Source organism: Mucilaginibacter yixingensis (assembly GCF_041080815.1).
In the GTDB taxonomy this organism is placed as follows: Bacteria; Bacteroidota; Bacteroidia; order Sphingobacteriales; family Sphingobacteriaceae; genus Mucilaginibacter; species Mucilaginibacter yixingensis.
In genome coordinates, this window is sequence record NZ_CP160205.1 from 4,094,676 (window position 1) to 4,210,018 (window position 115,343).

General features: G+C 45.7%; 98 protein-coding genes and 1 tRNA gene (2 of these 99 cut by a window edge). 51 read left to right on the forward strand and 48 right to left on the reverse strand.

The features are described 5' to 3' along the window. Positions 1-1,257, forward strand: partial view of a glycoside hydrolase family 130 protein gene (locus tag ABZR88_RS16695; RefSeq protein ID WP_107826245.1) — the 3' portion only. Its footprint begins 216 nt before the window's first position; 1,257 of the gene's 1,473 nt are visible here — the last part of the coding sequence; its start codon lies off the left edge, out of view; the stop codon is at positions 1,255-1,257. Positions 1,258-1,432: 175 nt separating this feature from the next. Here ABZR88_RS16695 and uvrA read toward each other — a convergent pair whose 3' ends face one another. Next, the gene (gene uvrA / locus ABZR88_RS16700) at positions 1,433-4,333 is read right to left on the reverse strand and encodes an excinuclease ABC subunit UvrA (RefSeq protein ID WP_107826244.1); all 2,901 of its coding nucleotides are present in this window, start codon (positions 4,331-4,333) and stop codon (positions 1,433-1,435) included. Between the two features lie 459 nt (positions 4,334-4,792). Between uvrA and ABZR88_RS16705 the strand changes: the two genes are divergently transcribed. The 5 genes from ABZR88_RS16705 (at position 4,793) to nth (ending at position 7,519) form a co-directional block, all read left to right on the forward strand. Continuing rightward, a complete protein-coding gene (locus tag ABZR88_RS16705; RefSeq protein WP_107826243.1) occupies positions 4,793-5,377 on the forward strand; it encodes an RNA polymerase sigma factor in 585 nt (194 codons plus the stop codon). A 186-nt stretch (positions 5,378-5,563) separates the two neighbouring features. After that, the gene (locus ABZR88_RS16710; RefSeq protein WP_170113507.1) at positions 5,564-5,734 is read left to right on the forward strand and encodes a hypothetical protein; all 171 of its coding nucleotides are present in this window, start codon (positions 5,564-5,566) and stop codon (positions 5,732-5,734) included. Between the two features lie 202 nt (positions 5,735-5,936). Next, positions 5,937-6,332, forward strand: a complete 396-nt coding sequence (locus tag ABZR88_RS16715; protein WP_170113506.1) for a contact-dependent growth inhibition system immunity protein — start codon at positions 5,937-5,939, stop codon at positions 6,330-6,332. A 212-nt stretch (positions 6,333-6,544) separates the two neighbouring features. After that, positions 6,545-6,745 carry a hypothetical protein gene (locus tag ABZR88_RS16720; RefSeq protein WP_107826241.1) on the forward strand — a complete coding sequence of 67 codons (201 nt, stop codon included), beginning with the start codon at positions 6,545-6,547 and terminating at the stop codon, positions 6,743-6,745. A 111-nt stretch (positions 6,746-6,856) separates the two neighbouring features. After that, positions 6,857-7,519 carry an endonuclease III gene (gene nth, locus ABZR88_RS16725; protein WP_107827070.1) on the forward strand — a complete coding sequence of 221 codons (663 nt, stop codon included), beginning with the start codon at positions 6,857-6,859 and terminating at the stop codon, positions 7,517-7,519. On the opposite strand, the gene ABZR88_RS16730 is transcribed toward nth, so the two are convergent. Together ABZR88_RS16730 and ABZR88_RS16735 are read right to left on the reverse strand one after the other, a co-directional pair. Then, positions 7,516-8,607, reverse strand: a complete 1,092-nt coding sequence (locus tag ABZR88_RS16730; RefSeq protein ID WP_146166433.1) for a hypothetical protein — start codon at positions 8,605-8,607, stop codon at positions 7,516-7,518. The two genes, nth and ABZR88_RS16730, sit on opposite strands and share 4 nt — an antisense overlap. A gap of 95 nt (positions 8,608-8,702) precedes the next feature. Next, a complete protein-coding gene (locus tag ABZR88_RS16735; protein WP_107826239.1) occupies positions 8,703-9,218 on the reverse strand; it encodes a DinB family protein in 516 nt (171 codons plus the stop codon). Positions 9,219-9,829: 611 nt separating this feature from the next. Here ABZR88_RS16735 and recA point away from each other — a divergent pair. Then, the gene (gene recA, locus ABZR88_RS16740) at positions 9,830-10,837 is read left to right on the forward strand and encodes a recombinase RecA (RefSeq protein ID WP_107826238.1); all 1,008 of its coding nucleotides are present in this window, start codon (positions 9,830-9,832) and stop codon (positions 10,835-10,837) included. A gap of 188 nt (positions 10,838-11,025) precedes the next feature. On the opposite strand, the gene ABZR88_RS16745 is transcribed toward recA, so the two are convergent. The 3 genes from ABZR88_RS16745 to tsaD form a co-directional block, all read right to left on the reverse strand. Continuing rightward, positions 11,026-12,282, reverse strand: a complete 1,257-nt coding sequence (locus ABZR88_RS16745; protein ID WP_107826237.1) for a hypothetical protein — start codon at positions 12,280-12,282, stop codon at positions 11,026-11,028. Positions 12,283-12,437: 155 nt separating this feature from the next. Continuing rightward, positions 12,438-14,705 carry an aconitate hydratase gene (locus tag ABZR88_RS16750; RefSeq protein ID WP_107826236.1) on the reverse strand — a complete coding sequence of 756 codons (2,268 nt, stop codon included), beginning with the start codon at positions 14,703-14,705 and terminating at the stop codon, positions 12,438-12,440. 370 nt (positions 14,706-15,075) lie between these two features. Next, entirely contained in the window at positions 15,076-16,077 is a 1,002-nt protein-coding gene (gene tsaD, locus ABZR88_RS16755) for a tRNA (adenosine(37)-N6)-threonylcarbamoyltransferase complex transferase subunit TsaD (RefSeq protein WP_107826235.1), read from the reverse strand. Between the two features lie 281 nt (positions 16,078-16,358). Here tsaD and ABZR88_RS16760 point away from each other — a divergent pair, with 281 nt between their 5' ends. Continuing rightward, complete coding sequence (locus ABZR88_RS16760; protein WP_107826233.1) at positions 16,359-20,813, forward strand: translocation/assembly module TamB domain-containing protein; 4,455 nt, start codon at positions 16,359-16,361, stop codon at positions 20,811-20,813. A 254-nt stretch (positions 20,814-21,067) separates the two neighbouring features. Beyond that, positions 21,068-21,292 carry a helix-turn-helix domain-containing protein gene (locus ABZR88_RS16765; protein WP_107826232.1) on the forward strand — a complete coding sequence of 75 codons (225 nt, stop codon included), beginning with the start codon at positions 21,068-21,070 and terminating at the stop codon, positions 21,290-21,292. A 237-nt stretch (positions 21,293-21,529) separates the two neighbouring features. Here the strand turns inward: ABZR88_RS16765 and ABZR88_RS16770 are convergent, their stop codons facing one another. Further along, positions 21,530-22,738, reverse strand: a complete 1,209-nt coding sequence (locus tag ABZR88_RS16770; protein ID WP_107827069.1) for a bifunctional 3,4-dihydroxy-2-butanone-4-phosphate synthase/GTP cyclohydrolase II — start codon at positions 22,736-22,738, stop codon at positions 21,530-21,532. Between the two features lie 234 nt (positions 22,739-22,972). On the opposite strand from ABZR88_RS16770, the gene ABZR88_RS16775 reads away from it, so the two are divergent. From ABZR88_RS16775 to ABZR88_RS16790, 4 genes are all read left to right on the forward strand, one after another. Next, positions 22,973-24,316, forward strand: coding sequence for a deoxyguanosinetriphosphate triphosphohydrolase (locus ABZR88_RS16775; RefSeq protein WP_107826231.1), 1,344 nt, complete (start codon positions 22,973-22,975; stop codon positions 24,314-24,316). Positions 24,317-24,397: 81 nt separating this feature from the next. After that, a complete protein-coding gene (locus ABZR88_RS16780) occupies positions 24,398-25,309 on the forward strand; it encodes a ThuA domain-containing protein (protein WP_107826230.1) in 912 nt (303 codons plus the stop codon). Between the two features lie 194 nt (positions 25,310-25,503). Further along, positions 25,504-26,682: a galactokinase family protein gene (locus ABZR88_RS16785; protein WP_107826229.1), complete on the forward strand. Its 1,179-nt coding sequence runs from the start codon at positions 25,504-25,506 to the stop codon at positions 26,680-26,682. Positions 26,683-26,720: 38 nt separating this feature from the next. Continuing rightward, the gene (locus tag ABZR88_RS16790; protein ID WP_107826228.1) at positions 26,721-27,458 is read left to right on the forward strand and encodes a nucleotidyltransferase family protein; all 738 of its coding nucleotides are present in this window, start codon (positions 26,721-26,723) and stop codon (positions 27,456-27,458) included. Between the two features lie 85 nt (positions 27,459-27,543). On the opposite strand, the gene ABZR88_RS16795 is transcribed toward ABZR88_RS16790, so the two are convergent. Both ABZR88_RS16795 and ABZR88_RS16800 read right to left on the reverse strand, forming a co-directional pair. After that, positions 27,544-27,798, reverse strand: coding sequence for a hypothetical protein (locus ABZR88_RS16795; RefSeq protein ID WP_146166432.1), 255 nt, complete (start codon positions 27,796-27,798; stop codon positions 27,544-27,546). A 23-nt stretch (positions 27,799-27,821) separates the two neighbouring features. Beyond that, positions 27,822-28,793 (reverse strand): hypothetical protein, encoded by a 972-nt coding sequence (locus tag ABZR88_RS16800; protein ID WP_369434697.1) that lies wholly within the window; start codon positions 28,791-28,793, stop codon positions 27,822-27,824. Positions 28,794-28,822: 29 nt separating this feature from the next. Here ABZR88_RS16800 and istA point away from each other — a divergent pair, with 29 nt between their 5' ends. Together istA and istB are read left to right on the forward strand one after the other, a co-directional pair. Then, on the forward strand, positions 28,823-30,352 hold the full coding sequence (gene istA / locus ABZR88_RS16805; RefSeq protein ID WP_369434689.1) for an IS21 family transposase: 1,530 nt from the start codon (positions 28,823-28,825) through the stop codon (positions 30,350-30,352). 20 nt (positions 30,353-30,372) lie between these two features. Then, a complete protein-coding gene (istB, locus tag ABZR88_RS16810; protein ID WP_107831783.1) occupies positions 30,373-31,134 on the forward strand; it encodes an IS21-like element helper ATPase IstB in 762 nt (253 codons plus the stop codon). Between the two features lie 87 nt (positions 31,135-31,221). Here the strand turns inward: istB and ABZR88_RS16815 are convergent, their stop codons facing one another. Together ABZR88_RS16815 and ABZR88_RS16820 are read right to left on the reverse strand one after the other, a co-directional pair. Continuing rightward, on the reverse strand, positions 31,222-33,261 hold the full coding sequence (locus ABZR88_RS16815; protein WP_107827133.1) for a hypothetical protein: 2,040 nt from the start codon (positions 33,259-33,261) through the stop codon (positions 31,222-31,224). A gap of 67 nt (positions 33,262-33,328) precedes the next feature. After that, a complete protein-coding gene (locus tag ABZR88_RS16820; RefSeq protein ID WP_107828004.1) occupies positions 33,329-33,613 on the reverse strand; it encodes a hypothetical protein in 285 nt (94 codons plus the stop codon). Positions 33,614-33,729: 116 nt separating this feature from the next. Between ABZR88_RS16820 and ABZR88_RS16825 the strand changes: the two genes are divergently transcribed. The 8 genes from ABZR88_RS16825 (at position 33,730) to ABZR88_RS16860 (ending at position 44,437) form a co-directional block, all read left to right on the forward strand. Then, positions 33,730-34,875 carry a hypothetical protein gene (locus ABZR88_RS16825; protein WP_107827134.1) on the forward strand — a complete coding sequence of 382 codons (1,146 nt, stop codon included), beginning with the start codon at positions 33,730-33,732 and terminating at the stop codon, positions 34,873-34,875. A 73-nt stretch (positions 34,876-34,948) separates the two neighbouring features. Beyond that, complete coding sequence (locus tag ABZR88_RS16830; protein ID WP_107827135.1) at positions 34,949-35,881, forward strand: toprim domain-containing protein; 933 nt, start codon at positions 34,949-34,951, stop codon at positions 35,879-35,881. Positions 35,882-36,073: 192 nt separating this feature from the next. Continuing rightward, on the forward strand, positions 36,074-36,466 hold the full coding sequence (locus ABZR88_RS16835; protein WP_107827136.1) for a plasmid mobilization relaxosome protein MobC: 393 nt from the start codon (positions 36,074-36,076) through the stop codon (positions 36,464-36,466). Positions 36,467-36,495: 29 nt separating this feature from the next. After that, the gene (locus ABZR88_RS16840; protein WP_245916992.1) at positions 36,496-37,746 is read left to right on the forward strand and encodes a relaxase/mobilization nuclease domain-containing protein; all 1,251 of its coding nucleotides are present in this window, start codon (positions 36,496-36,498) and stop codon (positions 37,744-37,746) included. A gap of 171 nt (positions 37,747-37,917) precedes the next feature. Continuing rightward, positions 37,918-39,900 carry a conjugal transfer protein MobC gene (mobC, locus tag ABZR88_RS16845; RefSeq protein ID WP_107827137.1) on the forward strand — a complete coding sequence of 661 codons (1,983 nt, stop codon included), beginning with the start codon at positions 37,918-37,920 and terminating at the stop codon, positions 39,898-39,900. A gap of 86 nt (positions 39,901-39,986) precedes the next feature. Beyond that, positions 39,987-40,760: a helix-turn-helix domain-containing protein gene (locus ABZR88_RS16850; protein WP_107827138.1), complete on the forward strand. Its 774-nt coding sequence runs from the start codon at positions 39,987-39,989 to the stop codon at positions 40,758-40,760. A gap of 115 nt (positions 40,761-40,875) precedes the next feature. Next, positions 40,876-43,800 (forward strand): class I SAM-dependent DNA methyltransferase, encoded by a 2,925-nt coding sequence (locus ABZR88_RS16855; RefSeq protein WP_107827139.1) that lies wholly within the window; start codon positions 40,876-40,878, stop codon positions 43,798-43,800. Between the two features lie 4 nt (positions 43,801-43,804). After that, the gene (locus ABZR88_RS16860) at positions 43,805-44,437 is read left to right on the forward strand and encodes a hypothetical protein (RefSeq protein ID WP_107827140.1); all 633 of its coding nucleotides are present in this window, start codon (positions 43,805-43,807) and stop codon (positions 44,435-44,437) included. A gap of 3 nt (positions 44,438-44,440) precedes the next feature. Here the strand turns inward: ABZR88_RS16860 and ABZR88_RS16865 are convergent, their stop codons facing one another. Further along, positions 44,441-46,639, reverse strand: a complete 2,199-nt coding sequence (locus ABZR88_RS16865) for a CHAT domain-containing protein (RefSeq protein WP_107827141.1) — start codon at positions 46,637-46,639, stop codon at positions 44,441-44,443. Positions 46,640-46,758: 119 nt separating this feature from the next. Between ABZR88_RS16865 and ABZR88_RS16870 the strand changes: the two genes are divergently transcribed. After that, positions 46,759-47,235 carry a hypothetical protein gene (locus tag ABZR88_RS16870; protein WP_107827142.1) on the forward strand — a complete coding sequence of 159 codons (477 nt, stop codon included), beginning with the start codon at positions 46,759-46,761 and terminating at the stop codon, positions 47,233-47,235. A 179-nt stretch (positions 47,236-47,414) separates the two neighbouring features. Here the strand turns inward: ABZR88_RS16870 and ABZR88_RS16875 are convergent. Next, positions 47,415-47,488 (reverse strand) — tRNA-Met (locus ABZR88_RS16875). Positions 47,489-47,628: 140 nt separating this feature from the next. On the opposite strand from ABZR88_RS16875, the gene ABZR88_RS16880 reads away from it, so the two are divergent. From ABZR88_RS16880 to ABZR88_RS16895, 4 genes are all read left to right on the forward strand, one after another. Then, positions 47,629-48,009, forward strand: coding sequence for an START-like domain-containing protein (locus ABZR88_RS16880; protein WP_107828006.1), 381 nt, complete (start codon positions 47,629-47,631; stop codon positions 48,007-48,009). Positions 48,010-48,150: 141 nt separating this feature from the next. Then, positions 48,151-48,393, forward strand: a complete 243-nt coding sequence (locus ABZR88_RS16885) for a hypothetical protein (protein WP_146166473.1) — start codon at positions 48,151-48,153, stop codon at positions 48,391-48,393. Between the two features lie 78 nt (positions 48,394-48,471). Further along, positions 48,472-49,908, forward strand: coding sequence for an LptF/LptG family permease (locus tag ABZR88_RS16890; protein WP_107827144.1), 1,437 nt, complete (start codon positions 48,472-48,474; stop codon positions 49,906-49,908). Between the two features lie 116 nt (positions 49,909-50,024). Further along, the gene (locus ABZR88_RS16895) at positions 50,025-51,305 is read left to right on the forward strand and encodes an oligogalacturonate lyase family protein (RefSeq protein ID WP_245916993.1); all 1,281 of its coding nucleotides are present in this window, start codon (positions 50,025-50,027) and stop codon (positions 51,303-51,305) included. A 144-nt stretch (positions 51,306-51,449) separates the two neighbouring features. Here the strand turns inward: ABZR88_RS16895 and ABZR88_RS16900 are convergent, their stop codons facing one another. Beyond that, complete coding sequence (locus ABZR88_RS16900) at positions 51,450-51,809, reverse strand: hypothetical protein (RefSeq protein ID WP_107827145.1); 360 nt, start codon at positions 51,807-51,809, stop codon at positions 51,450-51,452. Between the two features lie 13 nt (positions 51,810-51,822). Then, a complete protein-coding gene (cobA, locus tag ABZR88_RS16905) occupies positions 51,823-52,554 on the reverse strand; it encodes a uroporphyrinogen-III C-methyltransferase (RefSeq protein WP_107827146.1) in 732 nt (243 codons plus the stop codon). Positions 52,555-52,836: 282 nt separating this feature from the next. Between cobA and nirB the strand changes: the two genes are divergently transcribed. Further along, the gene (gene nirB, locus ABZR88_RS16910) at positions 52,837-55,326 is read left to right on the forward strand and encodes a nitrite reductase large subunit NirB (protein WP_107827147.1); all 2,490 of its coding nucleotides are present in this window, start codon (positions 52,837-52,839) and stop codon (positions 55,324-55,326) included. An 88-nt stretch (positions 55,327-55,414) separates the two neighbouring features. Then, a complete protein-coding gene (gene nirD / locus ABZR88_RS16915) occupies positions 55,415-55,765 on the forward strand; it encodes a nitrite reductase small subunit NirD (RefSeq protein WP_107827148.1) in 351 nt (116 codons plus the stop codon). Here nirD and ABZR88_RS16920 read toward each other — a convergent pair. Further along, positions 55,762-56,412: a Crp/Fnr family transcriptional regulator gene (locus ABZR88_RS16920; RefSeq protein ID WP_107827149.1), complete on the reverse strand. Its 651-nt coding sequence runs from the start codon at positions 56,410-56,412 to the stop codon at positions 55,762-55,764. The genes nirD and ABZR88_RS16920 overlap by 4 nt on opposite strands. A 537-nt stretch (positions 56,413-56,949) precedes the next feature. Between ABZR88_RS16920 and ABZR88_RS16925 the strand changes: the two genes are divergently transcribed. From ABZR88_RS16925 to ABZR88_RS16940, 4 genes are all read left to right on the forward strand, one after another. Beyond that, a complete protein-coding gene (locus ABZR88_RS16925) occupies positions 56,950-58,482 on the forward strand; it encodes an alginate export family protein (RefSeq protein ID WP_107827151.1) in 1,533 nt (510 codons plus the stop codon). 63 nt (positions 58,483-58,545) lie between these two features. Beyond that, the gene (locus ABZR88_RS16930; protein WP_107827152.1) at positions 58,546-59,832 is read left to right on the forward strand and encodes an MFS transporter; all 1,287 of its coding nucleotides are present in this window, start codon (positions 58,546-58,548) and stop codon (positions 59,830-59,832) included. 18 nt (positions 59,833-59,850) lie between these two features. Beyond that, positions 59,851-63,372: a nitrate reductase gene (locus tag ABZR88_RS16935; protein WP_107827153.1), complete on the forward strand. Its 3,522-nt coding sequence runs from the start codon at positions 59,851-59,853 to the stop codon at positions 63,370-63,372. Positions 63,373-63,489: 117 nt separating this feature from the next. Continuing rightward, complete coding sequence (locus tag ABZR88_RS16940; RefSeq protein ID WP_245916994.1) at positions 63,490-64,929, forward strand: rubredoxin; 1,440 nt, start codon at positions 63,490-63,492, stop codon at positions 64,927-64,929. Positions 64,930-65,097: 168 nt separating this feature from the next. Here ABZR88_RS16940 and ABZR88_RS16945 read toward each other — a convergent pair whose 3' ends face one another. The 5 genes from ABZR88_RS16945 to ABZR88_RS16965 form a co-directional block, all read right to left on the reverse strand. After that, the gene (locus tag ABZR88_RS16945; RefSeq protein WP_107827154.1) at positions 65,098-65,691 is read right to left on the reverse strand and encodes a DUF4202 domain-containing protein; all 594 of its coding nucleotides are present in this window, start codon (positions 65,689-65,691) and stop codon (positions 65,098-65,100) included. Positions 65,692-65,739: 48 nt separating this feature from the next. Beyond that, positions 65,740-66,384 carry a response regulator transcription factor gene (locus ABZR88_RS16950; RefSeq protein ID WP_107827155.1) on the reverse strand — a complete coding sequence of 215 codons (645 nt, stop codon included), beginning with the start codon at positions 66,382-66,384 and terminating at the stop codon, positions 65,740-65,742. Positions 66,385-66,386: 2 nt separating this feature from the next. Continuing rightward, positions 66,387-67,040, reverse strand: coding sequence for a sensor histidine kinase (locus ABZR88_RS16955; protein WP_170113542.1), 654 nt, complete (start codon positions 67,038-67,040; stop codon positions 66,387-66,389). A gap of 95 nt (positions 67,041-67,135) precedes the next feature. Next, positions 67,136-67,840: a hypothetical protein gene (locus ABZR88_RS16960; protein ID WP_107827157.1), complete on the reverse strand. Its 705-nt coding sequence runs from the start codon at positions 67,838-67,840 to the stop codon at positions 67,136-67,138. Between the two features lie 18 nt (positions 67,841-67,858). Beyond that, positions 67,859-68,743 carry a hypothetical protein gene (locus ABZR88_RS16965; protein WP_107827158.1) on the reverse strand — a complete coding sequence of 295 codons (885 nt, stop codon included), beginning with the start codon at positions 68,741-68,743 and terminating at the stop codon, positions 67,859-67,861. A 492-nt stretch (positions 68,744-69,235) separates the two neighbouring features. Between ABZR88_RS16965 and purH the strand changes: the two genes are divergently transcribed. The 6 genes from purH (at position 69,236) to rodA (ending at position 76,783) form a co-directional block, all read left to right on the forward strand. Then, complete coding sequence (gene purH / locus ABZR88_RS16970) at positions 69,236-70,768, forward strand: bifunctional phosphoribosylaminoimidazolecarboxamide formyltransferase/IMP cyclohydrolase (protein WP_107827159.1); 1,533 nt, start codon at positions 69,236-69,238, stop codon at positions 70,766-70,768. Between the two features lie 281 nt (positions 70,769-71,049). Further along, positions 71,050-72,072: a rod shape-determining protein gene (locus tag ABZR88_RS16975; protein WP_107827160.1), complete on the forward strand. Its 1,023-nt coding sequence runs from the start codon at positions 71,050-71,052 to the stop codon at positions 72,070-72,072. 123 nt (positions 72,073-72,195) lie between these two features. Further along, on the forward strand, positions 72,196-73,032 hold the full coding sequence (gene mreC, locus ABZR88_RS16980) for a rod shape-determining protein MreC (RefSeq protein ID WP_107827161.1): 837 nt from the start codon (positions 72,196-72,198) through the stop codon (positions 73,030-73,032). Then, on the forward strand, positions 73,022-73,543 hold the full coding sequence (locus ABZR88_RS16985; protein WP_107827162.1) for a rod shape-determining protein MreD: 522 nt from the start codon (positions 73,022-73,024) through the stop codon (positions 73,541-73,543). The genes mreC and ABZR88_RS16985 overlap by 11 nt, the downstream gene beginning before the upstream one ends. After that, positions 73,543-75,516: a penicillin-binding protein 2 gene (mrdA, locus tag ABZR88_RS16990; RefSeq protein ID WP_107827163.1), complete on the forward strand. Its 1,974-nt coding sequence runs from the start codon at positions 73,543-73,545 to the stop codon at positions 75,514-75,516. Before ABZR88_RS16985 ends, mrdA begins: the two co-directional genes overlap by 1 nt. Then, positions 75,509-76,783, forward strand: a complete 1,275-nt coding sequence (gene rodA / locus ABZR88_RS16995; protein ID WP_107827164.1) for a rod shape-determining protein RodA — start codon at positions 75,509-75,511, stop codon at positions 76,781-76,783. Before mrdA ends, rodA begins: the two co-directional genes overlap by 8 nt. A gap of 102 nt (positions 76,784-76,885) precedes the next feature. Here the strand turns inward: rodA and ABZR88_RS17000 are convergent, their stop codons facing one another. After that, positions 76,886-77,062 carry a hypothetical protein gene (locus ABZR88_RS17000; RefSeq protein ID WP_170113543.1) on the reverse strand — a complete coding sequence of 59 codons (177 nt, stop codon included), beginning with the start codon at positions 77,060-77,062 and terminating at the stop codon, positions 76,886-76,888. An 11-nt stretch (positions 77,063-77,073) separates the two neighbouring features. Here ABZR88_RS17000 and ABZR88_RS17005 point away from each other — a divergent pair, with 11 nt between their 5' ends. Continuing rightward, complete coding sequence (locus tag ABZR88_RS17005; RefSeq protein ID WP_107827165.1) at positions 77,074-77,535, forward strand: peptidylprolyl isomerase; 462 nt, start codon at positions 77,074-77,076, stop codon at positions 77,533-77,535. 95 nt (positions 77,536-77,630) lie between these two features. Beyond that, on the forward strand, positions 77,631-78,134 hold the full coding sequence (locus ABZR88_RS17010; protein WP_107827166.1) for a DUF5606 domain-containing protein: 504 nt from the start codon (positions 77,631-77,633) through the stop codon (positions 78,132-78,134). Between the two features lie 165 nt (positions 78,135-78,299). On the opposite strand, the gene ABZR88_RS17015 is transcribed toward ABZR88_RS17010, so the two are convergent. Together ABZR88_RS17015 and ABZR88_RS17020 are read right to left on the reverse strand one after the other, a co-directional pair. Continuing rightward, positions 78,300-78,650 (reverse strand): hypothetical protein, encoded by a 351-nt coding sequence (locus ABZR88_RS17015; RefSeq protein WP_107827167.1) that lies wholly within the window; start codon positions 78,648-78,650, stop codon positions 78,300-78,302. Further along, positions 78,640-79,869 (reverse strand): hypothetical protein, encoded by a 1,230-nt coding sequence (locus tag ABZR88_RS17020; RefSeq protein ID WP_146166474.1) that lies wholly within the window; start codon positions 79,867-79,869, stop codon positions 78,640-78,642. The genes ABZR88_RS17015 and ABZR88_RS17020 overlap by 11 nt, the downstream gene beginning before the upstream one ends. A gap of 10 nt (positions 79,870-79,879) precedes the next feature. Between ABZR88_RS17020 and ABZR88_RS17025 the strand changes: the two genes are divergently transcribed. The 5 genes from ABZR88_RS17025 to ABZR88_RS17045 all read left to right on the forward strand — a co-directional run bounded on the left by ABZR88_RS17025 (position 79,880) and on the right by ABZR88_RS17045 (position 88,070). Next, complete coding sequence (locus ABZR88_RS17025; protein ID WP_107828009.1) at positions 79,880-80,461, forward strand: thymidine kinase; 582 nt, start codon at positions 79,880-79,882, stop codon at positions 80,459-80,461. A 124-nt stretch (positions 80,462-80,585) separates the two neighbouring features. After that, the gene (locus ABZR88_RS17030) at positions 80,586-80,966 is read left to right on the forward strand and encodes a PleD family two-component system response regulator (protein ID WP_107827169.1); all 381 of its coding nucleotides are present in this window, start codon (positions 80,586-80,588) and stop codon (positions 80,964-80,966) included. Positions 80,967-81,281: 315 nt separating this feature from the next. Further along, positions 81,282-82,151 (forward strand): AraC family transcriptional regulator, encoded by an 870-nt coding sequence (locus ABZR88_RS17035; RefSeq protein ID WP_107827170.1) that lies wholly within the window; start codon positions 81,282-81,284, stop codon positions 82,149-82,151. Positions 82,152-82,422: 271 nt separating this feature from the next. After that, positions 82,423-85,224: a leucine--tRNA ligase gene (gene leuS / locus ABZR88_RS17040; protein WP_107827171.1), complete on the forward strand. Its 2,802-nt coding sequence runs from the start codon at positions 82,423-82,425 to the stop codon at positions 85,222-85,224. A 326-nt stretch (positions 85,225-85,550) separates the two neighbouring features. Further along, positions 85,551-88,070 carry a TonB-dependent receptor gene (locus ABZR88_RS17045; RefSeq protein ID WP_107827172.1) on the forward strand — a complete coding sequence of 840 codons (2,520 nt, stop codon included), beginning with the start codon at positions 85,551-85,553 and terminating at the stop codon, positions 88,068-88,070. Between the two features lie 313 nt (positions 88,071-88,383). On the opposite strand, the gene ABZR88_RS17050 is transcribed toward ABZR88_RS17045, so the two are convergent. Continuing rightward, positions 88,384-90,189 carry a DNA mismatch repair protein MutS gene (locus ABZR88_RS17050; protein WP_107827173.1) on the reverse strand — a complete coding sequence of 602 codons (1,806 nt, stop codon included), beginning with the start codon at positions 90,187-90,189 and terminating at the stop codon, positions 88,384-88,386. Positions 90,190-90,421: 232 nt separating this feature from the next. Here ABZR88_RS17050 and rlmH point away from each other — a divergent pair, with 232 nt between their 5' ends. The 4 genes from rlmH (at position 90,422) to ABZR88_RS17070 (ending at position 94,455) form a co-directional block, all read left to right on the forward strand. Beyond that, complete coding sequence (gene rlmH / locus ABZR88_RS17055; protein WP_107827174.1) at positions 90,422-90,895, forward strand: 23S rRNA (pseudouridine(1915)-N(3))-methyltransferase RlmH; 474 nt, start codon at positions 90,422-90,424, stop codon at positions 90,893-90,895. An 87-nt stretch (positions 90,896-90,982) separates the two neighbouring features. Beyond that, a complete protein-coding gene (locus ABZR88_RS17060) occupies positions 90,983-91,921 on the forward strand; it encodes an aspartyl/asparaginyl beta-hydroxylase domain-containing protein (RefSeq protein WP_107827175.1) in 939 nt (312 codons plus the stop codon). Between the two features lie 100 nt (positions 91,922-92,021). Continuing rightward, the gene (locus ABZR88_RS17065) at positions 92,022-92,990 is read left to right on the forward strand and encodes a cation diffusion facilitator family transporter (RefSeq protein WP_107827176.1); all 969 of its coding nucleotides are present in this window, start codon (positions 92,022-92,024) and stop codon (positions 92,988-92,990) included. Positions 92,991-93,189: 199 nt separating this feature from the next. After that, positions 93,190-94,455 carry an asparagine synthetase B gene (locus ABZR88_RS17070; RefSeq protein ID WP_107827177.1) on the forward strand — a complete coding sequence of 422 codons (1,266 nt, stop codon included), beginning with the start codon at positions 93,190-93,192 and terminating at the stop codon, positions 94,453-94,455. A gap of 222 nt (positions 94,456-94,677) precedes the next feature. Here ABZR88_RS17070 and ABZR88_RS17075 read toward each other — a convergent pair whose 3' ends face one another. The 23 genes from ABZR88_RS17075 to ABZR88_RS17185 all read right to left on the reverse strand — a co-directional run. Beyond that, on the reverse strand, positions 94,678-95,175 hold the full coding sequence (locus ABZR88_RS17075; RefSeq protein ID WP_107827178.1) for an acetyl-CoA carboxylase biotin carboxyl carrier protein subunit: 498 nt from the start codon (positions 95,173-95,175) through the stop codon (positions 94,678-94,680). A 7-nt stretch (positions 95,176-95,182) separates the two neighbouring features. Further along, entirely contained in the window at positions 95,183-95,845 is a 663-nt protein-coding gene (locus ABZR88_RS17080; protein ID WP_107827179.1) for a DUF4159 domain-containing protein, read from the reverse strand. Between the two features lies 1 nt (position 95,846). After that, complete coding sequence (locus ABZR88_RS17085; protein WP_107827180.1) at positions 95,847-96,554, reverse strand: 16S rRNA (uracil(1498)-N(3))-methyltransferase; 708 nt, start codon at positions 96,552-96,554, stop codon at positions 95,847-95,849. Between the two features lie 12 nt (positions 96,555-96,566). Then, positions 96,567-97,910 carry a hemolysin family protein gene (locus ABZR88_RS17090; RefSeq protein WP_107827181.1) on the reverse strand — a complete coding sequence of 448 codons (1,344 nt, stop codon included), beginning with the start codon at positions 97,908-97,910 and terminating at the stop codon, positions 96,567-96,569. Positions 97,911-97,919: 9 nt separating this feature from the next. Then, positions 97,920-98,465, reverse strand: coding sequence for an inorganic diphosphatase (locus ABZR88_RS17095; protein WP_107827182.1), 546 nt, complete (start codon positions 98,463-98,465; stop codon positions 97,920-97,922). Between the two features lie 32 nt (positions 98,466-98,497). After that, positions 98,498-99,133: a DedA family protein gene (locus ABZR88_RS17100; RefSeq protein ID WP_107827183.1), complete on the reverse strand. Its 636-nt coding sequence runs from the start codon at positions 99,131-99,133 to the stop codon at positions 98,498-98,500. 40 nt (positions 99,134-99,173) lie between these two features. Then, the gene (locus ABZR88_RS17105) at positions 99,174-100,571 is read right to left on the reverse strand and encodes an NADH-quinone oxidoreductase subunit N (protein WP_107827184.1); all 1,398 of its coding nucleotides are present in this window, start codon (positions 100,569-100,571) and stop codon (positions 99,174-99,176) included. Positions 100,572-100,599: 28 nt separating this feature from the next. Next, positions 100,600-102,093 (reverse strand): NuoM family protein, encoded by a 1,494-nt coding sequence (locus ABZR88_RS17110; protein ID WP_107827185.1) that lies wholly within the window; start codon positions 102,091-102,093, stop codon positions 100,600-100,602. 1 nt (position 102,094) lies between these two features. Beyond that, entirely contained in the window at positions 102,095-104,017 is a 1,923-nt protein-coding gene (gene nuoL, locus ABZR88_RS17115; RefSeq protein ID WP_107827186.1) for an NADH-quinone oxidoreductase subunit L, read from the reverse strand. 112 nt (positions 104,018-104,129) lie between these two features. Next, the gene (gene nuoK, locus ABZR88_RS17120) at positions 104,130-104,459 is read right to left on the reverse strand and encodes an NADH-quinone oxidoreductase subunit NuoK (protein ID WP_107827187.1); all 330 of its coding nucleotides are present in this window, start codon (positions 104,457-104,459) and stop codon (positions 104,130-104,132) included. Beyond that, entirely contained in the window at positions 104,459-104,956 is a 498-nt protein-coding gene (locus tag ABZR88_RS17125) for an NADH-quinone oxidoreductase subunit J (protein ID WP_107827188.1), read from the reverse strand. Before ABZR88_RS17125 ends, nuoK begins: the two co-directional genes overlap by 1 nt. A 64-nt stretch (positions 104,957-105,020) precedes the next feature. Further along, the gene (locus ABZR88_RS17130) at positions 105,021-105,518 is read right to left on the reverse strand and encodes an NADH-quinone oxidoreductase subunit I (RefSeq protein ID WP_107827189.1); all 498 of its coding nucleotides are present in this window, start codon (positions 105,516-105,518) and stop codon (positions 105,021-105,023) included. Between the two features lie 14 nt (positions 105,519-105,532). Then, complete coding sequence (gene nuoH / locus ABZR88_RS17135; RefSeq protein ID WP_107827190.1) at positions 105,533-106,567, reverse strand: NADH-quinone oxidoreductase subunit NuoH; 1,035 nt, start codon at positions 106,565-106,567, stop codon at positions 105,533-105,535. A gap of 6 nt (positions 106,568-106,573) precedes the next feature. Next, complete coding sequence (locus tag ABZR88_RS17140) at positions 106,574-107,572, reverse strand: 2Fe-2S iron-sulfur cluster-binding protein (RefSeq protein ID WP_107827191.1); 999 nt, start codon at positions 107,570-107,572, stop codon at positions 106,574-106,576. A gap of 219 nt (positions 107,573-107,791) precedes the next feature. Next, positions 107,792-109,156 carry an NADH-quinone oxidoreductase subunit NuoF gene (nuoF, locus tag ABZR88_RS17145; protein WP_107827192.1) on the reverse strand — a complete coding sequence of 455 codons (1,365 nt, stop codon included), beginning with the start codon at positions 109,154-109,156 and terminating at the stop codon, positions 107,792-107,794. 4 nt (positions 109,157-109,160) lie between these two features. Continuing rightward, positions 109,161-109,346: a hypothetical protein gene (locus tag ABZR88_RS17150; RefSeq protein WP_107827193.1), complete on the reverse strand. Its 186-nt coding sequence runs from the start codon at positions 109,344-109,346 to the stop codon at positions 109,161-109,163. After that, on the reverse strand, positions 109,336-109,863 hold the full coding sequence (nuoE, locus tag ABZR88_RS17155; protein WP_107827194.1) for an NAD(P)H-dependent oxidoreductase subunit E: 528 nt from the start codon (positions 109,861-109,863) through the stop codon (positions 109,336-109,338). The genes ABZR88_RS17150 and nuoE overlap by 11 nt, the downstream gene beginning before the upstream one ends. Further along, the gene (locus ABZR88_RS17160; RefSeq protein WP_107827195.1) at positions 109,856-111,067 is read right to left on the reverse strand and encodes an NADH-quinone oxidoreductase subunit D; all 1,212 of its coding nucleotides are present in this window, start codon (positions 111,065-111,067) and stop codon (positions 109,856-109,858) included. The genes nuoE and ABZR88_RS17160 overlap by 8 nt, the downstream gene beginning before the upstream one ends. Before the next feature lie 6 nt (positions 111,068-111,073). Then, the gene (locus tag ABZR88_RS17165; protein WP_107827196.1) at positions 111,074-111,577 is read right to left on the reverse strand and encodes an NADH-quinone oxidoreductase subunit C; all 504 of its coding nucleotides are present in this window, start codon (positions 111,575-111,577) and stop codon (positions 111,074-111,076) included. After that, positions 111,577-112,119 (reverse strand): NADH-quinone oxidoreductase subunit B, encoded by a 543-nt coding sequence (locus tag ABZR88_RS17170; protein ID WP_107827197.1) that lies wholly within the window; start codon positions 112,117-112,119, stop codon positions 111,577-111,579. Before ABZR88_RS17170 ends, ABZR88_RS17165 begins: the two co-directional genes overlap by 1 nt. A 119-nt stretch (positions 112,120-112,238) precedes the next feature. Further along, positions 112,239-112,610, reverse strand: a complete 372-nt coding sequence (locus tag ABZR88_RS17175) for an NADH-quinone oxidoreductase subunit A (RefSeq protein WP_107827198.1) — start codon at positions 112,608-112,610, stop codon at positions 112,239-112,241. 88 nt (positions 112,611-112,698) lie between these two features. Next, positions 112,699-114,399 carry a hypothetical protein gene (locus ABZR88_RS17180; protein WP_107827199.1) on the reverse strand — a complete coding sequence of 567 codons (1,701 nt, stop codon included), beginning with the start codon at positions 114,397-114,399 and terminating at the stop codon, positions 112,699-112,701. A gap of 30 nt (positions 114,400-114,429) precedes the next feature. Continuing rightward, positions 114,430-115,343, reverse strand: partial view of a PstS family phosphate ABC transporter substrate-binding protein gene (locus ABZR88_RS17185; RefSeq protein ID WP_107827200.1) — the 3' portion only. 22 nt of this gene lie beyond the right edge of the window; 914 of the gene's 936 nt are visible here — the last part of the coding sequence; the start codon falls outside the window, past its right edge — the gene reads right to left on this strand; the stop codon is at positions 114,430-114,432.

A 115,343-nucleotide genomic window follows, 5' to 3' on the forward strand; every position in this document is an offset into this window, starting at 1 on the left:
AGCAAGCTGAAACCGCTGTTTGCCGAGTTGAGCATTGATTTCGATACGTTAACAGTTTATCGCAAGTTGCTCATCGGCTCATACTTTACGCATGAGTACTCGATCGAGTCCGCTGCATTTTTTAACCCTTCTATTGTTGATGACCCCGACCAGAGTGAACTGGAAGACGGCGAACGCCGTGTAATTATGAGTTTTCGTGCCGTGGGCGAAGGGCACATCTCGTCTATCACCTTCCGCCGTGCATTGATTGATAAGAACAACAACATTACCGTTATCCCGGCCGGCGATTATATTGACGAGGCCGAAATTGTGCGTAATGCCGTCTATAATAAAAAACTCTTCTTTGAAAAGGCGGTAGCTACGCAGATCAGCATTGACGTACTGCACGACGTGGAAAGCAAACTCGACCATCATTTTGAATATACTACCCTGCGGCGTATAATCCTTGACTCGCAGAAATTACAGGAGAACGACATGCAGCGCCTGGAATACGATAAGATCCTTTGGTTGGCCGACTCTTACTACGAGATTGTTTTCTCGCTGGATACTGATATCTCCGACCGCGTCATCTTCCCCATCTCCGAGTATGAGCGCAAGGGTATTGAAGACGCCCGCTTTGTAAAGTTTACCAATGAAGACGGTTCATCCACCTACTATGCCACCTACACGGCATACGATGGATCGCTGATTATGCCCAAGCTGCTGCAAACAAAAGATTTTTATGATTTCCGCATTATGCCGCTTTATGGCGCGGGTGCGCAGAACAAAAACCTGGCACTGTTTCCACGCAAGATCAACGGCCGCTTTGCCATGATATCGCGCATTGACGGCTGGAACAACTACATCATGTACTCAGACAAGATCAATATCTGGGAAAAACCGATGTTATTGCAACAACCGCAATTTGCCTGGGAGTTTGTGCAGATAGGCAACTGCGGCTCGCCCATTGAAACTGAGCACGGCTGGATTGTGATTACCCACGGTGTGGGCCCGATGCGCCGCTATGTACTGGGCGCCAGTTTACTAAAATTGGATGACCCAACGGTAGAGATTGGCCGACTGAAGGAGCCTTTGCTGATTCCTAATAATGATGAGCGCGAGGGCTATGTACCCAACGTGCTTTACTCCTGCGGATCTATCATCCACAATAATAAATTGATTATCCCTTACGGTTTATCAGATTACTCTACCTCATTTGCTGAAGTAAATATGGATGAGTTGATTGGCAAATTGTTGGAGGACGGGCCGGCTAAATGATGAACCAGGATTCAACGAATTTTTAAGATTTACAGAATTTCAAACAGTTTCCGGGTATAAAATTTGCCACTGTGAGGAACGAAGCAATCCCGTCGCATGTCTAATGAATTTGCATGTCCGATTGTCCTCGCAATTGATAAACGGATGTAAGCATCCTGTTAATCCTAAAAATTCGTTAAATCCTGGTTGACAATCTCTCTTTCAAAAACTTGCCCGTATAAGAATCCGTCTGTTTCACCAGATCCTCCGGCACGCCTTCAAATATCACATTACCGCCTCTGTCACCACCTTCCGGACCGATATCTATCACCCAGTCGGCGCTTTTGATCACGTCCATGTTGTGTTCTATTACGATGATGGTGTTGCCGTTATCCAGCAGGGCATCAAATGATTTCAGCAGTTTTTTAATATCGGCAAAGTGCAAACCGGTAGTCGGCTCGTCAAAGATGAATAATGTTTTATGCGTGTTGTTGCCTTTTACCAGGAACGATGCCAGCTTAATACGCTGTGCCTCGCCACCTGACAGGGTGTTAGATGACTGACCTAATTGCACGTAACCTAAACCTACATCAACCAGTGGCTTGATCTTGTTCAGAATCTTTGGCTCCTTGCGGAAGAATTCCAACGCCTCGTCAATGGTCATTTCTAGTACTTCAGAAACGTTTTTGTCCTGATAAGTTATATCCAGAATGTGCTGTTTAAACCGTTTGCCGTTACAGGCCTCGCATGGCAAAAAGATATCAGCCATAAACTGCATCTCAATCTTCACCTCGCCTTCGCCCTGACAAACATCACAACGGCCACCTTCTACGTTAAAACTGAAAGCCGATGGTTTCAACCCCGCAGCCTTAGCGGCTGGCTGGGCGGCATACAGATTCCGGATCTCGTCCCAAGCCTTTACATAAGTAACCGGGTTAGAGCGCGATGAACGACCGATAGGATTTTGATCTACCATTTCCACCTGCTCAATCTTGCCATAATCGCCCTCAATAGCATCATAAGCACCGGTTTGCTCGCCGTTATAATTGCCTAAAGCTTTTTGCAGTGCAGGTGCCAGAATACGTTTAACCAAACTGGTTTTGCCCGAGCCAGAAACGCCGGTCACCACCGTTAGCGTCTGCAGCGGAAACTTAACGTTTACGTGTTTCAGGTTATTCTCGCGGGCGCCTTTTACTAATATATAATCGCTCCATTTACGGCGTTGGGTTGGGATGGCAATCTGCTCCTGGCCTGAAAGGAATTTACCGGTCAAGCTGTTATCATCCTTCAACATTTCGCTATAGGTGCCCGCAAATTGCAGGTTACCACCGTGCGTACCTGCGGCCGGACCAATATCAATCAGATAATCGGCCGCCTCCATAATTTCTTCTTCGTGCTCTACTACTAATACCGTATTACCCACGTCACGCAGAGATTTTAGTACGGTGATCAGTCGCTGGGTGTCACGCGGGTGCAAACCGATACTTGGCTCGTCCAGCACGTAAACTGATCCTACTAAACTACTACCTAAAGAAGTAGCCAGGTTAATCCGCTGTGATTCACCGCCTGACAGGGTGTTTGACAAACGATTTAGCGTCAGGTAACTCAAACCCACATCGTTCAAAAAGCTCACACGATTGGTGATCTCGGTCAACAACCGGCGACCGATTTTTTCGTCGTGCGCGTTCAGCTTCAGGGTGGTAAAAAATTCCAGCGCTTTATCCAGCGGCATCAGCACAATATCAGTGATGCTCTTCTCGGCAATCTTCACATAAGTGGCATCCGGGCGCAGGCGGCTGCCCTTACAATCCGGACAAGTAGTTTTACCGCGATAACGCGACAGCATCACACGGTATTGAATTTTATAAGTCTGCTCTTCCAGCTCTTTAAAAAAGGCGTTCAGGCCGGTAAAGTACTGGTTGCCGGTCCACAGCAATTGTTGCTGCTCTGGCGTCAACTGGTTATATTGACGATGGATAGGAAAGTCAAATTTCAGCGCATTGCGGATCAGGCTATCGTTCCACTCGCGCATTTTTTCGCCACGCCACGGGGCAATGGCACCTTCATAAATCGTCTTGCTTTTATCGGGGATCACCAGATCCTCATCTATGCCGATGATCTTGCCGTAACCTTCACAGCGTTTACAAGCACCATACGGGTTGTTAAAGCTGAAGAAGTTTGGCGATGGCTCCTCAAAGCGGATACCATCCAGCTCGAAACGATCGCAGAAGAAAGCTTCAGCTTCCTCGTCGTCCTCTGGTTTCTGATAGCGCACGTAGCAATCACCCTTACCTTCAAAAAAGGCAGTCTGGGCAGAGTCTGCCGCGCGGCTCAGGGTTTCTTCTTCGTTATTTTTGGTAATCCGGTCAATAACGATGCGAACCCTTGAGGGTTCATGGTTCATGGTTGATGGTTCATAGCCATCTGCCTTTGTTTTGCTTTTTGAGGCCTTTTTACCATGATCTATGGTCAATGAACCATTACCGATGCTCTCATCCTCCAGAATATTTTCGATGCGCAGCAACTTGCCGTCCAACTGCACACGTATATAACCCTTTTGCAATAGCACGGCCAGCTCTTCTTTCAGGCTGCGGTTATTATGCGGATGCAACGGACACAAGATGGTTACCATGGTATCATCCGGCAGGGCCTGGATAAAGTTTACCACATCGGTCACCGTATCTTTCTTTACCTCGCGGCCCGACACCGGCGAGATGGTGCGGCCCACGCGCGAGAAAAGCAGTTTCAGGTAATCATAAATCTCGGTAGACGTACCCACGGTTGAGCGCGGATTTGAGGTAATTACCTTTTGCTCAATAGCAATTGCAGGGGCTATACCTTTTATATAATCAACATCAGGCTTGTTCATCCGCCCCAAAAACTGGCGCGCATAACTGGAAAGACTTTCCACATAACGGCGTTGGCCCTCGGCATACAGCGTATCAAACGCCAGCGATGACTTACCCGAACCCGACATGCCCGTCACTACCACCAACTTGTTTTTGGGGATGGCCACGTCCATATTCTTCAGGTTATGCACTCTGGCGCCTTTTATAATAATATGTTTTTGCGGGTCTTTTTCAGCCTGTGTACTCATTATTTCTTGCTAATGGTTCGTGGTTCATAGCTAATGGTGGTGTTGTGCCATATTTCTTAAAGAAGCAGTAGGTTTTGCTAAACTCTTCTATGAACTATGAACCATTTACTATTAACCCACCCGCCAAAGCGGGCGTGCAAATTTCCTAAAATATTTAGCAGTTTCCAAACATGGTTAATCTGCAAATTGTAAGTTTTTGGGTTAAACCTTGGTGCATTTTTTTTGTCTGATATTTATGCCCCCTCAAATGACCAACAAGGGCCTTTTGAGGGCTAAAAACCTAATAATTAGCAGTAGTTTAGCGCGTCGCCAATTGTCATTAAACATAAAATATTTGCTTTTGTGCTAACTATTGATTTTATTTGATACAGGAATTAACAAAACCCGCTGACTATAGATTAGAACTTTTACTTTTTAACGAAACTTTTAGTTAACTTTATTTTAAAGAGTACAGGTTCTATGGATTTTCAATTGAAGAGTGATCAGGATTTAATCCATCTTTATGTTGCTGGCGATGAAAGCGGTTTAATTGAGCTAATTAAGCGCTACCAGGCCAAGATATATACCTCCATTTATTTACTGGTAAAAGATGATGCCCTTGCTGAGGACATTTTTCAGGATACCTTTATCAAAGTAATTAATACCCTCAAAGCAGGAAAATATAACGAAGAAGGTAAGTTTTTGCCATGGGTTACGCGTATTGCGCATAACCTGGTGATTGACCACTTCCGTCGTGAAAAACGTACCCCACTGGTGAGCGGCGGCGATGACTTTGATATTTTTGAAGTGCTGGGTCATTATGACGAGAGCGTGGAAGACCGCATGGTGCGCGATCAGACTTATAAAGATCTGAAATCGCTCATCTATATGCTGCCACCGGAGCAGAAAGAGGTGTTGATTATGCGTCATTTCGGCGACTTGAGCTTTAAAGAAATTGCCGACATTACCCAGGTAAGCATCAATACCGCGTTGGGCCGTATGCGTTATGCGCTGAACAACCTACGCAAAATGATGCAGAACCGCGAGTTGAGCCTGAAAAACTAATTAATAGTTATTATAATCCATCGCGTCATTGCGAGGGACGAAGCAATCTCCGTATAGGATAGCTGATTTGCAAATCCGATTGTCATGTACAGAGATTGCTTCGTTCCTCGCAATGACGTTTTTGTTATCAGATAGTTTGATAATAACAGCGATTAGCTACTTTTGCGAACAATAATTTTTATACTGATGAGCGGGCCATCTATTATCTTCTTCCTTGTTTTTGTAATCCCTTTGGTAGCTTTCCTGATCTGGCTTACCCGCCAGGATAAACGCAAAGGCCGCACCGGATTGGTTGTAGTAGCCATTACCGTTATTGTAGCCATTCTTTATATGTTCCTGAAAACGGGCGGACATTGATCTGAACTGGGACTCATAGGATTTTTCGTAAAGGATTTATTTTCTTAACGACACTCAAGAAGACTTCGTCGCATGCTTGACAAATTTGCATGTTCGATTGTCCTTCGACAAGATTGCTTCGTCACCCCCATCCTACGACCTTAGCCGTTCCTCGCAATGACAAAATTTTATTAATGATTAGAGATTGGTTAGCTTTATGCTGATGATACTCGAAAACAACTGGCGTAATAAATCTATCGAGGCGTTAGAGAAAACGAATCATGGCGATACCGATACCGCACCTACCGGGTTGGTTAAGCATTGTTTTGAGTATGTTAAGATCCCGGTGAATAATTTATCGGTTGAGCAGCTACGTACGTTGATTAGCCAGAATATCGGCTTGAATTATACCATCAGACTGGCCTTTGAAATATTAAACGAAAATATTTTAGCCGAAGGTGATTTGTATGAAGGCGATTTGCTCAACAGTGTCATTAATATCGACACACACTTTTGGTTGCAAAACAAAGTTTTAAAAGATGAGCTTGCCGGCATAATTGAGCGACATAAAACTCTACTAAACGAACACCAGATTCGGTTTGAAAGTTTCCTTAATTAGACTGCTCTTACCCTAACATCTTCGTTACCATTAGCACTTAATTTACTTCACCACACAATAAGCACACACGCGTTGCGTTTAGACTTTCTCAAAGCAATTCCCTGCAATTTTCATTTTCTTCTTCTTTTTCACGAAAATTTCATTTAATTTTCATTTAACAAAATATTTCATTGTCGCCTGCGTTTAATTACCATACAAACAAACGTTGATATATGGGAGAAACCTTTACCTTTTTAAATGTTGTTAACCACGCTACTGTGAAAGAGATAGATGTTATAGAAGAGGCTTTGGATACTGACGACATGATTTTTTATCATGTAATTAGTGAAGAGCTGGATGCGTTGCAGAAAAATGCTCCGCAGCATGTAATTGAAAACATCCTTAATTTTTCAAAAGGCCTGAGCCTGCGTTAACCAACATTAATTGTAAACCAACACGGCCAGGCCGTACCGGTTGCTTTTCTTAAAAAACAATCTGCATCGGCGGGCTTATTCATGCTTGCACAAGATTGCTATATTTGGCCCATGCTGAAGCAGGAGCGTTACCGTTTATTTGTCGAGTATTTTTCACAACACCAGCCGGTGGCTGAAACCGAGTTGCATTATACCAATCCGTATGAGCTGCTGGTGGCGGTGATCCTCTCGGCACAATGTACAGACAAGCGTATTAACCAGGTAACCCCTGCCCTTTTTGACCGGTTCCCTACGCCCGAGTCATTATCCCTGTCAACCTCCGAGGAGGTGTTTACCTACATCCGCAGCGTAAGTTATCCTAATAATAAGGCTAAACATTTGGTGGGCATGGCCAAAATGCTGGTACATGACTTTGGCGGTGAAGTACCCTCAGACGTAAAAGAACTGCAAAAAATGCCCGGCGTTGGGCGCAAAACGGCCAATGTTATTGCCTCGGTAGTGTTTGATGTACCAGCCATTGCCGTAGATACGCATGTGTTCAGGGTATCAAACCGTATTGGGCTCACCAACAACGCCCGCACACCATTGGCTGTAGAAAAACAACTGATCAAATTTCTGCCCCGTGAACGATTGGCCATTGCACACCACTGGATCATCTTACACGGCCGCTATATCTGCATAGCCCGCAAACCTAAGTGTGATATCTGCCCCCTCACTCATTTTTGTAAATACTACGAGAAGAATATAGCCGGAAAGCTTATATCTGGCAATTAGTTTACCACCAGTCTGCTAAACTTCGCGCCATCGTAAACCCCAATACCATCGTTTTGGGTTAGCAGATACAATCGTCCATCTGGTGCAAATTCCATCTTCAATACATTCATGGCTGGCCCGGTGGCGTCGGCCTGGCCTCCGTTTCGCCAATGTAAAAGAGGCTTAAATAGCTTTGTCCAGTTTTCAATCTTTTCCAGGTTTTGCTTTGGTTCTCCTTTAAAAACGCCGTTTTGACAATAAAAGTAGAGACAGCCATCTTTAGGGTTAAAACAAGCCGGACCAATATACTCCCCTGCTTGAGTCATCTTTGCAGGCCTCGGTTTACCATTAATTACCAGAGTAGTGTCTATATATTTGAGTTTGCTTTTGAATAGTACTTTGGCAGTAAGGTTATTAAATTGAACTAAGCTGCCATCTGTGAGGCTCAGATGGGCTAATCCGGATGACAAATAAACCAAATGCCCATCTGTAAATATTGACTTTACCGGATTTAAGTCAAGTTCAAACCCGTTTGTCTGAGGTTTGATGAACTTTTTACTCTTGATGTCGAATACAAATAATTCTCCACCCCATTCGCCATGCTCTGAACCTATCCATAAACGATTATTACTATCAACCAATACCGCCGATGGTTTAAACCAGCCTCCAATTTGTCTGTTGAGTTTTAAAGAGTCGTCCGGGTAATATGTTTTGTTGTCGATTAGACTGATTATACCCTGTTTATCAATTACATAAAGTTGATTATTGTTGTCAAAACAAATGTTATAGATAGTTTCTTTACCGTTGAAGATTGTTTCGAACGTTTGCTTCTTACTGTTGAACCGCTCCACATGGTTCACAGAATCTACAATTACTAAATTGTTTTTCTTATCGACCGTTAGCTGGGTTATAGGTTTATCAGTCCGAAGATCTATAGTTGTAAAAGCATGTTTAACGGTGTTATAAATGTCAACTTTTCCGGATGGTGTTAGTGCATAAAGCTCCTCCCCCGATATTGCCATGTTTGTATAAACCTGAGGGGTAGCCGTTTGTGATTTACAAGCCGTGAACAAGCCCATGCAAAGCATGGTAACGATAAGGTGTTTCATATGCCAATTTAATACTTTATGTAGTATAGATGCTCACTGTCGCCATATTCCATAAAAAAAGCGCTTTGCAGCGCTTTTTTTATGTTTTGAAAATATCAGGCTTCGGCCTTTTCAATCATCGGCATCTCATCAGCACTTGGGCCATAGCTGCCCGGGATAGGCACATTCAGCAATCGCAAGAATACACCCAGCTGCGCACGGTGGTGAATCTGTTGCGACATGCTCATCCTAATCACGTCGGCTTTATTAGTGGTAAAGAAAATATTGGCGCCGTCGCGCAGCGTCCACAGTTCGGCCAGTTCGGCAGCGTCGGCATTTTGCAGGCGGGTGCGGGCCTCTTCCAGGTTTTTCTCAAAGGTAGCCTGTAACTCGGCATTGTTAGCCACGATGGTTGGCTTATAACCTTCTACGGAAAAATCCAACTCGGTAGTATTTAAAGCCATCGGTATCCAGCCCGGTAACTCGGCAATATGCGTAGCCAGTACAACAAGGCGCATACTTTTAGGATGCGGCTGCCATTGGTACTGATCCTCGGGCAACAGGGTTAAAAATTTACGGGTTATTGCCGCTTCCTCTTCCAATTGGTTCAAGAAATAATTTAAGAGTGTCATAATGCTTGCTTTTTAGTTGATGATTCAAAGGTGACAATGGCGAGTGACAACCCTATGTCAGTAGGAAAAAATTGGAGCAAAAAAAATCCAGAAACCGGAATTTCCCGCTAATTATTTTTAATGGCATTCAAGAAAGCTTCGCCATTGAACGGACTCTTAAGATTTACAGGATACTGAAAGAACGATTATCCTGTAAATCATTTAAACTTATAAATCCTAGTTCTAAAAGAGCGTGGGCCAGTCAGAACACCGGGCCGGCGCTGGCGGGAATGCTAATTTTTTATCGAGCTGTGCGAGAATAAAAAATCGCAGGGCGGGTGGAAGGATTGTTCTGACTTGATTTTTTGCTTCTTTTTGATCAAGCAAAAAGAAGTAGCCCCCGCGGCAATGAGCGGGCTACAGAACGTTATTACACGGACCGCCCTAAAATCATAAGCCTCCATAATTAAATAAACCGTCTTTAAATTTTATCTTTTGATTTTCCCTCCCCGATAACTAAGTTTGATAGAAACATCAACGTTTCCACAGCATTTTAAACCAATAAAAAATAATTACTAAAAAAATTAGTATTTGTAATTTCTTTTATTACATTTGTACACATTCATATTACAATGAGCAACGCAGATAAACTTAAAGCATTACAGCTTACGCTGGATAAACTGGAAAAATCATACGGCAAAGGCACCATCATGAAGCTGGGCGATACCGAGGTTGAGAAAATGGAAGTGATCTCTACCGGTTCGTTGGGGCTGGATATTGCCCTTGGTGTTAATGGTTTGCCTAAAGGCCGTATCATTGAGATCTATGGTCCGGAGTCGTCTGGTAAAACCACGCTGGCTATCCACGCCATTGCTGAGGCACAGAAACAAGGCGGCATTGCTGCCTTTATTGATGCCGAGCACGCGTTCGATCGTTTTTATGCTAAAAAGCTGGGTGTCGATGTAGAAAACCTGTTGATCTCTCAGCCTGATAACGGCGAGCAGGCACTGGAAATTGCTGACAACCTGATTCGCTCTGGTGCTATCGATATCATTGTAATTGACTCTGTGGCCGCACTGGTGCCAAAAGGCGAGATTGAGGGCGAAATGGGCGACTCTAAAATGGGCCTGCAGGCGCGCTTAATGTCTCAAGCTTTACGTAAGCTAACCGGTACCATCAGCAAAACCGGATGTTGCTGTATCTTCATCAACCAGCTGCGCGATAAGATTGGGGTAATGTTTGGTAACCCTGAAACCACTACTGGTGGTAACGCGTTGAAATTTTACGCTTCGGTACGTTTGGATGTACGCCGTATCTCTCAGATCAAGGATACCGACGAGGTATCTGGTAACCGCGTTAAAGTGAAAATTGTTAAAAACAAAGTAGCTCCGCCGTTCCGCTTAGCAGAGTTTGATATCATGTTTGGCGAGGGCATCTCTAAAGCCGGCGAAATTATTGACCTGGGTGTTGACCACAACATCATCAAAAAATCAGGTTCATGGTTTAGCTATGGCGATACCCGCCTGGGCCAGGGTCGTGATGCGGTTAAACAACTGCTGCTAGACAACCCTGAGCTGATGGAAGAACTGGAAACCCGCATTAAAGAGAAGGTAACCGGTGAGTCTTTAGAAGAAGCGTGATTTTAGTGGTCAGTGATTAGTTAATCAGTGATCAGTTTATATAAGATTTTGGAGAGCCACATATTTGTGGCTCTTTTTATTTCTTAGGGCCGTAGAAAATTTTACTGGCTTCCTCTATATTTAGTCTAAGCAAGATGGCTTTGTCATACCTGACAATATATATTGATACCCCGTTATTATAGTTTTTATTATTTAACAACAATCATCAACTCTTTAATCGTCTTACCTTCATTGTCTTTTATACTTAACGTATATTTTCCTCTTCTTAGATAAAGTTTGTCGTCAGCTTTTTCTACCACCAATTGATCAGCTGGAATTCTATTGCCGGGTAGTTCATTAGCATAGAATGCTTGAACAAACTGCTTGGGTTTTAAATGAAGATATTGCAGGCCATAAGGTTTCCTCATCCCTCCAATGCTATAGAATGATGGATGATTGCCTTGCTTAAGATATTGCGGGAAGATAACTGATATGTCTACAAATTTACCGTGCCATGGCCTGTCATCCTTGACCGCAACTACCGGGCCTGTAATATGCAATAACGTATTTACAGATATAAACTCCTTTTCATCAAGCTGCGGATACAAATGTTCCACTTGCCTGGTTTGATCAATGGTTAAGGGATCAATACCTGTAAACTGCTTAAAATATTGCGCCATTTTCTTCCAACCGTTGCTGTTACCCTCGTGAACATGGTCATAGCCGGCAAATACTAACAATTTCTGGCCTGACTGATTACCTAATAAACTTTCTAAGTTTCGGGCCATTAAAGAATCCCTGAAGCTATTGCAATAATTGGGGGCGGTGCTTTTATGATCACATTCTTCCTTAGGTTCATAACCTGCCAACTTAAATCCGAGCGATTTTGCCTCTCTTATTAATTCACCAAAAAGTGGTTCACGGGAATAGTAACCGGTATGATAATCGGGATAAGGTTTTTGATTAATTAAGGAATCATCCAGGGTTTCTATAGCTAACGTGTGATAGCCTGACTGATAGAAAGACCTAAGCATCTCCATTAGTAAAGCTCGATGATAAGGCAGATGATGTGCTTCATTGATCATTACCACCTGCTGGTGCCTGGCTTGCTCCGTTATATAACTTGCAGCATCAATAAAATGATGTTGCCTGACAAAAGCAGTATCGTAATTTACTTTCTCTTTCTTCGCCTCCTCACCAAATCTAGCATCACTATAAAACAACAGCTTTTTATAATCTCCTATAAAGGAATAATAAGTCATCATGGCCTGATACCAGGTACCCATTCCTGCACGGTCTGCTGTATCCGCTTTAATGGTATGCAATAATCGGATTGGCGCCAAATAATTTTCGGGCTGCTCATTTGTTACGCTCATTGCCGTATCAAACGCCCTTTGTGCTGGAGATTGCGCTTCTAAAAGTTGACAGCCAATTACTAAGATTGCAAATAGTATTAAATGCTTCATAAGCACCAAAACTAATAAATTAGTTTAAAATCCAAATAATTCATTAATAATCGGACTCCAAAGTAATTTCAATAAATCATCTTAAAACAAAAAACGCCTCCCCATCAGGGAAGGCGTTTTATATAGTAAGGAATTTAAAATCCTAAAATATTGATTTAAACAGCTTGCTGAGCACGGATGATGTTCAGTGCACCGCCTGCTTTAAACCACTCAATTTGCTGTGCATTGTAAGTGTGGTTTACCGCGAAGGTATCCTGAGAACCATCTTTGTGGGTCAGGGTTACGCTCAGTTGTTTGTCTGGTGCAAAGGTAGTCAGACCGTTGATTGCAAACAGGTCATCTTCCTGTACTTTATCGTAATCAGCCGGATCAGCGAAGGTGATGCCCAGCATACCTTGTTTTTTCAGGTTGGTTTCGTGGATACGTGCGAAAGATTTTACCAGGATAGCACGAACGCCCAGGTGACGTGGCTCCATCGCAGCGTGCTCGCGTGATGAACCTTCACCGTAGTTCTCGTCGCCTACTACTACAGAACCTATACCGTGCGCTTTGTAATCGCGCTGGGTAGCAGGTACCGGACCATACTCGCCGGTCAGGGCGTTTTTAACGCTGTCTGCATTGTTATTGAAGTAGTTGATCGCACCGATCAGCATGTTATTTGAAATGTTATCCAGGTGACCGCGGAATTTCAACCATGGACCAGCCATAGAGATGTGGTCAGTAGTACATTTACCTTTAGCTTTGATCAGCAAGCGCAGGCCGCTCAGGTCGGTACCTTCCCAGGCTGCAAATGGATCTAACAGTTGTAAACGGGCAGATTTTGGATCAACCACAACAGTTACACCGCTACCGTCTTCTGCAGGAGCCTGGTAACCAGCATCCTCAACTGCAAAACCTTTTACTGGTAACTCGATGCCTACTGGCTCGTCCAATTTCACCTGCTCACCGTTTTGGTTGGTCAGGGTGTCAGTTAAAGGGTTGAAGGTTAAATCACCAGCAATTGCAAACGCAGTTACAATCTCCGGAGATGCTACGAAAGCGTGGGTGTTAGGGTTACCATCCTGACGTTTAGCGAAGTTACGGTTAAACGAAGTGATGATAGAGTTTTTACGAGATGGATCATCAGTATGACGAGCCCACTGACCGATACACGGACCGCAAGCGTTTGCCAATACTACACCACCAATTTTCTCGAAAGTATCCAGGTAACCATCGCGCTCTACCGTGTAACGTACCAGTTCTGAACCTGGGGTTACAGTGTACTCGGCTTTAGCTTTCAGGTTTTTATCAATAGCCTGTTTGGCAACAGATGCCGCACGGGTAATATCTTCATAAGATGAGTTGGTACAAGAACCAATCAAGCCAACTTCTAAAGTTGTAGGCCAGCCGTTTTCTTTAACAGCTGTAGCAAATTTAGAGATAGGCCAAGCCAGATCCGGGGTGAACGGACCGTTTACGTGCGGCTCCAGTTCGCTCAGGTTGATTTCAATCACCTGATCAAAATATTGTTCTGGAGTAGCGTAAACCTCTGGGTCGCCGGTTAAGTGTTGTTTAACAGCGTAAGCCAGGTCGGCAATTTCAGCACGCTCAGTACCACGCAGGTAAGCAGCAGCTTTCTCGTCAAAACCAAAGATTGAGGTAGTAGCACCAATTTCTGCACCCATGTTACAGATAGTACCTTTACCGGTAGCAGAAAGCGACTCAGCACCTTCGCCAAAATATTCAACAATGTAACCGGTACCACCTTTTACAGTCAGGATACCAGCAACACGCAGGATCACGTCTTTTGCAGAAGCCCAGCCAGACAGTTTGCCGGTCAGCTTCACACCAATCAGTTTAGGGAATTTAAGCTCCCATGGCAGGCCAGCCATAACGTCGCATGCATCAGCACCACCAACGCCAATGGCAATCATACCCAAACCACCTGCGTTAGGTGTGTGTGAGTCTGTACCAATCATCATACCACCCGGGAAAGCGTAGTTTTCTAACACTACCTGGTGAATAATACCTGCACCTGGTTTCCAAAAACCGATACCGTATTTGTCAGAAACAGAAGCAAGGAAATCGTAAACTTCTTTGTTAATGTCTTTTGCAGTGTTCAAATCGTCAGTAGCACCAACTTTAGCCTGGATCAAGTGATCACAGTGTACTGTTGATGGAACAGCAACTTTAGGGCGACCAGCCTGCATAAACTGCAGCAACGCCATTTGTGCGGTAGCATCTTGCATAGCCACACGGTCTGGTGCAAAGTCAACATAGTCTGCACCGCGGGTGTATGCTTTACGAGCATCGCCCTCGCTCAAGTGAGCATATAAAATTTTCTCAGTTAGAGTAAGCGGTTTACCGGTAGCTTTACGCGCAGCCTCAACGCGGGTGGCGTAACGATCGTAAACCTGTTTGATCATATCTAAATCAAAAGCCATTGTATTGATTTTTAGTGAAAAGAAATAACGAAATCAGGTACTGAATGCAGTGTTTCGCATTCGAGTGGCGAAGCTACGAAATTTGCACATTTATTTGAAGCTCAAGCAAGATCAAATCTTATTTGGATACATTCTAAATTACAGCGAGTTTGAGCTGAAAGCAGAAAGGTAAAAGGAGAAAGGTTTTTGCATTTCATAAAGGCAGAGATTTGAGGACTTAGTGTATCGACATCCCCACAAAGGAAGACTCTTGTCTGCGTAATCAGTAAAAAAGCAAAACCGAAAAGATCTCTCCTTCGTCGAGATGACAACCTAAAATAAAAAAGGTAAAAGAAACTTTTACCTTTCGCCTTTATCCTTTTACCTCCGGTTAAAACGGCATCCTTGCCAGCGGCGCCACATCCTGACCTACAAAATCGCCTTGCAGGTATTTGTGGTAACCGGCAATGGCAATCATGGCGGCGTTATCGGTACAATATTCAAAACGAGGGATGAAAGCGTTCCAGCCTTGTTGAGCCGCCAGCTCCTGGATACCCTGGCGCAAGCCTGTATTGGCCGATACACCGCCCGCCAGCGCAATATCTTTTATACCATAAGCAATGGCGGCTTTCTTCAGCTTATTTAAAAGGATGGTTACCACGCGGTATTCTACCGAAGCACAGATATCGGCAATATGCTCCTGCGTAAAGTTGGGATTGATGGCCACGTTATCGCGGATGAAATACATAATGGCCGTTTTCAATCCGCTAAAGCTAAAATCAAAACCGGGGATCTGCGGCTCAGGGAACTGGTAGGCATTACGGTTGCCCTGGCGTGCATATTTATCAATTAACGGACCGCCTGGATACGGGAGGCCCAGCACCTTGCTGGTTTTATCGAGCGCTTCGCCGGCGGCATCGTCATTAGTCTGGCCAATCACTTCCATATCAAAGTAATCTTTTACCAGAACAATCTGCGTATGCCCGCCTGACACCGTGAGGCACAGGAACGGAAACTGCGGCTTCGGCTCGTCAATAAAATGCGCCAATACGTGTGCCTGCATGTGGTTTACCTCTATTAAAGGCTTGCCCAACGCCAGCGCGAACGACTTGGCAAACGATACGCCCACCAACAATGATCCTAATAAGCCCGGACCGCGGGTAAAAGCTATCGCATCAATATCATTTTTATTTACTTTTGCGTTTAATATTGCCTGGTTTACTGCCGGAATAATGTTTTGCTGATGCACGCGCGAGGCCAGCTCGGGCACCACGCCACCATATGCCTCATGAATGGTTTGGTTGGCAATGACATTGCTCAGCATTACCCCATCGGCGCAAACAGCTGCCGAAGTTTCGTCGCAAGATGATTCTATTCCAAGTATTACAGGCATGTTGTGTAATTTTGAATGAGTGAAGGAGTGAATGAGTGGATTTTCTCCCCACCCGCTCAATATAAACAAACAAAAAATTTTAGATTTTTGGCTTGCTTAGGCAAGTTGTTGAAAAGTGACATAAATGATTGTAATTTGTTTAACGGCCTAAACCATATTGGCTATGCGCTGTTAAAACATTCAACCATTCAAAACTCACTCATTCGCTCATTAGTTAAAACTGCAAAGTTATTAAAAAAGTACTCAAAATAGCGCTTAGTATCGTTCTGGTCATCCTGCTGATGCTGAGTGTGCTATTGCTGGTGCTGCAGTTTAAACCAGTACAAACCTGGATGGCCAAAAAAACGGCCGCTTACCTGTCTAAAGAACTCAAAACTACCATCGGCATCAAAAGTCTCGATATAAGGCCATTCACCAGCGTGCGATTGGAAGGCCTTTACGTGATGGACAGGCAGCATGATACACTGCTCAATACCCCACTCCTCTCGGTAGCCATCAACAAGTTTTCTATCTTTAACAGTATTAAACAGCGCCGGCTTAACTTTAATGACATCCAGCTGGATAATGGCTCTTTCTACCTCAAAAAACTGAAAGACAGCACCACCAACCTGGATTTTGTTATTGATTATTTCAACTCGCCCGATACCGTAAAAAGACCGCCCCGCCCGTGGACGCTGATCTTCGGTAGGGTTGCCGTGAATAACCTGCATTTCCGCTATAAAAACTATCTGCGCGATACCATTATCAGCAACCGCATCAACTTTAATGATATTGATGTGCGCGCTTTTACTGCCGAGGTGTTCGGGATGGATATAAAGCACCATATTTTTAAAGGCGATGTGCGGCACCTCTCCTTCAGAGAAAAAAGCGGTTTCACCCTCAAAAACCTCACGGCCCAGGCCACTGTAGATACCAACCAGATCTTACTGAAAAAGCTATCCATAATCACCCCGCAAACACACCTGAAAGACTATTTCAGGATGCGGTTTAAAAAGTTCAGTGATATGGACGAAGACTTTGAAGACAGGGTGATGATGGATGCCGATTTTAAATCGTCGCAGGTGGCATCAAAAGATATTGCCTACTTTACCAGCGGACTGGAGAAAACCAGTTTTGACCTGGGCATTGACGGCAAGGTTAAAGGCCTGGTTAGAAACCTGAAAGCTACCGGTCTTACCATCACCGGTGGACAGGCCACCTACATCAGCGGCGATTTTAACCTGAAAGGTCTGCCTGATTGGGACAACACTTTTCTCGAACTGAAAATTAACCAGGTAGCCAGCAACCGCCGCGATCTGGAATATCTGTACAACCGTTTTGTGGGCGCCACCAACCGCAAGCTACCTGATGTAGTGGGCAAGTTTGGCAATTTTAACTTTAAGGGCCGTTTCACCGGTTTTCAGAATGATTTTGTGGCCTACGGCGAGTTTAAGACTGCACTGGGCCGCTTTGAGAGCGATGTTAACCTGAAGATTAGCAAGGCTGGCATACCTGCCTATAGCGGTAATATTAAAGCCTATGATTTTGCCCTGGGTAAACTGATTGACGAGAGTGACATTGGCCGCACCACCTTCGTGGCCGATGTAAAAGGCAGCGGCGATGAACTGAAAAACCTGGCCGAGCAGGTTGATGCCCGCCTCACTTATTTTGATTACAAAGGATACCGTTATAATAACATCCTCACCAAAGGTTCTATCCAAAAGAAAGTTTTTGCCGGACATGTTACTGTTGATGACCGCTACCTGAAACTGGACGTTAAAGGCTCTGCCGACCTGAACCCCGTTAGGCCTGTTTATGACCTGAACGCCTCCATCAGCGATGCGCACCTGCACACCCTGCATTTCCTGAAAGATACCATTATTATAAGCGCACAACTGAACACGCATTTTGCGGTTAAAAGCTTGAGCGATATTGAGGGCCATGTACTGCTTTCATCCATGCGGATCATCGACCCGAGGAATAACATCGTGGTTGACTCTGTACAGTTAACGGCCAGCGGCAAAGGCCGCGATAGGCTGATCAGTCTGCAATCGCCAATGGCCGATGGCAGTATTAAAGGCAATTTTGATGTGGCCACCCTGCCATCTTACTTTAAAACCATCGTTAAAAAATATATCCCTTCTATAAAAACGGATATCACGCCGTTTAAATCACAGGATTTTGACTTCAATTTAAAGGTTAAGGATATCACGCCGCTGGCGGTGATCTTTGTGCCCAGTCTTCGGATTCCGGAACCGGGTACGTTTGTCGGGCAGTTCAATTCGGCCACAGACCAGGCCTCGCTGAGCGGTTATATTAAAACCATTGAATATGGCGGGATGACGTTCCATGATCTCATTCTCGATGAAAACACTTCTGATACCTTCCTGGGCCTCAACGTGTCGCTCAGCAAAATTGATCTGAGCAAATCGCTCTTTATCAAAAACATCAACATTGCCAACACACTTAAAAAGGATAGTCTCAATTTCAACATCAAACTGTCTGACAAAGACGCCACCAACCAATTGGACCTTTACGGGTTGGTAGAGTTTGGGCGCGATACCACGGCCAAGCTGAAACTGTTGCCATCGGATGTGATCTTAGAGCATCAACCGTGGAAGATCCAGGAGCAGGTACGCATTCGCCTGCTGGATGGTAAAACACAGGTATCGGGCTTTGAAATGTCTAACGGCGCGCAGAAAGTGCGTATCAATGGATTTATCTCCGACAACCCGGCCGATAAGCTAAAGGTTGATTTTGATCACTTCAGCATGGCTACGCTTAACCAGTTGGCCAAGGCGTCAGACATTGCGTTGCATGGTACCATGAACGGGAATGTTACGTTGAGCGAGATCACAAAATCGCCTGCATTTGAGGCTAATCTGGGAATTGACTCTCTTACCATGAACAAAACACTGGTGGGCGATGTAAAAATTCTGTCCAGCCTTGATAATGGCCGCAAACAGGCCGACGTGAAGATGAATATTATGAACCGCGGCCTGGAAACCATGAATATTGCCGGCGTTTATGATATGACCGAGGGCACCAAAAACGCCTTAAACTTTGATGTGAAGATGGACCAGACCGAAGCCATCATCTTCTCGCCGTTTATTAAAGATCTGGTAACGGAAGTTAATGGAACCATATCTACCGATCTGAAACTGACCGGCCCTGCCAATAACCCTCAATTGAATGGCAAAGTAACGCTTTCTAACACCGGCGTTAAAGTAAACTACCTGCAGGCGGCTTACACGCTAAATGATCAGTTAACTGTTGATAACAGCGTAGTAAAAATAAAAGACCTTAAACTGCGTGATGCCCGGGGCGGTGAAGGCGTAGCCAATGGCACCGTGAATTTGAACAATATCTCTAATCCCGATCTGGATATTTCTGTTAAAGCCACCAACCTGATGGCGCTTAACACCACATTTAAGGACAATCATCGTTATTATGGTACGGCTTACGCTACTGGCGATTTTTACTTTAGCGGCCCTACCGATAACATGAGTATCGATATTGATGCATCAACCAATGATGGTACGGTGTTTAATATTCCGCTCAACACCTCATCTACCGCTACAGAGTACGATTTTATCCATTACGCCAGCCATAAAGACACCGTTGAGCAGCACATTGAAACCGTTAACGCCTTTAAAGGTGTTACACTAAATATGAACTTGAAGGTGGATGAAAAATCGCTGGTAAAGATCTCTACTGATTACGGCCGGTTAGAAGGCCGGGGCATTGCCAATGACCTTCAACTAAAGATTAACAGCCTGGGCGATTTTGAGATGTTTGGCGATTACCTGATTCAGTCGGGTAAGTTTGAATTTACCGCTAAAGATTTCATCAGTAAAAACTTTACCGTTAACCAGGGCGGTACCATCCGCTGGACGGGCAATCCTAATAATGCGGGTATCAACTTAAAGGCCATTTATGAAGTACGTACGGGTATTAATAACTTATACTCGGCAGCAGGGCAACAATTGGCTACCGGCGACCAGCAGAAACTGGTTCAAGCAGAGTTGATATTGACCAACACCTTGTTACAGCCAACTATAAATTTTGATTTTAGCTTCCCTACAGATCCGTCTATTAAAGAAGACCTGGCAACCTATCTCAATGACGAAAACAATCGTAATCAGCAGGCATTGAGCTTAATTATTCGCCGTCAGTTTGCGCCGGGCACGGGTAGTAATAATTTAAGTAACGAGGTAGCCCAAACAGCAGAGCAGGCCGTAAGCGAATTTGCGTTTAACAAACTCAACACGTTCATATCGCAATCCAACATCAAGAACATCGATATCAACATCCGCTCGGCCAGTGATGCCAGCGCCACCCTGCATTTCTGGAATGACCGTATTATACTAAACGGCAGCTTATATAGCAGCAATGGCACCAACAACCTGTTCAACAGCTCGAGCAGTAGCTTCTTTAATGCCGATGCCAATAGTTTTGTTAAAGATTTTGAGGCCGATTTCCTGATCAGGAAAGACGGCCGCCTGCGCTTGCGTTATTCTTACCGGGTGCTCAATACCACCACGCTTAACTCACTTATCGGGTCATCTTCTCAGGTATTATATGTAAACGGTGTGGGCCTGGTTTACCAACGTGATTTTGATACTTTTGGAGAGTTCATCCGTGCTATTTTTCTGCGGGGGCATAAACGCCCGGCTAGCGGCAATACGCCGCCGGCTACTACAGCACCTCCACCACTGCCTTATCAGGGCAATTCTAAGAAGGAAGAGGAAGATTAGGCCAGTTTGTCCAGATCGCGAAAAAAGTACAATAAGCGCCCTTTAGCTACCCACTCAAACGGTAGGCATTGAAGATGACTATTTCGGCCTGCGCAGATGCCTAAACGGTCGAAAAAAACGCATGGTATAAATACGCTATCTTAAACTAACACAAATCCCCGCAAACCAATCCCCTCTTTTTCCGGTTGTATTTTATGACATAGCAATCTCGTCCCCCTGGGGCTTGCTAAATTATTCATTTAACAAAGCCATTCATGCAAGATCAGCAGATACGGATGATTACTAACAACATCCGCAAACAGAGAGAGAAATTAAGCTATTCGCAGGAGTATATGGCCATGAAGATGCAGATCAGCCAGAATTGCTACAGCAAGATAGAGTTAGGTAACAGCAAGCTGACCGTAGAACGATTGCTGGTTATTTGCAAAATTTTAGATCTGGAGGCCACATCTGTACTTGCCTCCGGGAAGCGCTTTTAGGGAATCAGAACAAGCTTCCACTTTGGCCGGGGAGACAAATATTTTAATTACCCCAAGTTGTTATAAAAACAACGTCACGTAAAAATCTAACACTGATTACCCTCTACGTCATTGCGAGGAACGAAGCAATCTCTGTACCTGCTTGTCGAATGTGCTTATCCGACTATCCTACGCAGAGATTGCTTCGTTCCTCGCAATGACGCGTTATGATGTATGTTCGATAGTAACTTGAGTCAATTAATGATCTCTCAACAAGATATCGTGCGACATTTTATCGCGTTTGGTACGCAAATAGTTTTCGTTATGCGGATTGGGCGCAATCTCAATCGGGATGTTCTCTACCACTTCCAGTCCGTAACCAATCAATCCGGCGCGTTTTTTAGGATTGTTGGTCATCAGGCGCATTTTTGAAATGCCCAGATCGCGCAGAATTTGTGCCCCTACACCATAATCACGCTGATCCATTTTGAAGCCCAGTTTAATGTTAGCCTCAACGGTATCAAAGCCATTTTCCTGCAGCTGGTACGCTTTCAGCTTGTTTACCAAACCTATACCGCGGCCTTCCTGGTTCATGTATAAAATAACACCTTTACCCTCGGCCTGCACCATTTCCATAGCCTTGTGCAATTGCGGACCGCAATCACAACGGCATGAGCCGAAGATATCGCCGGTTACGCATGAGCTGTGTACGCGCACCATAACGGCCTCATCAGGCTCCCAGCTACCTTTTACCAACGCCAGGTGATTTTCGCCGGTATCAACCTGGGTATAGGCAATCATATCAAACTCACCCCATTCAGTAGGCATTTTTACAGCCACCTCTTTGGTTACCATACTTTCGGTACGCAGGCGGTAAGCTATCAGGTCTTTAATAGAAACAATAACCAGATCATATTCTTTGGCCATCTCCAGCAGGTCTGGCAAACGGGCCATCTCGCCATCTTCTTTCATGATCTCACAGATCACACCGGCAGGCTCAAAACCGGCCATCACGGGCAGGTCTATGGCAGCCTCCGTATGGCCTGAACGACGCAGTACACCGCCGTCTTTTGCAATCAACGGGAAAATGTGTCCCGGGCGTCCGAAATCGGCAGGTTTCATGCTGTCATCAATCAAACCCAAAACGGTTTTTGAGCGGTCTGACGCCGAGATACCGGTGGTACAGCCATGCCCCAGCAAATCAATAGATACGGTGAAAGCCGTTTCATGCGATGCGGTGTTTTGTACTACCATTGGCTCCAACTGCAGCTCGCGCGCGCGCTGGGCGGTGATGGGCGCACAGATCAATCCGCGACCGTATTTAGCCATAAAGTTGATGGTTTCTGGTGTGGCGTGGCGGGCAGCGGCTAAAAAGTCGCCTTCGTTCTCGCGGTCCTCGTCATCAACTACTATAATTGTTTTGCCGGCTTGTATGGCCAGTATAGCTTCTTCTATTGTGTTAAGCATATTTTCAGGAAATGCTGCAAGCGGCATTAGTACCGCTTTGTTTTTATTACGTGCAAAGGTACGTTATGGTTGGTTGTAATGGGTCTGCAATTTGTAAGATTTATAGGCAGTTCGATGCAAAATCAATAGCAAATTAGCTTTTTTATTGTCGGCAGAGATGCGATACCGGCTTTCAACCGAATAAATATTAACACTATCTTCGTCCATCATCCATCTGGAAATTTAAATTTAACCATGAACTGGGATCAACTACTATCGGCCAAACGCTGGGGAAGCGAACACAAAACCTACGACAATCCGCAGGATGCACGCTCTGAGTTTCAGCGCGATTATGACCGCATTATTTTCTCATCGCCCTTTCGCCGGTTGCAAAATAAAACCCAGGTGTTCCCCCTGCCGGGAAGCATTTTTGTGCACAACCGGCTTACCCACAGCCTTGAAGTAGCCAGCGTGGGCAAATCATTAGGGCGCGAGCATTACAACAAGCTTCGGAAAGATGACCCGACCATTGATGATAAATTCCCGCTGTTGAGCGAGATAGGCAACATTGTAGCCGCAGCCTGCCTGGCGCATGATCTGGGCAACCCGGCCTTCGGTCACTCGGGGGAGTCGGCCATCTCACATTATTTTACCGATGGCGACGGCCGTAAATATCAATCGGAAGTAACCGAACAGCAATGGAAAGACCTTACCACATTTGAGGGTAACGCCAATGCCCTGCGCATATTAACACACCCTTATGCGGGTAAAGGTTATGGCAGCTTTGCACTCACCTACTCTACCATTGCAGCCATTGCCAAGTACCCGTGCAGTGCCTTGGCCGGTGGTGATAAAAAGCAGATTCACCTGAAGAAATATGGTTTCTTCCAGTCGGAAGAACAAGGCTTTGAAAAAATTGCCACCGAACTCGGGTTGATTAAAATGCAGGACGATCCGCTGATTTACAAACGCCATCCACTGGTTTACCTGGTAGAAGCAGCGGATGATATTTGCTATAACATCATCGACCTGGAAGATGCCCAGCGACTGAAAATCCTCTCGTACCAGGAGGTGGAAGACCTTTTGCTCCCCCTTTGCAACGACCCCAAAATGCCGGCTCGCCTAGCAGCCATAGAAGATATTGACGCCAAGGTAGGCTACCTGCGTGCCAGATCAATCAGCACATTGGTACAACAGTGTTCAGATCTATTTTATAAAGAACAGGAGGCTTTTCTTACAGGCGATTTTAATGCAGCGCTGATTGATCGCATTGACGAGCCTTACCGCTCTACCATGAAAACCATCGGCGATTTGTCGGTTAAAAAGATCTACAATTACAGCTCGGTAGTACAGATTGAGGTTGCAGGCTACAAAGTAATGGGCGGTTTGCTGGAGGAGTTTATCCCGGCTTATCTCAGCAATCAATCAAAATACCACAAAAAGCTGGTAGAGCTGATCCCTAAACAATTTCTGACCACTTCTACAGATACCTACGCCAAAATTCAAACCATCCTTGATTTTGTTTCGGGGATGACAGACCTGTACGCAGTTGAATTGTTCAGAAAGATTAAAGGAATATCTTTCCCATCAATAAGTTAGGCGCGGCAAGAGGAGTTTGCAAAAGTTTTTGAATACTCATAAGTATACGGCAATCATAACTCCAATTATACCAGCCGCCCCATGAAACGACTTATCCTGTGCCTGTTAGCGTGCTTATTCTGCCTGTCAGGGTTTACCCAAAGCAAGCATAAAAAACCAATAAAAGTGCTTATTGTGGATGGCTATAGCAACCACGACTGGCAGCAAACCACCAAAATAGTATCGCTGATATTAGGAAAGTCAGGCCTGTTCAGCATCAGCGTTTCTACAGCGCCCGGTAACCCAGCAGACTCTGTGGCCTGGGCCGCCTGGGAGCCACAGTTTAAAAAATATGACGTGGTGATTCAAAACACCAACAACATCCAAAACCCGAAGCTGAAATGGCCGCGCCGGGTACAGGCGGAGTTAGAAAACTATGTTAAAAACGGCGGTGGGTTATACATCCTGCACTCGGCCAACAATGCCTACCCTGACTGGGACGAGTACAATAAAATAATAGGCCTGGGCTGGCGGCCAAAAACTTTTGGCTACGCACTCACCGTTGACTCATTGGGCAAAATAGACAGCATCCCGCCCAATGAAGGTAAAGGAACCTACCATAACGACCGAAGCAACCTGCTGATACAGGTACTCAATAACCACCCTATCAATAAAGGCTATCCAAAACAGTGGCTTACACCCGATGTTGAGCTTTACCGCTTTGCGCGCGGGCCCGCACAAAACCTTACCGTGCTCTCTTATGCTAAAGACCCGCTTACAGGTATTAACTGGCCGGTAGAGTGGATTGTAAAATATGGCAAGGGCCGTGTTTATGTATCCAGCATGGGCCATTTGTGGAAAGGCGACATTTACCCCATCAGCTACCGCTGCGTGGGCTTTCAAACCACCATGATCAGAGCGGCAGAGTGGCTGGGCTCTGGCAAGGTTACTTACCCTGTTCCCGCCAATTTCCCAACAGCAGCAGAAATTAGTGAGGTTGCCGATAAAAATTAGCAGATCCGGCTTTCAGCAGTAGCGATATTCAATCATATGTGATACGTGAGCGCTTAATCGAATTAAAAAAATGTTAAATAAATGGCTGGTTTTATGAATACCTAACCACAAACAAACATTTACAATGAAAAATTAGCAACATTCAATTAATTATTCGTAATATGCACTTCTATTAGAGTGCATAAGCCGAATACATGAAACACAAATTCTCGACCTTATTTCCAGATACCCCCGAACAAGATATTCGCCATGTTTATAGCCCTTACAGGGTTTGTCCGGTGGGCGCGCATATTGATCATCAGCATGGACCAGTTACAGGCTTTGCACTGGACCACGGTGTAGACTTTTTATACGTCCCTACAGAAACGGGGGTAATCAATTTGTTCAGTACTGATTTTGAAGGTCAAGTGCTGTTTCCTTTAACGGCTATTCCTCCAAGATATCAACACTGGGGTCGCTATGTACAGGCTGCTATCTATACGCTATCAAAAGTTGGCGAGATAAAATATGGTGTGCAAGGCTTAATTTGCGGATCAATGCCTGTGGGAGGTTTATCTTCTTCGTCGGCCGTACTGCTGTGCTACATCATGGCTCTGGCCGATATTAATGACATCACCGTAGATGAACATCAGCTAATCGAACTGGCGTTTATTGCCGAAAAAGAATACATCGGTTTGAGCCTGGGTAAACTTGACCAAAGCTGCGAGGTACTGGCCAGGAAAGATCATTTACTATACCTGGATACGCTGGATGATTCATACCGATTGATACCGAAACCGGATACCATGCCTGATTTTGATATCCTGGTTTTCTTTAGTGGTTTAACGCGCACATTAGTAAATACGGGGTATAACACGCGCACAGACGAGTGCAAGGTGGCCGCTTACTCTTTATTGGCCTATGAGGGCCTGCCATACGGATCATTTACAGACACGCGTTTACGCCATGTAGACCGCGCCGTATACAACAAATGGAAACACCGCCTGCCAGAACCGCTGGCCAAACGCGCCACTCACTTTATGACCGAACATGAACGTGTGGAGCAAGCTGTGGAGGCTTTTTCTAAGGGAGATATTAACATGCTTGGCGCCATTATGTTTGCCTCTGGCGATAGCTCCATTCAATTCTGGGAGTCTGGCTGTCCGGAAATGATCGCCTTATTTCAATCCATTAAAGAGGCCCCGGGCGTATATGGGGGCCGTTTTAGCGGCGCCGGTTTTAAAGGCTGTTGCGTAGCCCTTGCAAACCCCGATCATCGCCAGGAAGCGATTGACTACGTGAGCAAAGCCTACCTGGAGCAGTTCCCAGAAATGGAAGGCAAGTACGAAGTGTGGGCCTGCAAAACCGCCGACGGCGTAAAGCGCATTAGCTAAGTTATCCATTTCGCAATCATCACATATAAAGCAACCAAATGAAATCATTGATACTGGCAGCCGGTTATGCCACCCGTTTATATCCGCTTACCCAAAATTTCCCGAAACCTTTACTGGAAGTTGGCGGAAAAACTATTCTTGATCGCCTGATTGAGCGGATAGATGGTATTGACGAAATTACCGAGCACGTCATCGTAACCAACGCCACTTTTTATAGTCATTTCCAGAACTGGAAAGAGCAAGCAAACTATACCAAAAAAATTACGGTTTTGAACGACGGCACCACCAGTAACGATAACAGACTGGGCGCCGTTAAGGATATTTTGTTCACTGTTGAGCAATTGCACATTAACGATGACCTGCTGGTAGTAGCTGGCGACAATGTGGTTACCTTCTCATTTAGTGATTTTGTAACCTATGCAAAGCAAAAAGGCACCAGCTGCATCACCTGCCACGAAGAGCCATCTATAGCCGCACTGCAAAAAACCGGTGTACTGGAAACCGATGAAAGCTTTAAGGTGATTGCCATGCACGAGAAACCTGCCAACCCGCCATCGCATTGGGCAGTACCTCCGTTCTATTTGTACAAAGCCTCAGACCTCCCGCTCATCAAAACTGCCTTAGAGCAAGGCTGCGGGTATGATGCCCCAGGCAACCTGGCTGCATGGCTATGCCAGCAAACTACAGTTTACGCCTGGCCAATTAACGGCATCAGGTATGATATTGGCGATCTGGCGGCTTATGAGCACGCGCAGACGGTGTTTGCCGGGCTGTAATTGCATCCTCATCTATAACTTCCAGTCGATGCAATAGAAAGACCATCGACCGGAAGTACACATCTTCATATAATACTATTGTTTCTTATTGATGTGGCGTAGGTGTAGGTTTTTCTTCCTTGGTGGATGCATGCACCTTCGCTTTTTTACTCTTAGCGGCATGAGGGGTTGATGAAGGATGTGGTGTTGGTGTAGGTTTTTCTTCTTTGGCTGACACAGGATGCGCCTGCACCTTCTTACTGTTGCCACCGTGCGGTGTTGGCGAAGGATCTTGAGCATTTGATAAATTTACTACCGTTAAAACCAGCAATGGTACTAAAGAGAATCTTAGAGTTTTCATTTTTTTAGTTTTATAATGATTATTTATTGGTTTTTCAAACTGTGCCACCAATCATGTATACACGAAGAATATCCCTGATCGTTACTGGCAAATAATTCAATTATATGTCCGTCTTGAAACGAACTACCCACCACATAATGAATATTGTCAACTTCTTCTGAAATGAAAGCGGCTTCTTTAATCGGGGTATTATCAATAAGAGATTTAATAAATAGATGATCGAATTCATCAGTTTTGGGAACAAACCTTATGGAGATTCTTGTTAACTTATTGTCTTGGAAAAAGTAAGTTACATAGCCATCATTCCAAATACTTGAAAATAATTTTACACTCTTAAGATAAGGGTATAACTCTTCTTTGATTCTTGATTTCTCTATTGGCCGCCAATAATATCTTATATCATTTTTCCCACACTCGCCGGCTTGCAAAAGATTTCTGTATTTAACATGTTCGCATGAATCTTCACCTAACTCATAGGTCAGCACATCACATAACGAGGAGTTAAATTCAACTTTGCAGAGCAATGAATGAAGCTTGGTAGAAAAGGGGCGTATCTGCGACGTATCAGTTTGGTCTACTTTGAAAATTTTTTTTAACAGCAAATTAGAGTCGGTAAAAATAAAAATGCCAAATCCAATAATTACAGCACATGTGACAATTATGATGCACGTGACTAATATGTTGAGTAAAAACTTTATGTATCTGTTTGTAGAAGATTTTATAATAAAAGACAGAACAAACCCCATAAACGAAATTGCGAGCACAAATACCGCGTAGATAAATACCTCAGCGTTTTGCAGTCTGAAATAGCCAATCAACGCCAGAATACATATAGTGGCTATTATTTGGAGAATTCGCTGATATTGACCACCTGATTTCGGCGCAAACTGACCACCGATTCCGCGGGAAAGTGACCACCTGATTTCGGAGGAAACTGACCACCCCGAACGAGCCACATATGCTGTAGAAGCAGGCCTATTTTTGAGGTTTAACAACTTCACTAATGGCCAACACTACGATAAGCATGAGTAAGATAAGACAGATCCTCAGGATGTACAGCCAGGGCCGCAGCAAGCTATCGATAGCGGCCCAGACCGGCGTGTCACGCAATACCGCAAAGAAGTACCTTATTGCGTTCGATGCCAGCGGCTTTACGTTCGAGGAAATCAATACCCTTAATGATAAGGAGCTGGAGGACTTCTTTGGCAAAAGCAGTGAACGTCCCCCGGACAAGCGAATGGTGGCCCTGCAACGCTGTTTCCCGCAGATAGATAAAGAGTTAAAGCGTGTCGGTATGAACCGCCGCATCCTGTGGGAAGCTTATATCAAAGAGTTCCCTGACGGGTTCAAGTACACCCAATTCTGCTTTTATTACAACCAGTGGAAAGCCCGCGTGAACCCCACGATGCACCTGGATCATAAAGCCGGTGATAAGCTGTATGTGGACTTTGCCGGTGAAAAGCTAAGCATAGCGGACAAGGATACCGGTGAGGTCATCGAGGCCGAGGTGTTCGTTGCTATCCTTGGCGCCAGCCAACTAACTTACGTAGAAGCTGTGCTGAGCCAGCAGAAAGAAGACTTTATAGCAGCCTGTGAGAATGCCCTGCACTTTTATGGCGGCGTACCTGCCGCCATCGTTCCCGACAACCTGAAGGCTGCCGTTACCAAGAGTAACCGCTATGAGCCAACGCTGAACGAGACCTTTGCTGACTTTGCCGACCATTACGGAACGACCATCTTACCAGCGAGGGCGTACCGCCCTCGTGACAAAGCACTGGTAGAAGGAGCCGTTAAGATCGTTTACAGCCGTATCTACGCACCTGTTCGCAAAGAGGCCTATCATACCCTTGCAGAACTGAATATCGCGATCAAGGTCGCTTTAGAAGCACATAACAGCCAGCCGCTGAAAGGCCGCAATTACAGCAGAAAGCTCCAGTTCGAGGAGATAGAACGCCAGGCACTCTCGCCATTACCGGCATTACGTTATGAGTTCAAACGGCAGCACCAGGCCACTGTAATGAAGAACGGACATGTTTGTCTGGGTATCGACAAACACTACTACAGCGTACCGTACCGCTTTATCGGCAGGAAGGTCAAACTGCTGTATTCCCGCACCAACGTAGAAGTCTACTACCACTATGAACGCATCGCCATGCACAGGCGCATCAAAAGCCCTTACAGCTACACAACGGATAAAGATCACCTGGCTTCGACACACCGCTTTATGACCGAATGGACACCCGATAAGTTCCTGGAATGGGCAGCATCCATTCACGAGGATGTGAGGCTTTACATCCTGAAGATACTGGACCGAAAGCAACATCCGGAACAAGCTTACCGCTCCTGTATCGGTATCCTCAGCCTGGCGCGCAAGGCAGGTAACGAAAGGCTGGCCAGCGCTTGCAGGCGTGCGCTCGGCTATGGCGTGTACAACTACAAGACCATACAGCAGATACTGGAGAACAAGATGGACAGCTACGAGGAAAGCTTATTTGCTGACGAGCTGCCTATGCCCAGCCATGACAATATCCGGGGAGAGAACTACTATAAATAACCATTAATGAACAGATCGATATGAACACGAACACCTTAGACAAACTTCGCAAACTGAAGTTCTATGGCATGTACCATGCCTTTAAAAGCTGCCTGGAAACGGGACAGACCGCAGAATACACCACTGATGAACTGCTGGCCCACCTGGTAGAGGCCGAATGGGACGACCGGCAGAACAGGCGCATAGAGCGTACGATCATGTATGCTAAGTTCCGCTATAAGGCCTCGGTAGAGAACATCCACTACCATGCCGACCGTAGTATCGACCGCAATCAGGTAATGCGCCTGGCAGACTGCCACTTTATTGACCGGAATGAGAACCTGTTGATCACAGGCAGCACCGGTATCGGCAAAAGCTATATCGCTTCTGCTATCGGACACCAAGCCTGCATACTGGGTTACCGCGTGTTCTATGCCAGCACACCCAAACTCTTTGCTAAGCTGAAGATGGCCAAGGCAGATGGTTCCTACATGAAGGATGTAGCCAAACTGGAACGCCAGCAACTACTGATCCTGGATGACTTCGGTATACAACCTTTTGATGCGCAGAGCAGGGCCGCACTGATGGAGATCATTGAGGACAGGCACGGTAAGACATCCCTGATCATCACCTCTCAGCTGCCGGTCAGTAAATGGTATGAGGTCATTGGTGAAAAGACGATCGCTGATGCTATCCTCGACCGCATCGTGCATGATGCGCACCGGATGGAACTAAAGGGAGAGTCGATGAGAAAAAGAAGGCCCGCAGAGCCCGAAAAAAGCTATCTGCAAAACACACTTTAAATAACTACTTTTGACAACGCTTCTACAGCGTTCGCTGCGCTCGTTCGCCAGCACTTTGGGTGGTCAATTTGCCACGGAATCACCTGGTCAACTTCTCCGTATTATACAGGTGAACGGCAGTGTATCGTAAATAAAAAGTTCAATGCCGCCGTTTTGATAGGCATCCTCAAAGATGGCACGATTCGCTTCCCAATAACGTTGCGGCTCCCGTCGCATCAAACCATCGATCAGGGCTACCATATTGCTGATATCTTTTTCTGCTGCCCAAGCGGCAAGCTTTTTTATAAAGTCGTCTCTATCTTTTTCGCCGACCAGATCAGGTGCGCCATTGGCGAACTGTGTATAATATTCCGGCTCCAATAAACCTAACATTCCCGTTAGCGTATCTTGAATCGCTACATATACATGCAGCAGGGTGACCAAATGGGATGATCTTACCGGATGTAGTCCTTCTACATATTGCTCTTCTAACCGCACAAAATACTCCAGTTCCAGTTCTTTGAGTAATTCGCCGCGGTCACCGGTGATCCCGGCAACCTTTTGTACATGGGCGATCAGGTTTTTACTTTGCAGTTTCAAGCCAAGTACATCCGCTACGCTGATCATGCGTAATATCTCGATCTTTGCACCGCTATTTCTTTCGCCAGCATTAAGCTTTTTGATTTGATGTGAAAGTCGCTCACTGATCATTTCACCTTTGGTAAGTAAGTAGGCGTATTCGATCAACAGGCCGCGCTCTTTCACTTTCTCCCAAGGTGTTTGCCAATTCCTGCTATCGGCATGTATCTTATTTTTGGTCTTGAGTTGCTGATAGATATTTTTAGCTTCATCTTCGGTGAGGCTAATGGTGACAACCTGCAAGCTGAGCCTGGAAGCATCGTTGCCGAAAGTGTACCAATCCTCTTCCCGCGTGGTAACGATGAACTTAACGGGAAAAGCTGCCAGGTGGCTTGCGATCAGTGACCAATATTTTAATTGCTGATCGAGTCCATCGATCAGTATCAGTGGTGATTCACCGATCTCCACACGGCTTTTGATAAAATCTATAATGGGTTCCGTATATTCAGCTAGCTGTGCATGATTCAGTTGGTAAACCTTATGCGTGGCGAGTAAGTTGTAGGCTGTTTGCCAGGCCAGTGTAGATTTACCTTGTCCGCTGGATGATTTGATCACAACAACATCCGATTTTTCTAATTGCTCCTTTATGTTTTTCTCCCAAGTAAGCCGGCGTGCAGGCAATTGTTGCCAGATGTGCTCGGGCCGTGCAGCTTTCCCTTCAAAATAATCTTCGGAAAGCGGATTTTGTGAATCCTGGAAAAGTTCCGGTGTTATCCAGCCGTTAACTACGGCAGCATTGACCGGTCCTTTGTAAAAAGCATCGGTTATCTGCTGCAGGGTTTGGTTGAACAATGATTGATCGATAGTTGTCCGTTCTTTGGACCATTCCAGCGCATGAAAGAATATGCTTTTGAGATATTGTAACTGCGTCCCCGGATTAACATTATGTTTTGCCAGTAAAAGGTCTGTTGAGCGTTTGTATAGCGTCTCGGCCGTGGTCTTTTCAAAAGTGATTTTTTTTAGAAAATCGTCGATGTCGAGGTCTTTAGAATAAAGTGTTAAGCTTTTTATTTTATCATGCCAGTATGTTTTGGAAGCATCATTGAGTTTTTGCTCTGAAAGCTTTTGCAGATGCCCGGCAGCGATAGGCATATTATAGACAAAACGATAGGTGAGGTTTTTATCCTGATTGTAGATCTCTAAAAAATTCTTCAGTACCCCCATCTCCCAGAAGCCCGCCGCATCCAGCGAATTGATCGAAGTCTTTAACTGAATAAGTTCTTTATTACCAACAGTTAACTTCCCTTTGTCGAGATCAATATCTTCAAGGCCTTCCATTTGTATGGTGGCAACGTTCAACTTGTCCGCATATTCGCTTAACAGGATATGTGTTGCGTATAAGGTCTGATAGGTTATACCGGCAATATTTACTGCCCCACCGGTTCTTTTTTCCGCAATAGTGGTCAGGTTCTCGACGGTCGGTTCTTTGGCAATATTTATCTGTTGCGATTTGGGTTTGGGCTTTTGCTTCTTCGACATAATAAATGTATAACCGGCATCGGTTTTCACAAATATACATGCGGGTAAAGCCAAATAAAAACGGGAGATTGGCGATATCGCGAATCTCCCGTTGCTGTTATTTGGCCTGCAAACTTTTGACCTTCTCGTTTAACTCCGTCAGTCCTGCCTTTTTAAGACAGTCCTGGGCAAAGGTTTCCAGTTCGGTGATATCCTCTGCAGGTACCAGTTCCAATAACTCTTTGATGTTTGGATTGTCGGCATTCATATTTCGGTCAAGTACACTTGATAGCAGCAGGATCGCTTTTCTTGAAACTTTAACATCGATCTTCACTGCCTCATTCATTCCGGGACTGCATAACAGTGTTTCATAAACTTTCCCCAGCACATTTGTCGTTGCCATACGCATTTATTTTTGGTTAATTAATGATTCAAAGGTCGCTGGTTAGCTTGAAACGATCATCATTAAAATATGGGGAGGATCGGACTGGAAATCTTACATTTATCATTTATTATTTGATGATGGTATACGATTTCGATATCAGTGTATTAATGTATCTCATGGATCGCGGCGGCGGTTCAGACCTGCTGCATTTTTTTAAAGAACTGATCAATAAAATACAAATACAACGCCGGCATGCGGAAACAACCACAGATCTGTATCGCCGTGAATATGTGACGCGTTTAAGTGAGTTGCGTGAAAAACGCGAAACTGCGCACGCAGAAGCAAAAAAGATTTACGACGAGGTCTATGCGGCTACTGATGGCGACGAAAATGAAAAATGGTCACAGGCGATTATGGAGGCCGATCCTAATGGGGTGGACAATCATTTTAATTTGGAAGAGGTTACATTGGAAATGACTTATAAAGAAATGGCCGATCATTTCAACAAGTCATCGTTTGTGATTGTCTATGCCTTGCTGGAGAACGAATTAAGGCGTTTGTGCGGGATATTGAAAACAGAATTTGGTAAACGGCTTTCTTTGCAGGATATCGAATCTAAAGACTACCTGCAATCCATGATCAACTATTTGGATAAGGTACTGGAGATCGAATTAAATGTTTGTCAACCTTATCTGACGAAGATCAAACAGGTGCAGTTCCTGCGTAATAAAATTATGCACGCCGCGGGCGAGTTTCCATTGAATGACCAGCCCCTGCTTGATCAGCTCATCAAAGACAGTCATGGCAATTTGTATCTGCAACACTACGAACCGCTCCCGTACCGCCTTTTAAAAATTAAAAAGGTGGAATATGTGTATCAGCAATATGACCTGTTGCTGGACTTTATCCATGAATTGTTATGGTGCCTGGACACTAAACTGCAGCATGCGCTGATCAGGGAAAAACTGTTGCTGCTGTTTCATTTCCTTGACGAGCAGGCGGATGTGGTTATCACTCAGTTAAAACCGGTGAAGAAAGGTCGGGAAGTTTCCTTCTCGGTCGTTAAAGGCAACGACACCATACTTGACGGAACATTGACTTTAACTACCGCAAAAAAGGATAGTTTGCACCTGAATAATCAATTGGCGGATCACTATTTGTTAGGGCGTCTAATGGCTTATCTGGATGAAAACCAGCAAAGCTTTTTCGATGATTTCCTGCAGCCATTCTATAAAATGAATCATCCCTTAAGGGCCGAATTGACTTGTTATCCTCATTAGAATATGGGGAGGATAGGTAAATGTCATTTGTCCATTCTACTTTTGATTTTGAAAAGTGAAAGGGATCGGCGTTATGGAAATGAAAAACGAGGCATTCTCGCTCCTCCGGATCAGGGAGTTAGACTTGGTGAACCTGCTGGAAAAGCTGGGGCACGAGCCGGCGGCGCGAAAGAAAAATGATACGGACTATTGGTATTTGTCACCCTTGCGGGATGAACGGACACCAAGCTTTCACATCGACCGTACTGCCAACGAATGGTACGATTTCGGATTGATGGCAGGCGGAAACCCGATTGACTTTTTACTGCGCTATCACGGATGTTCCATTGCTGCCTTATTGGAGCGTATGAACGTTTCTTTCTCCCCTCACCGGCTCTCCGCTTTTGAAACGGATTTGTTGAATGACAGGTTTGACAGGGATAGCAAATTAGTGGTCAAAGAAGTACGCCCGCTTTATGCTTATCCGCTCAAAAATTATCTCCATGAACGGTCTATACCTATTGTGGTCGCGGATGCTTATTGCAAGGAGTTGACCTATGATATTGGTGGCCGCTCGTATTACGGTATCGGCTTTCAAAATAACCTGGGCGGCTGGGAGATCCGCAACAAAAGTTTCAAGCAAAGCAGTGCGCCAAAAGATGTGACTTTTTTGTCTTATGGAGCAGGCTCTGCGCATGTCTTTGAGGGCTTTATGGACTTCCTTTCCTGGCAGGCGCTTCATCCCTATCAGGAACCGCGCTCGGTGGATTTTGTCGTGCTGAATGGTGCGGGTTTGTTTGACCGGGCGCTGTCTTTTCTGAAGCAGCACGAGCGGGTGCATCTATGGCTAGACAGGGATGTGACGGGTTTGGCTTATCGTGATTATGCCTTGTCTTTAGGCAATTGTTTTGTAGATGAAAGCGGCCTTTATGAAGAGTTTAAGGATTTGAATGACTGGCTGCGCTGTAAGGGTGAGATGCAAAAGCCGATTTTGCGCCTGGGTGGCGGTTTACGGCCAGCGGGCTGATTTTAGGTGTTTTGAGGCGGTCGTTAGACGGCTGGGAGATTGCCCGTTTTGCAATCGGCCAGATGTACAGTTGTTTAACAACAACTGCCGTTGGCCGCCCCCTCGGAACTCGGGGGCGCTGGACTGCCTGGCTTTGATGAGCAGTATAAGTTGTGTGATTGGAGTGTTAAATGATAGGGGCTGGAGGGTGTGATGAGTGAGGATAAGAAAACGGGGCGTTACCGGATCATTGGTTTACGGCTGAATGCGGCAGAGTTTGAAAAGCTGGAAACAGGCTGGAAAAACAGCACCATCAGCAAGCTGTCGGAATATGTGCGGCGGGTGTTGTTTGGCAAACGGATCACGGTCTATTCGCGGAATAAATCACTGGACGAACTGGTCGCTGAACTGGTGGTGTTGCGTCGGGAACTGAATGCCATCGGGGTAAACTTTAACCAAGCGGTGCATCGGCTGCATATGCTGGATCATGCGCCGCAAATGCAGGTTTGGGTGGAGCGTTTCGGGCGTGACCGCGACCGCTATTTTGAATTGTTCGGAGAAGTGGTTTTAAAAGTTAATTCGATCAGCGAACAGTGGTTGCAGTAGTCCATCCCAGCAAGTGTTTGCGCAATGCCTTGAACTATAACGAGGCCAAGGTTCGGGCGGGTGAAGCGGTTTGTTTAGAAGCCGGCTTTTACCCGATGGCGGCTGCTGATCTCAGCTTTCAGCAGAAGCTCAGGCGGCTGGAAATGCTGACGGAATTGAACCAGCGGACGACGGTGAACAGCCTGCATATTTCCCTGAATTTCCATCCTTCAGAGCAGTTTTCGGATGAGCGCTTAAAAGAACTGGCGGAAGAATTTTTAGACAGGATAGGCTTTACGGGGCAGCCTTATTTATTGTACCAGCATTTTGATGCGGGGCACCCGCATGTGCACCTGGTAACCACAAATATTAAAGCGGATGGTAAGGCGATTAACCTGAATAATATCGGCAAAGACCGGGCGCGGCCGGCCTGTGTTGCCATGGAAAAAGCCTATGGTTTGGTGTCTACAGCTGGTCAGAAAAATGATCTGACGGAACGTTTCAAACCGGTCAACGTGCAGCGGGCTTTGTATGGCAAAATGGAGACGAAGCGGGCAATGAATGGTATCATCAATGTGGTGGCGGGCAGCTATAATTTTACGTCGCTGGCGCAGTTGAATGCGGTGTTGGGTTTGTATAATATCGTAGCGGATACCGGTGGCGAGGGTTCGCGGGTGAACAGGTTTGAGGGTTTAGTTTTCCGGGTGCTGGATGCGTCGGGTAATAAGGTGGGTGTGCCGATCAAAGCGAGTGATTTTTATGAGAAGCCGACCTTAAAAAAATTGCGGGAAAAGTTTAAGAAAAACGAGTTGAAGCGCGACGGGTTAAAGAAAAACTTAAAGACAAAAATTGACCTGGCCCTGCTGGGTGGAGGTAAAAGTTTGGAGAAGCTGGTCGCGGAATTAAAAGGCGGGGCTGTTGATGTGGTGGTACGCCGGGGTAAGGATGGGGTGATCTATGGGATGACCTATGTAGACCATAAAAATAAAGTGGTATTTAACGGGAGCGAGTTGGGCAAGGCTTACAGCGCCAAAGCTGTTTTGGAACGCTGTCAAAACATAGGGGCCGGTGAGGAAAAAAAACAAAACGGGGAAGCGGAAAAGCTCGGGGTGGGCGGCTATGCAAACGCGGGAAAAGGGCGTGATCCTTCGCGGGAATTTGTGCCGGGTGATGGATCGGCTGCCGGTGGTCGGGGTTTGGCGGAGGTGTTGCTGGATGCAGGCGAGCTGCGCGAGGTGATGGACTGGGAACTGAAGCGGAAAAAGAAGAAAAAGAAAAGGCTGCGGCTGTCGCCGGGTTGATGATCAGGTAAAATTTCAGGGTAAAAGATAAGGTGTGTATTGCTCAGGTATGAGGGATGCTAGCTACTGCTTTGCTCTTTTTCAGCCGTCCGGGCTGGTGTGCAGGTGTGAATGATTTAGTGAGAACGATTAGAAAAATCCTGCTTCGGACAGGACTGGGAGGGGTTTGTCATGCAGACTGGAGAAAACGATCAGGCGATGCGCAAGATCCTCGATATGACGAGGCTGATCAGTATAGTGGTATTGCTGCTGCATTTTTATGTGGTGTGTTACGGGGCGTTCGCGGGCTGGCATTTGGTGTCGGCTTTGGGTGACCGCTTATTGGGGAATGTGGTGCGGACGGGGCTGTTCAGCAGCTTTATGAAGCCAAAGCTGATCGCGCTGGCCTTTCTGGTGATCGCGCTGATCGGCGTGAAAGGTAAAAAGGATGAAAAGCAGACGGGCAAGACAGCGGCCCTTTACTTAATAATCGGTCTCTTTTTTTTCTTCGCCAGCCAGCTGGTATTGCTGGTGAGGGCAAAAATGACCTTGGTGGCTGTGGCTTATATGGCTAGCTGTGGTTTGGGCTTTTTGCTGATCATGAGCGGCGGTACGATGCTGTCGAAGATCATCCGGGACAAGCTGAGCGGTGACATCTTTAACCGTGACCAGGAGACTTTCCCGCAGGAAGAACGGCTGCTGGAGAACGAGTTTTCGGTAAACCTGCCGGTAAAATATATACTCAAAGGCAAAGAGCGTCGCGGCTGGATCAATTTTATCAACCTGTTCCGGGCTTTGGTGGTGCTTGGTTCACCGGGCTCGGGTAAGAGTTACTTTATTATCCGGCATATCATCACCCAGCATATCCGCAAGGGTTTTGCCATGTTCGTCTATGACTTTAAAATGCCGGACCTGGCGGTCATCGCTTATAATACCTGGCTGAAATATCGTGACGGGTACAAGGTTCCCCCAAAATTCTACTCCATCAATTTTGATGATCTGTCACGGAGCAGCCGCTGCAACCCATTAGATCCCTCGGCGATGCTGGATCTGACGGATGCGGTGGAATCGGCGCGGACGATCCTGCTGGGCCTGAACCGCGAGTGGATCAAACGGCAGGGTGATTTTTTTGTTGAGTCGCCGATCAACTTTTTGACGGCGATCATCTGGTATCTGCGTAAATATAACGACGGAGAGTTTTGTACCCTGCCGCATGTGATCGAGTTGATGCAGGCGGATTATGACAGTCTGTTCACGTTGCTGAGTACGCAAAAAGAGATTGATGTGTTGATCAACCCTTTTATCAGTGCCTACAAACGTGATGCGGTGGAACAGTTGGAGGGGCAGATCGCTTCGGCGAAGATCACGATGGCACATATCGCTTCGCCGCAATTGTATTACGTGTTATCAGGTAATGAGTTCACGCTGGATATTAACAACCCCGCCGCACCCAAGATCGTTTGCATGGGTAACAACCCGCAGAAGATACAGATCTATGGCGCAGTGTTATCCCTGTTTACCAACCGTCTGCTGAAGATCATTAACCAAAAGGATAAGCTGAAATGCAGCTTGGTGTTTGATGAGTTCCCGACACTGACCACGGACATTATCCCCACGATCAGTACCGGGAGATCCAATCTGATCTCGACCTGTTTGGGTATCCAGGATGCCAGCCAGTTGCGTAAGGATTATGGCCGCGAGCAGGCGGATGTGATCATGAATATCGTAGGTAATATGGCGGTCGGGCAGGTATCGGGAGATACGGCCAAAGCGGTATCGGAAAAGATCGGACGGATCATGCAGGACCGGGAAAGCCTGTCCATCAACCGCAGTGATACCTCGATCAGCCGGTCAAAACAATTGGAAGCAGCCGTACCGGCTTCACGGATCTCGGCATTAAGTTCAGGAGAATTTGTCGGTATGGTGGCCGATAACCCGGATTGTAAAATTGAATTGAAAGCATTTCATTGTGAGATTGTCAATGACCATGCGGCGTTGAAAAAAGAAATTGATAGCTATGTGCCGCTGCCGGAGGTCATGAAGATCAATAATGCGATTGTGGAGCGGAATTATTTGGAGATCAAACAGGATATACGGGATATTATTGAGTTGGAAATGGAGCGGTTGCTGAGTGATCCGGCGTTGGCATATTTAATCATTAAAAAAGCAGGCTGATGAAAATTATCAACAATTTAAAAAAAATACAATAATGATATTTAAAATATCAGATTATTTTGATACTATTGGTATCAATTTGAATTATGTCCTATTGGGGTAGTAATGTCCGTTTTTTGCGTAAGCGTGCTGGATTAAGTCAGGATGCACTCGCCGGTACGTTATCAATGACCAGGGTGAAATTGAACGCACATGAAAATGGCAAGACAAGTAACCCGACGGTTAGTGACCTCGTTGCCGTGTCAAACCACTTTGCCGTTAGTATCGACAATTTGTTGAGACTGGATCTGGCGGGATTGACTGAAAAGGAATTAAATGATCTGGAAAGGCCGAAAGCAAACATGAGAGTGTTGGCGATATCTGTGGATGAGCAGAACGATGAATATATCGAATATGTTCCTGTCAAAGCAAAAGCGGGTTATACGACTGGTCACCGTGATCCGGATTATATCGCTGCTTTACCAAAATACCGATTCCCTGGATTGGCCAAGGGGAAAACGTTTCGCTTGTTTCCAACGACCGGAGATTCGATGGTACCGGTGCCGGAAGGCAGCGACGTCCTTGCGGCGTACGTAGCCGACTGGCAAGCCATAAAAGCTGAAACATTGTGTATTGTGATCATGCGGTCGGAACAAGATTTTGTGTTTAAGCAGGTCACCTTGATTGGTAAAGACCGCTTGCAGTTAAAATCTCTGAATGAACAATACGAGCCTTACCTGGTAAAATTGGAAGAGGTGTTGGAAATATGGGAGTTTGACCGCTATATCAGCCGGGTTGTTCCTTTGCAAAGGACAGAATTGGATGATATTAAATCACTGCTGTTGGATATGCGACGTGATTTAAAGAGGAACAAAAACTGACCGTAGCGCTCGATGTGACAACGGCAGTGTAGAGAAGTTAATAATTAATAAGTACGTTTGGCGCGGATTTCTTTAATTTAGAAGAAAAAGGCAGCCAGATCTGATCGATAAAACAATGGTGCAGAACACTGATTTTCGCAGGTATTTGACCTCGCTGAGCTATAGTGAGGAAGAAATCGCTGCGGGCTTGCTGGACGAAACGACATTTTCCTACACGGTTGATACGGAAGGCCGTTTGACCGTTAAATATATTTTTACACCTACTGCGAACGACATTTATCTGGAGCATCGTTCGTTATGGAACATGAACCGTGACAACGTCTTTATAGCCGTAACGGATCAGCAATCACACATTATCAATGTAAAGGAAAAACCAGATGCTGCACGCCCGTTAAAGAACGCAATATGCCTGCGGACTTTTGAGTATGGTGTGAACAGCCTTGGGTTTGAAGAAATCGTACCTTCTGAAATATCTAAACAATATATTGATTCAGCTTTCTTTTTTGATTTTGTTGCCAAGAACCAGCGTAAAGGACAAGAAGTAGATAAGGACTTGCTGCTTAATTTGCTACAATTAAAAAGCGACCTGATTAGTGACAGTAACGAGGAAATGATCCATTTACTCATTTTACGTTGCATCTTTATCAAATATCTGGAGGATCGCGGCATTTTTGAAACAGATTACCTGATCAACATCTTAAAATCTTTAGACGCAAAACAACTGGTTGCTGCGTTCAATGAGATCAAAAAGATCAACGGAGATGTTTTCAAATATGACAGCTTTAAGGTGACGGATATTAAACAAGAATATCTAAAACAACTTGCCCTGTTTTTTGAAACTGACTACCGGAGTGGTCAGCATTTTTTGTTCCCGTACCAATTCGACAGAATTCCTATCCAGTTGATCAGCCATGTTTATGAGGCATTCCTAAAAGATAACAGTAAAAAAAGAAAAGGTATTTATTATACGCCTTCATTCCTGGTGGACTTCATGTTGAACCAACTGTTTAACGGCGAAGACAACATCCCTTTGGCCGATGCCCGCTGCCTGGATGCCGCCGTTGGTTCCGGTGCTTTCCTGGTTGAATGTTTTAAAAGGATACAGGCATCTTTCGGCCGCCCCCTCTCATTCGATGAAAAAAAGAAGATATTGGAAACACAGCTTTTCGGTATCGACATTGATCAGAAGGCTTTGCAAATTACGGCATTTAGCCTTTACCTCGCTTTACTTGAAACTGAAGATCCTAATTTCATCAAAAATGAAATCATTCATGCCCACCCCATACTCCCAAGTTTGATCGGCTCAACGCTTATGAGCGCTAACGCGATCACGGACGAGGTTTTTAAAGGGCAGACATTCGATTATATCATATCAAACCCACCATGGGGTTCAGTTCCGAAAGTAGAAGACGCACAGGATGAACAGGAAATTAACAACATACTTAAAGAACGAAAAGCGATAGCGAACAAAGGCAAAGGCGACGGGATTTATGCGCACGTGGCAGATTTTGAGCGTTCACAGGCATTTCTTGTCCGTTTTCAGGAGTGGGCGGGGGCATCAACGCGTATTGCGGCGGTCGTTAAGAATTCGATTTTTTTGAACGACAATGCCAGGGATTTCCGTAGCTATCTGCTGGACACTTATGCACTGGAAAAATTCTTTGAGCTTTCTCATTATAACAAAATCCTGTTCAAGAAAAAGAATATCGGAGAGATTAAGGGACAGGCGGTCGAACTTGGCGCGAGTGAGCCTTGCGCTGTAGTTATTTTAAAGCAATTACCAGCTAACGCAAGTGAAATTTCCACAACCTACATCTCCCCCAAGTTATCAATATTTGCCGAAAATTTTAGCGTTATTCATTTTACTGCGCGTGATTGTTTTCAAATAGCACAGTCAAATCTTAAAAACCAGGACGCTTACTGGAAAATATTGGTTAATGGTGATTTGGATACATTCAAAGTCATCGAAAAGCTATCGTTACAGTGTGATTTAACCGTAGAAGCACGGGCTGGCTTTCAGCCCAAGGCTAATATGCTATCGCTTGGAGAGCCAGATTGGAAGCCCATCGCCGAACCAACCGATTTCAAACAGTTCGACGTTCTTAAAGCTGATAATTTACCCGTTTTTAATTGGAATCAGGGATTACATCGTCGTAGGGAATTTGATATATTCCAAGGAATACGGTTGGTTATCCCTGTTCGGCCTTTAAAATCAGATAAGTTTTTGTTTAGGGGCGCAATTGCTTATGACGATATCATTTATAAGCATAACATGATTACCATCAAGCTGAAAGATGGCAAAGATTACATTTCAGATTACCTTCCATATTTGGCAATTATTAATTCAAAACTCATTGGCTTTTTATTTTACCAATTGTCTATTCAATGGGGTAAAGGGGAGGGTAAACGCGATTCTATTCGAAACGTTGACCTCGAAAAACTGCCCTTAAAAAGAATATCTGATCCAACATTGGCGAAACAACTTTCAAATCTTGTATCAAAAATCCAAATAGCAATCCGAGGAGGACAAAATCCAATTATTGAAATCGATGAACTTGATGAACTCGTATTTGAACATTATGGTTTGCTGGATTACGAGCGCCAGGTAATTAAGGAATTCTACCAGATGAATGTTGACCGGGCAGATGCGCCTTTAAACAAAGTAACGGCGAGTGACCTGAATGTATATTTCAACGCTTTTGTCAAAGCTTTTCAACTCGTTCTCGCCGAAGGCACAGTGCTGTCCGCAACTTACAATATATCAGGCAATATGGGTGCCTTGATCTGTATGCGTTTGTCGCAGCAAAATGAAGCAGAGCCATTCAGGCAGGGAGAAGATAAGCACATAATCAATTTCGTTAAAAGCGGCCAATTAAATAAAGCTGAAGCCCTGAAGATTTTAGAGGAGGAAAAGGTCAAAATCTACGATAAAGAACATATTTATTTGATTAAAAGCAATCAATTCAAGGATTGGACGCCAAGGCAAGCGGTAGTAGACGCCCGTGAAGAGATTCAGCAATATATAAAACACCTAGCCTGAGCAAATGGATAATCCAGCGGTATTCCTTAAGGCCAATCTTGGCTTATTTGGCTTCCAGTCGAAGCAGGAACTGATCGAGCAGGTGTTTTTGCAATCACTGATTGAGAGCTATGGTCGTGTCCTTCAAACCGTTGCCAACGAGAACGATATTCGTGACCGTTTTATAAAGGATATTTATACTACTCCCTCAAAACTTCGGGATTGGCTGCAGCAAAGTCTGATGTACCTGGACTGGGAAAACTGGAAATTTACTGCCGGAATGACTCTGGCCAGGGCGGACATCTCGTTTAAACTTACCGGTTGCGAATTCATCATTGAATGTAAACGTTTGAAAAGTGCAGATAAGGCTTACATCGATGAAGGCCTGGAACGTTTCCGAACATTACATTACGCGCAGGGTCATGAATTCGCCGGAATGATCGGTTTTGTTATCAATAACAACACCAGCCCTATTATGACCGGCCTACAGACAAAGGTTAACGGTCATTATGCTACAACTACTCCTTTTAGTTCTTCTACATTTTCGAACTGGACGAATAGCTTTCTTAGTTCGCACGTACGTACAGATGCCTCCAGTATAAATGTTTACCATCTCTTTTTTGAGTTCAATGGTGTCGCGGAGGACTTGCTGGCTTAATTTTCAGTGCTCGTTTTTACGCCGGAACTCATCTTCCCAGCATTCAAACTTGATGAGATCGGCTCTTCCCAAAATACTGTAAAATAGAAATTCCGGTAAGGAGTTGGCTAATTTAGGGCCGGGTCCTTTTAGCATGCTATCATATATTTTCCGCCGTTCATAGAAGGAAAGTAAATAGGTATAATCCTTAACCTGGGCTTCAGCTGAAGCAGCTTTATCATCGGGATGTTTAAGATAGTACTGACGATTGGCAGCGCCGACAGCGGATGTTCTTAAAAGGTGTGAAATAAAGGCCAGCCAATTTTGATGCATAGGTGACTTAGCAGCCGTGGTTAAATTGTTAAGCAGCCGGATATAAAGGATGGAACCAATATCTACACTTATCGGCAGATAAGTAGTAGTAACCGCCAAAGCACCTACCTCGAAAAATGCGTTCGCGATAGTGTCAATTGTCCCATAAGTAGGCGCTGTACTGCAGGCGGAAAGAAAAACGAGCGGCGCAGCTATTTTTAATTCGACAACCAAATCACCGGTGAGTTTTTCCCTTCCAATGTATAGCACCGATGATTTGGTTGCCGCATCGTATCCACCATGACTGTCAATAATCAACAGATGCGGCCGACATTCTTCTACCGCAGCTTTTAGTGCACTTATAGTAAGGCATTCTCTGATTACCACGCCATTCTTCTCACTGACCTTTCGTACACCTGGGTACCATCTTTGAAATGCAGCCTCGTCACTGCCAAACACAACCAATGTTTTTGTAAGAATGTCTGGCGGGATGGTATATCGCCATTGCTCGTGACTGACGAAATTTGCCATCAATCCGTGCAGCCCAGTTTCAGGAAGACGGCAAATATCATGTGTGAAGCAGAATGGAACTCCATCAATATCAGTCCATTCAATCGGCAGATCGCTGATTGCGACAATCTGCCGGTTCTCTTCGCGCAGCTTCTCCATAAGGTCTGCCGAAAGAATTCTTCTACGGAGTTGCTGACCGAAGGATTGAATAGTTTTTAAAACCTTACCACGATTTCCGGGTGCTGTAAGCCTTCCTGCGGCTTCGCTGCGAAAAAAAGATAAAGCACGGTACATCGTCTTGCCCTGGGCTGGGAGGCGGACGACAGGAGAAGTAAGGAATGAGCTGTGCAGGAATGCAATATCGTCCAGGAATTGTGTTTTTAATCCGATCAGCTTAGAATTGAAGAGAAGTGCTTGAGCTGATTTAGGGGCTTTACCCTGGTGAATGTAATTTTCGGTCTGCTCAAAATCCAAGTCGGACAGGTATTCTTTAATTTCGGAGCTTGTAGTCTCATGGAGAAAAGCTTTAACATCGGGGTTTTGAAAAGGCAGCACCAGAATCAATGTACTCAAAAATGGCTCAATTTCGTGAACCGGATTGATCAGCTTTTCCTCAAAACAAGTCTCCGCAAAAAAATCAATTTTATCGGCTTGTTCGACTATTTGTTGTTGCCGGATAAAGCTTTTGGGTTCAGCATGTGCCTGCTTTGGCGCTTCAGTGTTCGAAATTATTTCCTTTTCAGTGATTGTGTCTGTTTCCTCATGAATGGAGTAATCGAAATTCCCGGTAATCGTATTTGCGATGCGGTAGTTGGATTGTGCTGGAACGAAAACGGGAAAATCGTAAAAGCCACTCCAGCCAATCGCTGCTTCTGGCGCTAAATACCGGGAAACTACGCCCATTAACTTAAATAATTCTTGCTGCCCTTCGTAAAGCAAACGCAGGAAGTGGCCAGTGCCGCTTACCTGATTGGGCAGCACAATTTCATCGTCCTTGGTACCATTAAAACAGTAATGAAACCGAAGGGCACAGTGTGAAGCGGTCAACTGTTTGATGATATCCCCAATTATGGTCGATTTCATGTCAACGAAAAATAAATAGGGTCTGTTTTTCGGCATAAAATCGAGGTACTCATTCAGGTTAACGCTGTACTTAACATGAAACCTGTACGGATCGTCCAATCCATTGCGCTGAACCAATTCGTAAAAACTGAGCGATTCACTTATTTGTAACAGATCTTTTGGTACAAAACTTAGAAAACGGATAATGTGATTTTGAAATTCCAATGGGGGAAGAAAGGAATATAATTTTGGTTGCTCATCCATCACCAGGACATAATTAATCGCACTTCTCTGACCAAATCTGTATTGCAGTCGGTCATGCATTTCAAAAGCATCCATAATGATAAAATTTAAGATTAGAAATATACGACTTTACAGAGATTGCCTAAAGCAAATCAATTCTGAATCTTTAACTTGCAGTGATAGGTGTTACCATTAACTAAGCTAAACTTTAAAACATGTCACAATCTGTAGAAGAAAGAGCCCTAATTGGGCATAATCATCGAGGTCATATCATCGATGCTTGCAGCTGGCTCGAAAAACATATCGAAGTTTTTATATTGGATTTTTTTGTTGGAGAGCGTGGCGTGCGCTGGGACATGATGCGGGAAATTTTGCTGGACCGTTTTCATTTTGACGGCAAGATCGCCACCATGGAGGTATTGGTCAAAAAATCAGCTGGTTCCCAGTTTAAAAAACAGTATGGCAAGCTCTTTGGTGAATTAAGATATATCAAAGATCAACGAAATTTTTTTGCGCATTATGTACAAATCGCTCGATTAGACACCGATGATATTTCTTTGATATCGCTGCGTGATGGCACAAAAACGCTAAACTACACAGAAAAGGAACTGAGGGAATTGTTTGAAAGAATCCTTAGATGTTCGAATGAGGTGGTTGAACTCAGTAAAAATGTCAAGGAATTTTTACCTTAACAACTGCTAGGTGCCCTTTTCAAACTTTCCGAATTTCAGCGTTCAAAATGAATGTTTTTGATAAAGTCTTTTACAATTCGTATCTTGTAATTGGTAAGAGCAAGCTAAAAACCGTTAACAAAACCGTTAACAAAAAGAAAAAGCCTATTACGAAATTTCGTAACAGGCTCATCTTCAAGTAGCGGGGAGCAGGATCGAACTGCCGACCTTAGGGTTATGAATCCTACGCTCTAACCATCTGAGCTACCCCGCCGTTTTGCATTATTTTATTTGCCTTTGCAGACAACCTCCCTTGTAAAAAGGTTTGCAAATATAGTAGAAAATACTTTTCTTTAGAAAAAATGTTAATTATTTTGTGCCATTAATGGCCTGCCAGTGTATAAACCCCTGATTATGTCCGAGAAAAAAAAATTTAATATCGAGTATGAGATCAAATCGTCTCCACGTATACTCTACAGCTTTTTAAGCGAGCCCAACGGACTGACACAGTGGTTTGCTGATGATGTTTCTGTGCGCGATCAGGTATATACCTTTACCTGGGATGATGAACAGCAGAGAGCCCGCCTGCTGATGATGAAAGAAAACAAACTGGTACGCTTTAAATGGCTGGACGACGACCCGAACAGCTACTTCGAGATGGAAATTCTACAAGATGAACTAACCAACGATGTTGCCCTTGGCATTACAGATTTTGCCCCCGAAGATGCCATTGCCGACCGCCGGCTGATCTGGGACAACTCTATTGATTACCTGATTAGCGTGCTGGGTGCATAACCTGATATTAACCTAACCAATAAAGTTATCGAGCTACCTTTTAACCAGGCATTTTGCGAGCTTTTGGAGTATCATCTCTCCGCAGCATTAAAAAATCTGGCTGATATTCGCTATAAACATTTTTGGTGCGACGGCATAAGCATGCCTGATGAGCATTTATTATCGCCTGCTGTGGTTGCTGCTGAAAAAGCAATAGCAACCACAGCCTGGCTTGGCTCTACCGGGCAAGACGTATACCAGATGATTATTGTACTCGGCCCCATATCGCTTCAGCGCTATCTTAAGGGCGAGAGTATAACCGGTTGCCTCCCCAATGCCAGCGAGCCCTCAACATGGGTTAACATGGATACAGATGCCCGTAAAATCAGCATTTTACTACAATAAAATACTTCTGCACCAGTTTATGTAAATGGTTCAATCTGCACGCATTCTGAATAGGGGTTTAATTTCTAAATTTGCAGCGTGAAAAAAATACACCTTCTTTTACTCAGGGCATTTATCAGGCCATTTGTAGTTACGTTCCTCATTGTGATGTTCGTGCTGCTAATGCTATTCCTTTTCAAGTATATTGATGACCTGATAGGCAAAGGCTTTGAGTGGTACACCATCCTGCAGCTGATGTTGTATGCCTCGGCTACCAACGTGGCCATGGCGCTGCCGCTATCGGTATTATTGTCGTCAATCATGACCTATGGCGCCCTGGGTGAGAATTATGAGCTGGTGGCCATTAAATCGGCCGGTATATCACTGTCGCGTGCGCTGTACCCCATGGTTATTGTAGTGTTTTTCCTGAGTGTTGCCGCATTCTTCTTTTCAGAATATATGCTGCCGGTAGCCAATCTCAAATACTACTCGCTGCTGTATGATGCCCGCAAGCAAAAAGCATCGTTCCTGATCTCTGAAGGTATTTTTAACAACAGTATTCCCGGCTATTCTATCCGCGTAAAACACAAAGACAAAGACGGTGCTACCCTGCATGATCTGATGATCTACTCGCGCGCCTCGCTGCAGGATAATAACATGGCCGTTACCTTTGCTAAAGAAGGCGTGATGTTTCGCGCTGGCGACAACCTGATTATCCGCCTGCGTGATGGTGTGCGTTATGAAGAATCTGCCGGTCGAAATAATGCCAGCGATCAACGCCAAACGCTGCAGCGCATCCGGTTTAAAGAGCGTATTCAAAAGTTTGACCTTTCCAGCTTTAACCTACAGCGTACAAACGAGGATGAGTTTAGAGGCGCTTTTCAGATGATGAACCTGAAGCAATTGAACGGTTTCCGCGATTCATCCAACAAACTGGTAAACCTGGGCCTGGAAAGAAACTTCTCGCTCATTACGCCCTACATGAAATACTTCCAGTTTCCGCATAAATCAAAAACGGTGAAGAAGTATTTGCCCGGCGATTTGAATTATATCAAAAAACAACCGCGCGACGCACAGCTGGTAGCCATGAACAACGCGTTGAATGAGGCCAAAAGCGTAGGCGAACAAGTAAAACTGCGGGCCACCCGCTTTGAAGAACTAAATCACGAAGTGCGCCGCAGCCGTGTAGAATACGAGAAGAAGTTTACCCTCTCCGCTGCCTGTATAGCCCTGTTTCTGATTGGTGCGCCGCTGGGTGCCATCATCCGCAAGGGTGGCCTGGGGTTGCCTGTGGTGGTGTCAATCATCTTCTTCCTGATCTATTATATCATATCAACCATTGGCGAAAAGTCTGTAAAAGATGGCGATTGGACGCCGCTGTTTGGTATGTGGATGCCCATCGGGGTGCTCACACCTATAGGACTATTCCTGTCGTACAAAGCAGCAAATGATTCGGTGCTGTTTGATATCGAACTTTATAAACGCTTCTTTAAAAATCTAGGCTCTATATTTAAGCGTAAAGAATTACCGCAATAAAGCTGCGTAACTTATTTGTTAGCCTTAGGGCTACACCACTGCAAGATGTTATATTGGTACAGATTAAAGGCCACTCCCACGGTCGTCTTTATAAACCGATATAACATTTTGCTTTTATGATGAAATTAAGCACATGGCTTGGGCTTTGCCTGCTTTTTACAATGCGCGCTTCGGCACAGCAGGTACTGGAAACCGGCGGCCGTAAAATGCCGGATGAGTGGATTGATAAAGACACGCACCACAAAGTCATCCGCCTAACGCGGCTGGAGGGCAGCAACTCCAGCTTTTACTTCCATAACAACCCGTTCATCAAAACTGCCGGCGGCACCGAGATGGCGTTCTTTAACACCCAAAACAAAAGCACGCAGATCTATACCCTTAACCTTAAAACTTTTAAAACCCGGCAGATCACTAACATCAGGCTGCGCACACCGCAGGAAGTGAAAGACAACCTAGTACTGCTGGACCGCGAGCGTAACGGGCACAATGGCGAAGCCATAGGCACAAAAACCCATAATCTCTATTACCAGGTGCTTGACAGTGTTTTTGTGGTTAACATGGATACCCGCAAAACCAAACTCTTCTATGTTTTCCCTGCGGATTTTAAGGGCGCCATATTTACCCTTAATGCCAATGAAACTCAACTGGGTGGTTTATGCAGCCCCAAAGGCGACTCGATTGCCATGCATTACCCAGATGGCGCAGGCAACGTATTATTTAAAGCGCACGTGCCGCACACCTTGTTTACTATTGATATTGCCACCAAAAAGCTCACCAAACTACGCACAGAGAACAACTACCTCAACCACATTCAGTTCTCGCCTACCGAGCCTAATTTACTGATGTTCTGTCACGAAGGGCCATGGCAATTGGTAGACCGCATTTGGGTCATCGATACTAAAACCGTCCAGGTAAAACTAATGCACAAACGCACCATGGACGATGAAATAGCCGGACATGAGTGGTTTGGCCCCGATGGTAAAACCATTTGGTTTGACCTGCAGATGCCGCGCGCCAAAAACTTTTTTGTAGGCGGAAGCAATGTAGAAACACTGGCCGAAAAGCGATATAGCCTAACACGCGATGAATGGTCCATCCATTTCAACATCTCAGCAGATCAGAAACTATTTGCAGGCGATGGCGGGAATGAAGCCCAGGTAGCCCAGGCTAAAGACGGCCGCTGGATCTATCTCTTCACCCCTAACGGCGATCATTTCGATGCCGAGCGACTGGTAAACATGAAGAATCACATCTACTCAAAAAGCGCCCCGGTTAATGGCGTATCAGGACTGGAACCCAACGTTCGGTTTAGTCCGGATGGCAAATGGGTAATTTTCCGCGCTAATTTTGAAGGCAGCACACAGGTGTATGCTGCAGAAGTAGCGAAAGCGAGATAGCCTTATATTTAAGCCAGCATGCTAATATAAGTCGTCATTGCGAGGAACGAAGCAATCTCTGTACAGGACCCTCGAACATGTTAATCCGATTTGCATGCGCAGAGATTGCTTCGTGCCTCGCAATGACGCGGTGGACTAATACCCCTACCCTACATGATCCATCATCAACGGATTAGGATAATTATCAGCCTGATCCTGCATTGGCAAGTCAAGGCACATAAAATCTTTTTCTATCAGCAGGTATAAATCGCTGCTGTTGCTTTCAAAACCTACACGGTCGGTTTGGGTCCACTCGTCGGCCATGTGGCTAGGCATGTAAAAGGTAATGCAGTTGTTCCGCATATCGGCGCGCAGATCATCATCTCCGCTCACTTTTAAAGAGTAGGTTAGCTGTGTTAGGCCAAAGCTGGTACTATCATCAATATAACCTTCGGCGGCAAAGCGCTCCACCTCAGAACGTGTGAGACGGTAACGTAAAGAATTTCCTTTGATGCGAATTTTCATAGCGTTAGTTTATTTATTGATTACTCAGGGCCGTTACCTGGCCTATAATAATAATAGAAGGATAGGTTAAACCTTGCTCCTCTGCCAGTTGAGGCAACTTGCCAATTGGCCCTTTAACAGATTTTTGGTGCGGCAGCGATGCATGCTGAATAATAGCAGCCGGCATATCACCCTTGCCCGCCTCTACATAAGTCTGCGCTATTAACGGCAGCTGTTTCATACCCATATATATAACTACAGTGGCATTGCTTTGCATAGCCAGGCGCAGGTCTTTTGGCAGGGCGCCGTCCTTCTTGGTACCGGTTACCACCCAGATGCCTTCGCTCAGTGCACGGTGTGTTAAGGGGATATCTTCAAAGCCAGAGGCCTGCATACTGGTAATTCCAGGAATAAATTGGGTTTCTATGCCTAAACTTCTTGCAAAAAGCACTTCTTCAAAGCCTCTTCCAAAGATAAATGGATCTCCGCCTTTTAAACGCACCACATTTCCTTTAGTAAAAGCATAATGCTTTATTAATTCGTGTATACTTTCCTGTGGCGTATAATCACGGTAAGGCTGTTTACCTACATATACTTTTTCGCAATCCGGGCGCGTAAAATCAAGTAACTCTTTGTTAGCCAGGTTATCATACAGCACAACGTCGGCCTCCTGAAGGGCTTTATACCCCTTCAAAGTCAGCAATTCCGGGTCTCCGGGGCCTGCACCTAGCACAATTAATCGGGGTTTTATAACTTTTTCGCTCATATTTTGTTAAAAATCACAACAAACAATCAGAATTACCAAGCATTTATCCAAAAATACGTCTATAAATATGATTTACATCATAAAATTTTGATAAAAAACATCATTTTTGATCCATAAATATTGCAACAATCATAAAAATCACACAAAAACAAGTTTTTTTTGTCCAAAAATTATGATGATTGGTACATAAATTAGTAATATTGTCTAAACGAAATGCAAATCGGTCGCAAATTGATGAGCTTTCGCAGTTTAAGATTGCTTTAACACTTTAAAAAATAGAATATGTCTAAACCAACCATCGTAGTAGTTGGCAATGGCATGGTAGGTTACAAGTTTTGCGAGAAACTCATAGCCCGGTCATCAGCCTTTCAGATCATAGTTTTTGGCGAAGAACCCCGCCGCGCTTATGATCGCGTTCACCTGAGTGAATACTTTGCCGGCAAAACCGCCGAAGACCTTTCTATGTCGCCTGCCGACTGGTATGCCGAGAACAACATCAACCTTTACCTTGATGATCCGGTTCAGGAAATTGACCGCCACAATAAAACCATCCACTCTTTAAAAGGTGTTACCATAAAGTACGATTACCTGGTACTGGCCACCGGCTCATCTGCCTTTGTGCCCGATGTTCCAGGAATTAACAAAGATGGTGTTTTTGTTTATCGTACCATCGAAGATTTAGATCTGATTAAAGCATATGCTGCAAACGCCAAAAGCGGCGCCGTTATGGGCGGCGGTCTTTTAGGCCTTGAAGCCGCAAAAGCACTGATAGATCTGGGCATTCAAGAAACCCACGTTATAGAATTTGCGCCACGCCTGATGCCGCGCCAGATTGATACTGCAGGCAGCGCTATGCTGCAAGCCAAACTGGAGCAACTGGGCTTGCGTATCCATTTAAATAAAAGCACTGCATCTATAGACGGCGACCACAAAGTTGAATCACTGCGATTTAATGATGACAGCGCTCTACCAACAGACATGCTGGTTATCTCGGCCGGTATCCGTCCGCGCGATGAGTTGGCCCGCCTGGCCGGCCTGCATGTAGGCACCCGCGGTGGTATCCTGGTGAACGACTTTATGCAAACCAGCGATGAAACCATTTTTGCCATTGGCGAATGCGCCCTGCACGAAGGCATGATTTACGGACTGGTTGCCCCAGGCTATGAAATGGCCGACGTGGTGGTTAACCAGATTGCCGGCGGCGAAAAATCATTCAAAGGCTTTGACATGAGCACCAAGCTAAAACTGATTGGTGTAGATGTAGCCAGCTTTGGCGATGCCTTTATTAGCGAGCCTGCCTGCCGTACCATTGTTTTTGAAGACACCCACAAGGGCATCTACAAACGCATCAACATCAGCACTGATGGCAAATTACTTTTAGGCGGCATCTTAATTGGCGATGCAGACGCTTACAACATGCTACTGCAAACCGTTAACAACAAACTTGCCCTGCCACCAAACCCTGAAGATATGATTCTGGGATCTCGCGGCGGCGAGCAAAGCGAAGGTGCCGGTGTAATGAGCCTACCCGAAGATGCTTTGATCTGCTCATGCGAGGCCGTTACCAAAGGTGGCATTTGCGATGCCGTGAACGACGGAGCTTGCAGCCTGGATGATGTAAAGAAATGCACCAAAGCCGGAACCGGCTGCGGCGGCTGCGTACCGATGGTAAAAGACCTGATTGCAGGCACCCTGAAAGCCAACGGACAGTACGTTAAAAACGTAATCTGCGAGCACTTTGATTACTCTCGTCAGGAATTATATGACCTGATCAAGATCAACAATATTAAAAACTACGATCTGGCATTGGACCACTTTGGTCGCGGTGATGGTTGCGAAACCTGTAAGCCACTGGTAGCCAGCATTATGTCAAGCTTATGGAATGACGTTATTGTAAAACAAGACACCATTCAGGATAGCAACGACCGCTTCCTGGCCAACATCCAGAAAGGTGGCACCTACTCGGTAGTACCACGCATCCCAGGCGGCGAGATCACTCCAGAGAAACTGATTGTTATTGGCCAGGTTGCACAGAAATACGGCTTGTACACCAAAATTACCGGCGGTCAGCGCATCGATTTATTCGGCGCACACATGAACGATTTGCCGGAAATCTGGGAAGAACTAATCAATGCAGGCTTCGAAAGCGGACACGCTTACGGCAAAGCATTGCGTACCGTAAAAAGCTGTGTAGGCAGCACCTGGTGTCGCTTTGGCTTACACGATAGCGTATCATTCGCCATCGAAATTGAAGAACGTTACAAAGGCATCCGCGCACCACACAAATTAAAAGGCGGCGTGAGCGGTTGTATCCGCGAGTGCGCCGAAGCACAAGGCAAAGACTTTGGCATTATTGCTACCGAAAAAGGCTGGAACCTGTACATCTGCGGTAACGGCGGCTCAAAACCACAGCACGCCCAGTTACTGGCTGCCGATATTGACGACAAAACACTGATCAAATACCTCGACAGATTCCTGATGTTCTACATCAAAACTGCCGATCCACTTACCCGTACCGCCACATGGCTGAACAAAATGGAAGGCGGCATGAGCTATCTGAAAAATGTGATCCTTAACGACAGTTTAGGTATCAACGCCCAACTGGAAGAGGAAATGCAATTACTGGTAGACACCTTCCATTGCGAGTGGAAAGAGGTAGTAAATAACCCTGAGCTACGCAAACGCTTCCAGCATTTTGTAAACGCGCCAGCCGAGAAAGACCCTAACGTGAAATTCGAGGGAATGCGCGATCAGATAAAAGCAACCTGGTAAGCTTAAGTACAATCACCAGAAAATACAATTAACAGTAAAAGATAACCACTCCAGGCGCTACCCGGCGCCTGGACCAAAACATACAACTATGCAAGTAGTAGAAGCAATTGAATGGACCTTAGCTTGTTACAGCGACGATATTCCAGAAAACGGCGGTGCCTGCGTAAAATTAGGCGATGAGCAAATAGCTGTGTTTAATTTTAACCGTCGTGGCGAGTGGTATGCTACACAAAATCTTTGCCCGCACAAGCAGCAGATGGTACTGTCCCGGGGCATGATCGGTAGTTCAGGTGAGGCTTGCGAGCCTAAAGTTGCCTGCCCTTTCCACAAAAAGACATTCTCCTTACTGAGCGGAGAGTGCCTGAGTGGAGAGGACTACCAGATCAAAACCTATCCCATCAAGGTTGAAGATGGGAAGGTTTACATTGGCATTGTTTAATCAATTGATTGCACCAGCGCCGCAAGAGCATCGGCATTAATAATGGCAATGCTCTTGCCCGCAACCGCAATCATACGGTCATTTACCAGCTCGTTTATCACCCTAAAGACCGTTTCATAAGTAGCACCGGCAAATGATGCAAGATCCTGCCGGCTCAGCACAATGTTAATAAACCCATCAGCGGTTACCCCAAACTGATCGCGCAGCTTTAGCAACGCATCAGCTACACGGCCCTTTACGGGCATATGGGCTAAATCGCGCATCCGGCGCTCTGCAGTACGCAGCTCGCTGGCAAAAAAGTTTACCAATTGAAAAGTCAACTCGCTGTTTACACGCAGCGTGCTTTCAAAAAACTTCATATCTACATAGCAAACCACTGCGGGTTCTAATGCTATGGCCGAGATAGGATAGTTAAGATTTGAACCAATACCACGATGTCCCAATATAGCGCCATCCCTCGCAAAACGCAAAATAAGTTCTTTATCAGCGTCCCATTGCTTGGTTACCTTAATATTACCGTTATAAACAAAGTAAATACCGGTCACAGGGTCACCTTCTTTAAAAAGAACCTCCCCTTTTTTCAATTTAATATTGATTTTATTGCCACAAATGGCCGGACGCCACTCTTCCAGGCAGTTTTTACACATAAAACATGTGTTTGTATCGCAAAGCGAAGTATTTTTCTTGGTTTTCAATGATTTTTATCCCGTTTGTTTAATGAGTACAAGAACTTTGACACAAATTAATAGATTTTGATTGTATTTTTTAATGATTTATTATCAATTTCTACAAACTTTCATGACCAACACAATGATTTTACGAAGAAATCAAACAATCAAATTCAATTCAAATCAAAAAATCACCAAAAAACCTAAAAATAAGATTGAAAATTTCTCATTTTTCATATCATTTACAATTTATGTTTTGAATTTTTATCAAAAAATTATGTTTTAGCTGACAACCATCACAAAAATTAGGCAAAAACAACAAAATGTTAGCGATTTTTTATTAAAAGCGATATATTTATAAAAATCGAGCTCGGTAAATGATCACTTTTTTAACAAAACAATCATCAATGCAGAAAAATTAGAAAAGATATCAAAAAAAAGCCCCGCCAAGGAGGTCGCAGTCCAAGGCAGGGTAAACAGTTTTCAATCGCTTTAACAAATTAAAAAACTTGCCAAATGTACAAAATTGTATTTAAACAATACACGGTTGTCCTACTTGCCTTTTGCCTCTCGCTAAGTGCGTTGACTGCCAAAGCCCAGCTTACGCTGAGCGGTCAGTTAAGGCCCCGCACAGAACTACGCGACGGCTATGGCACCCTGGAAACCGACGGCAGCAAAAATGCTGCTTTTATATCTCAACGAACGCGTTTAACACTCAATTATCGCTCTAATCGCCTCATTTTTCAAACCACTGTACAAGATGTTCGCTTGTGGGGACAAGATGCCTCAACCATTACTGTAACCGATGGTTCACGTTTGGGCATCCACGAAGCCTGGGCAGAAATTATCTTATCTAACAAAAAAGATACATCATTTAAAGTATCTCCGCTGGATTACTTCGCCATCAAAATTGGTCGCCAGGAGATTTCTTATGATGACGAACGCCTGCTGGGCGGACTGGACTGGACCCAACAAGGCCGCCGCCACGATGCCATTGTACTGAAAGCCCTGCAAAGCGGCTGGCAATTTGATCTGGGTGCCGCCTTTAACCAAAATAGCGATGCTATTAATTATAACGGCACTTATTACACCCCGGCCAACGTTCCTGCTACTGTTAAAGACAGCAACGGCAACCTGGTTAACACCCCTGCCGGTATGATTCCGCTCACCAACGCTTCGGGTAACAGCTCAAAAACCGGCAGCCTGGCACTGCTGAATCCACCAAGCACTAACGGACTGAACCAGAACTACAAAGCTCTGCAGTACCTATACCTTGCAAAGAAATTGAACAAAACCAAGGTATCTGCCCTGTTCCTGACAGATCAGTTTGGCAAATACAAGCTGGATTCTGTTAAAAACACCGCTGGTACAGATGTAGGTTACGTTTACGGCTACCGCTTTAACCAACCAGGTGTTAACCTGCGCTATACAACAGGTTTATTAATTAACCCTGTACTGGGCAGCAAAAACGAGTGGGCATTTACCGGTGGCTATTACCACCAGGGCGGCCATGACAAAGATGGTTTAAGCCTGAATGCCTATATGTTCACCCTATCGGCGGCTTATGCTCCCGGAAAAGTAGGTGTTACAGCAGGTTGGGATTACATGTCAGGCAATGATGTCTTTTCAGGATCTACTCAAAGCCATCGCTTTGACCCGCTTTACGGTACACCGCACAAATTTTGGGGATATATGGATTATTTCTACGTAGCCAGCGGTTCGCCGATTGGTGGCTTGAGCAATCCGTACCTGAAACTAAAATATACATCAGCCAACAAACGCTTTACTACCGAACTGGCCGACCATTACTTCATGCTGGCCGGCGAGCAGAAAGACGTTACAGGCGCCCCTGTAAGCAAATACCTGGGCACCGAATTGGATCTGACTACTGGTTACAAGCTTAACAAAGTTACGCAGGCAACGCTGGGTGTATCATACATGGCAGCCACCCGCAGCATGGAGTATGCTAAAAGCATTACCCCAGGCACTGCCAAGTTAAACCCGGTATGGGCTTATTTACAAATTAACATTACTCCTCAATTTTTATAACAATCACCTCTTCCCCCGCCCTCTCATTTGAGAGGGTTTGGGAGGGGTTAAAATTTGAATAAGATGGAAAAGCAACTCACCAAACTCAACATATTCTCGGGCAAGGGAATACAAATGCGAACGTTTCATATCACGTGGCTGATGTTCTTCGTGTGTTTCTTTGGCTGGTTCGGCCTCGCTCCGCTGATGCCTACTATCCGCGCCGAATTGCACCTGACCAAGGGACAAATTGGCAATATCATGATCGCCTCTGTGGGTTCTACTATCCTGGCTCGCCTCATCATCGGTAAACTGTGTGATTTGTGGGGACCGCGTAAAACAGCTATCCGTCTGTTGCTGGTTGGCTCGTTGCCGGTATTCTTTGTAGGCTTGGCGCATAGCTATGCCACCTTCCTGATGTTCAGGTTAGCTATCGGCGTTATCGGTGCATCTTTCGTTATCACCCAGTTCCATACTTCTATGATGTTTGCGCCTAATATTAAAGGTACTGCCAACGCTGTAACCGGCGGTTGGGGTAACCTGGGCGGTGGTGTAACCAATATGGTAATGCCATTAATTTTTGCAGCCATTGTAGGTTTTGGCTACACACCTGCAGAAGCATGGAGATATGCGATGATTGTTCCGGGTGTGATGATGCTGCTGGTTGCCTTTTTATACTACAAGTTTACTAAGGACACTCCTGACGGCAACTTTGATGAGATTGGTCGCAAAAATGAGTCAACCAAAACTGATTGGTCAATTCTGGCCGACTGGCGCATCTGGGCCCTTACACTGGCCTACGCCATGTGTTTCGGTATGGAAGTAACTTTTGACAACGTTGCCTCGCTGCACTTTGTAGATAATTTCCACCTGTCACAAGGTCGTGCCGGTTTCTGGGCAGGCATCTTCGGGTCAATGAACCTGTTTGCACGTGCACTAGGCGGTATCGTATCAGACAAAGTGGGTAAAAAACACGGTATGCGCGGCAAAGGCCTGTTACTGGCCGGTGTGCTGTTACTGGAAGGCTGCGGGCTGATCTTGTTTGCTCAAGCCGGTTCATTAATGGTAGCCATTATTTCAATGCTAACTTTCGCGCTGTTCCTTAAAATGTCTAACGGTGCTACTTACGGCATTGTGCCTTTTGTAAACCAGAAAAATGTAGGCCTGGTAAGCGGCATTGTTGGTGCGGGCGGTAACCTGGGCGGCATGCTGTTTGGCTTCCTGTTCAAATCAAGCACCATTACTTATGTACAGGCCTTCACTTACATCGGCTATACGGTTATCGCGGTATCATTAATTGTATTGATCACCCGTTTCCGTAAACAAACAGCCGAAGAAACCGAAAGTAAAACTGCGTTAGCAACTGCTTAATATTAAACAATACAGATCATGTCATCCTCTGCCAAACATAACGAAACTTACACCTCAACCTGCTGCTATTGCGGCGTGGGTTGCGGCGTGGTAGTGAAGAAGGAAAAAAATGGCTCCATCAGCGTTGAGGGTGATAAAAACTACCCGGTAAACAAGGGGATGTTGTGCAGCAAAGGCATGAATCTGCATTATACCGTTAATGATAAAACCGACCGGCTGCTGTACCCGCAAATGCGTTACAACAAAAGCATGCCCCTTAAAAGGGTGAGCTGGGATGATGCGCTTGACCGCACAGCAGCCGTTTTTAAAACATTTATAGACAAATACGGACCAGAATCGGTAGCGTTTTATGCTTCTGGCCAATGTTTAACCGAGGAGTATTATGTTGTTAATAAACTGATTAAAGGTTTTATTGGCAGCAATAATATCGATACCAACTCGCGCTTGTGCATGAGTAGCGCGGTGGCGGCTTACAAGATGGCCCTTGGTGAAGACAGTGTGCCTTTATGCTATGACGATATTGAACTGGCCGACTTATTTTTGGTAACCGGAGCCAACCCGGCCTGGTGTCATCCTATTTTATGGCGACGGGTAGAGGCGCACAAAGCGGCCAACCCAAACGTAAAAATCATAGTGGTTGACCCGCGCGCTACAGACACCTGCAGCGTGGCCGATCTGCACCTGCAGATCAATCCCGGAACTGATATTACTTTAAACCATGCCATTGGCCGGTTATTGATTGAGAACGGCGATATCGATATCGAATTTATCCGCAATCATGCCGAGGGTTTTGAGCAATACAGTAAACTAGTTTTCCAACGCACGCTGAGCGAGTCTGCCAAGATATGTGGGGTATCTGAAGCAGACCTTCGCCTGGCTGCGCAATACATCGGCGAAGCCAAAGGTTTCATTACCATGTGGACCATGGGTTTGAACCAAAGCTCTGTTGGTGTAAATAAAAATTTGAGTTTGATTAACCTCAATCTCATTACCGGCCATATTGGCAAACCGGGTTCTGGCCCGTTATCACTAACCGGTCAGCCCAATGCAATGGGCGGTCGCGAGGTAGGCGGATTGGCTAACCTGTTACCTGCCCACCGTAACCTGAACAACCCGCTGCACCGCGAGGAAGTTCAGAAATTCTGGGGCGGCAAACCTATCGATCCAAAACCTGGACTGACTGCCACCGAAATGTTCGAGGCGCTGGAAAGCGGTAAGCTGAAAGCCATCTGGATTATGTGCACCAACCCACTCACCAGTTTGCCAAACGTGCGACTGGCCGAGGCTGCTTTGAAAAAAGCCAAGTTTGTGGTGGTGCAAGAGGTGAGCAACAAGCCCGAAACATTGGCTTATGCCGATGTAATTCTACCGGCTGCGGCCTGGGCCGAGAAAGAAGGCACCATGACCAATTCAGAGCGTCGTATCAGTTATCTCAACAAAGTTGTAGATGCTCCGGGCGAGGCACTGCCTGATGCCGAGATCATCTGCCGCTTTGCACGTAAAATGGGCTTTAAAGGTTTTGACTACAAAACCCCGGCTGATATTTATGCCGAGCACGTGCGCCTGACAACCAAAACCAATATTGATATTGGCGGCCTGAGTCACGAGGTAATTAAAGAGCAACGCTCCGTACAATGGCCTTACAAAAAGAAAACCAAACTGGGCGGTACGCCACGCCTGTTTGCCGATAAAGATTTTTATACCCCATCGCGCAAAGCCATCATCCACCCGGTGCCTGATGCGCTGAACAGCGAGATGCCTGATAAAGATTATCCGTTTGTGCTCACCACCGGCCGCATCCGCGATCAGTGGCATACCATGAGCAAAACGGGCAAGGTAAACAAGCTGAATCAGCACTTAAGTGAGTCATTCATCGAGATCCATCCGGAGGATGCCGAGACGTTGGGCCTGAACGAGGGCGATGTCACCATCATCACCTCTCGTCGCGGCGAAGTGCGCATAAAAGCCAAGATCACCACTACCATAAAAAAGGGCGTGGTTTTCATCCCAATGCACTGGGGTAAGATTTTGGGCAGCGATTTAAATCGTGCCAACAACGTGACCAGTGATGCGCTTGACCCGATCTCTAAAGAACCTGATTTTAAATTCTGCGCGGTTAACCTGCAGAAGTTTAAGAAACCGTTCCAACGGATTGTGGTGATTGGCGCCGGCGCCGGGGCTTACGGTTTTGTAAAATCATACCGCGAGCTGAACCCGGATGATCGGATTACCATCTTCAGTAAAGAGAATTTTCCGTTCTACAACCGCGTACAGCTACCCGATTACATTAGCGGCGAGCAAGCCTGGGAACAACTCGTTAAAATGAAAGACGAGGAAGAACCCGGCTACAAAATTAGCCTGCTGCGTGGGGTTAGTGTTGAAAAAGTTGACAGACAAAAGAAACAGGTGACCGACTCGCGCGGCATCGTTACACCATATGATATTTTGATTATGGCTACCGGCAGTCGGTCGGCTATGCCCAAAAATGTCCCACTACTTCCAGGGATATTCAGTATGCGTAGTCGCACTGACGCCGATAGCTTTAAGAAACACGTGCCAAAAAATGGTCACGTAGTAATAGTTGGCGGCGGTTTGCTGGGTTTGGAAATGGCAGCCTCTCTGCGTGAGATTGGCATGCGCATCACCATCATTCAGCGTACGTCAAGGTTCCTGAACCGCCAGTTAGACGTGCTGGGCAGCCAGTTACTGCACGAGGAAATGGTTGACCAGGGTTGTGATATTTATTATGACGATGAGGTACAGCTGTTCTACGGCCGCTCAAAACTAACCGGCATTGGCTTACGCAGCGGCAGGAAAATTGATTGCGATGCCATGATCATTGCCATTGGTACCACCCCTAACCTGGAACTGGCCCGTGATTGCGGTCTGGAAATTAAGCGCGGTGTGGTAGTAAACGAACGCCTGCAAACCAGCGACCCTGACATTTATGCTATTGGCGAGATTGCCGAGTTTGAAGGGACCCTGTACGGTATCACCGCCGCTGCAGAGCAGCAGGCTGCCGTGGTAGCCGGCTTTATGAACGGCGATATTGGCAGCTATTATAAAGGCAGCCTGTTCATGAACATCATCAAGATTCACGGTTTCGACCTGTGCAGCATCGGTCTGCCCGAATGCCCGGACGATCCGGAATATGAAGAAGTGGTGTTTATTGATAAGGCCAAGCGCTATTATAAAAAGTGTATCATTCACCAGGATAAGCTGGTGGGCACCATCCTCATCGGCGACAAAGGCGAGTTCCTCGAATTTAAAGAACTGATTGCCAAGAAAACCGAACTGAGCGAGAAACGCCTGCAACTGTTACGCAGCGGCAACAAGGCCGACCCGGTATTAGGCAAGCTGGTTTGTAGCTGTAACAATGTGGGCAGCGAGAACATCGGCAAAAAAGTGGCCGAAGGTTGCCACAGCATGGCCGATCTTTGCGCTGCTACCGGCGCTGGTACCGGCTGCGGTTCATGCCGCCCGGAGGTTAAAAGATTGCTGGAAGAAGGATTGAAAAAATTGACCGAAAAGGTATCATAAAGTATTTGACAAAAGGGTTGTCATATTAAACTTGCCGAAACTTGTGCGTGGGGTCACTCTGCATTAATCCCCGCGCCCTCGGCAGGTCAAGGCTGACAGCACAGGAAAGGAGCATATATGAGCGAGCATTTGATCAAAGTAAACTTACCGGGCGGTTTCGTATCAGCCGGCGATTTGTATGAGTTGCTCCTGATTGCCGAAAACGCGGGTGCAACCAACGTGCGCTTTGGTAACCGGCAGCAGCTATTTTTCTCTATCGCCGCAGATATGCTGGACGATCTGGATACAGACATGCTGCGTGCCGGCGTAGAGTATGAAGTGGATGCCGATGAATACCCGAACATCATCAGCTCTTACGTATGCGATAGCATTTTTACGCATGACAGTTGGTTGAAAGAAGGTCTTTACCGTGATATTTTTGACTCGTTCAACTATCAGCCTAAACTAAAGATCAACCTGATTGATCGCTTTCAGAGCTTTGTGCCCTTCTTTAGCGGCAACTTCAACTTCATTAGTTCCGAGGTAAGCAACTATTGGTACCTGTACGTACGCTTTCCAAAAAGCAATCAGTTTTATTGCTGGCCATCGCTAATTTATACTGAGGATATACCGGTGATCAGCAAAAAGATCGAGACCGTGATCCTGAAAAACAAAGGACTGTTCTACAGCACTGCCCATGCCGATGAGCAACTGCTCTATGATATGGTTAGCAAAGGCTCAGACCAGCATCACCAACCCGTTACCCAGGCCCTGCAACTACCTGATTTTTATTTACCTTACTATGAGGGCTTTAACCGCTATGCCAATAAATACTGGCTGGGTGTTTACCGTCGTAACGAGCTGTTCCCGATTGATTTTTTGAAGGATGTATGTAACCAATGTATCCGCAACCGCATCGGACAAATCTATACCACGCCATGGAAATCAATCCTGGTTAAAGGTATAGACCCTAACCACCGGAATGATTGGGGATCGATCCTGGATAAATACCGATTGAGCGTTCGCCATGCCTCTAATGAGTTGAACTGGCAGATTGAAGATATTTGTCCGGAAGGCCTGGAACTAAAACAGCAACTGGTCCGCATTTTTGAGGAGGCCGATCTGCGTACTTATCGCCTGTGCTTTGCCATCAAAACACGACCTAAAACCGGATTGATGGGTTCGGTCATTATCAAAACTGAGCCATCAGGCACTTATAAAATTCAGCATACCGATAACTTTAACCCGAACTCAAAAACCTACATCACCTATCGCCGCCGGGTTAAACAAGATGATCTGGCGGGGGAGCTAATGGCTTTGTGCGATAGCTATTACAGCATCTCTAATAAGCCCGATTTTGCAGCGGTAGCTACCAGCGACAAAGAGGCACCAGCAATTGCACCAAAACTCATTCATCAGTGCCGCAACTGCAAAACTTTGTATGATAGCGATTACGGCGATGAGTTCAATAACGTAGCACCGGGCACCGCATTTGAAGACCTGAGTGATGATTATTGTTGCCCGGTTTGTGATTCGGGCAAGGAATGTTTTGAAGCGATAGAGGCTATAGCGGTTTGATTATAGAACGCTTGTAGCATTCTTTGTTGCAGTCGCTCGGCTCCAGCCGAGTGACGACTATTGCCTGGCCTGTGTATGTTAACCATAGCTTGCCGGCGGCCAGAGGCCGCGAGATAGATGTCACTCGGCTGGAGCCGAGCGACTGCGTAAAAGAAGCTTTTCAGAAGGCTACTTCATCTTCCCCAGCGCCTGCTTAATCAAATCTAAACCACCTTCGCTGTAGGGCAATTTCAGCGCAAAGCCATGACCGTGCGCGTCCATTTTCAATAAAGATTTATAGAGGATAGTCACCATCTTCTCGGGGTCATTAGCATATTTCTGACGAAATTCTTCATACTGATACTGCAGGAACACCAAACAAAGTGCATTCTCTATGGTCTGCACATCGGCATCAACCTTGATCTTTTTCTTGAGGAGGATCTGGGTAACACGGTCTATAATTTCATCCGTATAACCTGCCTGCTTCATTAGGCGACTGGTAGTTTCGGCATGATGTAGGGCCAGGTCTTTGCGCCATTTCAGATAGGCTTCGCGGCCATCAGGGTAACTTTCGCGCGGCATTTCCCAGCGACCGATATGCTGGCTGCGGGAGGCCAGTAAAAGCTCTTCGCTGGCGTGCGGGTCTAATTCGCGCACCCAGTCAAATAGTTTTATAGCAAAGAAATATTCTTGCCGATAGTCTTGTCCCTCCCACTCAAAAAAGCGCGGGTCTTGTTGGTTATATTCGTCAAAAAGTTTGAAAGCGATGTCCAGGTTGTCCATGCTACAAATTACCGATTTTTCTGCAATAAGTCAATAACCTGTTACCTATTATTCTAGCTGATAGATCTTGTTTTTGATGGCATAAAGCACCAATCCAGAGCGGGTCTTCAAATTCAACTTCTGGAACAACGATTCACGGTAGTTATCAACCGTGCGGGGGCTTACAAACATCTGCTCGGCAATTTCTTTGTAGGTCAATTCAGAGCAGCAGAGTTTTAGAAAATCCACTTCGCGGGTGGTCAGTTTCAATCCCTCGTCATTAGCCACGCTCCGAATCAGCTTGCCCGATACAATCTCATTAATATAAACCCCTTTTTGGGCCAGGGTTTTAATGGCCTCCAGCAACTCGCGAGGCTTTAGCTGTTTGAGTACATATCCGCTGGCACCGCTTTTAATCATGTTGATTACTGCGGCATCATCCTCATACATGCTCAGCGCCAGCACCAATATTTGCGGGTGATTCTGCTTTACCCACCGGGTGGTGTCATAACCATCCATCACCGGCATATTAATGTCCATCAAAATCACCTGCGGATGTTCGTGCTTTTGCAGCATTTGCTGTAGCTGCTTGCCATTTTCGGCCTCAAACACCAGTTCCAGTTCATCAAACTCTTTCATCAGCATGGCTACCCCATGTCTGAAAAGGGCATGATCATCAACAATTGCTATTTTAATGGGGGCGTCTGTAGTCATTTTTATGGATAAGGAATATAAATTTCAAGGGTACTACCATTGCCTGGTGACGAAGTAATCTTCAGCTCGCCGCCAATAATGCTGGCTCGCTTGCGCATACCATGCAGGCCCATGCCCTTTTTGTCTGGCGAGAGCAGTTCTGGTTCGAAGCCCTTGCCATTATCGGCAATGGTTAGTCGCATCTGCTCGGAAGTATAATGTAATTTGATGCTAATTTCGGTGGCTTCTGCGTGTTTAATGATATTGTTAAGCACCTCCTGCACAATCCGGAAAACGAAGAGATCTTTATCGGCATCGCGCCCTCCTGCAGGTTGCGTGTTACCCTCGTAACTCACCCTGTATCGGCCCGAGCGTTCAATCCAGGTAATTTCCTGGTTAATAGCTTTATCTAAACCGGCGGCAATGGCTTGCTCGCCATGCAGTAATCGGCCTAACTGGCGTAGTTCTTTAATAGACCTGCCGGTCAAATCAATCGCTGCATCAATCTTGTTTTGTATTTTACCCTGATCATCCAGCTCAATAGAGCCAAGGGTGAGCGCGGTAAGACTTAACAGCTGACCAATACTATCATGCAGATCGGCACCCACGGTTTGCATGGTTTGTTCCTGCACCTCCATCTGGGTTTTTACAATTTCCTCTTCAAATGCTAATTTCATTGCTACTTTTTCTGTGTGATGGCGCTTTTTGCGCTGGTTGTAAATAATGATATAGACTATAAGAAAGCAGGGGGCAATTAAAAATACAAGCGTTGCTAAGACGAGTAGTCCGGGGAGGTTTTTATCAGCCATTTTTTACACACAAATGCATAGCTCCAGCATCCGTAAAGCAGGAGGTTCAGTACGGCGTAAATATAGCCAGTTATGTAACGTCTCGGCGCAACAATTAATAATGATAATCTTTCTGTGATTTGATCAAAAAATATGCTGATAACGGTGCTTCCAAAGTAAAAGAACAGCACACCCGCTACCCACCAAAATGGCGGGTAAACTTTAAGATCATAAAAAGCATCGGCCTTTAATAAATGATAAAAATAAACAAGCCCATAAAGGATAAAAATAATAGCCGCAATGGTTGCTGTTATATGGAAACCAAGCATGATGCCGCGCGTTGCCAGCTCATAACCAAAACTTGCAACAATTAAAACCAGCCCGCCAATAATGACGGGCCGGCTGTTAAAGTACATTTTAAAAAGGTTATTAAACATTAGCGAAATGAAGCTTGCTTCTACAATTCCAAAAATATTATATAGCCAAACGTTAGAGTGCGCCATTGACGGACTAATGCGGTACAGCGCTTTCAAATAAGCCCCTGTAAATTCTACCACACAGGTCAACAGCATAAAAAACACCATGCTGCGCCAGGCAACGTTTTTATCTTTAGTAAGACAAAACAACGTTACTATAAAGCATACCAGTTCTGATACGGTATTGAATGTAAATAGCTTTAATATGATCATTTCTCTGAAAACGTTTAATTAGTGAGCGGGCCAGGTATTCATACCACAGTTGGTTGGGCATGACTCACCGCCATCAAAATCATCCCCACGCCCTTTTTTGCTCTTGTAATAGCACTCATAGTAATCAGTATGCACATCGTTTACATTTTTTGTAGTTACTATAATAAAGTTATCGCGGTTTGCACTGGTTTTGCCCAGATACACGCGGATGCCGTCTGCATCTACTTTTGCGGCAATGGCGGCATTCAGCTCGTTGTATAAATTGGCTATTATGCTTTTTGGATACCACTCGCTGATGGTATTGATAGTGATGGTTGTTTTCATGAAGCTTTGTACATACGCATGCGCACTATCGCAAGAGAGATGATTGGTTAGCTCTAAACCGCAATCATCCGGTGGACATTGAAAATCAGGATTATAAAGGAAAGAGCCTTTGCCCGGCTCATATTCACCAGAATCGCGCGCAGCTTTGGTATGCACAAAAGCATCGTCGTAAACAAAATAGTCTTTATGCTCAAAGCCCGACACAGCCGAAGGACTGGTACCACCTTCTTGTGTGGCGGTAACAATAATGGTGTTTTTACCATCCTTTAAACCGATGTAAAAGCGGATACCATCGGCATCAGGATTTTTATTGAACAACAGGTTGTATACATTATCTACCCAGGCCTTGCTTAACCAGAAACTCAGGGTTTTTGATGTTGCGTTATAGTTCTCATTAAATTCAGCCGCCATAGAGTTTGCCTCTTTGGTGTCAAGTCCGTTAAGTGTGTAGGCGTCAGCCGGCATGGTGTCTTGCACTGCCAGGGAAGGCTTCTTGCTTTCAGCAGCTTTTTGTTTTGCAGGCTGGCTACAAGCTACGGCCAGTAAAGAAATACCTAATCCGATTAAGATTTTTTTCATAAAAATGGTTTACGTTAAATAGTTTATTGATTTTGTTGCTAGTTTAGGTACAGACCAAAATTGGGGATAAGGCGCACGATACACAATTGACTTTTTACCCCTTTGTATACCGTAAAATTACCCTACGTTAAAAAGCATAGAAATATGGCTTGGATGTGCGGATGAAGGACATACTGCAACGCAGTATAGATGATAGATAATTGTGAGGACATGGAGCGCTGGTTTTGGTTGGTTGCGCATTGAGCAAGACTTGAGCCTTGCAGCGCAACTGTACGCTGATAAAAATAACAGGAATATTTGGATTGAGAAGACGCGTTTAGAAAATGTGACGAATACGTCTAAAAAGCAGAAAATCTACATCCTAAATTTTGCGATAGCTTTTTAACTATAAATAAAAAACAGTATACCAAGGCCTAATTCCAAAAAAACCATCAAGCATCTGTCATTATCTACTGATTATCCTTACCTTTGCGGCTCAAAAATTACCTGCACATGAGCCAGTCTGTTCAAATTAAAAACGCCTTAATATCTGTTTATTACAAGGATAACCTTGAGCCCATCATCCACGAACTGAATCGTCTTGGAGTAACTATTTACACCACCGGCGGTACCGAAGACTTTATTCGCGGCCTGGGGGTTGACGTAGTAAAAGTAGAAGATCTGACCTCTTACCCTTCTATTTTGGGCGGTCGCGTTAAAACGCTGCACCCAAAAGTATTTGGCGGCATACTGGCCCGTCGCAGCTTTGAGGGCGACCAGCAGCAGCTGGCACAGTACGAAATTCCGGAGATTGACCTGGTAATCGTAGACCTTTATCCGTTTGAAGAAACCGTAAAATCTGGCGCAGGCCAGGACGATGTGATCGAGAAGATCGATATCGGCGGTATCTCATTGATCCGCGCTGCGGCTAAAAACTTTAAAGACGTAGTGATCCTTGCTTCTAAAGATGATTACACCGAACTGGAAACCATCCTGAAAGGGCAAAACGGATCTACCACTTTTGATCAGCGTAAACGTTTCGCTGCAAAAGCATTCAACATCTCATCAAACTATGATACCGCCATTTTCCAGTACTTTAACACTGAAGAAGAGATCCCGGTATTTAAGCAAAGCATCCAGCATGCACGTGTATTGCGTTACGGCGAAAACCCTCACCAGAAAGGCGCTTTCTACGGCAACCTGGAAGCCATGTTTAACAACCTGAGCGAGAAAGGCAAAGAATTATCATACAACAACCTGGTAGACGTTGACGCGGCCGTTGCCCTGATTGACGAGTTTACCGAGCCTACCGTTGCTATATTGAAACACACCAACGCTTGTGGTGTAGCCAGCCGTTCTTTCATTAAAGAGGCATGGATTGATGCCCTGGCATGCGATCCGGTATCTGCTTTTGGTGGCGTAATCATCACCAATACCGAAATTGACGCAGAGACCGCTGCTGAGATTGATAAACTGTTCTACGAAGTATTGATTGCACCGGCTTATACAGATGAAGCTCTTGCCATCCTTACCGCGCGTAAAGGCCGTATAGTATTGGTACGTCAGCCCGTTGAATTGCCGGGTAAACTGTTCAAAACCTTATTGAACGGCGTTATTGAGCACGACAAAGACCAAACCATTGAAGGCCCGGCACAAATGACTCCGGTTACCGAGCGCCAGCCGAGCGAGCAGGAGTTGAAAGACTTGTTCCTGGCTAATAAAATTACCAAGCACACCAAATCAAATGCCATTGTTCTGGTAAAAAACAACCAGATGCTGGCCAGCGGCGTGGGGCAGACTTCACGTGTTGATGCTTTGAAACAAGCTATTGAGAAAGCAGCTCACTTTGGATTTGACATTAAAGGTGCGGTAATGGCTTCAGAAGCATTCTTCCCATTCCCAGATTGTGTGGAGATTGCTGCAGACAATGGCATTGTTGCCGTATTACAGCCAGGCGGTTCTAAAAACGACCAGCTGTCTATCGACATGGCCAATCAAAAAGGTATCAGCATGGTAACTACCGGCGTGCGCCACTTTAAACATTAACTGTTTTGAGTTGATTAGGTTGATTAAGTGATAGGTTGTCTAAGTTACTTTTAAGCTAAACTAAGCAAACCACTCACTTAATCAACCCTATAAACTTAATCAACTATAATTCAACAACCTAACCCACCTGCAGGCTTAAAAAATTGCCTGCGCGCACGATTTTCAAGAATTTCGAGTTATTAATACTTAATTCGTCATCTATTCATGAAATTCATATCATTATTGATAAAATTCGTGCCTGATATTCTTAACTTTGCAAACTTTATTTGAAACAGCGCCACATGGGTTTATTTAATTTTTTTACACAGGAAATAGCCATCGACCTGGGTACCGCAAATACCCTCATCATACATAACGACAAAGTAGTGGTAGACGAGCCGTCTATCGTTGCTTTTGATCGAACCACTAACAAAGTAATTGCCATCGGTCGTCAGGCCATGCAGATGGAAGGTAAAACGCACGAAAACATCCGTACCGTGCGCCCGCTGAAAGACGGTGTAATTGCCGACTTTAACGCGGCCGAGCACATGATTCGCGGTATGATCAAGATGATCAACCAGGGTCGTGGCTGGTTTTTCCCTTCGCTGCGTATGGTTATCTGTATCCCTTCGGGCATTACCGAGGTAGAGAAACGCGCCGTGCGTGACAGTGCCGAGATTGCCGGCGCCAAAGAGGTTTACCTCATCCATGAGCCAATGGCTGCCGCCGTAGGTATTGGTATTGACGTGGAAGAGCCGATGGGTAACATGATCATTGATATAGGTGGTGGTACTACCGAGATTGCGGTTATTGCTCTGTCTGGTATCGTGTGCGACCAGTCTATCCGCGTTGCGGGTGATAACTTTGACTCTGACATTGTTCAGTACATCCGCCGCCAGCACAACATCATGATTGGCGACCGTACTGCCGAGAAGATCAAGATTGAGGTTGGTGCCGCATTGCCAGAACTGGCAGATCCTCCGGGCGATTTTGCCGTTCAAGGTCGTGACCTGATGACCGGTGTGCCAAAACAGATCACCGTATCATATACCGAGATTGCACACTGTCTGGATAAATCAATCTCTAAAATAGAAGAAGCTATTCTGAAAGCGCTGGAGATTACTCCGCCAGAGCTTTCTGCAGATATTTACCAAACCGGTATTTACTTAACCGGTGGCGGCGCTTTGCTGCGCGGCCTTGACAAGCGCGTTGCTGCCAAAACCAAACTACCTGTACACGTAGCCGAAGATCCGCTTCGCGCCGTTGTACGCGGTACCGGTACTGCCCTTAAAAATATTGGTAACTTTAAGTTCTTAATGCAGTAGTTTTTGAGTGAGTGGTTGATTGGGTGAATGGTTGATTAAGTTGACGTTTAAAAAGCAATTACTTACTTAATCAATTTAATCCAACTTAATCAACCACTCTCATAATCAACCACTCACCAGCCAATGCGCAACCTCTGGATCTTCATTAGCAGATACAATGCATTTTTTCTGTTCCTCATTTTTGAGGGGATCGGGTTGTTTATCTATGTCAAATACAATTCTTTTCAGCAGGCCACTTTCATCAACTCAGCCAACCAGCTTACCGGTTATAGCTATGCACGTGTAAACGAACTGCAGAGCTATATCTCGCTGCGCGAAGAGAACGAAAAGCTTGCCAGCGCAAACGCCCAACTACGCGGCGAACTAAAATCTGCCTTTTACATCGATACCCTGGGCAAGCGCAAGGTTAATGATACGGTGTATAAACAGCAGTACGTTTACATCCCGGCACGGGTAATTAACAACTCTATCAATCGCCGTAACAATTACCTCACTATTAATCGTGGTGGAGATGACGGTATTAAGAAAGGCCAGGGGGTAATCTGCGCGCAGGGTGTGGTTGGTATTGTAATGTTTGTGGGCCCGCACATGTCGGTAGTGCGCTCATTATTGCATAAAGACTCTAAGTTTAGTGCTATGCTGGCCAGCAACAAAGCCATTGGCTCTATGGTTTGGAGCGATGATCTGGACCCGCATAAGGGCCTGCTGCTGGATGTAACCAACAATATTAAACCGCACGTGGGCGAACTGGTGGTAACCTCGGGCTACTCCTTGTTCCCGGCCGGTATACCTTACGGTAAGGTGAGTAACACCCACGCCAAAGGCGGCGGCTTTTTCCTGAATATGGAGATTGCCCTGTCTGTAGATTTCAGCAAACTACAGTATGTTGACGTGGTCATAGACAAATTTGCAGAAGAACAAGCGGGACTGGAGGCTCAGGAGAAAAAAGATGAACAGTAGAGCTATCATAGTTAACGTTTTGCGCTTTGTAGCGCTGGCCGCGCTGCAGGCTTTCCTGCTCAAAAACGTGGTGCTGTACAACCTGTCTGTACCCTACCCTTATATTCTGTTTATCCTGCTACTGCCGTTTGAAACACCTAACGTACTGCTGTTTCTGCTGGCATTTGTTATGGGTATTACCATTGATGCCTTTTATGATACGCCGGGCTTGCATGCCGCGGCCTGCGTGTTGCTGGCATTTGTGCGCATACAGTTTATTGGCATCACCGTACAAAAAGATGGGTTTGATAATGAGCCCGAACCTACCCTGAGCGTAATGGGCTTCCGGTGGTTTTTCACCTACGCATTGGTGCTAACGCTCATTCACCACTTCTTCCTGTTCAATCTCGAAGTTTTCCGCTTCTCTGAAATACAATATACCTTAACACGTTTTATCTTAAGTTCGGTTTTTACCGTATTTTTAATGCTGATTTCCGGTTTATTATTTTTCAGAAAGAGAGAACGTAAATAATGAATAGTTTTTTTGCCCGGCGATACGTTATTACCGGAATATTCATCACCCTTGCTTTTGTACTGCTGGCCAGGCTATTCTATATCCAGATTATTGATGACCGGTACATGCTTTTCGCCAAAAACAACGTGGTGCGCACGCAAATCCAATATCCGGCGCGTGGCGTTATTCTGGACAGGAACGGCAAGCTACTGGTAGACAATCAGCCGGTATATGATGTAATGGTTACCCCCAAAGCGGTAAAACCCTTTGATACCGTTGAGTTTTGTAAACTACTGGACATTGACAAACCTACGTTTGACAAATACTTCGACAAGGCAGAGAAATACTCTCCTTCACAACGCTCTATTTTTCAGGGTCAGTTAGACTCTACCATCAACGCTAAACTGGGCGAACGTATAGCGGAGTTTCCGGGCTTTGAACTGGTGCTGCGTAGTGTGCGCAGTTATCCAGACTCCATCGCCGGTCAGTTTTTGGGCTACATTGGTCAGGCTAATGATGCCACCATCGCAAAATCTAACGGCTATTATCACCCGGGCGATTATGTGGGTATCAGCGGTGTAGAAAAATCATACGAGACCGAGTTACGTGGACAGCGAGGTGTACAAAACATACTTGTAGACTCGCGCGGTCGTGAAAAAGGACGATTTGCCAACGGCATGTATGATACAGCTGCAGTGGCCGGCGAACGTCTTAAATCATCGTTAGACAGCCGCATCCAGAAACTGGGCGAGCAACTGATGCGCAACAAAGTAGGCAGTATTGTAGCCATCGAACCATCAACCGGCGAAATACTTTGCTTTGTAAGCAGTCCTACTTATAACCCTAACCTGATGGTGGGGCGCGAGCACGGTAACAATTATATGGACCTGCTTCGTAGCCCTAATAACCCCCTACTTGTCAGACCCATACAGGCGCGGTATCCGCCGGGCTCATCGTTCAAACCACTAAGCGCCCTGATTGCTTTGCAAGAAGGTGTAATCACTCCGCAAACAACCTATAACTGTCCTGGGTATTATGTTGCCGGTAATCGCCGCGTTCCGTGTTTTCATAACGAGCGCCATGGTACCGTAAACCTGGCCAGCGCCGTAGCCGAATCATGCAACGGGTATTTTGATATGGTGTTTGAAAGATTAATCAACCGGACTGGCCCAAAAAACACAGATACCTCTTTTACTTCCTGGCGCACAAATGTGGCCAAGTTTGGTTTAGGCGCAAAGCTCGATCTGGACTTACCCGGCGAGACCGGCGGCTTATTGCCCAAAGCATCGCTGTATGATAAATGGTATGGTCGTGGTGGCTGGCGTTCAAGCACAGTAATCTCTTTAGGTATTGGTCAGGGTGAGCTTGAAGCCACCCCACTACAGTTGGCCAATATTGAAGCTACTATTGCCAATCACGGTTTTTTCTACAAGCCCCACCTCATTAAAGCCATTGGTGAAAAGCAAGTGGTAAAAGCAGAATTTACACAAAAGAACTACGTGGGTATAGAACCACAATATTTTGAGCCGGTGATAGATGGGATGCAAGCCGTTGTTGATCGCGGTACAGCCGTGGGCTCGCGCATACCCGGCATTGTGATGTGCGGCAAAACAGGTACGGCGCAGATAAGACATCAGGACAACTCGGTATTTGTGGCTTTTGCCCCGCGCGATAATCCTAAAATTGCCATTGCCGTGGTGGTAGAAGGCGGAGGACAAGGCGCACGCTGGGCCGCACCAATTGCCAGCTTTATTGTAGAGAAATATCTGCGCGATAGCATTACCCGCAGGCCATCTGGCATCGAGCCTGGCTATTTTATGAATGCAAGCGTATTGCCCCAGCCAGCAAAACCCAAACCGGCGCCGGTAAAAGCCAAACCAGACAGCACTGCAAAACCTGCTCAGGCCGCATTAACAGCCGGCAAGCATAAAAAGAAAAAACAACCGGTAGTTTACGCCGCCGCCATTTTGAAAGGAGACGACGATGAGTAATCCACGCAGTCGCTTCTTTTATAATGTAGACTGGGTAACGGTTTGTATCTATCTTACGCTTTGCACCATCGGCTGGCTCAATATTCATGCTGCTGTTTTTAATCCAGATCATCCCGGCTTTGCAGATCCTAGTACCAATTACGGCAAACAATTCATTTACATTTGCGCCGCCATTGTTATCGGGCTGATCATCCTGCTGCTGGAAAGTCGCTTTTTGAGTGCATTGGCGCCCAGTTTTTATGCCATAACGATATTACTATTGATGCTGGTATTGGCCATTGGCCACAACGTGGGCGGCAACCAGGCCTGGATTGATATAGGCGGCGGTTTCCGTTTGCAGCCCTCAGAGTTTGCTAAGTATACTACCTGCTTGTTGCTGGCGCGATACCTGAGCGGTACCAATGTTAAAATAACCGAGCTAAAATCACTCCTTATTGCGGGCGGCATTATATTGCTCCCTATGCTGCTCATTAAAATGCAGCCGGATGATGGCTCTACCCTGGTATTTTGTTCGCTGATATTTGTGCTGTACCGTGAGGGGCTCTCGCCATATTTCCTCATTGTTGTCGGGCTCATGATCGCGTTGTTTATCCTCTCGCTAGTCGTTCCAAATCAGTGGTATTTAATTGGGGCAATTGCCGGACTGGGTGGCTTACTGGCTTATCTGTTCCGCCGCATGCGGGGCATGGCGCTCACCTTTGGCATAGGCACGGCAATGTGTCTGGCTTTCGTATTTGTGGTGCGCCCGCTATATAACCACGGATTAAAATCGCACCAGAAAGAGCGTATTGATGTGGTGCTTGGCATTACCCATGATACCAAACACGTAGGCTACAACCAAAACCAGTCAAAAATTGCTATTGGTTCAGGCCGGCTTTGGGGCAAGGGCTATATGCAGGGAACACAAACCCGTTTCTCTTTTGTGCCCGAACAAAGTACCGACTTTATTTTCTGCACCGTTGGTGAAGAATGGGGTTTTGCCGGCTCTGTAGTATTAATAGGTTTATACATCTTCCTCCTCCTACGCATCATTATGATAGCCGAACGACAGCGGGCCAACTTCTCGCGTATCTATGCCTATGGCGTAGCCTCGGTCATCTTCTTCCACTTTTTCATCAACATCTCTATGACGGTTGGCTTTATGCCGGTAATCGGTATCCCGCTGCCGTTCATCAGCTATGGTGGTTCGTCCTTGTGGAGCTTTACTATTCTGTTGTTTACCCTGCTCAAGCTGGATTCAAATAGAATGGGGGCGGTAGCGGCATAACTGAACCAGGATTTTTTGCAGATAGTTGTCTTTAAGTGCTCAAGATGGCTGCGCCGTTAAACGAATTTTTAGAATTTTCAGGATACTGCCTTAAGGTATAATTTACCCACACGGAGCACTGAGTTTTACACGGCGAACACCATGCACTGTATATGATCTTTCTGCGTGTTCTCTGTGATTTTTTCTTTGTGCTATTTGTGGTTGCTCAAATCTTGTTAATCCAAAAAATTCGTTTAATCTTGGTTCATCAAAATCTTTCTTAACTTTGCCGTCTTTCAAATTTGATTGATATGAGCAAAGCAATAATTAAAACCGTAAAAGGCGACATGACCGTTGAGTTTTACGATGTTGATGCCCCTAACACCGTAGCCAACTTTAAAAAACTGGCTAAAGAAGGTTTTTATGATGGCGTAACTTTTCACCGCGTAATTCCTGATTTTGTGATCCAGGGCGGTTGTCCGTTCTCTAAAGATCCTGCTACTGCTTACCGTGCAGGTACAGGCGGTCCGGGCTACCATATTGATTGCGAACTTACCGGCGGTAACCAATATCATGACCGTGGCGTATTGAGTATGGCACATGCAGGCCGCAATACCGGTGGCTCACAGTTTTTTGTTTGCCATAGCCGCAACAACACCGCTCACCTTGACCGCAACCACACTTGCTTTGGCAAAGTGATTGAGAACGTTGACGTGGTAGACCAGATCCGTCAGGGCGATAAGATCCTGAGCATTGAAGTAATTGAAGATTAATTTGGTGAGATGTGAGTAGTGAATTGTGATTGGTTATAATAACGAACCATCTACTCACTACTCACCATTCACAACTCACTACCTAACTTATAAGAATGAACTTACAGACTATTGTATCTGTATCAGGCAAGCCAGGATTGTGGAAAGCCCTGGCACAAAATAAAACCGGTTTTATTTTGGAAAGTCTTGATGAGAAGAAAACCAAACTGGTTGCCAACATTTCAACCGCCAAACTGGCCGCGTTGGATGAGATCACCATTTTTGGTGAGGATGATGACATCCGCCTGAAAGATGTTTTTGAACGCATGAAGAGTGCCAACGTGCCTGACGCTAAAGCTGATGGTAACACGCTGCGCAAATTCTTCCGCGAGGTAGCGCCAGATCATGATGAAGAGAAAGTATACTCGTCTGACATTAAAAAAGTGATCAGCTGGTTTGCTATCCTGAAAGATCTGCCCCTGTTCAGCGAAGCAGAGCCAACTGCAGAAGCCCCCGCAGAAACCGAGCTTGTAGAAAGTGAAGTAAGCGTACCTGCTGAAGCAGCAGAAGCTGAAGAAGCAGCACCAAAAAAGAAAGCCGCTAAGAAAGCCGCCAAATAAAAAAAAGAGGCTCTTCGGAGCCTCTTTTTTATCTATCTTTCGCTCTCTCGTCATCCCGAACTTGTTTCGGGACCTCACTTGCAAAGTGCATGGCAGTTATCTTGTCCCATGAGATGCCGAAACAAGTTCGGCATGACGTGAAGTAAGCAACTATTCAGAACCTTCTTATTTTCTGGGAGCAAGAACCGACGGATTCAAAACATCTTCCAGATCTCCTTTAAACAAAAGATGGCGAATAGTTTGCTCAATGCATTCCCTGGTTAACTCTTTTACAAAAAGGTCAGGCGGCACAATAAACAGGCCGGCGCCTATTGCGACCTGCTTTTCATCAATCCCGATCATTGTTTCAAGAAACCTAAAGGTCCATACGTTGATGCCATAACAGCGACCGTCTGCAAGTTCGATACCCACGTTAGCTGCATCGTTATATATATCCCAATTTCCGGGATCAACTTCTTCAAATTCAAGCCAAAGTTTAAAATCTATAGACAACGCCTCTCCCCCCTCACTCTCCATACCGCTTGTGCAGCAAGGCATAAAACTTCTCGGTAGTGGCAGGTTTATCGGCCCAGTGATTTTTTGTTGAATATGATTTCAGGAAGCTATCGGCTTCTTCAAAAGATTTAAAGCGATTCAGTATTTCAATAGCCTCGCTATAAGCCAAGCTGTAACCGTTGAACAGGTCTTTTACATACAGCAATTTATCATTCAGGCTGATAGCTGATTTCAAATCGCTGATGGATTGCGCATGTAACTGGTCAGACACGCGGCCTGCGGTGCCCATCTGCGCAGAGATCCTTTGGTTAAAGGTCAGCACTTCTTCTTTCTCTATAACGATAGTGGGCAGCGGCTCTTTTATTGCACTAATGGTTTCTTCTAAAACACTCGGCGGTTCCGGAGCGCGCTCCATCACAGGCTTAACCGGAGCTGATTCAGGCTCTGACTTGGCTACAGGCGTTGGCTGCGGTTCTGACTTCTGTACAGGCTCCTTTTTTACTTCGGGGGCCTCTTCTATATATTCCTCATCCTCGTCTTCCCAGGCATCACCTAAATCTTCTAAGTTTAATTGATGCCTGATGGTTTCAGGCTCTGTTTTCTCTGGCTCCGGCTCGGCGGCTTTGGGTGCAGACGGTATATCAAATTCAAAGGTATTAGCAGGCTCTTCCTTTGGTTCCTCTTTAACAGCGGGCTCAGAAGGCTGTGCATAAACCGCAACCCGTTCTACTACCGGCTCAAAATACCGGGGTTCATTAGTTTTAGGAGCCGGCTCCTCTGACTGTACAGGTACAGGCGGTGGAGTGGGCTTAACAGGTTCAGGAACCGGCAATGGAGCAGGCGTAGCAACCGGTGTGGCTACAGGGATTACCGGTTTCGGTTCTTCCTTAACCTCTTCTACCTTTTTTACTTCGTCCACCTCTTTCTTCGCTTCCACCTGGGTGGTAACCACATGAGGCGGCAATACCGTTTGGTCTGCCTTGTGCTGGGCCTCCTCCTGACTGATCACTTTGCGCAGCACCTCAATATAGTCTGAAAGAAAATGTGCATTGGCTACCAGCAGCTCCAGTTCCAGGTCGTTAAATTGACCGTTGGTGGTAGCTAAATAATCATACTGGTCGTTTATCTCGTTTATAATTCCGCCTATCTTTTTAAATACGTCCTGCTGCTTCATAGCGTGGTTGCTGTTGGTAAATAGCTTATCAAAAGTAACATTTAATTCAGATATTAGTTGGCTCAATCTGTACGGGATGTTGTTTAACGAGGATGTTTTTAAGAGAAGAACTGAGCTTGGCGGAAGCATAGAGGTAATCTGCGGGTCGATGTTTTCGGGTAAAACCGAAGAGCTGATCCGCCGTTTGCGCCGTGCCCAGATAGCCCGTCTGAACGTTGAAATCTTCAAGCCCAAAACCGATACCCGCTACGATGAAACCGACGTGGTATCGCACGATAGAAACTCCATTCCCTCCACCCCGGTAGAAAACGCTTCGTCTATCCTATTGTTAGGCAGCCACGTACAAGTAGTTGGTGTTGACGAAGCCCAGTTTTTTGATGACGAGCTCCCCTACGTTTGCAACACCCTGGCCAACAAAGGCGTACGCGTTATAGTAGCCGGACTGGATATGGATTTTCAGGGTCGCCCGTTTGGCCCGATGCCGCAACTAATGGCCATGGCCGAGTCTGTAACCAAAGTACATGCCGTTTGCGTGCGCTGCGGTAACCCTGCTTTATACTCTTACCGCCTGGTACCCGGCGAAGCCCGCATTCTTTTGGGCGAGAAAGAAAGCTACGAACCCCGTTGCCGCCAGTGCTACCTGGAAGACGGATTGTAACAATTGCACCGTTCCCCTGATTTTTCGTTCTAATTTGTGCTCGCGGTTAAAACAAAACCGCCTGTTGCGGATGTTACTATAATACTGGCCTGCCAGGCGGGCCTCACCATAAATTAGAAACATCATGGCAACAAAAATATTGGTCATTGAAGACGAGAAAGACATAAGAGACACCATTACTTATGCACTGGAAGAATACCAGTATGAAGTGGTATCGTCTGAAGATGCCGGTATTCTGAAATTGCTCGACGAGATTAAACCCGACCTGATTATGCTGGATAACTGGCTCACCGAGTGGACCAGCGATGCCAACGGTCAACAAATTAGCCGGGAGCTGAAAAATGATCCTAAGACTGCGCATATCCCTATCATCCTGATATCGGCGATGAGTAACGTAAAAGAGCTGGCCACCGCAGGCCAGGCTGATGCTTACCTGCAAAAGCCGTTTGATTTGACTGATCTGGTAGATATTGTGAACCGCTTTGCCGCGCCACCGGTGAGGTGAGGGGGATTTGCGGGATGGACACACATTGCGTCATTGCGAGGAACGAAGCAATCTCTGTACATGCATGGTGGATGTGCTTGCAGAATGTCCTATGCAGAGATTATTAATGTTTTAATTTCTTCTTTAAGGTATTAATGAGCTCCCTCCGGTCGGTTGTCTTCGTGCCTCGCAATGACGTGACGTTATAATCTGAGACGGAATCCTGCCCATCAGCCCAATATACGTCAAACTGACAAGTTTAAAAAATACACTCAGATTTCTTTTTGTCGGATGTTTTTGCCTACTTTAGATATCCATTTACAAACCTAAGGCAAAATGAAGGCGCAGTTACTCAAAGTTTTCAATGGTCTTTCTCATTCTTTTACCATCAGAGAAGACGTTGGCTTTCAGGCAAATAAAAACTGGCACTATCACCCGGAGATTGAGATCATCCAGATCAAGAAGGGAGAGGGCACGCATTTTATTGGCGATAGCATCAAGCGTTTCCAGGCGGGCGACATTTTTTTGATCGGCTCTAACCTCCCCCATTTCTTCAGGTTTGACGATGCCTATTTACAGCATCAGGCCGAGATTATGGCCAATGTAAATGTCATTCAGTTTTGCGAAAACTTCTGGGGCGAAAGGTTTTTACAATTACCGGAAAATACCATCATCCGTAACGTGCTGGATAAAGCTAAACGAGGCATTGCCTTGCCACCTAATATCACCGGCAATATTTCGCGCATTATTGACCGCCTGCTGCATACCGAAGGGCCGGAACGTATCATCCTCCTGCTGGAAATGCTCAACGTTATCGCCAACGCAAAAGATCTAACCCAGCTATCGTCTATCGGCTTTAAAAACGAACATGGCGGTACCGAGAATGATCGTATCAATGCCGTGTACGATTTCTCGTTCACCAACTTCAAACGCAAGATCGAGCTGGAAGAGGTGGCCGCCATTGCAGGCATCAGTCCAAACTCTTTCTGTCGCTATTTTAAGGCGCGCACCAAGAAAACCTACTCGCAGTTTATCCTGGAAATAAAAGTCGGGTATGCTTGTAAACTACTGATAGACAACAAATACAGCGTTAAGCAAATCTGTTACGAGAGCGGGTTTAACAACTTCGCCAGTTTCCACAAATATTTTAAGCTCATCACCAATAAAAGTCCGCTGGATTATAAGCGGGAGTTTATTGCAGCGTAGCACCGAATCTCAATACACCATGTCATTTCGACGAACTGGAGATGGCAGGCGTGTTAGCGTGAGGAGAAATCTTAGACATGTGCCTAACACCTGATACAAGCATGGGGGCTAAGATTTCTCTTCCGCTCCTGCGCTTATACCTTTGCTCGTGCTCATCGAAATGACAAAATAGTGTGAAGTTCAAAATTGAAAATCCGACATTCGAAATCCAGCCGCCCCTACTTCCCGACTTTTTTCTTAATTTCGCGGCTCAATTCCAGGCTATATTACTATGGATTACCAGTTTAAAGATATTGAGCAGAAGTGGCAGCAGTTTTGGGCCGAAAACCAAACTTTTAAAGCCGATAACAGCTCAGACAAACCTAAATACTACGTGTTAGATATGTTCCCTTACCCATCGGGTGCGGGGTTGCATGTGGGTCACCCGCTGGGTTACATTGCTTCTGATATCTTTTCACGCTATAAACGCCTGCGTGGCTTTAACGTGCTGCACCCAATGGGTTATGACTCGTTTGGTCTGCCTGCAGAGCAATACGCAATACAAACCGGCCAGCACCCGGCGCTGACTACCGAGCAAAACATTGCTACCTATCGCCGCCAGCTAGACCAGATTGGTTTCTCATTTGATTGGAGCCGCGAGGTGCGCACCAGCTCGCCCGACTACTACAAGTGGACCCAGTGGATCTTTATGCAGCTGTTTAACAGCTGGTACAATAAAACCGCCGACAAAGCCGAAGGCATTGACGCGCTGGTTGCTCATCTTGAGCAGAGCGGATCGGCCGGTATTAACGCCGTTTGTGATGAGGACGTACTGAGCTTTACTGCCGGTGAGTGGAAAGCGATGAGTCACCAGGAGCAGCAGACCGAATTGTTAAAATACCGCCTGACTTACCTGCGCGAAAGCACCGTAAACTGGTGCCCTGCACTGGGTACCGTACTGGCTAACGACGAGGTAAAAGACGGATTTAGCGAGCGCGGGGGTTTCCCGGTTGAGCAAAAGAAAATGATGCAGTGGAGCATGCGCATCACCGCTTATGCCGAGCGTTTATTGCACGGTTTAGATACCATTGACTGGCCAGAGCCGCTGAAAGAAATGCAGCGCAACTGGATTGGCAAGAGTGTGGGCGCCAGCGTAAGATTCCCGATTGATCAAACCGGGCATGCTACTCCGGTTTCTGCTGATTATATTGAAGTTTTCACTACTCGTGTTGATACCATTTTTGGTGTTACCCTGCTGGTAATTGCCCCAGAGCATGAGTTGGTAGCCCAATTAACTACTGATGAACAGCGCGTTGGCGTTGAGGCTTACATAGCACAAACCAAAAAGAAAAGCGAGCTTGACCGTATGGCCGATACCAAAACTGTATCTGGTGCATTTACAGGCAGCTACGTACTCAATCCGCTGAACGGCGAAAAGATCCCGGTGTGGATTGCCGATTACGTACTGGCCGGTTACGGTACTGGTGCGGTAATGGCTGTGCCATCAGGCGATCAGCGCGATTACCTGTTTGCCAAACATTTTAGCCTGCCGATTATCCCGATACTGGACGTACAAAATATTGAAACCGAGGCCGACCCTACCAAAGAGGGCCAGTACATCAACTCGGACTTTATTAACGGCATGAACTATAAAGAGGCAACTGCCGCTACAGTTGCCCGCCTGGAAGAACTGGGTATGGGTAAAGCCAAAGTAAACTTCCGTATGCGCGACGCCATTTTTGGTCGCCAGCGTTACTGGGGCGAACCAGTGCCGGTTTACTTTAAAGATGGTTTGCCTTATTTGATCGACGAGGAGCACCTGCCGCTGATCCTTCCGGAAATTGACAAATACCTGCCAACCGAAACAGGCGAGCCGCCACTGGGCCGCGCTACCGATTGGAACTATAATGGTTATGAGTACGAGCTGAGCACCATGCCCGGCTGGGCCGGCAGTAGCTGGTACTGGTTCCGTTATATGGACGCACAGAACCAACAAGACTTTGCATCTAAAGAAGCCATTGACTACTGGAAAGCGGTAGACTTATACATCGGCGGTTCGGAGCATGCTACCGGTCACCTGTTGTACAGCCGCTTCTGGAACAAGTTTTTGAAAGATATTGGCAAAGTTAGTGAGGAAGAGCCTTTCAAAAAACTGATTAACCAGGGCATGATCCAGGGTCGCAGTAACTTTGTTTACCGTTTGGTAGATGCAGATGGCCGCGGCACTAATACTTTCGTATCGCACGGATTAAAAGATCAGCATCATACATCAGCACTGCATGTTGACGTGAATATTGTAAAGAACGATCAACTTGATCTGGATAAATTCAAAAGCTGGCGACCAGAGTTTGCCGATGCTGAATTTATTTTAGAAGATGGCAAATACATTTGTGGAACCGAGGTTGAGAAAATGTCTAAACGCTACTACAACGTAGTAAACCCTGATGACATTGCCAGCCAATACGGTGCCGACACCTTGCGTATGTACGAGATGTTCCTGGGTCCGCTGGAGCAGAGCAAACCTTGGAATACTAATGGTATTGAGGGCGTGTTCAAATTCCTGCGTAAATTCTGGCGCTTGTTCCATGATAATGACTGGAACCTGAAGGTATCAGATGCAGAGCCTACTAAAGCCGAGTTTAAAGCACTGCACAAAATTATCCGTAAGGTGGAAGAAGATGTTGAGCGTTTCTCGTTCAATACCTCCGTATCCAGCTTTATGATTGCTGTGAACGAGCTGACTGACCTGAAATGTAACAAACGCGCCATCCTGCAGGATATGGTAATTATCCTGTCGCCTTATGCACCGCACATTGCCGAAGAGTTATGGCAATTGCTGGGTAACGAGGCAGGCACGCTATCATACGCTACTTATCCTAAGTTTAAACCTGAGTACTTGGTTGAGGACGATTTTGCTTACCCAATCTCTATCAACGGTAAAACAAAAATGAACCTGAGCATTGCCCTCAGCCTTGACATTAAAGAGGTAGAAGCGGTAGTGCTGGCTAACGCCGACGTACAGAAATACCTGGGCGGCAACGCACCTAAAAAGGTGATTGTAGTGAAAGGCAGGATTGTGAATATTGTGGCGTAAAGAACCAGGATTCTGAACCAGGATTGAACGGATTTTTAGGATTAACAGGATAAGCTGTTAGGTTCTAAAATTAAGAAACGGGTGTCATGTTGAGCCTGTCGAAATATGAGCGTTGGGCCTTCCCGCGCCCTTCGACGAAGCTCAGGATGACACCCAACTCTTTTAAGTTCACTTCTGTCATTTCGTCTTCAATTTTTGACTGTTCGTCGAAAACTTAACGTCCGGATAATTCCGGGTTTTTACTTTTGCGGCGCATCAACAGAAATTTTCTGTTTGCTATGTAACATTTCAATAAAAACGCACTCTCACTAACAAACTATCCATAAATGAAACGTTTATTTTTACTTATCTTAATATTCTGTTCCTTCTTAACGGCCAAAGCGCAGTTAGGCGGCGGCCCTAGCATCACCGGCAAAATTTCCGGTACGGTGGTAGATTCGCTCTCAAAAAAACCGCTTGACTATGCCACTGTCAGCATTTTCCGTACCAGAGGCAAGGCACCTATAACTGGTGTACTGACTGATGAAAAGGGCGGCTTCAAACTCAACAACATAGCTCCGGGCAACTATAAAATAGTGATCTCCTATATCGGTTATCCTTCAAAAACTATCGATCCGGTTACTACTACCCTTTCTAAGCCAGACCATAATATGGGCAGCGTTATTTTGGCGCCAAGTGCAAAAACATTGAGCCAGGTAAACATTGTTGGTCAGCAATCGGTAATTGAAACCAAGATTGACAAGATTGTTTACAACGTTGAAAAGGACCTGACTGCCGTAGGCGGCAACGCCAGCGATGTGTTGCGCAAAGTACCACTGGTAGCGGTAGATATTAACGGCAACGTATCATTACGCGGTGACCAGAACGTGAAAGTATTGATCAATGGCAAGCCATCAGGCGCCATGTCAAACAACCTGGCTGATGTACTGAAATCTTTCCCGGCAGATCAGATCAAAAACATCGAGGTGATTACTGCCCCATCGGCCAAGTATGATGCCGAGGGTTCTGCCGGTATCATCAACATCGTTACCAAAAGCAAAAATATTTCAGGCGTGAGCGGTGGCATTAGCGGTGGTTTTGGTACACGCCAAAATAACGGCAATGCCAACCTGAGCATCAAGCAAAATCGTTTGTCGGTTAGCGGTAACTTTGGCGGTAACTTTACGTGGCCACAGGTAACGCCAACCACGTTTTTTAATCACAACGATTCAACACTCACCACTAACACGCAAAAATCTACCAGCACAATTAAGCGTTATGCTTACACAGGCGCTGGCTCATTAAGTTACGATTTTAACAACTATAACAGCATTACCTCAAACATCAGGTTTAACCAGGGCGGTTTTAGAACTGATGGGAACGGCAATACCGTAATTGCATCGCCAGATAAAAAAACCACTGCTATTGATAGCATACTGTATGCAACTACCAGCAATACGCATACTGTATTTGGCGGTTTTGACTGGGATGCCGGCTATACCCACAAGTTTAAAAAAGAAGGCCATGAGCTAAGCATTGATGGCCAGTGGAGCCACAGCACAACCACGGTAGACTATGGTACATTTTACCAGGGGCAAGTACCAGGCGCAAACCAAACGGCAAATAACAGCGGCGTTAATAACGAGTATACCGCGCAACTTGACTACTCATTGCCTGTAAGCAAAAATGTAAAACTGGAAGCCGGCGGTAAATCAATCTTCCGTGTTATCACCAGTACATCTGATTTTTTTACCCAGAACGGAGCAGGTAATCCTTTTGTTTATAGCCCAACCCTATCTAACGGTTATGATTACAATCAGGATGTTTATGCCGGCTATACCGTATTCACTTTCACGCTGCCTAAAAGCTTTACCCTGCAAACCGGTGCACGCGTAGAAAACACACAGATTGATGGTAAACCGGGTGCTAACTCAACCGGACAAACTCCTTTTAGCAGCAGCTACACCACCTTTGTGCCAAGTTTTGCTATTTCTAAAACCATTAACAATACGCAAACCTTTAAACTGAGCTATAGCAAGCGTATACAACGCCCAAGCTTGCAGTACCTGAATCCGTTCCTTAATCAAACAAACATCTTAAGTCAGAGCCGGGGTAACCCGCAACTATCTCCAGAAGTTTCACAAACGGTGGAGTTGAACTATAACACGTTTATTAAGTCGTCGGTTATCAACGCCTCCATCTATTACAGGCATACATCAAGCATAATAGAGAGCTTGTTAACCCCAATAGATATACACAGTACAACAGATACAACCGTACTGCACGGCACCTTGACCAACTACGCCAACGTAGGCAGTAATAACTCATGGGGTGCCAGCTTCTTTGGTTCGGTAAACCCAGTGAAGATCCTGACCATCAGGGCCAGCATAAACGCCTTTACTTATAGCCCAAGCGCCAGCGGCGCGTACCAGGCGCAACAGTCTAGCAACGGTACCTATATCATGTACAACATTTTTGGTAGCGGCTCATTAACCCTGCCTAAGGATATCGCTCTGGAAACATTTGCTATTCTTAACTCGCCACGCCGTACCATTCAGGGCAGCAACCCATCATTTGGTTTTATTGGCTTTGGCGTTCGTAAACAGCTGATGAACAAACGCGCTTCAATAGGTTTCAACACCCTGTCGCCGTTTAAAAACACCATCGACTTTAACCAGGATATTGTTGGCAAGAACTTCACCCAAAGCAGCCACACTGCGTTTCCGTTCCGCTCATTCGGCTTAACGTTTAGCTACAACTTCGGTAAGATCAGCGTTAAACCCGATAACCCGATGCAGCAACAGAACAAAGGCCTGAATGACGACTTGAAACAAGGCGATCAGGGCGGACAAGGCGGCGGTCGCTAATTAAGACCTGTTCTATAATTTAGTTTTTGTTTTGAAGAGCTCCTGTTATGCAGGGGCTCTTTTTTTGTTTTAAACCTGAGTTTATCGAACAAGTGATTCACCTAAATAACTCAAGTTGCTATTAGAACCATGTAGTGGCGAAACAGACGATAAAAATAGCTATTACGTCATTGCGAGGTACGAAGCAATCTCTGCGGACGCAAATCAAATTAGCATGTCCGATTGTCCTGTACAGAGATTGCTTCGTACCTCGCAATGACGCGATGACTTATGTTTAACTAACAAACTTGAGTTAATTGATGAAACACAACACCTACCCCAGCGCCTCAATCCCAATCCTCCGCAACAACAACGACGCATTGAACGTTTTGCAGGCTCCCTGTTTAATCTTATAATCAAACAACATCTCGTCGCCTGTTACCTGGATATCGAAATAGAAATTGCGAACGTAATCCGGATAAGTCTTCTCCAATTCTGATAGTTGCAGATCGTGTGTTGCAACAAGACCCACACCTTTTTTTCGGATCAGCTGCTCAATAACAGCTTTTGAGCCAAGGTATTTATCTACCGAATTGGTACCGCGCAACATTTCGTCTATCAGGAAATAAACTTTATTCTGCTGCTCTACCGCCCCCAGCAACATTTGCAGTCGATCAAGTTCAGCTTTAAAGGTGGAGGTGCTTTCATTTAGCGAATCTTTGATACGCATATAAGTCACCACGCGAATAACCGATAGCTTCAACTCCTGCGCGCAGGCCGGCGCACCGCAAAGGGCCAGCACTGCATTGATACCGATGGTACGTAGAAAAGTACTTTTACCGGCCATGTTAGAGCCGGTGATGATATCGATACGATACGCATCATTCAAATCAAAATCATTACTTACACGCTGCGTTTCTTTAATAAGCGGATGCGCGAGGGCCTTAGTACGATAAGTATAACCATTGCCTTCGGCAATTTGGGCAAAGCACCAATCTGGGTAATTGATGTGCAAGCCAGCCAGGCTTAGTAGTGCTTCAAACTCGCCTAACAAATCAAATGCGGTAGAAATACTTTCTTTGTTGTTACGTTTCCAGTTTTCAATGGCCAGCATCTGTTTGAGCGCCCACAGAAAAAACAGGTTGAGCACAAAACCCACAATCATAATCAAGCTATAACTCAAACGGTTTACCAAAATGCCCAGCTCACGTATTTTAGCCGATGTCTGATGATCTGCCAACTGCTTAGACAATCTGCTACACTCTCCCGACGCCCAATTAGCCGTCTCCACTTTTTTAAACAGCACGGCATATTGCTGCAGCACTTGTCCCAGTTTGCCGGCCACAAAATCGGCCTTGGTAACGTAACTGCCATAGTACATGTTGAGTGCAAAATGGAACAAGGCAATGAGTACAGCTACCGGCACCATCAACGGCACAAAACATGCCGCTACAATTGCACCGGTTAGCAGAATGGGAGCAAGACGAATGTAAGTACTCAAAAAACGCTCAGCAGGTATTTTGAGCGGGGTGGCCAGGTAGGCCATCAAGCCTTTCATCTGTCCGTCGCTAATCTCGCGGGCAAACAGTAGCCGGGCCTGAAAATCGAGTTTCCAATCGTTACGGGTAGCCAACTCTTTCAACGCCTGCTGCCGGCTGGTAATTTCTTCCCGATCAGATGGTGCCGAAAACCAATCGGCCAATCTGTTCAATCCCGGGCGTGTGGCCGCGCGGTTAGTCAGTTGAAAGAGCGAATATGGTCCGAAAATATCCAGATCTGCCGTGTATGGATGCTTATCATCAGCAAACTGCCGACCATCATCATATAAATTTTTGCGGTTGCTGATGCTGTCAACCTCGTTCTGATTAACCGTAGCCAAAGCATTAAAATAGCTGCGTTGCTCTTCAAAATAACTCTGGCGAGACATGAGCCATACAAAAACCAACAGCAGGATAAAGGCCAGCGACATCAGCATACCCATCCCGCCCCACTTCAACGCGATATATATCGACATTGCAAACAGCAAAAAAACGCCCAATCGCATAAACGAATAGACATTAATAAGTCTGGAGAATTTAGCAGCCTCGGCACGGGCCTCCTCGGCCTGTCGGTTATAATTGGTGATGATGGGATTTTCCATTTCGGTATAAAGCAAAGTAAAATTAAGTTTTAGATGATAATATCACCGGGTTGAACTTCTTAAATTTCATTGCCTCCCATTTATCGGACTGACTAAATGACAACCATCTTTGGCTTTAACCACATTTGTAGTATAGACATCATTTCGGCTAAAGCCATTCTTTCATCCTCATTGCCGTCGACTAAAGTCGACGGCAATGAGGCAAATGATACAATTAACTATCTTTGCCGCAATGAAGATCACCCTGCTTACCGTCGGCAAAACCGAAGATGCTTACATCCGCGACGGAATAGACAAATACGTAAAGCGACTGAAGCATTATGCCCGGTTTGAGATCATCGACCTGCCTGAACTTAAAAATACCAAAGCCCTCACCCAGGATCAACAGAAAAGTAAGGAGGCTGAAATGTTGTTGAAAAAAATCACCAATACAGATTACGTGGTGCTGCTGGATGAGAAAGGCTTGGAGTTCAGCTCATCTCAATTTGCCACCTGGCTGGATAAAAAGGCCATCGGCTCCACCAGCAGCATTATTTTTATAGTTGGCGGCCCCTACGGGTTTGATGCTTCGGTATATGCCCGGGCTAATGATAAGCTATCACTCTCCCGCATGACGTTCTCTCATCAAATGGTACGTCTGTTTTTTACTGAGCAGCTATACCGCGCCTTTACCATCCTGAAAGGCGAGCCTTATCACCACGAATGATACGGTTAACTAAATGTCATAAAAATTCAAAACGTCAATTTTTCGGGCGTTATCGGTATTTTTGCGCCGAAAACTAACTCACATCGCATGCATTCTATTATTCCTGAGCTTTACTCCGGTAAGTTCATCTTTTTGTATGTACTCATTATTTCAACCGTAATTGTGCACTATCGCGGTAAAGTACGCTACAAATTTTTCCGCCAGTTTGCAGATCACTCTACGTTTATGGCGCCCATCAATGTGCCAATGTATGCACTCTCTGGTGTGGAGAACAAGCCATATATTAATACCGGACAATTTGCAGAGCTGGCCCTACTGAAGGCTAACTGGGAAACTATTCGTGACGAAGCCATCCAATTGGAGCGTGCAGAACTGATAAAAGGCAGCGATAAGTATAACGATGTTGGTTTTAACTCTTTCTTCCGTCGTGGATGGAAACGTTTTTATTTAAAATGGTATGGCGATTACCATTCATCAGCAAAAAAATACTGCCCTAAAACTATTGAGCTTTTACAGGGCATTCCATCTATAAAAGCTGCCATGTTTGCGGTATTGCCTGCGGGCAGTCAACTGTTACAGCATCGCGATCCGTATGCGGGCTCATTGCGCTATCACCTGGGGCTAATCACACCTAACTCTGACGATTGCAACATTATGGTTGACGGCCAGATGTATTCATGGCGCGACGGTGAGGATGTACTGTTTGATGAAACCTACATCCACTGGGCCGAGAACAAGAGCGACAAAGACCGCCTGATCTTGTTCTGCGACGTAGAACGCCCGGTAAAAACCATCTTCGGTCGTGGCTGGAACAAGTTTTTCGGCTGGTTCATCATGGCCTCCGCTGCATCACCTAACATGGGCGAAGACAAAACCGGCAACATCAACAAAGTATTCAAATATATCTACTCCATCAGGCTGGTGGGTAAAAAGCTGAAAGCCTATAACCTGAGGCTGTATTATGTAGTGAAATACCTGCTGTTTGCTTTAATTCTGTGGGCGCTATTCTTCAGACATTTGTATTAGGAACTGGCCCCGGATTTTGGATAATCATTCGTTTTAATTCCGGGGCTAATTTCATCGTTGCTTCACACAGCCAAATTTAAAATTACCTACCTTTGGCGTCATGGCGCACGACCACGATCATTCTCACGCACATCATCATCATGGACATGACCATGATCACGATCATCACCACGGCTTGTTTCACACCCATGAAGCGCCCCGGCTGGATCATCTGAATTCGGCTTTCGTTTGGGGCATCATCCTTAATTCCATCTTTGTGGTGGTTGAGGGCGCGGCCGGTTTTATCAGTCATTCGCTTTCATTATTGACCGATGCCGGGCACAACCTGAGCGATGTGGCCAGTCTGGCCCTGGCGCTGCTGGCTTTTAAGCTGGCCAAGGTAAGCTCCAACCAGAAATACACCTACGGGTATAAACGCTCTACTATTATTGTATCGTTTTTCAATGCGCTCATCCTTTTTGTGGCCGTTGGATTGATTGGTTACGAGGCTGTAATGCGTTTCTTTCATCCTGAAAGCGTGCCGGGCAGCACCATTGCCTGGGTATCTTTTATCGGCATTGCCATTAATGGTTTTACAGCGTGGCTGTTTATGAAAGACAAGGATAAAGACCTGAACGTTAAAGGAGCCTACCTGCACATGGCGGTTGATGCCATTGTATCGTTAGGGGTGGTTATCTCGGGCATTGTCATTTATTTCACCAAATGGTACTGGATTGACAGCGCCGTGAGTTTAGCCATTGTGGTGATTATCGTTGGCGGCACCTGGGGCCTGCTTAAAAAGAGCCTGCGTCTGGAAATGGACGGCGTGCCAGACGAGATGGATCTGGAGAAAGTGAAAACCGAATTAATGAAAGGCAAAGGCGTAGTAGAGGTGCACCATGTACACATCTGGGCACTCAGTACTACAGAAAACGCCATGACTGCCCACCTGGTTATTTCTGACGAGGAAATGCCCAACTTTACTGCTATTAAGCATGACTTGCGCCATCGCCTGCTGCATATGAACATCAGTCATTGCACCTTTGAACCGGAGCTGGCAAGTGAGAAGTGCGAGCAGGCGGAGTGTTAGTAAGACCTTATAAAACGGGATGTCACGTTGAGCCTGTCGAAACGCGTGCGTAGGCCTTCCCGCGCCCTTCGACAAGCTCAGGATGACACCCGGCCCGCTATTAAAACGATCTATTGTGAGTTGACACCCTGCTCACCGCCAAACTGAACAAAATACTTTTCAATCCTAATCGTTATTTTTGGATATGCGCCGCATGTCGATGACGATCTCTTTCAAACATTATATCCTGGCTTTGTGCTTTGTACTTTCGGCTTTTGCCTCCAAAGCAGCGTCCATCTTACTGCCGATGGACGAGACGCAGAAAGATCATCTTAAATCATACGGTATTGCCTTCTGGACATTGAAAAACGGCGAGGAGGTGGATTGGCTGCTCAACTACCGTGGCGGCAGCTTTATGATGAAGTATGATAAAAGCATTGAGGATGAATGCAAGATTCGCGGCGTAAGCTATGAGGTGGTTGCTGATGCCAAGGTAAACCAGATTATTACCGAGGTGACCGATCCCTCTGTAAACATGGATTTGGTTAAACTGGAGAAAGCGCCCCGAATGGCCGTGTATGCTCCTAAAACCAGCATGCCCTGGGACGATGCCGTAACCATGGTACTGAAGTATGCCGAGATCCCTTACGATCTGATTTATGATGAGGAAGTGCTACGCGGCGACCTGCCCAAATATGATTGGCTGCACCTGCACCATGAGGATTTTACCGGTCAGTACAGTAAGTTTTATACCTACCGTTTTGAAGCTTGGTACGCCAACGATGTAAAGGCGCAAGAGGCCATGGCCAAAAAGCTGGGCTTTGATAAAGTATCAAAAATGAAATTGGCCGTGGCCCAGCACATCCGCGATTTTTGTGGCAACGGCGGTTTCCTGTTTGCCATGTGTTCGGGCACCGACACGTTTGATATTGCGCTGGCGGCTGCCAATACCGATATTTGCGAAAGCATGTTTGATGGTGACGCAGCCGATCCAAACGCGCAATCTAAACTTGACTTTGGCGCCACCTTTGCCTTCCAGAACTTTCAACTGGATATGAACCCGCTCTCACACCGGTTCAGTAATATCGACGTTACCTTTACCCGGCAGGTAGACCGCGCGAATGATTTTTTCACGCTGTTTGATTTTTCGGCCAAATGGGATGTGGTACCCAGCATGCTCACCCAAAACCATGATAAGGTAATTAAAGGTTTTATGGGACTGACCACTGCCTTTAACGAGCGCTACATTAAACCCGGCGTTACCATTATGGGCGAAATGAAAACAGGTAACGAGGCCCGCTACATCCACGGCGAGTACGGCAAAGGTCAGTGGACCTTCTACGGCGGCCATGACCCCGAAGATTACCAGCACGGCGTAGGCGACCCGCCAACAGATTTAAAGCTGCACCCCAACTCACCCGGATATCGTTTGATTTTGAATAATGTGCTGTTCCCTGCGGCCAAGAAGAAAAAACAGAAAACCTAGCGGTTTTAGTTAATTGGTGATTGGTTGATTAGTGATTAGTGATTAGTTGAAATTATAACCCGCTTGTCATTCCGAACGAACATGGGCAGGACTGTGAAATGGCGTGAGGAGGAATCTTAGACGCTAGCTAAGCCATCGAATAAAAGCATGTGGGCTAAGATTTTTTCACATCGTTCAAGAGAGTAGTTCTCCCATTGGTCGAAATGACATAATTCTAATAACCTAAAACAACATCAGCACCTGCCCTTTTTCCACTTTATCACCAGGCTTTATTTTGGATGATTTTACCACCATGTCTGCCGGGGCTTTGATGATGTTTTCCATTTTCATGGCTTCCAGCACAAACAGGTTATCGCCTTTCTTTACCTCATCGCCGGGGTTTACAAATACTTTCAGCACCAGGCCGGGCATTGGGGCTTTCAGGTCGCTTACTTTGGCGCTGTCGCCGGCATTCATACCCAGTTGTTCCAGCAGCAGGTCGAACTGGTCTTTGGCCGCTACATTATACAGCCTGCCGTTCACTTTTATCTCTGCAGATTTGGTGGCTCGGTCAAAGCTTACCACCTCGGCGTTGCAGGAGGCCAGGTTGTGGATGATGTGATAGCTATTATTACCCAACTCGCGGATATCCATGTGTGCATCCTTGCCCCCTACGGTTAGTTTGCCTTTGGTTAATTCAGTCTCAAACTGCTGTTGTCCATTTACTTTGATGCGATACATAGGTGGGTTATTGGGTTAAAGCGTATTGAATCATATTAGCACCCATTTTAAGGGCTTTAAGACGCGATTCCTGGCTATCGCCGGCATAAGTGCCATAATCCTCCCAGCCGTTGCCCAAATCGCACTCATAGTCATAAAAACACACCAGGCGACCTTTATAGATCAGTCCGAAGCCCTGCGCGCGTTTACCATCGTGCTCGTGGATTTTGGGCAGTCCGTTAGGGAAATCAAATTTCTGGTGATAGATAGGGTGATTGAGCGGCAGTTCCACAAACTCCAGTTCAGGGAAAACTTTTTTCATTTGCGGACGGATAAACTGATCCAGTCCATAATTATCGCAAATATGCAGAAAGCCGCCACCGGTAAGGTATTTGCGCAGGTTGCGCACCTCGATATCGTTAAAAATCACGTTCCCGTGACCGGTCATGAAGATAAAAGGATAATTAAAAATCTCGGTACTGCCTGCTTCTACCGTTTCTTCATCAGCCTGAAAACTGGTATGCAGGTTATCGTTACAAAACTTAATGAGGTTGGGCAGTGCGGTGCGGTCGCCATACCAATCGCCACCGCCGTTGTATTTGAGACGGGCCATACGATAGGCGGGCGGAGGCGTAAAGCTACTCAGCAGTAACAGGGTTATCAAGGTACTGGCGAGTGTGAGCAGCTTCATTTTACCGGTTTAAAAAATTGACTTCAAAGCAGGCTTCCAGGGCGGCCGTTTCGGTGCGCAGCCTGCTGTTTCCTAAAGTTATGGCTTTAAAATCATTTTCTAAAGCAGTGGCAATCTCTTTTTCGCTAAAATCGCCCTCCGGGCCAATCATAATCAGGCTCCGGCCATTTACTGTCAAAGCGTCGCGCAGCTCCAGCTTCTCCCCTTCTATGCAGTGCGCAATAAACTTTTGTCCGTCAAAAGGTTTGGCCATAAACTGGGCAAAAGTAACGGGCGCATTTAAAACAGGGTGATAGGCTTTAAGCGATTGCTTGATGGCCGAAGTAATGATTTTATCCAGTCGATCCGTCTTAGCCTCTTTACGTTCAGAACGTTGACAGATAATAAGCGATACCTCATCAACGCCAATCTCTGTGGCTTTCTCTAAAAACCACTCCAGACGTTCAATATTTTTGGTGGGTGCTACCGCGATGTGCAGGTAATGATTGCGCTTACCGTATTCATAAACGGCTGATTGGATTTTGAGGATCACGCGCTTTGGGTGCGCATCGCTGATGGCTGCGTTATAAAATCCGCCTTTGCCATCAATCAGGCTCACCTCGTCGCCCACGTTAAGGCGCAGCACACGGATGGCGTGCTTGCTTTCTTCCTCGTTCAAGAAATAAGCTTCGGCATTTGGGGCAATATCGGGGGTATAAAACAGATGCATCTGCTTACGCTTTTAATGCAGGTCTATGGTATCCTCGGCGTTGAGCAAGAGTTCCAGCTTCACCGATTCAATATTTTGCTCAGACTTTTTGAGTACGGTGATGTTGTAGCCGTCGGCCTCCTTATGTTCGCCCACTTCGGGAATCTTACCAAAAACTTCGCTTACCCAACCGCCAACGGTATCGAAGTCGCCATCCTCGGGCAAGTCATGCGGCAGGTGACCGTTTGCATCGTAAATGCTGGCACCGGCGTTCACAATAAACTCATTGTCGCTCATTTTTTCTACAATGGGCTTCTCCTCGTCATACTCGTCCTGTATTTCACCTACCAGCTCTTCCACAATATCTTCCAGGGTTACCATACCGGCGGTACCGCCAAACTCATCCAATATAATAGCAATCTGCAAACGCTTCTGCTGCAACTCGGCCATCAGATCATTGATCTTCTTGGTTTCCGGAATAAAGTAGGGTTTACGGATGATATCCTTCAGCTCAAAGTCGGTATTTTTAAACAGCAACGGTAAAATATCTTTAGCGTGTACAATACCGATGATCTTATCGATACTATCCTGATAAACCGGCATGCGGCTGTACCCTTCGGAGATGAGCAGTTCTACCAGTTCTTCGCGAGAGGTTTGAACATCTACACCCGAGATCTTGGTACGCGGTACCATGATATTCTTTACTACGCGCTCGTTAAAATCAAATACATTTTTGATCAGCTCGTGCTCGTTAGAATCCAGCGCGCCGCTTTCTTTACCTTGTTCTAACAGGTATTGCAATTCTTCAGAGCTATGATGCGCTTCTTCACTTATGCTGTTAATACCAATAAGTTTGAGCAGGAAAGTAGCAAAACCATTCAGCAACCAGATGAACGGCTTACACAGCACAAAAAAGAACTGTAAGGGAACCGATACCGCTAACGTGGTACGCACTGAACGTTGTATGGCGATAGACTTAGGTGCCAGCTCGCCAAATACAATGTGAAATACAGTGATCACTACAAAGGCTACCACATGGCACACATTGATTACAAACCCAGAGGTAATAACGATACCGAAAAACGAGAAAACGTTGAGGGCAATTTTAGTCACCACATCCTCGCCTACCACACCAAGCCCCAGCGAGGCGATGGTTACGCCCAGTTGCGTTGCGGCCAGGTAGCCGTCCATATTATGAGTAATACGACGGGCCAGCTTAGCTGCGGTACTGCCAGATTTAATTTGCAACTCAATTTGCGAACCCCGCACACGTACAATGGCAAATTCAGCGGCAACAAAAAACCCGTTCAGCAGAACCAGGAAAAGCGTAGCAAATACTTCAAAAAGACTTACATGAAGATCGACGGGGTGATCCATTCAAATGTTTTATTGTTCGACAAGGAAAGTAGAGCTATATAACTCTAAACTTTCTTTAATTACTTTGTAAGCATACGGCTTACCCAACAGGTGCTCTATAGTTACGTTTTTATCTTCAAGCGCCTTATAGTCTTGAAAAAAGCGTACAATCTCTTTCATGGTATGCGGCGGCAGCTCGTTCAGGTCGTCAATATAATTAACAGACATGTCATTTTTAGCCACAGCAATAATTTTATCATCCTGCTCACCATTATCAACCATGTGCATTACACCAATTACTTTAGCCTCAATGATAGACATCGGGTAAACATCGGCAGAACACAGTACCAGAATATCCAGCGGATCTTTATCATCGCAATAAGTTTGAGGGATGAAGCCGTAGTTAGCCGGATACATTACTGATGAGAACAGGATACGATCCAGTTTCAGCAGGCCTGAATCTTTATCAATTTCATATTTAGCTTTCGAGCCTTTTGGGATCTCGATGATTGCGTTAACAATTTCGGGTATGTTTTCGCCAGGTGAAACCTGGTGCCAGGGATGTTGTGTGCTCATGAAGTATATAAATATAAAAAAATATAAATTGTTTAGTCGCCGCTTACTATAGTCTTCTTTTTCAGGAAGGCTACAATGAGCGGTATACTGGTGATAACGATCAGTCCGATGATCACATACTCCAGGTAATCTTTGATTTCAGGATAGCGGCGGCCCAAAAAGTAACCGGTTAAGGTTAATATAGCTACCCAGGCCACGCTGCCTACCAGATTGTAAAGCGAGAACCGTTTCAGATCTACCTTTACCACTCCGGCAAAGATAGGTGCAAAAGTTCTTATTATGGGGAAAAATCTGCCTAAAACCAAGGCCATGCCGCCATGTTTCTGATAAAACTCTTCAGCTAGTTGTACATAACGTTTTTTAAAGAACAGGGAATCGTTTTTCTTGAAGAGCAAAGGGCCTGCGCGATAGCCAAACCAGTAACCCACGTAGTTACCCAAAACGCCGGCACCAACTAATGAAGCAATCAGCACCACAATTGGTACATCCAGAATCCCGGTGGCGCATAATAAACCGGCCATAAAAAGCAGGTAATCTCCGGGCAGAAAAAACCCGAAGAACAGTCCCGTCTCAGCAAAAACCACAATCAGCAGCAAGTAAAATCCTCCTGTGCTGAGGATGGCATTTGCGTCGGTTAAATTATGCAGGTTCTCCCAGAAATTTTCCATGCGCAATAAGTAAAACTACAAATATTATTTCTATTTGTAATTACTTAACTGACGGAATCAGGGCGGCGATAACTGTAGGGTAAATACCAATGAACAATGTAATCAAGGCTGAAAGCGCCAGTACCACATTGAAATAGGCTGGTATAGCCAAACCCTCACGCTCTGAATTACGGAAGTACATGGCAATAATTACCCTGAAGTAATAGAAGATACTGATAATGGCATTAAGCACCGCGATAATTACCAGATAGATATGCGATTTAGCCAGCGCACCGGTAAACATAAAGAACTTGCCAATAAACCCTGCAGTAAGCGGAATGCCGGCTAATGACAGCATTGCCACGGTAAGCACAAACGCCAGGAAAGGGTTTTTACGGCCCAGGCCATTAAAGCTCTCAAAGTTATCGTTACCCTGTTGCTGCTGTACCAGTATTAATACCGCAAATGCAATGATAGAAGCAATTGAATAGGCCGTAGCGTACACAAATACAGAGTTACCTGAATTAGCGCCCAGAGCCACAATAGCAAACAGCATATAGCCCGCATGCGAGATGCTGGAGAAAGCCAGCATACGTTTAAAGCTTTGCTGATAAAGCGCGGTGATGTTGCCAATAAACAAGGTCAGCCCGGCAATAATAACCAGCACCGGTGTCCAGAACTCAGCAACTGAAACAAAACAGTTTTGGAACAAACGCAGGAAAGCAGCGAAGCCCGCAGTTTTTACCACGGTAGACATGAAGGCCGTAATCAAGGTTGGAGCACCTTCGTACACATCTGGCGTCCAGAAGTGGAAAGGCGCTGCGCCTACTTTAAAGCACAAGCCAACGATGATGAGCATAATACCGGTGTAAAACATCGGGTAACTGCCAGATTTATGCGATAATGCCCAGTCGCGGATAGCGTCGAGGTCAAAAGAACCTGTAGTACCATAGATCAGCGCAATACCGAACAGCAAAAAGCCGGTTGAAAAAGCGCCCATCAGGAAGTATTTCAAAGCGGCTTCGTTCGAGCCAAAGTCTTGTTTTTTGATACCCGCCAGAATGTAAAGGCTTACAGACATGATCTCAATACCGATGAACAGCATAGTAAGGTTATGGTATGATACCATCACAATGATACCGGCCAGCGCAAACAAGATGATAGAATAATATTCTGCCACGTGACTGCTTATCTTCTCAAAATAGTCTTTTGATAACAACAGAATCAGCACAGTAGAAACAACGGTAATGCCGGTAAAGGCAATAGAAAAATGATCAAACAGCATCATGCCGTTATAGATTGGCATCACTGTATCGGCGGCCTTCCACTGCGATATAGCTAAACCCAGCGCCACTGCCAAACCAATAACGGTTACCGGCAGCAATGCATTTTTGGCTTTATATAAGCCTAAATACAAAAGCAGGATAGGTAAAACAGATATGAGTATTAAGGTATTCATTTTATATCGATCAAAATTTTTGTCAAAACTATTTAGTAACAGGCAGTGTGTTGCTACCGGTAGCACTCATCTTCTCGGTCATAAAGTGGATGAAATCTCTCACCCCTGCGTCAGACAGATGCAGAATTGGCTGCGGATAAACGCCAATCACAATTACCAGCGCACTGATAATAATCAGTACCCATTTATCGGTACCGGTCACATCCGTAAACTGGATGGTCAGGTCATTAGTTGGGCCCTGCATAACGCCTTTGTACATGCGCAGCATATAAACCGCACCCAAAATGATGGTTAAGCCGGCTATAGCAACCAAGATGATGTTATAATCATAAATGCCGCTCAGCAATAAAAACTCGCCCACAAAACCGTTAGTTAACGGCAATGCAACAGCTCCCAGCGTAATAATCAGGAAACAGGTAGCAAATACCGGCGCAACTTTGGCAATACCGCCCAGTTGGGTAATATCGCGGGTATTCATTTTACGGCTGATGATATCCCATACGATGAACAAACCAACCACGTTAATACCGTGGCTCAGCATCTGGATCATAGCACCTTGCAAACCGTTCCAATTCAGCGCCAGGATAGCGGCAGAGATTAAGCCAACGTGTGCAATTGATGAGTAAGCGATTAAACGCTTGCCATCTTTTTGCTTAAAGGCAATAATAGAAGCATAAACAATACCCACAACAGCCAGGGTGATAGCCAGTGGATACCATTGGTTAAAGCCCAGCGGCAAAATAGGGATCATCCACCTAACCATACCATATAAGCCCATCTTCAGCATCACGCCAGAAAGCAGCATGCTGCCGGCTGCCGGTGCCTCGGTATACGTATCGGGCTGCCAGGTATGGAACGGGAAGATTGGCACCTTAATGGCAAAGGCCAGGAAAAACGCCCAGAACAACCATGATTGCTCTTTCAAACTCAACTGCAGGTTATAAAAATCGCTGGAGTCAAAAGTACCATTCGGGTTATGCAGATACAGATAAATCAAACCTGCCAGCATAAATAATGAACCGGCAAAGGTATAGATGAAGAACTTAAGCGTTATTTTAACCCGATTCTCGCCGCCCCACATACCGCAAATAAAGTAGATTGGTATCAGCGCCGCTTCCCATCCCACGTAGAACAGAAATCCGTCCATGGCCAGAAAAACGGTGGTCATACCAGCCTGCATAAACAGTATCAGTGCATAAAACGCCTTAGCGCGGTTATCATACTGATGTTTATAAGTGCTCAGGATAATTAGTGGCAGCACCAGCGCGGTAAGCAGCACCGGGATGATGTTCAAACCATCTAACGCAACAACAAAATAAGCGCCTATCTGCGGAATCCATGGAGCCGTGCTATCCATCTGCGGGAAGCTGGTATTAGGATTAAACTTGCTGATCAGAACACCGGTAATAACCAGTTCAGCCAGCGTAGCAACCAGGGCAATGTGCTTGGCCCAATCGTTTTTTACTAAAAACAGGGCGGCAGCAGCCAGTAACGGTAAAAATATTAATATAGAAACTGTCATTTTATACGTGCAGCTTATCCATTAAACCCAAACTATACAGTAGTATGGCCACAATGCCTACTACCATCATAAAAATGTAGAAACCTACGTTACCAGTTTGCAACAGGCGCAAACCTTTGCTGGCCTCTACCGGTCCGGCACCAATGCCATTCACCAGGCCATCGATACCCAGCTTCTCGATCACTTTATAGAAGAAATCAGACAGCCAATCTAACGGGCGACGGATAATCAGGTCATACAACTCATCAACATAAAACTTGTTATATGACAGGGTAGCCAGCAAACCACGCTCTTCGTCGTCGCGCACAGGCACATGCCCGTTTTTGTTGTATTTAACGTAAGCATAAGCCAGGGCAATAAACGCTGCGGCTACAGAGATACACATCAGCGTCACTTCAATCGCAGGAGTCAATGCCTCCTTAGGTTCTGATAAGAACTTGTTATTGATGATCGGCTTCAAAAACTCGCCTAACTCTTCGTGACCGCCTAATACGGCCGGTACGTTAATCAAACCACCAACAACAGAAAGCACGGCCAGCACAATCAGCGGCAGCGTCATAGTTGCAGGCGACTCATGCAGGTGATGCTCCTGTTCGCTGGTTCCGCGGAATTTTCCGTAAAAAGTAAGGAACAACATGCGGAACATATAGAACGAGGTAAACATGGCGGTGATGACACCGATAGCATACATGATCTTGCTGTGCTCATAAGTGTGCGCCAGAATTTCGTCCTTAGAAAAGAAACCGGCAAACGGCGGGATACCTGCAATGGCAATAGTACCGATAAGCATTGTCCAGAAAGTAATAGGCAATTTTTTACGCAGACCGCCCATGTTACGCATATCCTGCTCGCCGCTTACCGCGTGGATTACCGAACCGGCACCCAGGAATAATAAAGCTTTGAAGAATGCGTGGGTAATAACATGGAAGAAACCACCGGTAAAGGCACCAACGCCTAAACCCAGGAACATATAACCCAACTGAGATACGGTTGAGTATGCCAGTACTTTCTTAATATCTGTTTGTGTTAACGCGATGAGTGCCGCAAATAAAGCTGTTGCCAAACCGATGATGGCAACGATATTCATCACCACTGGTGAGAGCAGGAACAGCACGTTTGAACGGGTGATCATATAAATACCCGCAGTAACCATAGTAGCTGCGTGGATGAGCGCCGAAACAGGTGTCGGACCGGCCATCGCGTCAGGCAACCAGGTAAACAGTGGAATTTGTGCTGATTTACCGGTAGCACCGATGAACAGCAGCCCGGCAGCCAGACCAACCGCCCAGTAACCCGGGTGAATCAACTGTGCTTTTTTGATCATCTCCTGGATGTTCACCGTGCCAAACAAATTCAGGATAAGGAAGATGGCAATCAGGAAACCTAAATCGCCAATACGGTTCATTACAAATGCTTTCTTGGCAGCATCAGCATAAGATGGATTGCTGTACCAGAAACCAATGAGCAGGTAAGAGCAAAGCCCCACGCCTTCCCAACCGATGAACATAATTACATAGTTGGCGCCCATTACCAGCAGCAGCATGAAGAAGATAAACAGGTTTAAATAAGCAAAGAACTTACCAAAGCCCTCATCATCATGCATATAGCCGATAGAGTATAGGTGAATCAGCGTACCAACACCGGTAATGATAAGCAGCATAATAGCGCTTAGCTGATCGATGTAGAACTCAAAGGGGATGCGTACAGGCCCGGCCAGGATCCAGTCGAAATACTTGATGGCGATGTGGTGCTGATAGTTAGCTTTCACCTCGAAGAAAACGCCGACACTGATAGCGAATGACGCCAGTACCAGTAAGGTACCGATAGAACCGATAAGGCCTTTTGGTAATTTGTTTCGGCCAAGCCCGTTGATAATAAATCCCGCCAGGGGTAATATCGGAATAAGCCAGATAAGTTTATCCATTTGTTAACTGTTAGCCCCCTAACCCCCTAAAGGGGGGATTTTAATGGGGATATTTTTATTTTCTTGTTATCTGATTAATAGTGTCCTCTCCCCCTTCAGGGGGCCGGGGGGCCTACCATTTTAGCCTGTTCAGCACATTAACGTCAATCGAACTGGTGTTGCGGTAGATCATCACAATAATGGCCAGACCAACAGCTACCTCGGCAGCAGCCAGCGCCATGATGAAGAATACAAAAACCTGGCCCGATGCATCGCCCCGGTAAACCGAGAACACCGTGAGCAGCAGGTTAACGGCATTCAGCATCAGCTCTACCGACATGAATATCACAATAGCGTTGCGGCGCAGTAACACACCGGTAACGCCAATACAAAACAGCACGCTGCTTAACAAGATGTAGTGGTTAAGCGGCACGGTTTTAACGGCATTGAAGAAACTTTCCATCAGGCAGCTTTTGGTTCTTTTTTAGCTAATAATACCGCACCCACCATGGCTGACAACAGCAGGATGGACGAAATTTCGAACGGTAACAAAAATTGGTTAAACAATACTTTACCCAGGCTTTTCACCAACCCCAGACCCGGATCTGCCAGCAGCACCGGCTTTGATGAGGCCGATAGCTTAAGGGCGCCAAACAGGGTGGCCAGTAAACAACAACCGCCAATAACGGCTGCAAACTTTACAATATTGCTTTTGACAGGTTCTGAATCGACGTTGAGGTTGAGCAACATCAGCACGAACAGGAACAACACCATAATGGCCCCCATGTAAACAATAAAGTTTACGATGGCCAAAAATTGGGCGTTAAGCAAAATGTAGTGAATAGTGATAGTGAAAAACGTGAGGATAAGGTATAACACGCTGTGCACCGGGTTTTTGGCAGTAATTACCAGGAGTGCAAACAGCACTGATAAAAACGCGATAAAGTAAAATATACCCATTTTAGTGTTTACAAATAGACATTTGCCCGGCTTAAAATTGACGGGCAAATGTATAAAACTTCTTCTATTGATTAAGTGGAGCCTCCACTAATTTATCCTTGCCGTAAATAAAATCCTTACGCAATGTATCCGACGGAACGATTGGTCCATCCAGGTAGATTGCCTCTTTCGGGCAAGCTTCTTCGCACAGTCCGCAGAAGATGCAGCGCAGCATGTTGATCTCATAAACTGCTGCATATTTCTCCTCGCGGTACAGGTTCTCTTCGCCTTTCTGACGCTCGGCTGCCGTCATGGTAATAGCTTCAGCCGGACAAGACAAGGCGCACAAACCGCAGGCGGTACAACGCTCGCGACCGTCTTCATCACGTTTCAGTGAGTGCATACCACGGAAGTTCTCAGAGAACTCGCGCTGCTGCTCAGGGTAACGGATGGTTACTTTCTTTTTGAAAAAGTGACTCATGGTAATAGCCATACCCTTAGCAATTGCCGGCAGATACATCTTCTCGGCCAGGGTAAGTGGTTTTACATCGAGTACTTTCTTTTTATTACTTAGTGGTTCCATTTAGAAACGCTTAATTAACTATGGTGATACAATACAATTACAAGGCCGGTTACCACAATGTTGGCAATGGCAAAAGGTATCAGGCCTTTCCAGCCCAGGTCCATCAACTGGTCATAGCGGAAACGCGGGATGGTCCAGCGTACCCACATAAAGAAGAAGATGAACAGGAATATTTTCATGAACATCAGCACCACACCCAAAATCACAGATGCATTGGCACCAAAGTGAGCAGCGATATAGTCCATACCCGGATAGTTATAAGCGCCCCAGTACAGCGTCACCATTACTGCCGATGAGATGAACATGTTGATATACTCAGCGAACAGGTAGAAACCCAGTTTCATTGATGAGTATTCGGTATGATAACCGCCTACCAGCTCGGTCTCACACTCCGGTAAGTCGAACGGTGAACGGTTGGTTTCCGCAAAAGCACAGATCAGGAACAGGACAAAACCTACCGGCTGATAGATGATATTCCAGTGCCAGCCGTGTTGTTGCTCTGCAATCTCACGCAGGCTCAGTGTACCGGTTACCATTAGCAGGGCAATGATAGACAGGCCCATCGAAATTTCGTAACTGATATTCTGTGACGCCGCGCGGATAGCACCCAGCAACGAGTATTTGTTGTTTGATGCCCAGCCACCAATCATGATGCCATATACCCCCAGCGATACCACGCCGAAGATGTACAGGATACCTACGTTGATATCGGTCACCTGCAGGTCTATAGTGGTAGAACCGATCACCAGTTTCTGTCCCCATGGAATAACCGCAGAGCCTATACAGGCCGTCATTATTGCCAGCGAAGGGCCAACGATGAACAGGAAACCGGTAGCACGGGTTGGGATGATCTCTTCTTTCATGAACATCTTCATACCGTCGGCAGCAGGTTGTAAAATCCCCCACGGACCTGCACGGTCTGGTCCCAGCCTGTCCTGCAAAAATGCAGCAACTTTACGCTCGGCATAAGTAGAGTACATCGCAATCAGCAAGCTGATAGCGAAAATCACTACTACTAAAGCAATCTTTATATATAAATCTGTAAGCATTTTCTATTACAAACGTGTATCGCGTTCAAACTGATTTTTATTGTTCTCCTGCAGCACAGGGTTGGTTTTCACCACCGGCAGCGGGCGCAGCGTATCATAATGGTTAGCGCTGATAACCGAGTTGTTAGCAATCTTGCGCGGGCCTTCAATTACCCAGTCGGCAGTTTTCTTTTTATCAAAACGGCACTCGTTACAGATAAACTCCTCTACCTCGCCATACACATCTTTACGGGCCGTAACACGAATCACATCTTCACCTTTATACCAAAGGGTTACTTTGCCGTTGCATTTCTCGTGGTTACAATCGCGGTGTGCGTCAACCGGCTTGGTAAACCATACACGGTTTTTAAAACGGAAGGTTTTATCAGTCAGCGCGCCAACCGGACAAACGTCTATCACGTTACCAGAGAAGTCGTTATCAACAGCAGCCTGGATGTAGGTAGAGATCTCTGAATGATCGCCCCTGTTCAGGATACCATGGATACGATGATCGGTAATCTGATCTGCGGTGAAAACGCAACGATAGCAAAGGATACAACGCGTCATGTGCAGTTGGATCTTATCGCCAATGTCAATCTTCTCGAAGGTACGTCGGTCAAACTCGTAACGGGTTTTAGCAGCGCCGTGCTCATAACCTAAATCCTGCAGATGACACTCTCCTGCCTGATCGCAGATAGGGCAATCCAGCGGGTGATTGATCAGCAGCATTTCTACCACACCTTTACGTGCCTCTATTACCTCTGGCGAAGTAATGTTTTGCACCTCCATTCCATCCATTACTGTGGTACGGCAGCTGGCCACCAGTTTAGGCATAGGGCGCGGGTCTTTCTCAGAACCTTTGCTTACCTTAACCAAACAGGTACGGCATTTACCGCCGCTGCCCTGCAGCTTTGAATAATAGCACATGGCAGGCGGAACAATATCGCCACCTATCTGCCTTGCAGCATTGAGGATGGTTGTCCCGGGGTCTACCTCTACGGTGATACCGTCTATTGTTACTTTCATTTGAACCTCTCCTAAATCCACTCTTAATGAGCGGACTTTTAAGAAACTATTGTTTATATCTTTTGGGAGACACAAATATGTGTCTCTACATTTTTCTTCTATCGTAGAGACACATATTTGTGTCTCAATTGTGGCGGCATCCACCGCCTGTCTGTCCCTGGTGAGGCACAAATATGTGTCTCCACAACCACTCCTCCCCTTCGGGGAGGCCGGGAGGGGTTAAGCCGCTGTTTCTTCCTTCTTAGGCAATGGATCAGCGTAATGAGCCAGACCATAATTCCTGGTCATCGCCTCGCTCGCATTGGTCACATGCCATTCAAACTCATCTCTGAAGTGACGGATGGCGCTGGCTACCGGCCAGGCTGCCGCGTCACCCAGCGGACAAATGGTGTTACCTTCTATCTTTTTAGATACGTCTACCAGCAGGTCGATATCGCTTTTCTTGCCATGACCGTATTCCAGTCTGTGCAGCACTTTCTCCATCCAGCCAGTACCTTCGCGACAAGGCGAGCATTGGCCGCAGCTTTCATGGTGATAGAAACGGGTAAAGTTCCAGGTATTACGAACGATACAAGCATCTTCGTCAAACGCAATGAAACCGCCCGAACCCATCATGGTACCGGTAGCAAAACCACCGTCGGCCAGTGATTCGTAGCTCATCAAGCGGGCCTCGTTGTTAGCCGTTTTAAAGAACAGGTTAGCTGGCAGAATTGGCACTGATGAACCACCGGCCACTACTGCTTTCAGGCGTTTGCCGTTAGCTATACCACCGCAATACTCATCGCTGTAAACAAACTCTTCGCAGCTCAGGCCCAGATCAATCTCATACACACCTGGCTTTTTCAGGTTACCGCCGGCACTGATCAGCTTGGTACCTGTACTACGGCCGATACCTAACTTAGCATACTCGTCGCCACCATCATTGATGATCGGTACTACCGCCGCGATTGACTCTACGTTGTTTACCACCGTTGGGCAGCCATACAAACCGGCAATAGCCGGGAATGGCGGCTTAATACGCGGGTTACCACGTTTACCTTCCAGTGATTCCAGCAGGGCGGTTTCTTCACCGCAGATGTAAGCACCACCACCTGGTTGTACGTACAGCTCCAGGTCATAACCGGTGCCCAGTATATTTTTACCTAAAAATCCTTTTGCTTTTGCTTCAGCGATGGCCTTTTCCAGGATGCGGATCTGTGGCATCATCTCACCGCGTACATAGATGTACGAGGTATTGGCGCCCAGCGCATAGCTGGATGTGATCATCCCCTCAATTAAAGCGTGAGGGATGTAGGTCATCAAAAAGCGGTCTTTGAACGTACCCGGTTCAGACTCATCGGCGTTGCACACCAGATAACGAGCCACACCTTCCGGCTTAGCCAAAAAGCTCCACTTCATCCCGGTAGGGAAACCTGCACCACCGCGACCACGCAGGCCCGATTTCTTTACCTCTTCAACCACCTCGTCAGGCGTCATCGTTTTCAGGGCTTTCTCTACCGAACGGTAGCCGCCTTTTTCACGATACACATCAAAAGTGTTGATGTTTGGTACGTTAATATGTTCTAACAGTAACTTGCGTCCCATAGTATCAATATATTTTGCCTGTCAGTTTATAATAAGTTACATGTTGCCAGATGCGTTGAGCAACGGCAAAAACTACAATACAAACCTTTGCCCACACTAAGTTTGCCAGGTCACTACCCGGCATCAGTACCAATACAATTAACACAGCATATAGTACATCTCTCAGTATCAGGCTGTTTCTAGTTGACATTTCCTCTTGATTTTAAATCGTCAATTAAACGATCAACCGATTCAGGCGTAAGGTTTTCATAAAAAGTATATTCCGGACCGATCTGTAATACCGGACCAAAGCCACAGGCGGCCAAACACTCTACACCTCTCCAGCTAAACAGGCCATCTTCGGTTACTTCACCCTCTTTTACACCCAGCTTCTGCTCAATGTGATCCATGATCTTCTCGGCACCAACCAGGCAGCATGGGCCTGTACGGCATACTTCCAGCGCGTATTTGCCTTGCGGGCGCATAAAGTACATGGTATAAAAGGTAGCAACCTCATACACCTCAATCGGTTGAATGCTCAGGTATTCGGCCACTTTATCCATGGCAGGAGCGCTTACCCAGCCAAACTCAGCCTGCACCAGGTGCAGTATAGGCAACAGGGCCGATTTTTGTTTGCCCTGCGGATACCGGCTCACAATCTCGTCAAACTGTTTGACCAGCTCTGGGCGAAACGTTACCGGCGTTTGTGTATCTTCAACTTTAAGCATCTAACTCTCCGGCTATAATGTTTAAACTACTCATGTTAATAATGGCGTCGCTTAACAGCATGCCGCGACTCATTGGCGCGTACATCTGGTAATTGATAAAGCTTGGCCTGCGGAAGTGTAAGCGGTACGGGGTACGGCCGCCATCATTTACCAGCCAGAAACCCAGCTCGCCGTTGGCACCCTCTACCGAGTGGTATACCTCGCCTACCGGTGTTTCCACCTCGCCCATCACAATTTTAAAGTGATAGATCAGCGCTTCCATATTGTTGTACACTTCTTCTTTCGGAGGCAGGTAAAATTCTGGCACATCAGCATGGAAAATGGTAGGATCTTCACCCTTCAATTTGTCCAGACACTGCTGAATCATGCTCATGCTCTGCTTCATTTCCTCGTTACGCACCAGGAAACGATCGTAAACATCACCTGACGTACCTACCGGTACTTCAAAGCTCAGATCATCATAAGAGCTGTACGGATTCATAGCGCGCACATCATAATCTACACCGGTAGCGCGCAACAAAACGCCGCTCCAGCTGTAGCCCAATGCTGTTTCTGCACTTACCGCAGCCACGCCGCGAGTACGATCCATAAAGATGCGGTTACGGTTAAACAGGTTCTCAAACTCCTGCAATACTGCCGGGAACTCTGCTAAGAACTTGTTTACCTTGCGGAAAAATATCTCGTTGAAATTGCGCTCAAACCCGCCGATACGACCAACGTTGGTAGTTAAGCGAGAGCCGCAGATCTCTTCATAAATCTCATAAATAGCCTCACGGTATTCCATCATATAGAGGAAACCCGTGAAAGCGCCGGTATCTACCCCCAATACACCGTTACACACAATGTGGTCGGCAATACGGGCCAGCTCCATTACGATGATACGCAGGTAGTCTACCCGCTTTGGCATCTGAATATTGAGCAGTTTTTCAACCGTCATGTGCCAGCCCATATTGTTAATAGGCGATGAACAATAGTTTAAACGGTCTGTCAGTGGCGTAATTTGATAGAACGGCCGGTGTTCGGCAATTTTTTCAAACGCTCTGTGGATGTAACCAATGGTAGATACGCCGCTTACAATGCGTTCGCCATCCAACTGCAGCACGTTTTGAAATACGCCGTGCGTGGCCGGATGCGTTGGCCCTAAGTTAAGGGTCGATAATTCGCTTTGCGGATCGTTATCTGTATATACGGGGTGGTTATGCATTGTTTGTTATCTCCCGAAAAAGTAATCTTTCTTATCAACACGGTTAGGGTCTTCCAGCGGATACTCGCGGCGCATCGGGAACACGGTCATATCGTCCACGTTCAGGATCCGGCGCAGATCTGGGTGTCCTTTGAAATCCACACCAAAGAAATCGTATGTTTCGCGCTCCATCCAGTTGGCGCCGTCCCAAAGCACAGTTGCACTTGGTATCCAAACATCGCCATCAGCAACAAATACCTTAATGCGGATGCGCACATTGTTTACCAGACTATGCAGGTGATAAACTATACCGATAGGTTTTTCGCGCTCAGGATAGTGAATAGCGGTAATATCTGTTAAATAGATAAACTGCAACTCCGGACTGGTTTTCAGGAAGGTGAGCAGATCGATAATATTTTCACGACCGGCTTCAATAGTCAGCAAACCATAAGGTTCGCCTTCTACTTTTATCGCTTCACCAAATTTTTCATTGATCTGCTGTAGCAGCTCTTCGTTTGTGATCTTGCCCATTACTGTATACCGTATGAAGCCAATAATTTCTGATACTCCGGCGATTCACGTCTACGACGCTCTTCGGTTTGTACCAGTTTCTGGATCTGCAAGAAACCATCAATAATGGCCTCAGGGCGCGGCGGGCAGCCCGGTACGTAAACGTCAACCGGAATTACCTCGTCAATACCCTGCAATACAGAATAAGTATCAAAAATACCACCGCTTGATGCGCAGGCACCAACAGCCATTACCCAACGGGGCTCGGCCATTTGTAAATAAACCTGACGTAAAACGGGGGCCATCTTTTTAGAAATTGTACCCATCACCATCAGCAGATCTGCCTGGCGGGGCGAAAAACTTAGACGCTCTGCACCAAAACGTGCAAGGTCATAATGCGAGCCCATGGTGGCCATAAACTCAATACCACAGCAAGATGTTGCAAAGGGCAACGGCCATAAAGAATATGATCTGGCTAAGCCTACCGCTTTATCAAGAGAGGTGGCAAAAAAACCAGAACCTTCTACACCGGGAGGCGCATTAACAATCTGAATATCACTCATTGGATGTCATCAAATAATTGGGCCGTCAGTGCAAGAAAACTGACGGGCAAATTTACAATAAATAAACATTGTTAAAAGTACACTATGACAAGGGCAATATATTTAGAATCAATCTAAACTTAATCCCAATCCAGCGCTCCCTTTTTGATAACGTAAATAAAGCCGAGTAGTAATGTGGCCATAAAGATGAACATCTCCACGAGGCCTTGTACCCCCATTTCTCTAAAATTCACCGCCCAGGGATACATAAAAATCACCTCGACATCAAACAACACAAAAAGGATAGCGACCAGGAAATATTTGATTGAAATTGGTGTACGTGCGTTACCTACCACTTCAATACCCGATTCAAATGGCGTTAGCTTGTCTTTGGTTTTACGTTTTGGGCCAAGCCAGTGGGTTGCAAACATGGTCCCCACCGCAAAACCCACAGCAACCAGCATCTGGATGATAATGGGTAAATAATCTTTAGGTAAACTTTGTACTTCCATCCGGCAAATATAGAAAATATGCTGTTCATAAAAAAAGGCACCCTGATAGTAATCAGGATGCCTTTTTTTATATCGTGTTAAAAGCTAATTATCTGCCTTTAGCACCGCCTGTTTTACGTGAGAAGTAAGCAACTACCTGTTTATTGGTAGGATCAAGCTCTTTGGCCTTGTTGTAGGCTTCGGCAGCTTTTGCGTCATCTTTATCTTTATACTCATAGATAGTACCCATGTAAACATAAGCGCTTGCCAGCTTTTTCTTGTCAGGATCGCTTAAGTTTGGTTTAGCCGATTGGAGCGTGATGTATTGCTCATAGAAAGGCTTAGCCAAACCTTTGATGTTGTTACGGTCTGCGTCTTTAGTATCGTTAATATAAGCACGATACAAAATCACATCACCTACCGGCGAAGTGGCTTTTTGAGATACATAACTCAATGCTGAGTCTGCTTTAGTTAGCAGGATAGTATCGGCCGGAGTAGGGTTAGTTTTAGTGGTATAGCCAAAATAATAAGCAATACCCATCTGGAAATGCTCTATTAAAGTGCCTTTGTGTGATTTGGTGAAGTAATCATTATACGCGTCACCAGCTTCAGCATATTTTTTCTTAGCATAATCACTTTTAGCAATTTCCATGAAAACATCAGCTTTGGTGGTATCCAATTGATATGCTTTTTTCATAGAGATAATACCCAGCGAGTCTGCACCGGTAGCCATCTGCAAGCGGCCCAGGTACAAATAGTCATTCGCAATTACACGATTCGGACCAGCCTGGCTCATCCATTTGTTCATGGCGGTTAAACCGTTGGCATAGTCTTTATTCTCGTAAGCAGCAATACCCAAGTAGCGGTAAACGCGCAGGTTAGCGTTAGCTTTTTTAGAAAGCTCGGTAGTTACCTGTTGCAGCGTAGCAAAATCACCTGCGTTGATCAGGAAGTCAGCATAACGCAGCTGAGACTCCAGCGACATATCTGTCAGGTTCAGGTATTGTTTGTAGTGATCAACCGCTTCTTTAATTTTGGCTGACGCAACTTTAGGGTCGCTTTGTGCCTGGCGATAGTTAGTTTCAGCCCATGCACGGTAAGCCGGACCAAAGTTAGGGTCGATAGTCAGGGCAGCTTTAAATTGATTTTCGGCTGCTTCCCAGTTGTTGGCCATTCTCCACAGTGTACCTTGTGCTACGGCAGCAGTTGTTGATTTAGGGTCAACCAGCAGTGCGTCTGAATAAGCAGCATTGGCTTCGTTGCTTTTCAGGATAGCAAGGTTAGCATCACCCAAAGTAACCAATAACTCAGCGTCCTTAGCATTGATGGTTTTACCTTTTTCTAACACGGCAATAGCAGCGTTAGCATCAGCAGCGGCAACCGCGTTTTGACCCTGCGGCAACAGCAGGTAACCCTTACCTACATACACATAAGTTTTGCTGTCTTTACCGGCCATTGATAAAGCTTTATCAAAGTTGGCTTTAGCACCGGCGGCATCTTTGTCAAGGTGTGCAGCAGCACCTAAACCAGCATAGTTAATAGCCGATTTTGGGTTAGCGGCAATACCCTTGTTAAATTGTGTTTTAGCAGAATCTGTATAACCTTGCTCGTTATACACCCAACCCAGGTAAAAATAGTTTTCATCTTTAGTTGGCTGCGTAGTCGTAAGATTCTTCAGCAGGCTCTTGGCTTTCTGGTATTGTTCGGCGTCAATAGCTTTTTTGGCGTCGGCTAGGCTCTGCGCAAAAACTGATGAACCTATAAATACCAGGGCCGTGGCGCTCATCGCTACTTTCTTAATCATTTTCATGGCTCTATTTATAGTTTTTAGTTTATGTTTTTATTGTGTTGGCTGTTGGGTTACTATATTAATTTCTCGTCCGGGCATTTTGGCTGGCAGCAATCCTGATTTCAGTACGATGCGTTGACCGCGATCGCTTAACAGAAATCCCTCAAAACCAGTGCCCAAACCTTGCTTATTGGTACAATTTATAATATAAATGTCCCTGCTAAGCGGATATGTTTTTAGAGCTAACGACTCTTGCGATGGTTTAGTAAAACCATTGTCATCTTTATTTTTAGTGTCGTCCTTCACGCCCATTATTCTCACTTTCTGCACATCGGCGGCATAATCTTTATCAGGGTCATTTAACCATGCAAAGCCTACTATGCCTATAGACTTCGGGTGTTCACTAACATATTTGACCACCTCTTTGTTTGACTTGAGCGCATAGATATTCTTAGCGTTCAACTCGGTACTGCCCGAAAGCTCTTTTAAATACCTTACCAAACTTGAATTAGGGTTATCAAAAACGATATTTAAATCACTTTTTGATTTGCCGTTCAGCATGTTCTTTACTTCTGAAACGGTGATGTTGGTATCAGCCGACGATTGATTAACAATTAACGCAATTGCATCATGAGCAAAAACGTTAACAGTTGCGGGCAACGTACGTCGCTCCATTAATTTTTTTTCATCCGGCTTCAGGTCGCGTGCTAAGATAGCAAATCTGATGCTATCATTCAACAAAAGATTTAAAGCCTGGTTCTCGCTTTTGTAAACCATATGTGGCTTAGCTTCAGTATAAAGCGAGCCAAATACAAACTCCTCCTCGTCAATGATGGGTGATAATGACTCATCAATCAAAAAATCGGCAGTACCAGCCATAAAGCTATCCTCTGTTTTGGCTGGTTGCTTTTTATGCTTGCAAGCTCCAAAACCGGTTACCAATAAAATGGCAGCCATAAAGAGCA

Excerpts from the sequence above, each read along its gene's own strand:
- uvrA (WP_107826244.1), bottom strand. The coding sequence starts at position 4,333 with ATGAGTACACAGGCTGAAAAAGACCCGCAAAAACATATTATTATAAAA.
- ABZR88_RS16705 (WP_107826243.1), top strand. The coding sequence starts at position 4,793 with ATGGATTTTCAATTGAAGAGTGATCAGGATTTAATCCATCTTTATGTT.
- ABZR88_RS16710 (WP_170113507.1), top strand. The coding sequence starts at position 5,564 with ATGAGCGGGCCATCTATTATCTTCTTCCTTGTTTTTGTAATCCCTTTG.
- ABZR88_RS16715 (WP_170113506.1), top strand. The coding sequence starts at position 5,937 with ATGATACTCGAAAACAACTGGCGTAATAAATCTATCGAGGCGTTAGAG.
- ABZR88_RS16720 (WP_107826241.1), top strand. The coding sequence starts at position 6,545 with ATGGGAGAAACCTTTACCTTTTTAAATGTTGTTAACCACGCTACTGTG.
- nth (WP_107827070.1), top strand. The coding sequence starts at position 6,857 with ATGCTGAAGCAGGAGCGTTACCGTTTATTTGTCGAGTATTTTTCACAA.
- ABZR88_RS16730 (WP_146166433.1), bottom strand. The coding sequence starts at position 8,607 with ATGAAACACCTTATCGTTACCATGCTTTGCATGGGCTTGTTCACGGCT.
- ABZR88_RS16735 (WP_107826239.1), bottom strand. The coding sequence starts at position 9,218 with ATGACACTCTTAAATTATTTCTTGAACCAATTGGAAGAGGAAGCGGCA.
- recA (WP_107826238.1), top strand. The coding sequence starts at position 9,830 with ATGAGCAACGCAGATAAACTTAAAGCATTACAGCTTACGCTGGATAAA.
- ABZR88_RS16745 (WP_107826237.1), bottom strand. The coding sequence starts at position 12,282 with ATGAAGCATTTAATACTATTTGCAATCTTAGTAATTGGCTGTCAACTT.
- ABZR88_RS16750 (WP_107826236.1), bottom strand. The coding sequence starts at position 14,705 with ATGGCTTTTGATTTAGATATGATCAAACAGGTTTACGATCGTTACGCC.
- tsaD (WP_107826235.1), bottom strand. The coding sequence starts at position 16,077 with ATGCCTGTAATACTTGGAATAGAATCATCTTGCGACGAAACTTCGGCA.
- ABZR88_RS16760 (WP_107826233.1), top strand. The coding sequence starts at position 16,359 with ATGCTGAGTGTGCTATTGCTGGTGCTGCAGTTTAAACCAGTACAAACC.
- ABZR88_RS16765 (WP_107826232.1), top strand. The coding sequence starts at position 21,068 with ATGCAAGATCAGCAGATACGGATGATTACTAACAACATCCGCAAACAG.
- ABZR88_RS16770 (WP_107827069.1), bottom strand. The coding sequence starts at position 22,738 with ATGCTTAACACAATAGAAGAAGCTATACTGGCCATACAAGCCGGCAAA.
- ABZR88_RS16775 (WP_107826231.1), top strand. The coding sequence starts at position 22,973 with ATGAACTGGGATCAACTACTATCGGCCAAACGCTGGGGAAGCGAACAC.
- ABZR88_RS16780 (WP_107826230.1), top strand. The coding sequence starts at position 24,398 with ATGAAACGACTTATCCTGTGCCTGTTAGCGTGCTTATTCTGCCTGTCA.
- ABZR88_RS16785 (WP_107826229.1), top strand. The coding sequence starts at position 25,504 with ATGAAACACAAATTCTCGACCTTATTTCCAGATACCCCCGAACAAGAT.
- ABZR88_RS16790 (WP_107826228.1), top strand. The coding sequence starts at position 26,721 with ATGAAATCATTGATACTGGCAGCCGGTTATGCCACCCGTTTATATCCG.
- ABZR88_RS16795 (WP_146166432.1), bottom strand. The coding sequence starts at position 27,798 with ATGAAAACTCTAAGATTCTCTTTAGTACCATTGCTGGTTTTAACGGTA.
- istA (WP_369434689.1), top strand. The coding sequence starts at position 28,823 with ATGAGTAAGATAAGACAGATCCTCAGGATGTACAGCCAGGGCCGCAGC.
- istB (WP_107831783.1), top strand. The coding sequence starts at position 30,373 with ATGAACACGAACACCTTAGACAAACTTCGCAAACTGAAGTTCTATGGC.
- ABZR88_RS16820 (WP_107828004.1), bottom strand. The coding sequence starts at position 33,613 with ATGGCAACGACAAATGTGCTGGGGAAAGTTTATGAAACACTGTTATGC.
- ABZR88_RS16825 (WP_107827134.1), top strand. The coding sequence starts at position 33,730 with ATGATGGTATACGATTTCGATATCAGTGTATTAATGTATCTCATGGAT.
- ABZR88_RS16830 (WP_107827135.1), top strand. The coding sequence starts at position 34,949 with ATGGAAATGAAAAACGAGGCATTCTCGCTCCTCCGGATCAGGGAGTTA.
- ABZR88_RS16835 (WP_107827136.1), top strand. The coding sequence starts at position 36,074 with ATGAGTGAGGATAAGAAAACGGGGCGTTACCGGATCATTGGTTTACGG.
- mobC (WP_107827137.1), top strand. The coding sequence starts at position 37,918 with ATGCAGACTGGAGAAAACGATCAGGCGATGCGCAAGATCCTCGATATG.
- ABZR88_RS16850 (WP_107827138.1), top strand. The coding sequence starts at position 39,987 with ATGTCCTATTGGGGTAGTAATGTCCGTTTTTTGCGTAAGCGTGCTGGA.
- ABZR88_RS16855 (WP_107827139.1), top strand. The coding sequence starts at position 40,876 with ATGGTGCAGAACACTGATTTTCGCAGGTATTTGACCTCGCTGAGCTAT.
- ABZR88_RS16860 (WP_107827140.1), top strand. The coding sequence starts at position 43,805 with ATGGATAATCCAGCGGTATTCCTTAAGGCCAATCTTGGCTTATTTGGC.
- ABZR88_RS16865 (WP_107827141.1), bottom strand. The coding sequence starts at position 46,639 with ATGGATGCTTTTGAAATGCATGACCGACTGCAATACAGATTTGGTCAG.
- ABZR88_RS16870 (WP_107827142.1), top strand. The coding sequence starts at position 46,759 with ATGTCACAATCTGTAGAAGAAAGAGCCCTAATTGGGCATAATCATCGA.
- ABZR88_RS16880 (WP_107828006.1), top strand. The coding sequence starts at position 47,629 with ATGTCCGAGAAAAAAAAATTTAATATCGAGTATGAGATCAAATCGTCT.
- ABZR88_RS16885 (WP_146166473.1), top strand. The coding sequence starts at position 48,151 with ATGCCTGATGAGCATTTATTATCGCCTGCTGTGGTTGCTGCTGAAAAA.
- ABZR88_RS16895 (WP_245916993.1), top strand. The coding sequence starts at position 50,025 with ATGATGAAATTAAGCACATGGCTTGGGCTTTGCCTGCTTTTTACAATG.
- ABZR88_RS16900 (WP_107827145.1), bottom strand. The coding sequence starts at position 51,809 with ATGAAAATTCGCATCAAAGGAAATTCTTTACGTTACCGTCTCACACGT.
- cobA (WP_107827146.1), bottom strand. The coding sequence starts at position 52,554 with ATGAGCGAAAAAGTTATAAAACCCCGATTAATTGTGCTAGGTGCAGGC.
- nirB (WP_107827147.1), top strand. The coding sequence starts at position 52,837 with ATGTCTAAACCAACCATCGTAGTAGTTGGCAATGGCATGGTAGGTTAC.
- nirD (WP_107827148.1), top strand. The coding sequence starts at position 55,415 with ATGCAAGTAGTAGAAGCAATTGAATGGACCTTAGCTTGTTACAGCGAC.
- ABZR88_RS16920 (WP_107827149.1), bottom strand. The coding sequence starts at position 56,412 with ATGTGTAAAAACTGCCTGGAAGAGTGGCGTCCGGCCATTTGTGGCAAT.
- ABZR88_RS16925 (WP_107827151.1), top strand. The coding sequence starts at position 56,950 with ATGTACAAAATTGTATTTAAACAATACACGGTTGTCCTACTTGCCTTT.
- ABZR88_RS16930 (WP_107827152.1), top strand. The coding sequence starts at position 58,546 with ATGGAAAAGCAACTCACCAAACTCAACATATTCTCGGGCAAGGGAATA.
- ABZR88_RS16935 (WP_107827153.1), top strand. The coding sequence starts at position 59,851 with ATGTCATCCTCTGCCAAACATAACGAAACTTACACCTCAACCTGCTGC.
- ABZR88_RS16940 (WP_245916994.1), top strand. The coding sequence starts at position 63,490 with ATGAGCGAGCATTTGATCAAAGTAAACTTACCGGGCGGTTTCGTATCA.
- ABZR88_RS16945 (WP_107827154.1), bottom strand. The coding sequence starts at position 65,691 with ATGGACAACCTGGACATCGCTTTCAAACTTTTTGACGAATATAACCAA.
- ABZR88_RS16950 (WP_107827155.1), bottom strand. The coding sequence starts at position 66,384 with ATGACTACAGACGCCCCCATTAAAATAGCAATTGTTGATGATCATGCC.
- ABZR88_RS16955 (WP_170113542.1), bottom strand. The coding sequence starts at position 67,040 with ATGAAATTAGCATTTGAAGAGGAAATTGTAAAAACCCAGATGGAGGTG.
- ABZR88_RS16960 (WP_107827157.1), bottom strand. The coding sequence starts at position 67,840 with ATGATCATATTAAAGCTATTTACATTCAATACCGTATCAGAACTGGTA.
- ABZR88_RS16965 (WP_107827158.1), bottom strand. The coding sequence starts at position 68,743 with ATGAAAAAAATCTTAATCGGATTAGGTATTTCTTTACTGGCCGTAGCT.
- purH (WP_107827159.1), top strand. The coding sequence starts at position 69,236 with ATGAGCCAGTCTGTTCAAATTAAAAACGCCTTAATATCTGTTTATTAC.
- ABZR88_RS16975 (WP_107827160.1), top strand. The coding sequence starts at position 71,050 with ATGGGTTTATTTAATTTTTTTACACAGGAAATAGCCATCGACCTGGGT.
- mreC (WP_107827161.1), top strand. The coding sequence starts at position 72,196 with ATGCGCAACCTCTGGATCTTCATTAGCAGATACAATGCATTTTTTCTG.
- ABZR88_RS16985 (WP_107827162.1), top strand. The coding sequence starts at position 73,022 with ATGAACAGTAGAGCTATCATAGTTAACGTTTTGCGCTTTGTAGCGCTG.
- mrdA (WP_107827163.1), top strand. The coding sequence starts at position 73,543 with ATGAATAGTTTTTTTGCCCGGCGATACGTTATTACCGGAATATTCATC.
- rodA (WP_107827164.1), top strand. The coding sequence starts at position 75,509 with ATGAGTAATCCACGCAGTCGCTTCTTTTATAATGTAGACTGGGTAACG.
- ABZR88_RS17005 (WP_107827165.1), top strand. The coding sequence starts at position 77,074 with ATGAGCAAAGCAATAATTAAAACCGTAAAAGGCGACATGACCGTTGAG.
- ABZR88_RS17010 (WP_107827166.1), top strand. The coding sequence starts at position 77,631 with ATGAACTTACAGACTATTGTATCTGTATCAGGCAAGCCAGGATTGTGG.
- ABZR88_RS17015 (WP_107827167.1), bottom strand. The coding sequence starts at position 78,650 with ATGGAGAGTGAGGGGGGAGAGGCGTTGTCTATAGATTTTAAACTTTGG.
- ABZR88_RS17025 (WP_107828009.1), top strand. The coding sequence starts at position 79,880 with ATGTTGTTTAACGAGGATGTTTTTAAGAGAAGAACTGAGCTTGGCGGA.
- ABZR88_RS17030 (WP_107827169.1), top strand. The coding sequence starts at position 80,586 with ATGGCAACAAAAATATTGGTCATTGAAGACGAGAAAGACATAAGAGAC.
- ABZR88_RS17035 (WP_107827170.1), top strand. The coding sequence starts at position 81,282 with ATGAAGGCGCAGTTACTCAAAGTTTTCAATGGTCTTTCTCATTCTTTT.
- leuS (WP_107827171.1), top strand. The coding sequence starts at position 82,423 with ATGGATTACCAGTTTAAAGATATTGAGCAGAAGTGGCAGCAGTTTTGG.
- ABZR88_RS17045 (WP_107827172.1), top strand. The coding sequence starts at position 85,551 with ATGAAACGTTTATTTTTACTTATCTTAATATTCTGTTCCTTCTTAACG.
- ABZR88_RS17050 (WP_107827173.1), bottom strand. The coding sequence starts at position 90,189 with ATGGAAAATCCCATCATCACCAATTATAACCGACAGGCCGAGGAGGCC.
- rlmH (WP_107827174.1), top strand. The coding sequence starts at position 90,422 with ATGAAGATCACCCTGCTTACCGTCGGCAAAACCGAAGATGCTTACATC.
- ABZR88_RS17060 (WP_107827175.1), top strand. The coding sequence starts at position 90,983 with ATGCATTCTATTATTCCTGAGCTTTACTCCGGTAAGTTCATCTTTTTG.
- ABZR88_RS17065 (WP_107827176.1), top strand. The coding sequence starts at position 92,022 with ATGGCGCACGACCACGATCATTCTCACGCACATCATCATCATGGACAT.
- ABZR88_RS17070 (WP_107827177.1), top strand. The coding sequence starts at position 93,190 with ATGACGATCTCTTTCAAACATTATATCCTGGCTTTGTGCTTTGTACTT.
- ABZR88_RS17075 (WP_107827178.1), bottom strand. The coding sequence starts at position 95,175 with ATGTATCGCATCAAAGTAAATGGACAACAGCAGTTTGAGACTGAATTA.
- ABZR88_RS17080 (WP_107827179.1), bottom strand. The coding sequence starts at position 95,845 with ATGAAGCTGCTCACACTCGCCAGTACCTTGATAACCCTGTTACTGCTG.
- ABZR88_RS17085 (WP_107827180.1), bottom strand. The coding sequence starts at position 96,554 with ATGCATCTGTTTTATACCCCCGATATTGCCCCAAATGCCGAAGCTTAT.
- ABZR88_RS17090 (WP_107827181.1), bottom strand. The coding sequence starts at position 97,910 with ATGGATCACCCCGTCGATCTTCATGTAAGTCTTTTTGAAGTATTTGCT.
- ABZR88_RS17095 (WP_107827182.1), bottom strand. The coding sequence starts at position 98,465 with ATGAGCACACAACATCCCTGGCACCAGGTTTCACCTGGCGAAAACATA.
- ABZR88_RS17100 (WP_107827183.1), bottom strand. The coding sequence starts at position 99,133 with ATGGAAAATTTCTGGGAGAACCTGCATAATTTAACCGACGCAAATGCC.
- ABZR88_RS17105 (WP_107827184.1), bottom strand. The coding sequence starts at position 100,571 with ATGAATACCTTAATACTCATATCTGTTTTACCTATCCTGCTTTTGTAT.
- ABZR88_RS17110 (WP_107827185.1), bottom strand. The coding sequence starts at position 102,093 with ATGACAGTTTCTATATTAATATTTTTACCGTTACTGGCTGCTGCCGCC.
- nuoL (WP_107827186.1), bottom strand. The coding sequence starts at position 104,017 with ATGGATAAACTTATCTGGCTTATTCCGATATTACCCCTGGCGGGATTT.
- nuoK (WP_107827187.1), bottom strand. The coding sequence starts at position 104,459 with ATGGAAAGTTTCTTCAATGCCGTTAAAACCGTGCCGCTTAACCACTAC.
- ABZR88_RS17125 (WP_107827188.1), bottom strand. The coding sequence starts at position 104,956 with ATGGGTATATTTTACTTTATCGCGTTTTTATCAGTGCTGTTTGCACTC.
- ABZR88_RS17130 (WP_107827189.1), bottom strand. The coding sequence starts at position 105,518 with ATGGAACCACTAAGTAATAAAAAGAAAGTACTCGATGTAAAACCACTT.
- nuoH (WP_107827190.1), bottom strand. The coding sequence starts at position 106,567 with ATGCTTACAGATTTATATATAAAGATTGCTTTAGTAGTAGTGATTTTC.
- ABZR88_RS17140 (WP_107827191.1), bottom strand. The coding sequence starts at position 107,572 with ATGAAAGTAACAATAGACGGTATCACCGTAGAGGTAGACCCCGGGACA.
- nuoF (WP_107827192.1), bottom strand. The coding sequence starts at position 109,156 with ATGGGACGCAAGTTACTGTTAGAACATATTAACGTACCAAACATCAAC.
- ABZR88_RS17150 (WP_107827193.1), bottom strand. The coding sequence starts at position 109,346 with ATGTCAACTAGAAACAGCCTGATACTGAGAGATGTACTATATGCTGTG.
- nuoE (WP_107827194.1), bottom strand. The coding sequence starts at position 109,863 with ATGCTTAAAGTTGAAGATACACAAACGCCGGTAACGTTTCGCCCAGAG.
- ABZR88_RS17160 (WP_107827195.1), bottom strand. The coding sequence starts at position 111,067 with ATGCATAACCACCCCGTATATACAGATAACGATCCGCAAAGCGAATTA.
- ABZR88_RS17165 (WP_107827196.1), bottom strand. The coding sequence starts at position 111,577 with ATGGGCAAGATCACAAACGAAGAGCTGCTACAGCAGATCAATGAAAAA.
- ABZR88_RS17170 (WP_107827197.1), bottom strand. The coding sequence starts at position 112,119 with ATGAGTGATATTCAGATTGTTAATGCGCCTCCCGGTGTAGAAGGTTCT.
- ABZR88_RS17175 (WP_107827198.1), bottom strand. The coding sequence starts at position 112,610 with ATGGAAGTACAAAGTTTACCTAAAGATTATTTACCCATTATCATCCAG.
- ABZR88_RS17180 (WP_107827199.1), bottom strand. The coding sequence starts at position 114,399 with ATGAAAATGATTAAGAAAGTAGCGATGAGCGCCACGGCCCTGGTATTT.